The organism is Hydrogenophaga sp. YM1 (assembly GCF_016903055.1).
GTDB lineage: Bacteria > Pseudomonadota > Gammaproteobacteria > Burkholderiales > Burkholderiaceae_C > Hydrogenophaga > Hydrogenophaga borbori.
On sequence record NZ_CP070223.1, the window covers coordinates 550,001 to 660,633 of the forward strand.

Here is a 110,633-nt window from a genome sequence, read left to right on the forward strand (position 1 = left end):
CAAAACTAGCGGATGAGCTGTGGATAGGGGTGAAAGGCTAAACAAACCTGGAAATAGCTGGTTCTCTCCGAAAACTATTTAGGTAGTGCCTCAAGTATTACCGTCGGGGGTAGAGCACTGTTTTGGCTAGGGGGTCATGGCGACTTACCAAACCAAGGCAAACTCCGAATACCGATGAGTACAGCTTGGGAGACAGAGCACCGGGTGCTAACGTCCGGACTCAAGAGGGAAACAACCCAGACCGCCAGCTAAGGTCCCTAAAATTGGCTAAGTGGGAAACGAAGTGGGAAGGCTAAAACAGTCAGGATGTTGGCTTAGAAGCAGCCATCATTTAAAGAAAGCGTAATAGCTCACTGATCGAGTCGTCCTGCGCGGAAGATGTAACGGGGCTCAAGCCAGTTACCGAAGCTGCGGATTCGCCAGCAATGGCGAGTGGTAGGAGAGCGTTCTGTAAGCCTGTGAAGGTGGCTTGTAAAGGCTGCTGGAGGTATCAGAAGTGCGAATGCTGACATGAGTAGCGTTAAAGCGGGTGAAAAGCCCGCTCGCCGTAAGCGCAAGGTTTCCTACGCAACGTTCATCGGCGTAGGGTGAGTCGGCCCCTAAGGCGAGGCAGAGATGCGTAGCTGATGGCAAGCAGGTCAATATTCCTGCACCGATCACAAGTGCGATGTGGGGACGGATCTTAATAGGTTATCCGGGTGTTGGATGTCCCGGTTTAGGCAGAAGTAGGCGTGCGTCAGGCAAATCCGGCGCGCATATACCGAGGCTGCCGATCGAGCGAGCTTGCTCGCGAAGTAACTGAACGAGGTCCCAGGAAAAGCCACTAAGCTTCAGCTTGTGATCGACCGTACCGCAAACCGACACTGGTGCGCGAGATGAGTATTCTAAGGCGCTTGAGAGAACTCGGGAGAAGGAACTCGGCAAATTGACACCGTAACTTCGGAAGAAGGTGTGCCCTAGTAGTGTGTAGTGAACAACGAAGCACGAACGGGTTGCAAAAAATAGGTGGCTGCGACTGTTTATTAAAAACACAGCACTCTGCAAACACGAAAGTGGACGTATAGGGTGTGACGCCTGCCCGGTGCTGGAAGATTAATTGATGGGGTGCAAGCTCTTGATCGAAGTCCCAGTAAACGGCGGCCGTAACTATAACGGTCCTAAGGTAGCGAAATTCCTTGTCGGGTAAGTTCCGACCTGCACGAATGGCGTAACGATGGCCACACTGTCTCCTCCCGAGACTCAGCGAAGTTGAAATGTTTGTGATGATGCAATCTCCCCGCGGAAAGACGGAAAGACCCCATGAACCTTTACTGTAGCTTTGTATTGGACTTTGAACAGATCTGTGTAGGATAGGTGGGAGGCTTTGAAGCCCGGTCGCTAGATCGGGTGGAGCCAACGTTGAAATACCACCCTGGTGTGTTTGAGGTTCTAACCTAGGTCCATTATCTGGATCGGGGACAGTGCATGGTAGGCAGTTTGACTGGGGCGGTCTCCTCCCAAAGCGTAACGGAGGAGTTCGAAGGTACGCTAGGTACGGTCGGACATCGTGCTAATAGTGCAATGGCATAAGCGTGCTTAACTGCGAGACTGACAAGTCGAGCAGATGCGAAAGCAGGACATAGTGATCCGGTGGTTCTGTATGGAAGGGCCATCGCTCAACGGATAAAAGGTACTCTGGGGATAACAGGCTGATACCGCCCAAGAGTTCATATCGACGGCGGTGTTTGGCACCTCGATGTCGGCTCATCTCATCCTGGGGCTGTAGCCGGTCCCAAGGGTATGGCTGTTCGCCATTTAAAGAGGTACGTGAGCTGGGTTTAAAACGTCGTGAGACAGTTTGGTCCCTATCTTCCGTGGGCGCTGCAGATTTGAGGAAGCCTGCTCCTAGTACGAGAGGACCGGAGTGGACGCACCTCTGGTGTACCGGTTGTCACGCCAGTGGCATTGCCGGGTAGCTAAGTGCGGAAGAGATAACCGCTGAAAGCATCTAAGCGGGAAACTCGTTCCAAGATGAGATCTGCCGGGGCCTTGAGCCCCCTGAAGGGTCGTCGTAGACCACGACGTTGATAGGCTGGGTGTGGAAGCGCAGCAATGCGTTAAGCTAACCAGTACTAATTGCCCGTGCGGCTTGACCCTATAACTTTGATGTCTCACATCAACAGCAAATGCAACGATATGCCAATCGTTGTCGCAATCAAATGAAACGCTGATCGATCCGCCGTAACATGCGCGGGATCACGACTCTATGAATCCGCTTGGCTGAACCAATCAGCAGCCAAGCAACCCGTTATGCCTGACGACCATAGCAAGGTGGCCCCACTCCTTCCCATCCCGAACAGGACAGTGAAACGCCTTTGCGCCGATGATAGTGCGGATTCCCGTGTGAAAGTAGGTCATCGTCAGGCTCTTACAACCAAACCCCCAACCAATCGGTTGGGGGTTTGTCTTTTTGGGGTATCCAAAAGTTTTGTGTCCAATACCGCCGACCTTGTTATGGGTTGTCGCAGGAGGCGGTCAACAATTGCAAACCCAAGCGCCGTCGATGGCGAGCGCTTGTACCCGAACCAAATCGCCCAGCAGCGTGTCAAGCACCTCCGATGGCGTTCCCGGGTGGTCCATTCGCGCAATGCGGAGGAAGTAGTCCGACGCGGCAAACCAGCTTTGCAGTTGGGCCAGTTCAACGCGTTGCCATTCCAGCATCTTGAATTTCACCAGCACTTTGAGTGCGTGCGATCGGTGCTTGGCGGGATCGCGCTGGAATTGGTCCAGGCGGCTGCGGGCCCGGGCAAGGGCGATACCGACCTGCTCGCCCTGGAAGACGGGGCCATGGCCAGGGATCACGGTCGAGGGAGCGAGCGACTCGATCAGGTCCAGGGTGGCGCCGACCTCATCAAACGCATCGACGCCGTCCAGCTCCGGAAAGACAACACCGAAGCCATTGCCCCACAAAGCATCGCCGGAAATCAGGACGCCATATTCGGGCTCGTGCAGCAGGATGGCGTGAGGGTCGTGGCCTGGGGCTGAGCGCACCTCCCATCGCAGGGCACCGGTGCGCAGATGCCCGCCCGGGTGCAACAGCTCGGCGTAGTCAAAGCGCGGGCAGAACTGGCCGGTGGGCACGTAGGTCAAGGCGACGGGGTCCCAATGGCGAACCGCTAAGGCCTGTCCGGGCGGGATGGCGACCCGGGCACCGGGCCAAGCGTCCAGCAGCGCGGCATTGCCGCCGCAATGGTCGCTGTGCAAGTGGGTGTTCACCACCCGTTCCAGTGGTTGATCGCCAAGGGCCTGTCGGATGAGGGCCACGGTCTGCTCGGCGTGGCTGGCGTAGCCTGTGTCCACCACCAGGCCACCGGCCTCGGTGCGCACGACCACGCTGTTGGCCGACAGCCATCCCCGCTCCAGCACCTGGATCCCCAGCGCCGCCAAGGGCTCTCTGGGCATGGCGTGGGCGAGGGCGGGTGCGTGGGGCATGGGCGATTGTGGGTCGGACCGGCACCCTATGCCGGTGCGCGTGACCACTCGGCGTCGAGTCGGCGACAGGCCTCGGCCAGCGGCGCGTCGAACAGGCAGTCGATCCAGCCGGCTTCTCGCTCGGCGATGGTGTGCAGGAAGGCGGAGGCGTCGCCGAGCGCGGCAAAGGCATCGAAGCCGGACTCGAGAAAGTGCTGCAGGGCGTCCAGGCCGGCCGCTTCTGCGGGTTTGCGCATCATGCGAAGGCCCAGCCGCAGTGAGCGCATGCGGGTCAGCCGCTGTAGCTCCTGGCCCATGTGCTGGACCACGGCCAACTGGCGCTCGCGCTCGCCGCGGGCGCCGCAGGCTCGCCAGGCCAGGGTGTAGCGCTCGGCGATGGGCGTGCCTTCGGCCTGGCCCAGCCAGTGCCCGGCGAGGGCATCGTCCAGCCGCTCGGTGAGCGCGTGAATTTCGGTCAGGTCGACCGCCAGTTGGGCGACGGCGGCAGGGAACAGGCGTTCGAGCGCGCCGGCGATGCGCCCGAACTGCTCGTCGCGGCGAGAGAAGTCGTGTTCACCGTACAGCTCCTCCAGAAAGAAGCGCACCGCCGGCTGGGTACGCGGATCGGTGGCGAGGTCGGCGTAGCTGGCGCGGAAGCGCCGGGCCTGCAGCCGTTTCACGGTGCGCACCGCGGCGGCATGGGCGGGCGAGCCCAGGGCACCCTGGCGGAGCGCGGCCACGCTGTGCAGGTGGGCGCGGATCTGGTCGGCGAAAGCCGTGTTGAAGCTCATGTGCAGGTGAGACCTGGCGTGATCGGCGGCGATGAATGCTGTTGGCGTGAGATAGTCGGTGCATGCGAGAGCCGACACCACATCCTACCGCCCGCTCGGCCCTGGCCGACCTGCAGCGTTTGCTGGTGTGCGGCGCAGGCCTATTGCTGCTGTTGGCGGTGGGCCTGTGGTGGCGCGGGCACCCGACCGGGGCGCTGCTGCTGGCGGCGACCGTGCTGTTCGGGCACGCCCTGGTCTTGGGCGTCGAATGCGCGCTGGCGGCCTGGGTGAACCGCGAGGACACCCGCCGCCAGGGCTGCGGCGCAGTCACGCCCTGGACCGCCTGGGTGCGCGCCTGGTGGCGCGAGGTGCTGGTGGCCCCCCGGGTGTTCGCCTGGCGCCAACCCTTTCGCTGGCGTCTCCTGCCGGATACCCCGGCACCGATGCCGGGCCGCGGTGGGGCGGTGGTGCTGATCCATGGCTTCGTGTGCAACCGGGGCTTCTGGCTGCCCTGGCTGCGCGCCTTGCGCGAACGTGGCCTGGCCTACGCGACGATCAACCTGGAGCCGGTGTTCGGCTCGATCGACGACTATGTGCCGCTGGTGGAGGGGGCCGTTCGGCGCGCCGAGCGGCTGGGCCCGGACCGGCCGACCCTGGTGTGCCACAGCATGGGCGGCCTCGCGGCCCGCGCCTGGCTGGTGGCCGATCCGCGCAATGCGGCGCGCGTGGCCAGGGTGGTCACCATCGGCAGCCCGCACCGCGGGACCTGGATCAGCCGTTTCAGCCGCGTCGTCAATGGCCGCCAGATGCGCGTGGACGGGGACTGGCTGGTCCAGCTCGCCGAGCGCGAGCGCGCGCAGCGCGGCGAGTTGCCCTACGCCGGCTTCGTGTGCTGGTACGCGGATACCGACAACATCGTGTTCCCGGCACCCACCGCCACGCTGCCCGGCGCCGACAACCGGCTGGTGCCGGGCGCGGCGCATGTGGACCTGGCGTTTCAGCCAAGGGTGATGGGCGAGTCGCTGTCGATGCTGGCGTCGGCCGGCAGTTCGCCGAGCGAGCGCACGGTGTCGTAGATCGGCGTGAAGTCGGGCGCTGTCATGTCGAAGAGCTGCTCGAAGCTGTCGATGACGAAGTAGGTGGCCTGGTAGTCGTCGATCTTGTAGCGGGTGCGCATGCAGCGCACCAGGTCGAGCGCGATGCGCCGCGCGCGCGGGCTGGTGACGCTGTGGCGCAGTTCGCCAGACGAGCTGAGGATGCCGGCGCCATAGGCGCGCAGGCCCTGGGGCTCGCGGATCAGCCCGAATTCGATGGTGTACCAGTACAGGCGCGAGAGCAGCTCGCCCGCGCCGAGGTCGTGCGCCTTCAGCCCGCCCTGGCCGTAGCGTTGCACGTAGTCGGCGAACACCGGGTTGAACAGCAGGGGCACGTGGCCGAACAGGTCGTGGAAGACATCGGGCTCGACGATGTAGTCGAATTCCTGCGGCGTGCGGATCCAGTCGGTCACCGGGAAGCGGCGGTGGGCCAGCAGGTCGAAGAAGGGGCGCTCGGGGATCAGCCCGGGCACGGCCACGATTTCCCAACCGGTGGCCGGGCGCAGGCGCTCGTTGATCTCGTCGAAGCGCGGGATGCGGTCGCGCACGCCGAGGGCGGGCAGGGCGTCCACAAAGGCCTGCGCGGCCAGGCCGGGCAAGAGGGCGCTCTGGCGCTCGTAGAGCCGGCGGTAGGTGTCGTGGTCGGCCTCGGTGTAGGCCGACCAGTTCTGAGGGCAGGTGTAGTCGTCGCGGGCGCGCGAATAGTCCCCGCGCGGGGGGCGCTCGCTGGCGCCGTAGACGACGGGTTCGACGGCCATGGTGTTTTCCGCCGGATGCTCAGGTTTTCTGCAGCACGCCGCGGCGCATCTGGTCGAGCTCCATGGTCTCGAACAGGGCCTTGAAGTTGCCTTCGCCGAAGCCCTGGTTGCCCTTGCGCTGAATGAACTCGAAGAAGATGGGGCCGAGCTGGTTCTCGCTGAAGATCTGCAGCAGCAGTTCGCCGGGCGCGCCGTCCACCAGGATGTTGCGTTGCTTCAGGGCCTCGATGTCCTCGGCCAGATTCGGGATGCGCTTGGGCAGCAGCTCGTAGTAGGTCTCGCTGGTGGTCAGCAGCTTCACGCCCGCCATCTGCAGCGCGTCGACCGTGTCGTACAAATTGGTCGAGCCCATGGCGATGTGCTGGATGCCCTCGCCGTGGTAGCGGTCCAGGTACTCCTGGATCTGGCCCGACTTTTCGTTGCCCTCTTCGTTGATCGGGATGCGGATCTTGCCGCAGGGGCTGGTCATGGCCTTGCTCTTGACGCCGGTGGCCTGGCCTTCGATGTCGAAGTAGCGCACCTCGCGGAAGTTGAACAGGCGCTCGTAGAAGTCGGCCCACTCGGCCATGCGGCCGCGGTGCACGTTGTGCGTGAGGTGGTCGATGTAGGTGAGGCCGTGGCCCACCGGGGCGAGCTCGGCGCCAGGCAAGGGCTCGAAGTCGACGTCGTAGAAACCAATGTTGCCGATCTCGCCGTCCTTGGCGCCGTTCTTGCCGCGCCAGCGGTCGATGAAATAGATGATGGAGTCGCCGATGCCCTTGATGGCGGGGATGTTCAACTCGCCCGGGCCGGCCTGCCCCGCGTAGCCCCAAGCGCCCAGGGAGATGGCGCGCTCGTGGGCGGCCTTGGCGTCCTTCACGCGAAAGGCGATGGCGCAGACGCTGGGCCCGTGTTGGCGCGCGAAGCGCTGCGCGAAGCTGTCGGGCTCGGCGTTGATGATGAAGTTGATCTCGCCCTGGCGGTACAGGGTCACGGCCTTGTGGCGGTGCTTGGCGATCGCCTTGAAGCCCATGCGCTCGAACAGCGCGCCCATGGCCACGGGGTCGGGCGCGGCGTACTCGATGAACTCGAACCCGTCGGTGCCCATGGGGTTGTCCCAGCCCTGAAAGGCGGTGGCGGAAGCGGGCAGGGCGGCGTTCATGGCGGTCTCCTTCGTGGGGTCTGGGGGATGGGCCACTGTATCGGCGCAGGGTGTCACGATTCCGGCGTTTGTGGGCGCGCCATTTGTCCATCACGCAGGATTTCTGCACAATGCCGGCGATGGAAGCCTTGGACAAGCTCGATCGCGCCATCCTGCGCAGCCTGCAGGCCGATGGACGCGCCACCTACGACCAGGTCGCCGAGACCGTGGGCTTGTCGGCCAGCGCGGTGCTGCGCCGGGTGCGCCGCCTGGAAGAGTCGGGCGTGATCGCGCGCTACGTGGCCCTGCTGCGGCCCGAGGCCGTGGGCCTGGGCCTCACGGCCCACGTGAGCGTGCGCCTGGAAAAGCACGCCGAGGGCAACAAGCGCAACCCCATGGACGAGTTCCGCGCCAGCGTGATGGCCTGGCCCGAGGTGGTGGAGTGCGTGGCGCTCACCGGCGACATGGACTACCAGCTGCGCCTCGTGGTGGCCGACATGGCCGCCTACTCGCGCTTCATGATGGACACGCTGCTTAAGCACCCCAGCGTGCAGGACTGCAAGACCAGCTTTGTGATGGACCGCGTCAAGAGCACCACCGCGCTGCCGCTCTGAGCGGGCGTCGCGCCGGACCGCTTGCGCGTGGCGGTGCTTGCGGCCAGACTTGGGCGCTTTCCCCAGCCGGCACACCCCATGGCGACCCGCGACCCCGCCCCGCCCCGCGACGACCGAACCGACAGCGGCACGGTGCCCATCCGCGCGCTCGACAGCGGCCACCGCGCCGAGATCGTGCGGCACCTGCTCTCGCTCGACGCCTCCGACCGCTACCTGCGCTTCGGCTACGCCGCCACCGACGAGCAGATCGGCCGCTACGCCGAGCGCCTGGACTTCGACCGCGACGCGGTCTTCGGCATCTTCAACCGCCGCCTGCACCTCATCGCCATGGCCCACCTGGCCTTCTCGGTCGACCCGCAGCTGCGCAGTTGCGCCGAGTTCGGCGTCTCGGTGGCCAAGGCCTCACGCGGCAAGGGCTACGGCAGCCGGCTGTTCGAGCGCGCCGTCACGCACGCGCGCAACGAGGGCGTCTCCCAGCTCTTCATCCACGCCCTGTCCGAGAACACGGCCATGCTCAAGATCGCGCGCAACGCCGGCGCGGTGCTGGAGCGCGCCGGCTCCGAGACCGAGGCCCACCTGCGCCTGCCGCCGGCCGACTTCGACTCGCGCGTGAGCGAACTGCTCAGCGACCAGGTGGCCGTGACCGACTACCACCTCAAGGCCCAGGCCAAGCAGTTCTGGGGCGTGATCCGCCTGCTGCAGGAGATCCGCCAAGGCGTGCGCGACGCCCGCGACCGCGCGCGCGGCTGAGCGGCCGGACCGGGTGCGCCACCGGCGCGCCAGGGGTTTGTCCCTTCAAACCCATGGGGTATCCTCGCCCGTTGTTACAACCACCGTCTCCCCCAGTGGCCGACCACCCCCCCAGTAGCGGGCCGCAGCGCGGCCTGCGGCCCCCCGACAAACGCGGATTCCTGCAGAAGCTTGTCGAGTTCATCAACCCCGGGCCGGACTCCAAGGACGAGCTGATCGAGACCCTCGCCGAGGCCGAGGACAACGACATCATCAACGCCGAATCCCGCGTGATGCTCGAAGGCGTGATCCGCATCGCCGACATGACCGCCGGCGACGTCATGGTGGCCGCGCCGCGCATGGACATGATCGCCATCGACGCGCCCTACGACGAGCTGCTGCACCTGGTGATCGACACCGCGCACTCGCGCTTTCCGGTCTACGAGGGCGAGCGCGAGAACATCATCGGCATCCTGCTCGCCAAGGACCTGCTCAAGCTGCAGCGCGCGCCTTCGCTCAACATCCGCGCCCTGCTGCGCCCGGCCACCTTCGTGCCCGAGAGCAAGGGCCTGAACGACCTGCTGCGCGAGTTCCGCGGCAACCGCAACCACCTGGCCATCGTCATCGACGAGTTCGGCCGCGTCGCCGGCCTCATCACCATCGAGGACGTGCTGGAGGAAATCGTCGGCGAGATCGAGGACGAGTTCGACGTCGACGAGGACGCTGGCGACGTCTTCGCGCTGGCCGACAGCACCTGGCGCGTCAGTGGCGACACCCCGATCGAACGCATCAACGAGGCCTTCGAGCTCCACCTCTCCGACGAGGACTTCGACACCATCGGCGGCCTGATCGCGCACACCATGGGCCACGTGCCCAAGCGCGGCGAGGCGCACGAGATCGAGGGCCTGCGCTTCACCGTGCTGCACGCCAAGGGCGGTGCCGTGAAGTGGTTCAAGGTGGCGCCGGTGCCCGCCGAGCCCTGACCCCCTTCCCCCAACCCACGGCCCATGCGCAGCCTTTTCGGATCGCTCCACACCCCCTCGAGCTTCCACCCCATGACGCGCCGCCCGCCCGGGCGCGGTTCGCGGCTGGCGGGTTTCCTGTTCTTCTGGGTCTGTCTGCTGGGGGGCCTGGGCCAGGCCGCCGCCATCGCCTGGCCCGCGGCGGCCTGGGTGCCGCCGGGCCTGGTGCCGGGGCAGCCCAGCGGCGGGCTGCAGATCGTGTCGCTGGCCCTGCTGGTGCTTGCGCTGCAGTTCGCCACGCGCGTGGGGCAGGCCATGTGGCGCGGCTGGCTGTTCGCCACCGCCTGGCTGGCCGGCAGCTTCTGGTGGCTGTTCATCTCCATGAACACCTATGGCGGCTTGCCGGCCTGGCTGGCCGCCCTGGCCGTGCTGGCGCTGGCCGGCGCGCTGGCGCTGTACTACGCCCTGGCCGTGGGCTTCCTCTGCGCCTGGGCGCCGCTGGCGCGCAGCGCACAGGCGCTGATGTTCGCCGCCGCCTGGACGTTGGCCGAGCTTGCGCGCGGCCAGCTCTTCACCGGCTTTCCCTGGGGCGCGGGCGGTTACGCCCAGGTCGACCTGATGGCGCCCTGGGCGCCGCTGGTCGGGGTCTACGGCATGGGCTTCATCGCGGCCATCCTGGCCTATGTGCTGGCCTCGGTCCTCACCTGGGCGGTGCACGCCGCCCTGGCCTGGATGCGCCAGCCCGTGCGGCCCGTGCCCGTGCGCAACGCCGGTGGCGTCTACGTGTCCACGCCGCCCACCGCCCGCGTGCAGGCGCGCCACTGGTCGCCGTTCACCGTGGCGCGCGGCGCCCTGGCCTGGCTGGTGGTGCTGCTGCTGGTCATCAGCTGCCTGGGAGGCGGCGAGCGCTGGCGCGGCCTGGGCCAGACCGAGACGGCCGGCACCGGTCCGCTGCGCGTCTGGCTGCTGCAGGGCAACATTCCGCAGGACCAGAAGTTCGTGCCTGGCACCGGCGTGGCCCAGGCGCTGGAGTGGTACCCGCGCCAGATGCGCGAGGGCATCGCGGCCGCCAGCGCGCGCGCCGACGGGCCCCAGCTCATCGTGGCGCCGGAAACCGCCGTGCCCCTGCTGCCCGAGCAGCTGGGCGCCGCCTTCTGGCAGCCGCTGCTGCAGCCCATCGCCGCGCAGACCGGCCCGCAGGCCGCCGCCGTGCTCACCGGCCTGCCCCTGGGCAGCCTGGAGACCGGCTACACCAATTCCACCTGGGGTTTCACCCCCGCCGCCGCGCGCCGTGCCCTGGCCAACGCCCAGTCGCCCGAGGTGCACCGCTACGACAAGCACCACCTGGTGCCCTTCGGCGAGTTCATCCCACCCTTCTTCCGCTGGTTCACGCAGATGATGAACATCCCCCTGGGCGACTTCGCGCGCGGCGCGCTGCCCCAGGCGCCCTGGACCTGGGCGGGCCAGCGCATCGCACCCAACATCTGCTACGAGGACCTGTTCGGCGAGGAGATCGCCGCCGGCTTCGCCACCGCCGAAGGCGCGCCCACCGTGCTGGTGAACCTCAGCAATATCGCCTGGTTCGGCGACTCCATCGCCATCGACCAGCACCTGCAGATTTCGCGCCTGCGCGCGCTGGAGTTCGGCCGGCCGATGCTGCGCGCCACCAACACCGGCGCCACCGCCGCCATCGACCACCGCGGCGTGGTCACACAGCTGCTGCCGCGCCTGGAGCGCGGCCGGCTGGAGGCCACGGTGGAGGGTCGCAGCGGCCTCACGCCCTACGCGCAATGGGCCGCGCGCTGGGGCCTGATGCCGCTGTGGGTGGTCTGCGGCGCGCTGCTGCTGGTCATCGCCTCGCTGCGCCACCTGGGCCGCCGGGGCGGCCGCACGCGGCGGCGCTGAGCCCGGCCGGACCGACCCCCGGCCCGTAAAATCGCGCATTCCGCCGGTGGCCCGCCTGGGCGGCGCACCGCGCACCCCCCAACAAGACCTCTCCCTTTCCGCCGGCCCGCCCACGCGCGGGCCTCACGCGCATGTTGACCTTCCAGCAAATCATCCTCACGCTGCAGACGTACTGGGCCAACCAGGGCTGCGCGCTGCTGCAGCCCTACGACATGGAGGTGGGCGCCGGCACCAGCCACACCGCCACCTTCCTGCGGGCCATCGGCCCCGAACCCTGGAAGGCCGCCTACGTGCAGCCCAGCCGCCGCCCCAAGGACGGCCGCTACGGCGAGAACCCCAACCGCCTGCAGCACTACTACCAATACCAGGTGGTGCTCAAGCCGGCGCCGGCCAACATCCTGGAGCTCTACCTGGGCTCGCTTGAAGCCCTGGGCTTCGACCTGAAGAAGAACGACATCCGCTTCGTCGAGGACGACTGGGAGAACCCCACGCTGGGCGCCTGGGGCCTGGGCTGGGAGGTCTGGCTCAACGGCATGGAGGTGACGCAGTTCACCTACTTCCAGCAGGTCGGCGGCATCGACTGCCGGCCCGCCACCGGCGAGATCACCTACGGCCTGGAGCGCCTGGCCATGTACCTGCAGGGCGTGGACAACGTCTACAACCTCACCTGGACCGAGGGCCTGAGCTACGGCGACGTCTACAAGCAGAACGAGGTGGAGCAGTCCACCTACAACTTCGAGCACAGCGACGCCGATTTCCTGTTCACCGCCTTCGCCGCGCACGAAAAGCAGGCCAAGCACCTGATGGCCGAGCGGCTCGCGCTGCCGGCCTACGAGCAGGTGCTCAAGTGCGCGCACAGCTTCAACCTGCTGGACGCGCGCGGCGCGATCAGCGTGACCGAACGCGCCGCCTACATCGGCCGCATCCGCAACCTCGCGCGCAGCGTGGCCCAGAGCTACTACGAGAGCCGCGAGCGCCTGGGCTTCCCCATGGCGCCGCGCGAGTGGGTGGCGCAGATCGAGAAAAAGGCCGCCTGAGCCGGGAAGAGAAGAACAACGATGTCCGCACAGAACCTGCTCGTCGAACTGTTTGTCGAGGAACTGCCGCCGAAGGCGCTGAAGAAGCTCGGCGAGGCCTTCGCCACCGGCCTGGCCCAAGGCCTCAAGGCGCAGGGCCTGGCGCCGGCCGACGCCACCGTGACGCCCTTCGCCTCGCCGCGCCGCCTGGCCGCGCACCTCACGGGCGTGCTCGCGCGCGCCGCCGACAAGCCCGTCTCGCAAAAGCTCATGCCGGTCTCGGTGGGCCTGGACGCCAGCGGCCAGCCCACGCCGGCGCTGCTCAAGCGCCTGGCCGGCCTGGGCGCCGACGCGTCGGCCGTGGCCGGCCTGCGCCGCGCCATGGACGGCAAGGCCGAGGCCCTGTTCTTCGACAGCGTGGCGCCCGGCGCCGATCTCGCCGCGGGCCTGCAGAAGGCGCTCGACGAGGCCATCGCGCAACTGCCCATTCCCAAGGTCATGACCTACCAGCTCGAGTCCGGCTGCGCCCTGCCGGGCTGGGACAGCGTGCAGTTCGTGCGCCCCGCGCACGGTCTGGTGGCACTGCACGGGGCCGAGGTGGTGCCCGTGAAGGCGCTGGGCCTGAAGGCCGGCAATGCCACGCACGGCCACCGCTTCGAGGCCCGCGTCGATCCCGTGCCCATCGCCCACGCCGATGCCTACGCCGACACGCTCGCCCAGGACGGCGCCGTCATCGCCTCCTTCGCCGAGCGCCGTGCCGACATCGCGCGCCAGCTCGCCGAGGCCGCCGCGCGCGTGGGCGGCGGCTGCCGCCCGATCGAGGACGAGGCCCTGCTCGACGAGGTGACCGCGCTGGTCGAGCGCCCGAACGTGCTCATCTGCGAATTCGAGAAGCAGTTCCTCGACGTGCCGCAGGAGTGCCTCATCCTCACGATGAAGGCCAACCAGAAGTACTTCCCCCTGCTCGACGCGCAAGGCCGGCTCACGAACCAGTTCCTGGTGGTCAGCAACATCCGCCCGGCCGACGCCAGCGCGGTCATCGGCGGCAACGAGCGCGTGGTGCGCCCGCGCCTGGCCGACGCCAAGTTCTTCTTCGACCAGGACCGCAAGAAGACGCTGGAATCGCGCGTCGAGGGCCTGGGCAAGGTGGTCTACCACAACCAGCTCGGCACGCAGGGCGAGCGCGTGGAGCGCGTGCGCGCCATCGCCAAGGCCATTGGCCAACGGCTCGGTGGCGAGGTGCTCGCCCAGCAGGCCGACACCGCCGCGCGCCTGGCCAAGACCGACCTGCTGACCGACATGGTGGGCGAGTTCCCCGAGCTGCAGGGCATCATGGGCGGCTACTACGCGCGCCACGACGGCCTGAGCGAGGACATCGCCTTCGCCATCGAGGACCACTACAAACCGCGCTTCGCGGGCGACGCGCTGCCGCGCAACGCCGTGGGCACGGTGGTGGCCCTGGCCGACAAGCTGGAAACCCTGGTCGGCATGTTCGGCATCGGCAACCTGCCCACCGGCGACAAGGACCCGTTCGCGCTGCGCCGGCACGCGCTGGGCGTGGTGCGCATGCTGATCGAGCAGGCGCCCGATCTGGAGCTGCCCTGGTTGCTGCACAACGCGGGCGACCCGTTCGGCGACAAGATCCACCGTGACCGCTCGGCGGACGTGACCGCGCTCACCGACTTCATCTGCGACCGCCTCGCCGGCAGCCTGCGCGAGCAGGGCTACAGCGCGCAGGAGATCGACGCCGTGCTCGCGCTGCGCCCCGCGCGCCTGGCCGACGTGAGCAAGCGCCTGGCGGCCGTGCGCGCCTTCGCCGCGCTGCCCGAGGCCCCGGCCCTGGCGGCCGCCAACAAGCGCATCGGCAACATCCTCAAGAAGTCCGAGGGCGTGGGCGAGTCGGTCAACGCTGGCCTGCTGAAGGAGCCCGCCGAGAAAGCCCTGTTCGACGCCATGCAGGCCACCGTGCCCGGCGCCGACGCTCAGTTCGAGGCCGGCGACTTCACCGCCAGCCTGCAGGCCCTGGCCGCGCTGCGCGAGCCGGTCGACGCCTTCTTCGACGGTGTCATGGTCAATGCCGACGAGCCCGCGCTCAAGGCCAACCGCCTGGCCCTGCTGCAACAATTGCACCGCGCGATGAACCGCGTGGCCGACCTGTCCCGGCTGGCCTGAGATCACCGGACGCCACTACCATTGCGCCATGCCCACCCCGCGTCAGATTGAGCGCTTCACCCTGGCTTTCCACCGGGAGGCTTTGCAACGGGTGGCCCGGTCGCCCGAGCTGATCGATCGCGCGCTGGCCGTGCTGGACCGTTGGGAAGCCTCGGGTTTGTCGAATGGATCGACGCCTTACCGCGAGGAGTGGCGGCAACTGCTGCTCGCGCGGGACGTGTCGCGGCTGACCCAGGCGGTTTGCGCCGACGGCGATCACGCGGCGACCTTGCGGGGTATGTCCCCGCTCGGCTTCGTGCTGCCGGACGAAGAGCGGCAGCGCCTTCGCCGGGAAGCCATGGCGCAATGAAACGGACCCAGCTCGCCCATGTGCTGCGCGCTGCCGCCGAGATTTCCGGCGAGAAGAGCTTCGTGCTGGTCGGTAGTCAAGCGGTGCTGTTGCTGCTGGAGCAGCCCGAGGGACGGTTGACCTTGTCCGAAGAGATCGACCTGTATCCCGCTGTTGCTCCCGACAAGGCCGATCTGATCGATGGTGCGCTTGGCGCGCTCTCGCCGTTCCATGATGAGTTCGGCTACCACGCCGATGGGGTCAGCCCGGACACGGCCGTGATGCCGGCCGACTGGATGGACCGCGCGGTCTTCCACTACTTCGGCGACATCACGGCCATCTGCCCCGATTTGCACGATCTGGCCGTGTCCAAATGCGTGGCCGGGCGCGAGAAGGACGCCGAGTTCCTGCGGGCCTTGTTCGAGCAAGGCCATCTGGATGTGAACGTCCTCATCGAACGCATCCGCCAACTCGATGGCACCCAGTACCCGGTCGGCAGCATCGAAGCCTGGGCCCGCCGGCGCCACGCGGACGCCCTGCATGGGAAGGGATCATGAAGCTTCTCATCCTCGACCGCGACGGCACGCTCAACCGCGGCCGCGACGACAAGGTGGCGTCGCCGGACGAATGGGAGCCTTTGCCGGGCGCGCTCGAGGCGGTGGCGCGGCTCAACCACGGCGGCTGGCGCGTGGTGCTGGCCACCAACCAGTCGGGCATCGGCCGCGGCCTGTTCGACATGGCCTCGCTCAACGCCATCCACCTCAAGATGCACCGCCTGCTGGCCGCCGCCGGCGCGCGGGTGGAGGCCATCTTCATCTGCCCGCACGCGCCCGAAGACGCCTGCGGTTGCCGCAAGCCCGCGCCCGGCCTGTTCCAACAGATCGGCGCGCGTTTCGGCGTGCCCCTGGCCGAGGTGGTGGCCGCCGGTAACTCGCTGCGCCACGTGCAGGCTGGCGCCGCCGCCGGTTGCGCCACGCACCTGCTGCTCACCGGCCAGTCGGCCACGCTGGGCGGCCAGCCCGGCGCCACCATCGCCGGCCTGCCGCCCGCCACCCAGGTCCACGCCGACCTCAGCGCCTTTGCCGACTGGCTGCTGGCCCAGGTCCCACCCCCTTCCAAGCCGACCGCCTGACCCCCGAGCATGATCGCCATCCACTTCCTGCGCTCCGTGTTGCATTTGCTGGTGATGGTGATCACCGTGATCCCCTGGGGGCTGGCGGTGGTGATCGTCTCGCCCTTCGTGAGCAGCACCACGCTGTACTGGATGTGCGCGAACTGGCTGCGCGTGGCGGTGCACAGCGGCACGCTGATCCTGGGCATCCGCAACCGCGTCACGGGCCTGGAGAACCTGCCCGTGGGCAGCACCGCGCCGGCCGTGCTGCTGCTCAAGCACCAGTCCACCTGGGAAACCTTCGCCATGCCCACGCTGATGCCGCACCCGCTGGCCTACGTGTTCAAGAAGGAGCTGCTCTACGTGCCCTTCTTCGGCTGGGCCATGGGCCGGCTGGACATGATCCACATCGACCGCAGCAAGCGCACCCAGGCCTTCAACAAGGTGGTCGAGCAGGGCCAGCGCCTGCTCGACCAGGGCACCTGGGTGATCATGTTCCCCGAGGGCACGCGCATCCCGCGCGGCCAGAAGGGCAGCTACAAGACCGGCGGCACGCGCCTGGCCGTGGCCACCGGCGCGCCGGTCATCCCCATCGCCGTGACCTCGGCCAAGTGCTGGCCGCGCAAGGCCTTCATCAAGCGGCCCGGCGTGGTGGACTTTTCCATCGGCAAGCCCATCCCCAGCCAGGGCCGCGAGGCCGACGAGCTCATGCGCGAGGTCGAGGCCTGGATCGAAGGCGAGATGCGCCGGCTCGACCCCGAGGCCTATCGATAGAAGCCATGAAGGGCTTCGTGCAGCTGGCGTTCGATCTGTTCGGCCCCGCCGAGCCCGAGCCGCCGCGCGCCGCGCCGGCCCCATCGGCCCCATCGGCCCCGGCCGCCCCGGTCGGTACCGACCACGCGCTGCCGCTGGCCGAGGTCTTCCAGCCCGGCACCTGGCACCACCCGCGCGCCAACCGCCTGGTGCGCCTGCGCGGGGCCGAGGTGGGCTACGAATTCCTGCGCGGCAAGCGCCGCACCATCGGCCTGAGCGTGGGCACCGAGGGCCTGAGCGTGCGCGCCCCGCGCTGGAGCACGCTGGGCGATGTGGAGGCCGTGCTGCAGGAAAAGGCCGGCTGGGTGCTCGACAAGCTGGCCGAGGCGCGCGAGCGCGCCGAGCGCCAGGCCAGCTCGCGCATCCGCTGGGCCGACGGCGCCGAGCTGCCGCTGCTGGGCGAGCCGGTGCGCCTGGCACTCGATCCGGCGCACGGCTTCTCGGGCCGCGGCGGCGCTTTCGATGCGGCCGCGCGCGTGTTGCGCGTCGGCCTGCCGCGCCACGCGAGCGAGGCGCAGATCCGCGACGCCGCGCAGGCCTGGCTGATGCGCCACGCGCGCACCGTGTTCACGCAGCGCCTGGATCACTTCGCGCCGCGCCTGGGCGTGCAATGGACCCGGCTGAGCCTGTCCAACGCCGACACGCGCTGGGGCAGCGCCAGCGCCGACGGACGCATCCGCCTCAACTGGCGGCTCATCCACCTGTCCATGGACGCCATCGACTACGTGGTGGTGCACGAACTCAGCCACCTGCACCACATGGACCACAGCCCACGCTTCTGGGACGTGGTCGCCAGCGTGATGCCCGATCACGCCGAGCGCCGCCGCGCGCTCAAGGACGCGGCGCTGCCCTTCACCGAGGGCTGAAGCGCCAGACGCCGTCGGCGCCGCGGGTGCGCGCCAGCGTGCCCGCGTGCCACAGCCGGTTCAGGTGCGCCACCGCTTCGCCCATGGCGAAGGTGGTTTGGTGCAGGTCCAGTTGGCGCTGGAACAGCACGGGCAGCGCGTCGAAGGCGCTCAGGGGCTTTTCGCGGCAGGCCGCCACCACCTCGGCCAGGCGCTCGTCGTGGTGCGCGTGCAGTTGCGCGATGCGCTCATGCAGGCCGGTGAAGGGCCGCCCGTGCGAGGGCAGCACCAGCGTGTGCTCGGGCAGCGGCAGGAACTTGTCGATGGAGTCGAGGAAGCGCTGGAGCGAGTCGGCCTCGGGCTCCTGCTCATACACGCTCACGTTGGTGGAGATGCGCGGCAGGATCATGTCGCCGCTGATCAGCACGCCCAGGGACTCGCTCCACAGGGCCATGTGCTCGGGCGCGTGGCCGTAGCCGCTGATGCAGCGCCAGTCGTGCTCGCCGATGCGCACCGCCAGGCCGTCGAGCAGGCGGCGCGACTGCGCGGGCACGGACGGCACCAGGTTCGGGTAGTAGCCGGCGCGCGCCCGCACCTTGGCCACGCTCTGGGGGTCCGTGAGGCCGTGGCTGGCGAAGTAGGCCGCCGCCGCGTCGCCGCCGAAGCCGGTGGTGGTCTGGGTGCCCAGGCGCGCCATCGCGTGGTCGGTGGCGCTGATCCACAAACGGCAGTCCCACTTCTCGCACAGCCAGTGCGCCAGGCCGATGTGGTCCGGGTGCATGTGCGTCACGATCACGCGCAGCACGGGCAGGCCGTCCAGCTCGTTGGCGAACACCTGCTCCCACTGCGCCTTGGCCTCCTCGCGGGCGATGCAGCAGTCCACCACCGTCCAGCCCTCGCGGCCGTCCAGGGTGTCGCGCAGCAGCCAGAGGTTGATGTGGTCGAGCGCGAAGGGCAGCGTCATGCGAATCCACTTCACCCCTGGTGCCACCACCAGGGCGCGGCCAGGCTCGGGCAGGGTGGTGCCCAGGGGGTAGTGCAGCCGGGCTTCGAGCTGATCGCGGGTGAGACTCATGGCGTGGGGGAATGATTTCAGTAAGATGCGCGCGCCTTGACGTTGACGTAAACGTCAAGAAAAGGGCATTCTACGGAGCCACCGTTCCCTCCTCTGTCCGCCACCCGACACCCGCCCGGCACATGGCCACCAACCCGACCTACACCATCAGCGATCTGGCGCGAGAGTTCGACCTGACGACCCGCGCCATCCGCTTCTACGAAGACGTGGGCCTGCTGCAGCCGCTGCGCGAAGGCCCGGGCGGGCGCAACCGCGTCTACAGCGCGCGCGACCGCACCCGCCTGAAACTCACGCTGCGCGCCAAGCGCCTGGGCCTGTCGCTCACCGAGGCCAAGGACATCATCGACATGTACGACAGCCCGCGCGACACCGGGCCGCAGCTGCGCAAGTTCCTCGCCGTGCTGGCCGAGCACCGCCGCCAGCTCGAGGAGCAGATGGCCGACCTGGTGGCCAACCTCGACGAGGTCAAGGCGCACGAAAAGGAGGCGCGCGCCCTGCTCACCAAGATCGAGCGCAAGGGCGCCTGAGCCGCCGGCGGCCCGGTCGACCGCTGGTTTGACGTTTACGTAAACGTCAACCTAGAATCGGGGCTCTCCCATCCCCCGGGCCGCGCGGCCCCGCACCGATGAGCACCCCCTTCCAGGCCCAGGACCCGAACTACGAAGCGCGTGTGCGCGAAAGCTTCGCGCGCCAGGCCGCCATGGACACCCTGGGCGCCTCGCTGGCCGAGGTGGCGCCGGGGCGCGTGGTCATCACCTTGCCATGGGCCGCGCGCCTCACGCAGCAGCACGGCTTCCTGCACGCGGGCATGGTGTCCACGGCGCTCGACTCGGCCTGCGGCTACGCGGGGTTTTCGCTCATGCCGGCCGACGCCGCCGTGCTCACCATCGAGTTCAAGATCAACCTGCTCGCGCCCGCGCAGGGCGAGTCCTTCCGCATGGTCGGCACGGTCATCAAGCCCGGGCGCACCGTCACCGTGGCCGAAGGCCAGGCCTATGCCCTGCACGAGGGCCGGGAGAAGCTCGTGGCCACCATGGGCTGCACCCTCATGACCGTTCTGGGCCGCGACAAGGTGCGCGGCTGACACCTCCCACACCAACACCCACAGGAGACTTGCCATGACCCAACTGCCCGGCCTCGACTTCCAGCTTGGCGAGGACATCGACGCCCTGCGCGACGCCGTGCGCGACTTCGCGCAGGCCGAGATCGCGCCGCGCGCGGCCGAGATCGACCGCAGCGACCAGTTCCCCATGGACCTGTGGCGCAAGATGGGCGAGCTCGGCGTGCTGGGCATCACCGTGCCCGACACCTACGGCGGCGCCAACATGGGCTACCTCGCGCACATGGTCGCCATGGAAGAGATCAGCCGCGCCAGCGCCTCGGTGGGCCTGTCCTACGGCGCGCATTCCAACCTGTGCGTCAACCAGATCAAGCGCAACGGCAACGACGCGCAGCGCCAAAAGTACCTGCCCAAGCTCATCAGCGGCGAGCACGTGGGCGCGCTGGCCATGAGCGAGCCCGGCGCGGGCTCCGACGTCATCAGCATGAAGCTCAAGGCCGAGGACAAGGGCGGCTACTACCTGCTCAACGGCAGCAAGATGTGGATCACCAACGGCCCCGACGCCGACACCCTGGTGGTCTACGCCAAGAGCGAGCCCGAGCTGGGCGCGCGCGGCGTCACGGCCTTCCTCATCGAGAAGGGCATGAAGGGCTTCTCCATCGCGCAAAAGCTCGACAAGCTGGGCATGCGCGGCAGCCACACCGGCGAGCTGGTGTTCCAGAACGTGGAGGTGCCGGCGGAGAACATCCTGGGCGGCCTCAACAACGGCGCCAAGGTGCTCATGAGCGGGCTGGACTACGAGCGCGCCGTGCTCACCGGCGGGCCGCTGGGCATCATGCAGGCGGTGATGGACAACGTGGTGCCCTACATCCACGACCGCAAGCAGTTCGGCCAGAGCATCGGCGAGTTCCAGCTCATCCAGGGCAAGGTGGCCGACATGTACACCGTGCTGCAGGCCGCGCGCAGCTTCGCCTACACGGTGGCCAAGAACCTGGACACGCTGGGCAGCGAGCACGTGCGCCGCGTGCGCAAGGACTGCGCCTCCGTCATTCTGTGGACGGCCGAGAAGGCCACCTGGATGGCCGGCGAAGGCGTGCAGATCTTCGGCGGCAACGGCTACATCAACGAGTACCCCCTGGGCCGCCTGTGGCGCGACGCCAAGCTCTACGAGATCGGCGCCGGCACCAGCGAAATCCGCCGCATGCTCATCGGCCGCGAACTCTTCGCCGAAACCATGTAAGCCGCCCGGCGGGCGGCAGGCAGCACAATCCTTCCATGAGCGACGACCTTCAACACCTGCTGGATCACAACCGGCGCTGGGCGGCCCAGATCGAGGCCGAACGCCCCGGCTTCTTCACCAAGCTCTCGCAGCAGCAGAGCCCACGCTACATGTGGATCGGCTGTTCCGACAGCCGCGTGCCCGCCAACCAAATCACCGGCCTGGACCCGGGCGAGGTCTTCGTGCACCGCAACGTGGCCAACGTGGTGGTGCCGACCGACCTGAACTGCCTGTCCACCGTCCAGTTCGCGGTGGACGTGCTCAAGGTCGAGCACCTCATGGTGGTGGGCCACTACGGCTGCGGCGGCGTGCAGGCCGCGCTGCGCGACACCCGCGTGGGGCTGGCGGACAACTGGTTGCGCCATATCAAGGACGTGCGCGACAAGCATGCGACGCTGTTGTCCGCGCTGCCCGAGGCGCACCGCCACGACGCGCTGTGCGAACTCAATGCCATCGAGCAGGTGGTCAACGTCGCGCAGACCACGGTGCTGCAGGACGCCTGGGAGCGCGGCCAGGCCGTGGCCCTGCACGGCTGGGTCTACGGCCTCAAGGACGGCCTGGTGCAGGACCTGCGCATGACCGTGCGCGGCAACGCCGACCTGGAGGCGGTGCACCGCCAGGCCGTGGCCGGCGTGAAGGACCGCTCGCGCGGCTGAGTTCCGCCACCCGCGCGCCGCCACCGTTTTCGACCGATCTTTCGAACCAAGGAGTACACCATGTCCGATCCCATCGTTATCCTCGGCGCCGCGCGCACGCCGATGGGCGCCTTCCAGGGCGACTTCTCGCCGCTGGCCGCGCACGACCTCGGCGGCGTCGCCATCAAGGCCGCCATCGAACGCAGCGGCGTCGACCCCAAGGGCGTCGACGAGCTGCTGTTCGGCAACTGCCTGATGGCCGGCCAGGGCCAGGCGCCCGCGCGCCAGGCCGCGCTCAAGGGCGGGCTGCCGCTGTCCACCGGCGCGGTCACGCTGTCCAAGATGTGCGGCTCCGGCATGAAGGCCACCATGCTGGCGCACGACATGCTGATGGCCGGCAGCGCCCAGCTCATGGTGTCCGGTGGCATGGAAAGCATGACCAACGCGCCCTACCTCATGCTCAAGGGCCGCGGCGGCTACCGCATGGGCCACGACCGCATCTTCGACCACATGATGCTCGACGGCCTGGAAGACGCCTACGAACCCGGCCGCAGCATGGGCACCTTCGGCGAGGACTGCGCCGCCAAGTACGCCTTCACGCGCGAGCAGCAGGACGCCTTCGCCACCGCCTCGGTGTCGCGCGCCAAGGCCGCCACCGAGAGCGGTGCCTTCGCCAAAGAGATCGCCGCCGTCACCGTGAAGGACCGCAGCGGCGAGCGCGTGGTCTCCATCGACGAAGGCCCGGGCAAGATCAAGCTCGACAAGATCCCCGCGCTCAAGCCGGCGTTCAAGAAGGACGGCACCATCACCGCCGCCTCCAGCTCCTCCATCAACGACGGCGCCGCCGCGCTGGTGCTGGCCAAGGCCTCCACCGCGCAGCGCCTGGGCGCCAAGCCCATCGCCCGCATCGTCGGCCACGCCACGCACGCGCAGGAGCCCAACTGGTTCACCACCGCGCCCGTCCGCGCCACGCAGAAGCTGCTGGCCGCCACCGGCTGGAAGGTGGGGGATGTCGACCTGTGGGAAGTGAACGAAGCCTTCGCCGTGGTGCCCATGGCCCTGATGGCCGAGCTCAAGGTCTCGCACGACAAGCTCAACGTCAACGGCGGCGCCTGCGCCCTGGGCCACCCCATCGGCGCCAGCGGCGCGCGCATCCTGGTCACCCTGATCCACGCGCTGCAGGCGCGCGGCGGCAAGCGCGGCGTGGCCACGCTGTGCATCGGCGGCGGCGAAGCCACGGCGATGGCCATCGAGCTGCTGTGAACCACCCCCGCCGCGCTTCGCGCGACCCCCTCGGGGGGGCGGCACCGACGGCCCGGCAACGCCGGTTCCGGGGTGTCCCTGGGTCGCTTCCCCTCTGACCCGCATGGCCACCGTTCTGGTCATCGGCGCCTCGCGTGGCATCGGCCTCGAATTCGTGGGCCAGTACCGCGAGGCCGGTGAGCGCGTGATCGCCACCGCGCGCGACGACGCCGGCCTGGCGCGCCTGCGCGAACTCGGTGCCGAGGCCCTGCGCGTGGACGTGGCCGAGCCCACCAGCGTGAGCGGCCTGGCCTGGCAGCTCGAGGGCGAGAAGATCGACGTGGCCCTGTACGTGGCGGGCGTGTTCCCGCAGGGCAGCGCACGGACGCCGCCCACGCGCGAGGCCTTCGACCACGCCATGCACGCCAACCTGCTGGGCGCCATGCAGGTGATCCCGCAGGTGGCCCCGCTGGTGGAGGCCGCGCGCGGGCGCTTCGCCTTCCTGTCCAGCGCCATGGCGCAGATCGCGGGCGTGGCCGACAGCCGCGGCTGGGTCTACCGCGCGAGCAAGGCCGCGCTGAACATGGCGGTGGCCTCGGCCCAGCACGACTACCCCGAGGCCATCCTCGTCGCCATCTCGCCCGGCTGGGTGCAGACCGACATGGGCGGGGCCTCGGCCCCGCTCTCGCCCGAGCGCAGCGTGGCGGACATGCGCCGCACCCTCGCGCGCCTCACGCCCCGCGAGGGCGGCCGCTTCATCGACCACGACGGCCGGCCGTTCGACGGCTGGTGAGCCAGGGGCTTTCCATGATCCAGACCCTCGAACAGTTGCGCGGCCTCTACGCCGCCCCGGGCGAGCGCGCGCGCCGCAAGCAGCTGTCGCGCATCGACGCGCACGCCCGCCGCTTCATCGCGCTGTCGCCCTTCTGCATGCTCGCCAGCGGCGGCGCCAACGGCCGCCTGCTCGACGCCTCGCCGCGTGGCGGCGAGGCCGGCTTCGTGAAGGTGCTCGACGAGCACACCCTGCTGCTGCCCGACTCGGGCGGCAACAACCGGCTCGACACGCTGGAGAACCTGATCGCCGACCCGCGCCTGTCGCTGATCTTCCTGGTGCCCGGCGTGGAAGAGACGCTGCGCATCAACGGCCGCGCGCGCCTGCGCGACGAGCCCGAGTTCGTGGACCGCTTCGCCCAGGAGCGCCAGCGGCCCAAGCTGGTGATCGAAGTCGCGGCGCGCGAGGTCTACCTGCATTGCGCCAAGGCCTTCATGCGCTCGCGCTTGTGGGAGCCGGCGGGCTGGCCCGCGCGCCACGCGTTGCCGACCATGAACCAGATGATCAGCGACCAGATGGGGCTCGCCGCGCCCACCGAAACCCAGGAGGCCATGCGCGCGCGCTACCTCGCGCAGCTGGTCCAGGAACAGAGTCCCGAGAAGGAATGACATGCTGCTGACCCCCGACCAGGAAGCCGTCCGCGAGGCGGTGCGCGCCTTCGCCCAGGCCGAGCTCTGGCCCCACGCCGCGAAGTGGGACAAGGAGCACCACTTCCCGGCCGACGTGCACCGCGGCCTCGCCGAACTCGGCGCCTACGGCATCTGCGTGCCCGAATCGTTGGGCGGTGCCGGCCTGGACTACGTGAGCCTGGCCGTGGTGCTGGAGGAAATCGCCGCCGGCGACGGCGGCACCAGCACGGCCATCAGCGTCACCAACTGTCCCGTCAACGCCATCCTCATGCGCTACGGCAGCGCCCGGCAGCAGGAGCGCTGGCTGCGTCCGCTGGCCGCCGGCCAGATGCTGGGCGTGTTCTGCCTCACCGAGCCGCACGTGGGCTCGGACGCCTCGGCCTTGCGTACCACCGCGGTGAAGCAGGGCGGCGACTACGTGCTCAACGGTGTCAAGCAGTTCATCACCAGCGGCAAGAACGGCCAGCTCGCCATCGTGATCGCCGTGACCGACAAGGCCGCGGGCAAGCGTGGCATGAGCGCCTTCGTGGTGCCCACCGACACACCGGGCTATGTGGTGGCGCGGCTGGAAGACAAGGTGGGCCAGCACAGCAGCGACACGGCGCAGATCAACTTCGAGAACTGCCGCATCCCGGCCGACAACCTCATCGGCGCGGAGGGCGAGGGCTACAAGATCGCGCTGTCGGCGCTGGAGGGCGGGCGCATCGGCATCGCGGCGCAGAGCGTCGGCATGGCGCGCAGCGCCTTCGACTGCGCGCTGGCCTACGCCAAGCAGCGCGAGAGCTTCGGCCAGCCCATCTTCAACCACCAGGCGGTGGGTTTCCGCCTGGCCGAGATGGCGACGCAGATCGAGGTGGCGCGCGCCATGGTGCTCCACGCGGCCGCGCTGCGCGACGCCGGGCGCCCCTGCCTGAAGGAGGCGGCCATGGCCAAGCTGTTCGCCAGCGAGATGGCCGAACGCGTGTGCAGCGACGCTATCCAGGTGCACGGTGGCTACGGCTACGTGAGCGACTTCCCGGTCGAGCGCATCTGGCGCGACGTGCGCGTGTGCCAGATCTACGAAGGCACCTCGGACGTACAGAAGATCCTCATCCAACGCGCCCTGGCCTGATGACCAGAGAACCCCTCCGGCGCGAAATGCCTTGACCGAGGGTGCCGCGGAGCCGGCTTTGCCGGGCCGCAGGCACCGCCCCCTGGGGGGTGACGCCGCAGGCGGCGCGGGGGGTACCATCCTTTTATGAACATCATCATCCTCGGGGCCGGCCGCGTGGGCGAGAGCGTGGCCGAGAGTCTGGTCTCCGAGCAGAACGACATCACCGTCATCGACATGGACCCGGCGCGCCTGCGCCTGCTCGAAGACAAGCTCGATCTGCGCGGCGTGGTGGGCAACGGCATCCAGCCCTCGGTGCTGCGCGACGCCGGCGCCAAGGACGCGGACATGGTCATCGCCTGCGCGGCGGCCGACGAGACCAATCTCGTGACCTGCAAGGTGGCGCACGACGTGTTCAACGTGCCCACCACCATCGCGCGCCTGCGCTCGCCCGAGTTCATCGAGGGCGACGAACTGCTCTCGCAGACCGGCTTCTCCGTCAGCCACGTGCTCTGTCCCGAAGAGTCCGTCACGCGCTACATCCGCCAGCTCATCAGCTACCCCGAGGCCCTGCAGGTGCTGGAGTTCGCCGATGGCCGCGCCAGCCTCATCGCGGTGCGCGCCAACCACGGCGGCGCGCTCGTGGGCCACACCATCGGTGAGTTTCGCGAGCGCTACACCCGCTGCGAAATGCGCGTGGTCGCGCTCTACCGGCTCGACACCGAGATGGAGGCCACGCCCTCCACCCGCATCCTCGCGGGCGACGAGATCTTCGTGCTCGCCGACACCGACAAGATCCGCGACGTGCTCTCGGCCATCCACAACACCGACAAGCCCGTGCAGCGCGTGATGATCGCCGGCGGCGGCCGCGTCGGCCTGCGCCTGGCGCGCAGCCTGGTGGGCCAGTGCGAGGTGAAGCTGCTGGAGCGCGACAAGAAGCGCTGCGAGTACCTGGCGAGCCAGCTGCCCTCGAGCATGCTGATCCTGCAGGGCGATGGCGCCGACGAAGACCTGCTGGAGGAGGAGAACGTGGGCGAGATGGACATGTTCCTCGCGCTCACCAGCGACGACGAGGACAACATCATGTCGGCCATGCTGGCCAAGCGCCTGGGCGCGGGCCGCGTCATGGCACTCATCAACCGCCGCGCCTACGCCGACATGATGCAGGGCGGCACCATCGACATCGCGATCTCGCCCTCGCAGGCCGTCATCGGCGAGCTGCTCACCCACATCCGCCGCGGCGACGTGGCGGCCGTGCACAGCCTGCGCCGCGGCGCGGCCGAGGCCTTCGAGGGCATCGCGCGCGGCGACGCCAAAACCAGCAAGCTCGTGGGCCGCCGCATCGAAGAGCTCAAGCTGCCCAAGGGCACGCGCATCGGTGGCATCGTGCGCGGCGAAGGGCGCAACTCCGAGGTGCTGATGCCGCACCACGACCGGCTCATCGAGGCCGGCGACCACATCATCCTGTTCATCCCGAACAAGCGCCTGGTGCGCGAGGTCGAGAAGCTGTTCCAGGTCAGCGCCACCTTCTTCGGCTGACGGCCGAGCGACCATGCAATCCCTCTGGCTGCCCGTCCTCAACGTCTTTTCGCGCGTGCTGCTGGCGTTCTCGCCGACCTTCCTGGTGCCCATGGCCTGGGCCTGGTTCCTCGACAAGAACCACCACGTGCTGGTCTGGGCCTTCGGTTTCGCGGCCACCGTGTGCAGCGGCTGGGCCCTGTGGATGCTCACGCGGCGGCACCGCCGCGAGCTCATGCCGCGCGACGGCTTTCTGCTGGTGAACCTGGTGTGGGTGGTGCTGCCGGCCTACGCCGCCGCGCCGCTGTACTACAGCGTGCCAGACCTGAGCCTGAGCAAGGCCTACTTCGAGGCCATGAGCGGGCTCACCGCCACCGGCGCCACAGCGATCTCGGGGCTGGACCTGCTGCCGGTGTCCATCAACGTCTGGCGCTGCTTCCTGCAGCTCGTCGGCGGCCTGGGCATCATGCTGCTGGTGGTGGCCGTGCTGCCGCTGCTGGGGCTGGGTGGCATGCAGATCTACCGCGCCGAGACGCCCGGCCCCATGAAGGACACCAAGTTCACCCCGCGCATCGCCGAGACCGCGCGCGGCCTTTGGGGCGTGTACGCGCTGTTCTCCGTGGCTTGCATGCTGGCCTACCGCTGGGCCGGCATGGGCTGGGCCGACGCCTTCATGCACATGTGCACCACCATGGGCCTGGGCGGCCTGTCGCCCTACGACGCCAGCTTCGGCCACTACAACTCGGCGCGCATCGAGTGGGTGGCCACCGCCTTCATGACCATGGCGGGCATCAGCTTCCTGCGCTACTTCGTGGTCATCAAGCACCGCTCGCTGCGGCCCATCACCAACGACCGCGAGATCCGCACCTACCTGGTGGTGCTGGCCGCGGCCATCGCCGTGGTGACGCTGCTGCTGCTGGTGAACGGGGTGTACACGGACGTCGGAACCGCCCTGCGCAGCGCGGCCTTCCACGTGGTCTCGGTGGCCACCACCACGGGTTATGCGTCGGTCGACTACGCGCAGTGGCCGGTGTTCGCCCCGGTGCTGCTCATGTTCCTGGGCTGCTTCGCCTCCTGCGCGGGTTCCACGGGCGGCGGCATCAAGATGGTCCGCATGGTGCTGCTGATCAAGCAGGCGCGGCGCGAACTGGTCCGCATCATCCACCCGCGCGTGGTCAACCCGGTCACGCTGGCCGGCGGCGTGGTGCCGCCGCAGGTGATGAACGCGGTGTTCGGCTTCATGCTGATCTACGGCGCGGCCACCGTGGGCCTGACCATGCTGCTGCTGCTCACCGGGCTGGACATCGTCACCGCGTTCTCCGCCGTGGTCGCCACGGTCAACAACATCGGCCCGGGCCTGGGGCTGGTGGGGCCGGCGAGCAACTATGGCGTGCTCAATGACGGCCAGATCTGGGTGCTGAGCTTCGCGATGATGCTGGGCCGGCTGGAGCTGTTGACGGTGCTGGTGCTCTTCACCGGCCACTTCTGGCGGAAGTAGGAAGCCCCCCTGCGCCGCTGCGCGGCTTCCCCCGGAAGGGGGGACGGCGCCTGCGGCCTGGCAGAGCCAGTTCCGCGGCGCCCCTGGACGACGACCCTTCGTGCCTGGGCTCAGTCGCGCGCCGGGATGTTGAGCCCGCGCTGCACGGCGGGGCGCGCGACAAAGGCCTCGAGCACGCGCTGCACCTCGGGGAAGTCCTGGAAGCCGACGATCTCGCCCGCGCCATAGAAGCCCACGAGGTTGCGCACCCAGGGAAAGGTGGCGATGTCGGCGATGGTGTACTGCTCGCCCATGATCCAGCGCTTGCCCTTGAGGTGCTGGTTCAGCACCGCCAGCAGGCGCTTGCTCTCGTTCACGTAGCGGTCGCGCGGGCGCTTGTCCTCGAAGTCCTTGCCGGCGAATTTGTGGAAGAAGCCGAGCTGGCCGAACATGGGGCCGATGCCGCCCATCTGGAACATCAGCCACTGCAGGGTCTCGTAACGCGCGCCGGCGTCGCGGGGCAGGAGCTGGCCGCTCTTGCTGGCCAGGTAGACCAGGATGGCGCCCGATTCCCACAGCGCCAGCGGCGTCCCCTCGGGACCGTTCGGGTCGATGATGGCCGGGATCTTGTTGTTCGGGTTGAGCGAGAGGAACTCGGGCGAGAGCTGGTCGTTGGTGTCGAAGCGCACCAGGTGCGGCTCGTACGGCAGGCCGGTTTCTTCCAGGGCGATGGACACCTTCACGCCATTGGGCGTGGGCAGCGAGTACAGCTGCAGGCGGTCGGGGTGCCGGGCGGGCCACTTCTTCGTGATCGGGAAGCTGTCGAGAGCGGTCATGGGTTCTCCTTGGGGTGCGCGCATTGTGCGGTCCGCCCCGCGTGGCCCCAGGGATTGCAGGGGCATCGATAATCCGCCCTCTTCCGCGATTCCCGATGCCCACCCCCACCAGCGCGCCCTGTCCCTGCGGTCGCGGCCCCGCCTTCGACGCCTGCTGCGGCCGCTACCTCGGCACCGCCACCCCCGCCCCCGACGCCGAATCGCTCATGCGCTCGCGCTACAGCGCCTTCGTGCGCGGCGACGTGGCGCACCTGCTGGCCACCTGGCATGCCAGCACGCGGCCGGCCACGCTGGACCTGGAGCCGGGCGTGAAGTGGCTGGGGCTGCAGGTGCGCGCGCACCGCGCCATCGACCCCGACCACGCCGAGGTCGAGTTCGTCGCGCGCTCGCGCGTGGCGGGCCGGGGCCAGCGCCTGCACGAGCGCAGCCGCTTCGTGCGCGAGGGGGGGCTCTGGTACTACGTGGACGGCGATTTTCCGAGCGAGGACAAGCGGTGAGTTTCGAGGCGGTTTTGTTTGATTGCGACGGCGTGCTGGTCGACAGCGAGCCCATCACCAACGGTGTGTTGCGCGAGTCGCTCGTCGAGGCGGGCTGGGCGATTTCGCCTGAGGACTGCGAGCGCCTGTTCATCGGCCGCGCGGTGCGCGACCAGCGCGCGCTGATCGAGCAACACACCGGCCGCCCCTGGTCCGAAGAATGGCTGCAGGCCTTCTACGCGCGGCGCAATGAGCGCCTGCGCGCCGAGCTCAAGGCCATCGAGGGCGTGCACGAGGCCGTGGCACAGCTGCACGGCTCGGTGGGCGGGCGCATCGCCTGCGCCTCGGGCGCCGACCGCGCCAAGGTGGTGATGCAGCTCGAGCAGGTGGACCTGGCGCGCTGGTTCGGCGACGCCATCTTCAGCGGCCACGACCTGCCGCGCTCCAAGCCGGCGCCCGACGTCTACCTGGCCGCCGCCGCGCACCTGGGGGTGGACCCGAGGCGCTGTCTGGTCATCGAGGACACCGCGCCCGGCGCCCAGGCCGGCCTGGCCGCGGGCGCCACGGTCTGGGGCTTCTGCACCCAGGGCCATGGCCGCGCCTTCGAGGGCCTGCCGGTGGCGCGGGTGTTCCACCACATGCGCGAGCTGCGGCTCTGAGCGGGGCGCGACTCAGCCGCCGCGCCAGATCCGGCTCTCGTCGATATCCGCCAGCGTGCGGCAGCCCGTCAGGGCCATCGCCATCTCCAGTTCCGCGCGCAGCAGGTGCAGCACATGCGCCACGCCGGGCGCGCCGGCGGCGGCCAGGCCATGCAGCACGGGCCGGCCCACCAGCACGGCCGAGGCGCCCAGGGCCAGCGCCTTGAACACGTCGGTGCCGCGGCGCACGCCACCGTCCAGCAGCAGCGGCAAGCGGCCGTTCACGGCGCGCGCGATGGCGGGCAGGGCCTCGATGGTGGCGGGCACGGTGTCGAGCACGCGCCCGCCGTGGTTGGAGACGATCACGCCATCCAGGCCCTCGTCGGCCGCGCGCACGGCGTCCGCGGGCGAGAGCACGCCCTTGAGCAGGACGGGCAGCGCGGTCTGCTCGCGCAGCCAGTCGATGTCGCGCCAGGTCAGGGCCGTGTCCACCAGCGGGCTGCCGAACAGGGGCGGGCGACCCAGGGGCGCGGTGTGGGGCGGCGGGTTGCGCACGCCCTGCAGGTTCACGGCGCTCAGGCCCGGCGGCAGCGCGAAGCCGGCGCGCCGCTCGCGGTTGCGCGGGCCGCTCACGGGCGCGTCCACCGTCACCACCAGGGCGAGGTAGCCCGCGGCTTGCACGCGGTGCACCAGTTCGCGGGTGAAGCCGCGGTCGTGCTGCACGTAGAGCTGGAACCACAGCGGCGCGGTGGCCTGGCGCGCCAGCGCGTCCAATGGCAGGCCGGCCTGCGTGCTCACCACCATGCCCGCGCCCAGGGCGCCGGCGGCGAGCACCGTGGCCCTCTCGCCGTCGGGGTGCGCGAGCTGCTGGTAGGCCACCGGGGCGACAAAGATGGGGTGCTCGAAGGCCTGGCCCAGCAGCGTGAGCCGGGTGTGGGCGCCGGCCAGCTCGGCCAGCGCGCGCGGCGCCAGGCGCAGGCGCTGGAAGGCGGCCTGGTTCTCGCGCAGGGTGATTTCATCCGCCGCGCCGCCCTGCAGCCAGGCCCAGGCCGCGGGCGTCATGCGCTCGCGCGCCAGCGGTTCGTAGTCGCTGACGGCGGCCACCTCGGGCGGGATCTGCGCCAGCGGCGGCTTCATGTCGCGTGGGCTCGCCGATGGCGACATCAGGTGTTCGCCCATTGCCGCAGCAGGTTGTGGTACACGCCGGTGAGCCGGTCCAGCGCGGGGTGCCCGGGCGTGTCGCGCACAAGCTGCTGGATGGCGGTGTCGAGTTCGAGCATCAGCGCGCGCTGGCTGTCGTCGCGCACCAGGCTCTGGACCCAGAAGAAGGCCGCCAGCCGCACGCCGCGCGTGACCGGGGTGACGTGGTGCAGGCTGGTGCCGGGGTAGAGCACCAGGTCGCCGGCCGCCAGCTTGGCGCTGTGCTGGCCGAAGCTGTCCTGCACGGTCAGCTCGCCGCCCTCGTACTCGTGGGGCTCGCTGAAGAACAGGGTGGCCGACAGGTCGCTGCGCACCCGGTGCGGCGTGCCCGGCACGCTGAAGATGGCCGCGTCCACGTGCGCGCCGTACCGGCCGCCGCCCTGGTAGCGGTTGAAGCGCGGCGGCAGCACCTTCAGCGGCAGGGCGGCCGACAGGAAGAGTGGGTGCTGGCCCAGGGCCTGCAGGATCAGGTCGCCGACCTGGCGCGCCGCCGGCTGGTCGTCGCCCAGCTGCTGGTTGTGCTTGACCTGGGCGGCCAGGTGGCCGGCGGTGGCGCGGCCGTCGGTCCAGTCCGCGGTCTCCAGCGACTGGCGGCACTGGCGCAGCTGCTCGGGCGTCAGCACCTGGGGAATGCGCAACATCATGGGCGGGCAATTTAAATGAGAACGATTCCCGATTGTGACCGGCTTTTGTCCCGAGACACCGCGGAACCGGCGTTGCCGGGCCGAGGCCGGCGTGCGGGGGCGCGCGACGCTCGTCGGGTGGGCTGCCGCGTCAGCGCCGCCGGAAGTCGCCAGGCGACTGTCCCGTCCAGGCCCGGAAGGCGCGGATGAAGCTTTTCTCGTTGCGAAAGCCCGCCGCCTCGGCCACCTGCTTGATGGGCCGGTCGGTGCGCAGCAGCAGCTGGCTCGCGCGCTCGCGCCGCACCTCGTCCTTCAGCGCCTGCAAGTTGGCCCCTTCTTCCCTCAGCTGGCGGTGCAGGGTGCGCGCCGAGGTGTGCAGCAGGGCGGCCAGGTCGTCGGCATTGTGGGTCTCCAGCGGCTGGCGGGCCAGCAGCTGGCGCACGCGCTGCACCAGCAGGCGGTCGCGCCGGTAGGAACGCACCGTCAGCGGCAGCGCGCGCTGCAGCAACTGGCTCATGGCCGCTTCGTCGCGGCGCAGGGGCAGGCTGAGGTAGCGCGAATCGAAGTGGATGGCGGCCTGGTCTGTGCCGAAGCGGGCCGGGGCGTCGAACAGCACCGCATAGGCCTCGACGTGCGGCGGCGGCGCGTAGGGGAAATGCGCCTCCAGCAAGGGGATGCGCGAATCCACGAACCAGGCCGCCAGGCCGTGGATGTTGCGCAGCACCGAGACCACGCACAGCTCGGTGAGCGGGCCGGGGTCGCGGCGCAGGCGCAGGGCGATGGCGGCGCGCTCGCCGCTGGTCTCGACCGAGAGCGCGACCGCGTTCGCCAGCAGGCCGTGGTGGCGGCACCAGCGCTTGAGCGCCACCGCCAGCGTGGGCGAGGACAGCGAGGCCCGCGCCAGCAGCCCGTAGCTGCCCCAGGGCAGCGCGCGCTCGAAGCAGCCCAGGGCCTCGTCGTCGAGCTCGCGCATGGCCGCGTAGGACACAGCCTCCATCTGCGCGGCGGTGATGCGCGCTGGCGGATCGTTCAGGTGCTCTGGCGGAATTTGTGCCTGCGCCAGGGCCGCCGCCGGGTCCATGCCGCGCGCCCGGTAGGCCAGCACCATGGCCCGGACCAGCGCCATGGGCGTGAGGGCGGGGCCGGGCAGCAGGTCGGGGGTGTCCGCGGGCATGGCGCGAGTGTGCCACCGCGCCTGGTCTTGTGGCGCGATTTGCAACCGCCATGGCGGCCGGCGGCGGCGGCCGGGGGTGTACCCTCGCCCTTCGTTCGCCCACCACACGAGACAGGCCATGCCCATCCTGGAGACCAAGCTCAACCCCCGATCGGCCGAATTCCAGGCCAACGCCGAGGCCATGCGCGCCCAGGTGGAGGACCTCAAGGTCCAGCTCGCCCAGGCCGCCCAGGGCGGCGGCGAGGCCGCGCGCGCCAAGCACGTCAAGCGCGGCAAGCTGCTGCCGCGCGAGCGCGTGCAGATGCTGCTGGACCCCGGCACGCCCTTCCTGGAGCTGGCGCCCCTGGCCGCGCACGGCATGTACCACGGCGACGCGCCCTGCGCCGGCCTGATCGCCGGCATCGGCCGGGTGAGCGGCGTCGACTGCCTGATCGTCTGCAACGACGCCACCGTCAAGGGCGGCACCTATTACCCCATGACGGTGAAGAAGCACCTGCGGGCGCAGGAGGTGGCGATGCAGAACCAGCTGCCCTGCATTTACCTGGTGGACTCGGGCGGCGCCAACCTGCCCAACCAGGACGACGTCTTCCCCGATCGCGAGCACTTCGGCCGCATCTTCTACAACCAGGCCAACATGAGCGCGCAAGGCATTGCGCAGATCGCGGTGGTGATGGGCTCGTGCACCGCCGGCGGCGCCTACGTGCCCGCCATGAGCGACGAGACCATCATCGTGAAGAACCAGGGCACCATCTTCCTGGGCGGCCCGCCGCTGGTGAAGGCCGCCATCGGCGAGGTGGTGAGCGCCGAGGACCTGGGCGGCGGCGACGTGCACACGCGCCTCTCGGGCGTGGCCGACCACTTGGCGCAGAACGACGCCCACGCCATCGCGCTGGCGCGCCAGGCCGTGGCCACGCTGAACCGCCGCAAGGAGGCGAGGCAGGCGCTGATCGAGCCGCGCGCGCCCAGGTATCCGTCCGAGGAGCTGTACGGCGTCATTCCCACCGACACCCGCAAGCCCTACGACGTGCGCGAGGTCATCGCGCGCCTGGTCGACGGCTCCGAGTTCCACGAGTTCAAGGCGCGCTTCGGCAGCACCCTGGTCTGCGGCTTCGCGCACATCGAAGGCATGCCCATCGGCATCGTGGCCAACAACGGCGTGCTGTTCTCCGAAAGCGCGCAGAAGGGCGCGCACTTCATCGAGCTGTGCGGCCAGCGCAAGGTGCCGCTGCTGTTCCTGCAGAACATCACCGGCTTCATGGTGGGACGCAAGTACGAGAACGAGGGCATCGCGCGCCACGGCGCCAAGATGGTCACGGCCGTGGCCACGGTGCAGGTGCCCAAGTTCACCATCATCATCGGCGGCAGCTACGGCGCGGGCAACTACGGCATGTGCGGCCGCGCCTACAGCCCGCGCTTCCTCTGGATGTGGCCCAACGCGCGCATCAGCGTCATGGGCGGCGAGCAGGCCGCGAGCGTGCTGGCCACCGTCAAGCGCGACGGCATCGAGGCCAAGGGCGGGTCCTGGAGCGCCGAGGAAGAGGCGAAGTTCAAGCAGCCCCTGCTCGATCAGTTTGCGCACCAGTCGCACCCCTACTTCTCCAGCGCCCGCCTGTGGGACGACGGCGTGATCGACCCCGCCGACACGCGCCGCGTGCTGGCGCTGGCGATGTCGGCCACGCTGAACGCGCCCATCGGCGAGCCGAAGTTCGGCGTGTTCCGCATGTGAGCGCAGCCATGGACGCCCGCGCCCATTTCCTCACGCTCGCGCGCTACCACGCCTGGGCCACGCGGCGCCTGCTGGAGGCGGTGGCCGCGCTCGACGAAGACGCCTACCGGCGCGACGTCGGCCTGTTCTTCAAGAGCGTGCACGGCACGCTGAACCACCTGCTGGTGGGCGAAAGCCTGCTGTGGTTTCCCCGCTTCGCGCGGGGCGAATCGCCAGCGCTGGCCCTGGACATGGAGGCCGAGCCCGATCGCGCGCGGCTCGCGCAGGCGGTGCTCGATGGCGCGCTGGCCTGGGACGGGGCCATCACCCACTGGCCCGCCGAGCGCTTCGACGGTCGCCTGCGCTACACGCGCTCGAATGGCGAGGCCATGGACCTGCCCTTCGCGCCCACGCTGGCCCATGTGTTCAACCACGCCACGCACCACCGCGGCCAGATCACCGCGGCACTGACCCTGCTGGGGCAACCGGGGCCCGAACTGGACCTCGTGCGCTTCCTGCAGCTGCAGCCCGCCCGGACCGGCTGAAGCCGACCACCCTTGACGGAGACACCAGCCTTGGAACCCACGATCTACGACACCCCCGAGCACCAGACCCTGCGTGAGCAGGTGGCGCGCTTCATCGCGCGCGAGGTCGAGCCGCACGGCATGGCCTGGGAGCAGCAGGGCTTCGTGCCGCGCGAGGTGCTGCGCCGCATGGGCCAGGCCGGCCTGCTGGGCATTGCCTTCGAGGGCGAATACGGCGGCGGCGACGCCGATGCGCTGACCAATCTGGTGTTCGCCGAGGCGCTGTCGCAGAGCACCTTCGCCGGCTTCGTGATCACCGTGCTGGTGCACACCGACATGGCCGGCCCGCACCTGCACCACGCCGGCAGCGCCGCGCAGAAGGCCCGGCACCTGCCTAAGGTCTGCGCGGGCGAATCGATCTGCGCCGTGGCGATCACCGAACCCGGCGCCGGCTCCGACGTCGCCGGCATCCGCACGCGCGCCGTGCGCGAGGGCGATGAATGGGTGCTCAACGGCACCAAGATGTTCATCACCAACGGCGTGCACGCCGACCTCTACTTCGTCGCGGCCAAGACCGGGCCGGGCAAGCGCGAGGTCTCGATGTTCATCGTCGAGAAGGGAACGCCCGGCTTCAGCGTGGGCCGCGCGCTGCACAAGACGGGCTGGCTCAGCTCGGACACCGCCGAGCTGGTGTTTGACAATGTGCGCCTCCCCGCCGCCAACCTGCTGGGCGAGGAGGGCAAGGGCTTCTACGCGGTGATGAAAAACTTCCAGACCGAGCGCATCGCCCTGGGCGCCATGGCCGTGGGCCATTGCCAGCGCGCGCTGCAGCTCACGCTGGACCACGTGCGCCAGCGCCAGGCCTTCGGCGGGCCGCTGTGGGACCAGCAGGTGATCCGCCAGCGCCTGTCGATGCTCGACGCCAAGGTGCGCGCGGCGCGCCAGTTCATGTACCACTGCGCCTGGGCGGTCACGCAGGGCAAGGACATCGTGCAGCAGGTGTCGATGCTGAAAGCGCTTACCGGAGAACTGGTGAACGAGGTGGTGCAGACCTGCCAGCAGTTCCACGGCGGCATGGGCTTCATCCGCGAGACCGCCATCGAGCGCCTGTGGCGCGACGCGCGCGTGCTGGCCATCGGCGGCGGCGCCACCGAAGTGATGCTGGAAGAGGTTGCGAAGAGGTACTGACATGAGCGATGTGATCGAGGTTTCCCGCCCCAGCGCGCACGTGGCGCGCGTCTGGCTCAACCGCCCCGATGTGCGCAACGCCTTCAACGACGAGGTGATCGCCGCGCTCACGCACGCCTTCGGCGCGCTGTCGCAGGACGCGGACCTGCGCGTGGTGGTGCTGGGCGCGCACGGCAAGGCCTTCTGCGCCGGCGCCGACCTGAACTGGATGAAGGCCATGGCCGGCTACTCGTGGGAAGAGAACCGCGCCGACGCCCAGCGCCTGGCCGACATGCTCTGGACCCTGGACCAGTGCCCGGTGCCCGTGGTGGGGCGCGTGCAGGGCGACTGCTACGCCGGCGGCATGGGCCTGGCGGCCATCTGCGACGTGCTGGTGGCCGTGGAGGGCGCGACCTTCTGCCTGTCCGAGGCGCGCCTGGGCCTGCTGCCGGCCACCATAAGCCCCTACGTGGTCCGCGCCATGGGCGCGCAGGCCGCGCGCCGCTACATGGTCACGGCCGAGCGCTTCAGCGCCGTGCAGGCCCACGCCCTGGGCATGGTGCACGAGCTGGCCACGCCCGAGACGCTGGACGCCACGGTCGACGGCATCGTGGCCACCCTGGCCAACAACGGCCCGGCCGCCGCGCGCGCCTGCAAGGCCCTGGTGCGCGACGTCGCCGGCCAGCCGCTCACGGCCGAGCTGCGCGCCGACACCGCGCGCCGCATCGCCGACATACGCGCCAGCGAGGAAGGCCGCGAAGGCCTGGCCTCCTTCCTGAACAAGCGCGCGCCGAACTGGCAGTGAGATGAAGCTGCCCCCGCGCCGCTTTGCGGCTCCCCCCTCTCTCGCCTTCGGCGGGAGCGGGGCGCACCCAGAGGCCTGGCAAAGCCAGTGCCTCGGGTGCTCCGGAGGCAACGCGACATGAATGACGCACTGCAATCCCTGGGCACGCCCGAGCTGCTGGCGCTGGCCGCCGCGCTCGGCTGGGCCAGCGGCCTGCGCCTGTACCTGGTGGTCTTCCTCACCGGCCTGGCGGGCTGGATCGGCTGGCTCGAGCTGCCGCCCGGCCTGCAGGTGCTGCAGCACCCCGCGCTGCTGGGCGCCAGCGGCTTCATGCTCTTCATCGAGTTCTTTGCCGACAAGATCCCCTGGGTCGACTCCCTGTGGGACCTGGTCAACAGCGTGATCCGCGTGCCGGCCGGCGCCGCGCTCGCCGCCGGCGCGCTGGGCGCCGACAGCGCCACCCTGGCGCTGATGGCCGCGCTGCTGGGCGGCACCCTGGCGGCCACCAGCCAGGCCGCCAAGACCAGCGCGCGCGCGGCCGCCAACGCCTCGCCCGAACCCTTCACCAACCTGGGCTTAAGCCTGCTCGAAGACGGCCTGGTGGTGGCCGCGCTGTGGCTGGCCACGAACCACCCCCTGGTGTTTGCGGTCCTGCTGGTGGTTATCGTGCTGGTCATGTGGTGGATCACGTGGACGCTGTTCCGCTTCCTGCGCGCCGTCTGGCGCCGCGCGCTGGGGCGGGCACAAGAACCGGTATGACGAACAACGGATCGGCCATGCCCGAGCTGGCCGCGCGCAGCCTGGCGCGCGTGTGGCACCCCTGCACCTCGATGGCGCGCGCCGCGCAGCGCCCGCCGCTGCCCCTGGCGCGCGGCGAAGGCCCCTGGCTGTTCGACAGCGAGGGCCGGCGCTACTTCGACGCCATCTCCTCCTGGTGGGTCAACCTGTTCGGCCACAGCGACGAGGGCCTGCGCGCGGCCATCACCGCGCAGTTGAACACCCTGCCGCACGCCATGCTGGCGGGCTGCACGCACGAGCCCGTGGTGCGCCTGGCCGAGCGCCTGTGCGCGCGCAGCGGCGGCGCGCTGGCGCACGCCTCCTTCGGCAGCGACGGCGCAAGCGCGGTCGAGATCGCGCTCAAGCAGAGCTTTCACGCCTGGCGCAACCAGGGCCTCGAGGGCAAGCGCGGCTTCGTCGCCCTGCGCGGCGGCTACCACGGCGAGACCCTGGGCGCGCTGTCGGTGACCGACGTGGCCATCTTCCGCGACGCCTACGACCCGCTGCTGATGCGCAGCCGCCTGGTGGACGCGCCCGACAGCCGCCTCGGCAATGAAGACCAGGCGCTGGCCGCGCTGGCCGCGCTGCTGGCGCGCGAGGCCGATCAACTGGCCGCCGTGCTGATCGAGCCGCTGGTGCAGGGCGCCGCCGGCATGGTGATGCATGCGCCGCGCTACCTGCGCGAGCTGCGCCGCCTGTGCACCGCGCACGGCGTGCACCTGATCGCCGACGAGATCGCCGTCGGCTGCGGGCGCACCGGGCGCTTCTTCGCCTGGTCGCACACCGAGCCGGCGGGCCCGGCCGATTGGCCCGACTTCCTGCTGCTGTCCAAGGGCATCACCGGCGGCACCCTGCCGCTGTCGGTGGTGCTCAGCGGCGAGGCCGTGTTCCGGGCCTTCTGGTCCGACGACCCCGCGCGGGCCTTCCTGCACTCGCACTCCTACACCGGCAACCCGCTGGCCTGCGCGGCCGCCAACGCGGTGCTCGACCGCTTCGACGCCGGCCAGGAGGCGCGCTGCGCCGAGCAGGCCGCCTGGCTGGCCCAGGCCTTCGCGCCGCTGGCGCAGGACGATCGCGTGGCGCACCTGCGCCAGCGCGGCACCATCCTGGCCTTCGACCTGCCGGGCGCGGCGGCCGATGTCGCCGAGCGCTTCCACCTCGCGGGGCGCGCGCACGGGCTGCTGATCCGGCCCATCGGCCGCACGGTCTACCTCATGCCGCCGTACCTCGTCGACCCTCCCACCGCGGCCTGGCTGGCCGAGGCCGTCACGGACACGCTGAACGATGTGGTTTGAGCACCTGAACCAGCGCCTGGACGACCTCGACGCGCGCGACCTGCGGCGGCGCCTGCGCGTAGCCGACAGCGGCACCGCGCCGCGCCAGCGCGTGCGCGATCCGCGGGGCGGCACGCGCGAGCTGCTCATGTTCTGCGGCAACGACTACCTGGGCCTGGCCGCGCACCCCGCCATCGCCGAGGCCCTGGCCGAGGGCGCGCGGCGCTGGGGCGGCGGCTCGGGCGCCTCGCCGCTGGTGAGCGGCCACAGCGCCGCGCACGCGGCCGTCGCGGCCTGGCTCGGCGAGGCCTTCGCCGGGCACATTCCCCAGGCCCGCGCGCTGGGTTTCTGCACCGGCTACATGGCCAACCTGGGCGTGCTCACCGCGCTGGGCGACGCCGAGGTCGAGCTCTTCTGCGACCAGCTCAACCACGCCTCGCTCATCGACGGCGCGCGCCTGTCCCGGGCGCGTGTGAGCGTCTACCCGCACGCCGACACCGCGGCCCTGGCCGCGCGACTGGCCGCCAGCGCGGCGCCGCGCAAGCTCATCGCCACCGACAGCGTGTTCAGCATGGACGGCGACATCGCTCCCCTGCGCGAGCTGCTGGCCCTGGCCGAGGCGCACGACGCCCTGCTGGTGGTCGACGACGCGCACGGCTTCGGCGTGCTGGGCGAGGACGGCCTGGGTGCCCTGCAGCTGCTGGGCCTGCGCAGCCCACGCCTGGTGCTGATGGGCACCCTGGGCAAGGCCGCGGGCCTGGCCGGCGCCTTCGTGGTGGCGCACGACCGCGTGATCGAGTTCCTGCTGCAGAGCGCGCGCAACTACATCTTCTCCACCGCCGCGCCGCCGTTGCTGGAGCACGCCGTGCTCACCTCGCTGCGGCTCATCCAGGGACCCGAAGGCCGGCGGCGCCGCGCCGCGCTGCGCGAGCGCGTCGCCCAATGGCGCGCGGGCGCCCAGGCCCTGCTGGCGCGCCACGCCGGCCTGGGCTGGCGGCTGATCGATTCGCAGACGCCGGTGCAGGCCCTCGTGGTGGGCGGCAACGCGCCGGCCATGGCGCTGTCGGCGCGGCTCGAGGCCGAAGGCCTGCGCGTGCCGGGCATCCGCCCGCCCACGGTGCCGGTGGGCAGCGCGCGCTTGCGCGTGACCTTGTGCGCCAGCCACGCGCCCGAGGACGTGGACCAGCTGCTGCACGCCCTGGAACGCGCCGCGCTGTCCGTGGCGCTGGAGGTGGCCTGATGCAAGGCCTGTTCGTCACCGGCACCGACACCGAGATCGGCAAGACCTGCGTCAGCGGCGGCCTGGTGCACGCGCTGCAGGCGCGGGGCTGGCGCGTGGCGCCCCTCAAGCCCCTGGCGGCCGGCCAGCGGCAGGACGCCGACGGCCGCTGGTTCAACGAAGACGTGCGCCACCTGCACGCGGCCCAGGCCCTGGGGCTGAGCGAGGCCGAGGTCGGGCCGTTCCAGTGGCGCGAGGCCTGCGCGCCGCACATCGCGGCCGCGCACGAAGGCCGGCCGGTCGAGCGCGCGGCCGTGCTGGCGGCGGCGCGCGCGCTCGCCGCACGCGCCGATCTGCTGGTGGTCGAAGGCGTCGGCGGTTTTCGCGTGCCCCTGCTGCCGGACTGGGACACGGCCGATCTCGCGGTCGACCTGGGCCTGCCCGTCCTGCTGGTCGTGGGCTTGCGCCTGGGCTGCCTCAACCACGCCGCCCTCACCGCCGAGGCCGTGCGCGCGCGTGGCCTGCGGCTGGCGGGCTGGGTGGCCAACGCGGTCGACCCGGCCTTTGCCCACGCCGACCTCAACCTGTCATCGCTGCAGGCGCTGCTGCGGGCGCCCTGCTGGGGCCGCGTGCCGCGCCTGGCCGATCCCACGCCGCGCGCCGTCGCGCCGCACCTCACCCTGGACCACGCGCCCGCGTGGCCATCCACCCGGAGACCCTCCCATGTTTGACAAGATCCTGATCGCCAACCGCGGCGAGATCGCCTGCCGCGTCGCCGCCACCGCGCGCCGCCTGGGCGTGAAGACCGTGGCCGTGTACTCCGACGCCGACGCGCGCGCCAAGCACGTGGCCGCCTGCGACGAGGCCGTGCACATCGGCGGTTCCGCGCCCAAGGACAGCTACCTGCAGTGGGAGCGCATTCTCGCGGCCGCCCGGGCCACGGGCGCGCAGGCCGTGCACCCGGGCTACGGCTTCCTCAGCGAGAACGAGGCCTTCGCCGACGCCTGCGCCAAGGCCGGCCTGGTCTTCATCGGCCCGCCCTCGTCGGCCATCGAGGCCATGGGCCTGAAGGCCGAATCCAAGCGCCTGATGGAAAAGGCTGGCGTGCCCCTGGTGCCCGGCTACCACGGCACCGACCAGGACCCGGCCCTGCTGCAGCGCGAGGCCGACCGCATCGGCTACCCCGCGCTCATCAAGGCCAGCGCGGGCGGTGGCGGCAAGGGCATGCGCGTGGTGGAAAAAAGCGAGGACTTCGCCGCCGCCCTGGCCAGCTGCCAGCGCGAGGCGCGCAACAGCTTCGGCAGCGACGCCGTGCTGATCGAGAAGTACGTGCAGCGCCCGCGCCACATCGAAATCCAGGTCTTCGGCGACACGCGGGGCAACTGCGTCTACCTGTTCGAGCGCGACTGCTCGGTGCAGCGGCGCCACCAGAAGGTGCTGGAGGAGGCGCCCGCGCCCGGCATGACGCCCGCGCTGCGCCAGCGCATGGGCGAGGCCGCGGTGGCGGCCGCGAAAGCGGTGAACTACGTGGGCGCGGGCACGGTGGAGTTCATCGTCGAGCAGCCCGAGGGCTACGACCACCCCGAGGCCATGCGCTTCTACTTCATGGAGATGAACACGCGCCTGCAGGTGGAGCACCCGGTGACGGAGGCCATCACCGGCCTGGACCTGGTGGAGTGGCAGCTGCGCGTGGCCTCGGGCGAGCCCCTGCCGCTGCGCCAGGACCAACTGCGCATGAACGGCCACGCCATCGAGGCGCGCATCTGCGCCGAGAACCCCGACAACCAGTTCCTGCCGGCCACCGGCACGCTGCAGGTCTACCGCAAGCCGGCGCACACCGCCTTCGAGCGCGGCACCACCCGCGTGGACGACGGCGTGCGCGAGGGCGACGCCATCAGCCCCTTCTACGACTCCATGATCGCCAAGCTCATCGTGCACGGCGACAACCGCGAGCAGGCCCTGGCGCGGCTGGACGCGGCCCTGGCCGAGACCCGCATCGTCGGCCTGGCCACCAACGTGCAGTTCCTGCGCCACGTGGTGGCCAGCGAGTCCTTCGCCAAGGCGCGGCTCGACACCGCGCTCATTCCGCGCGAATCGGCCGTGCTGTTCCAGCAGGACCGCGTGGGCACGCCCACGGCCGTGGCCGCCGCCGTGGCCCAAACCCTGCTGGGCGAACACGCGCTCGAAGGCGCCGACCCCTTCTCGCGCCGCGACGGCTTCCGCTCGCACGGCCTGACCACGCGCCGCTTCGACTTCGAGGTCGCCGGCGCCACGCTGCAGGCCACGCTCACCTACGGGCGCGGCGGCGCGCTCACGCTGGCGCTGGGCGACGTGCAGGGCCCGCTGGTGGTCGAGCCGCTGGCCGGAGAACGCTTCGACCTGCAGTTCGCCGGCCGCCGCGACACCGTGCAGACCTGGACCACGGGCGAGACCGTGCACGTGTTCTGCGCGCGCGGCGCCACCAGCCTGGTCGAGATCGACCGGCTGGCCCACGCGGGCGAAGGCGAGGGCGAGGGCGGCCGCCTCACCGCGCCCATGCCCGGCAAGGTCGTGTCCTTCGCCGTGAAGGCCGGCGACGCGGTGAAGAAGGGCCAGCCGCTGGCGGTGATGGAGGCCATGAAGATGGAGCACACCATCGCCGCGCCGGCCGACGGCACCGTGGCCGAGCTGCTCTACGCGCCCGGCGACCAGGTGGCCGAGGGCGCGGAGCTGCTTAAGCTGGCCGCGCATTGAGGAACCCACGCTTCGCACCATGCACATCACCGTCTGCCTCAGCCAACAGAAGCCCGAACCCTGGCAGGAGGGCCTGCGGGCCGCGCTGCCGGATGCCACCGTTAGCGTCTGGCGGCCCGGCGCGCCCGCCGCCGACTTCGCGGTGGTCTGGGCGCCGCCCCAGGCCTTCTTCGACGAACAGCCGGGCCTGAAGGCCGCGTTCAACACCGGTGCCGGCGTGGACGCCCTGCTCGGCCTGCGCGTCGCGCCGTCCACGCGCCTCGTGCGGCTCGACGACGCCGGCATGTCGGTGCAGATGGCCGAGTTCGCCTGCCACGCGGTGATTCGCCATTTCCGCGAGCTGGACGCGTATGAGGCCGAGGTGCGCGAGGGCCGCTGGAGCTACCGCAAGCCGCGCGCCCGCGCCGACTTCCCGGTCGGCGTGATGGGCCTGGGCGTGCTCGGCGAGCGCGTGGCGCGCGCGCTCACGGTGTTCGACTTTCCCGTGCACGGCTGGAGCCGCTCGCCCAAGGCCATCGACGGCGTGCGCTGCCACGCGGGCGAGGCGCAGCTCGACACCTTCCTGTCGAGCTGCCGCGTGCTCATCAACCTGCTGCCGCTCACGCCCCAGACGCAGGACATCCTGAACCGCCGCACCCTGGGCCTGCTGCGCCCGGGCGGCTACCTGATCAACCTCGCGCGTGGCGCCCACCTGGTGGACGAGGACCTGCTGGCCCTGCTCGACAGCGGTCACCTGGCCGGCGCGGCGCTCGACGTCTTCCGCACCGAACCCCTGCCCGCCGGGCATGGTTTCTGGAACCACCCGAAAATCACGCTCACGCCGCACACCTCGGCCCGCACCCTGCGCGAAGAGAGCATCGCGCAGATCGCGCGCAAGATCGCCGCGCTGCAACGCGGCGAAGCCGTGGCGGGCGAGGTGGACCGCCAGCGCGGCTATTGAAAGGACATCCCATGAACCAGCTCCCCCAGCGCGTCAAGCTCGTCGACGTCGGCCCGCGCGACGGCCTGCAGAACGAGAAGCAGCCCGTGCCCGCCGCGGTCAAGATCGAGCTCGTGCACCGCCTGCAGGCCGCCGGCCTGACCGAGATCGAGGTCACCAGCTACGTGAGCCCCAAGTGGGTGCCGCAGATGGCCGACAACCACGAGGTCATGCAGGGCATCCAGCGCCGCGCCGGTGTGCGCTACTCGGTGCTGACGCCCAACCTGAAGGGCTTCGAGGCCGCGCTGGCCGACCGGCCCGACGAAATCGTGGTCTTCGGTGCCGCCAGCGAGGCCTTCAGCCAGAAGAACATCAACTGCAGCATCGCCGAGAGCATCGAGCGCTTCGCGCCCGTGGTGGCGGCGGCCAAGGCCAAGGGCATCGCCGTGCGCGGCGCCATGAGCTGCACCGTGGGCTGCCCGTACGAAGGCGAGGTGCCGCCCTCGCGCGTGGACTACCTCGCCGGCCTCATGAAGGGCATTGGCGTGGAGCACGTGGGCGTGGCCGACACCATCGGCGTGGGCACGCCGAAGAAGGTGCAGGCCGCCTTCGAGGCCACCTTCAAGCACTACGGCGTCGACCAGGTGTCGGGCCACTTCCACGATACGTACGGCCAGGCCGTGGGCAACACCCTGGCTGCGCTGGAGATGGGGGTGTGGCAGTTCGACGCCTCCGTGGCCGGCCTGGGCGGCTGCCCCTACGCCAAGGGCGCCACCGGCAACGTCGCCACCGAGGACGTGGTCTACCTGCTGCACGGCATGGGCATCGCCACCGGCATCGACCTCGACGCCCTGATCGACGCCGGCGCCTACATCAGCCAGCAGCTGGGCCGGCCCACCAACTCGCGCGTGGCGCGCGCCGTGCTGGCCAAGCGCCAAGGCTGAGCGCATGACGCCGGTGTCCGAACTGCAAACCTCCCCCGCCATCCGCCGCGTGGCCGAGCGCCTGGCCGCGCTGGGCCACGCGCACGCGCCCGTGATGCTCGACGACGCCGCGCGCACCGCGCAGCAGGCGGCCGACGCGCTGGGCGTGGCCCTGGGACAGATCGCCAAAAGCATCATCTTCCGCCGCAAGGGCGACGAGCGCGCGGTGCTGGTCATCACCTCCGGCGACCGCCGCGTGGACGAGAAGCGCGTGCAGGCCCTGGTCTGCGGCGAGGGCCACAAGCTGGGCCGCGCCGACGCCGACTTCGTCAAGGCGCAGACCGGTTTCTCCATCGGCGGCGTGTCGCCGCTGGCGCACGCCCACGAGCCCGTCACGCTGATCGACCGCGAGCTGTTCCGCTTCGACGTGGTCTGGGCCGCGGCGGGCCACCCGCACGCCGTGTTCCCGCTCACGCCGCAGGAGCTGGAGCGCTACACCGGCGCGCCCGTGGCCGACGTGGTCCAGGGTGACGCGGGCCCCCACGCGCCGCCGCTGCGCGGGTCGCTGCCCCCCGCGGGGGCGGATCCGGCTGGCGGCGGCCCGGCGCCGGATCGCGCATGAACGCGCCCGAACGCCCCAACTTCAAGCGCGCCCGCATGCGCCAGCCCGGCGTGGCCGTGCCCTCGCCCTGCCTGAGCGTGTGCCGGCTCGACGAGCGCCGGGGCCAATGCGTGGGCTGCCTGCGCACGCTGGCCGAGATCGGCGCCTGGAGCCGCATGAGCGACGCCGACAAGCTGGCCGTGTGGGCGCAGCTCGACACCCGGGAGCCGATCGCCGAATGAAAGACGTCCAGTTCTTCTACGACCCCATCTCGCCCTACGCGCACCTGGCCTTCGCGGCCTTGCCGCAGGCGCTGATGGGCCACAGCGTGGCGCTGCACTACCGCCCGGTGCTGTTCGCCGGCCTGCTCAAGGCGCACGGCCAGCTGGGGCCGGCCGAGATCCCGGCCAAGCGCGACTGGACCTACCGCCAGGTGCAGTGGCTCGCGCACACGCACGGCATCCGGCTCGAGCTGCCCGCCACCCACCCCTTCAACCCGCTGCCGCTGCTGCGCCTGGGCCTGGCCACCGCCGTGGACGAAGCGCCCGGCGAGACCAGCCGCTACGTCACCGAGCTGCTGTTCCAGCACGTCTGGCACGGCGGGGCCGACGCGGCCGATCCGGCGCGCCTGGCCGATCTGCGGGCGCGGCTGCAAGACCACATGGCCCAGCGCGGCCGGACCTGGGTCGAGCCCGACAGCGATGTGGTGAAGCAGCGCCTGCGCGCCAACGGCGAACAGGCCCTGGCCCTGGGCCTGTTCGGCGTGCCCGCCCTGGTGGTGGACGGGCGCCTCTTCTGGGGCTTCGACGCCCTGCCCATGCTCAAGGCCTGGCTGGACGGCGACGCCTGGTTCCAGGGCGGCGCCTGGGAGGCCGCCGCGCGCACGGCGGTGGGCGTGCAGCGGCGCTGAACGCGGGGCGCGCGCCTCAGCGCCGCGCCATCAGGTGCTTGGCCAGCGCGTGGTACGCCGGCAGCGAGTTCGGGTCGTTGGCCGCGTTGCCGGCCGTGGGGTGCGAGGCGAAGCGCGCGATCACCATCTCCGCCTTCGGGTCGATGTACAGCGCCTGGCCGTGCACGCCGCGGGCCATGTAGGCGCCGTGGTCGTTGTGCGTCACCCACCACATGTTGCGGTAGCTCCAGCCCTTGAGCTGGGCGTAGCCGGCCTTCTCGAAATCGGCCTTCGAGCCGCCGCGCCGGATGTCGGCGATGGCCGCGCGCGGAATGATCTGCTGCCCGCCCAGGCGGCCGCCGTTGCGCAGCAGCTCGCTCACGCGCGCGAGGTCGCGCAGGCCCGCGTTGAGCCCGCCGCCGGCGAAAGGCGTGCCGATCGAGTCGACGGTGAAGTAGGCGTCCTGCTCGGCGCCGATGCGCCGCCACAGGCGCCGCGACAGCAGCTCGGCCACCGACTGGCCGCTGACCCGCGCGATCACCCAGCCCAGGGCGTCGCTGTTGGCGGTCTTGTAGCCGAAAGCCTCGCCGTGGTGGCCCTGGGGCTGCACCGTCTGCAGGTACTCGAAGTAGCTGCGCGGGCCCTGGTAGCCGACGGGCTTGGGCAGTGGGCTGCCCGCCTGCGCGTGCTGCCAGACGTCGGCCTGGGGGTCGGCGTAGTCCTCGCTGAAGCGGATGCCGGTGGTCATGTCCAGCAACTGGCGCACGGTGGCGCTGCCGAAGGCCGAGGCCGCGAGCTCGGGCACGTAGTGGTCCACGCGCCGGTCCGGGTCCAGCCGGCCTTCGGCCACCAGCACCGCACCCAGCAGGCCGGTGAAGGACTTGGTGACCGACATCAGGCCGTGCTGGCCTTCTTCGGTGAGCGCGCCGAAGTAGCGCTCGTAGACGATGCGGCCGCGGTGCAGCACGACGATGCCATCGGTGTAGTTGAGCGCGAGCGATTGCGCCCAGGTGATGGGCTCGCCGCCGCCCAGCGGGGTGAAGCGCAGGCCGTCGATGTCGCCGCGTTCGGCGCGCGGCAGCGGCCGCGGCGCGCCCAGCCCGCGCGAGACCTGCACGGTGGGCATCAGTTCGCGGAAGTGCGCCACGCTCCAGCGCCAGGCCGGGAAGTCGGCGTAGCTGCCATCGGCGAAGCGGATGGTGCGCTCGGCCGGCGGCGGGGCGCCCTTCATCCAGCCCAGCCGGGCGGGGTCGCTGGCCTCGGCGTCGGGGGGCGCGGCGGGCGCGGGCAAGGCCGCGAGCAGGGACAGGGACAGCAGCAGGGATCGCATGGGGTCTTCCTCCGATGGGCCAGTAGACGGCGCCCGTGCGCGAGCGTCAAGGCGGCTCAGCCGCCGAAGGCCTCGGCCAGCGTCAGCACGCGGCCGGTCTGCGCCGCCTCGTAGCCCTTGAGCGCCGCCACCCGCGCGCGAAACGCCGGCGAGCGCAGCACCGCCAGCACCGGCCGCAGGCCGGGGCGCTGCGAGGCGTCGGCCGGCACCGCGAAGAAGTAGCGCTCGCGCAGCAGCGGAATGAAGTGCAGGCCGAAGCGGTGCGCCGCCGTCTGCACGCCGATGCCGGCGTCGGCCATGCCGCTGGCCACGTAGGCGGCCACGGCCGCGTGCGTGAACTCGGTGTTGTCGTAGCCCAGCAGCGAGCGCGGCGCGATGCCCTGGCGCTGCAGCAGCAGCTCGATCAGCACGCGCGTGCCCGAGCCCTCGGGCCGGTTCACGAAGCGCAGGCCGGGCCGCGCGAGGTCTTGCAGGCCGCGCAGGCCCAGCGGGTTGCCCGGCGCCACGAACAGGCCCTGCGTGCGCACGGCCAGGTGCACCAGGCGGTGCTGCTCGGGCCGCAGCCAGGCCAGGTAGCGCTGCGCGGCCGCCGCTTCGAATTCGCCCAAGGGCACGTGAAAGCCGGCCAGGTCGCACTCGCCGTGCGCCAGCGCGGCCACGGCCTCCAGGCTGGAGCGGTAGCGCAGCTCCACCGGCACCTGACGCGCCGCCAGCTGCTCGCGCAGCGCGGCCACCGCGAAGCCGTGGCTGGCGTGCAGGCGCGCCACGGCGGGGGCGTGCGGCCGCACGCGGCCCAGCTCGCCTTCGAGCTCCGAGGCCAGGGATTCCAGCAGGGGTTGCAAGCGCGCGCCGATGCGCGCATCGGCCCACACCAGCTTTTCGCCCAGCCCGGTCAAGGCCGAGCCGCGCCCGCGTCCGCGCAGCAGCAGCGGTTCGCCGAACAGGGCCTCGGCCTGGCGCAGCAGGCCCCAGGCGTGGCGGTAGGACAGCCCGGCCTCGCGCCCGGCCTGGGCGATGCTGCCGGTGGCCTGTACGGTGGCCAGCAGTTCGAGCAGGGGGGTGGCGTCGAGCGGGGCGTCGTCCGCGCGGCCCACGCGCCAGCGTGGTTGCAGGCTCACGCGCAGCGGTTCGGGCGGGGGGCGGACGGCCATGGCGCGGCGGCTATGTGAATGGCCGGACATATTAAGCGAGCCGCCGCGCGCGCTGGCCGGTCGAGCGGTGCGGGGGCTGGGCCCTGTGCGTTTCCTGACGTGATGAATTGGTAGAGAACCCGCATCGGCCATCGGGATACCTAAGGTCCGCCTTTTGCATGAATGACGTTCAGGCGTTCGCGAGGAGGGGATGGATGGGCCTCGTGAGCGTTCCGACAACACACAGGACGCCCCGCATGACCGAACCCCGTGCCACCGATTTGCTCGAGCGCTTGTTGAACGCGCTGTCCGAGGAACTGCCCGCCGACCGGCCCCTCGCCCCACCACGGGGCGAGGGGCCGTTTCTCTTCGATGTCGAGATCGCCTCGATGCCCGTGACGCTGCGGTGCGATCCGCGGCATTCGCCGGCCTGCCTCACGGTGGCCTGCCCGCTTGGCCCCGTGCCCGAAGGCGACGCCCTGGCCGAGGCCGCGCTGCGCCAATTGCTGCGCGTGAGCCAGCTCACGGCCGGCTCGGGCACCGTGGCCGGCTACGAGCCGGGCGATCGCCGCCTGCACCTGCTGCACGTGGTGCCCTTGGCCACCGCGAGCGCGCGCCTGCTGCTGGCCACCATGACCGGCCTGGCGCACATGGCGCGGCGCTGGCGGGACGACCACTTCCTGGGTGCCGCGCCCCTGGCCGATGGCTTGAGCGCCAGCCTGCGCGCCTGAACGGCGCGGGCTCTTCGCGCCCGCGCCGGCCTTTGTTCCCTTTGTGCTTCGGCGCCGGCCCGGCCGGCAGGAGGGCGCACGCCCATGCCAACCCCACCACCGACGTTCCGTTTCGCCACGCACGACCCGCGCCGCCTCCTGGTGGATTGGCTGGCGGCCATGCGCTGCGCCTGGTACCCGGTCGAACTCGGCGCCGCGCTGAACCCTTCGCTGGACCCCGGGTCGCTGCTCGCCGCCCAGTGCCGGGTGGGGACCGAGACGGTGCTGCTGCAGCACGACCTGGAGAACCGGCCCGACCACGCGCGCGTGGTCTGCGTGCTGGGACCGCTGCCCGGACGCGATCCGCTGCCGATGCTGCTGAGCCTGCTGCAGGCCAACCTGCTCATCGCCTTGCGGGGCCACGGCGCGGTGCTGGGCCTGGAGGCCAGCGCCGACGCCGTGTGCCTGACGGACGAGCTGTCGCTGGCCGAAGGCGCGGAGGCGGCCTTCCGCGTGCGCCTGCGCCACCTGGCCAGCCAGGCCGCGCGCTGGCGCCAGGGCCAGCTGTTTCCCGAAGCCTGGCCCTGATGCGCCACGCGGGCCGACGCGAGCCCGGTGGCTTCCCGTTCCATTGACCCGCTGGCCTCTCCATGAACCCTTTCACTTCCCAGCCGCCCACGGCATTCCCTCGTCGTCGCTCGGCCTCGGCGCCGGTCGGCACGCTCCACGACCGGCCCAGCGCCCCGGGTGAGCGGCGGGGCGGCGACCCCGCCCAGGCCTCACCGCTGAAGCCCAGCGTCGTCCAGTCGGTGGACGAGCTGCTGGCCGGCGCGGTGTTCGATCCCCAGGCGGTGTTCAACAGCTACTGGACCGGCCAGTGGAATCCCCAGGATCCGCGCGGCAGCCTGTTCGGGCCATTGAAGGGGCCGGCGCTGTACGACGCCGTGGTGCAGGTGCTGCAGGTGGGGCAGGCGAGCCTGCGGACCCAGCGCCACGAGCTGAAGGCGTTCAACAACCTGTTCGAGCCTTTGCTGCACGAGGCCACCGCCGACGCCGAGGCCACCACCGAGCAGCCCGAGCCGCCCGAGCCGCCCGAGCCGCCCGAGCCGCCGCCGTTGGGGTTCCCGGTGCAGGACACGCCGGGCCTGACCGACGCCGGCACCGATGCCGAGCCGGTGGTAGAGGCCTGCTTCCCGCCATGGCCTGCGCGCCAGGCGCCGCTGTCCGACCGGCAGGCGCGGCACACGGTCCACCTGCTGCTCGATCACCGGGAGGGCGCGGACCTGACCGATGCCTGGGATTCGCTGGGCCCGCTGGAGGGGATCGATCGGCTCAGGGCGCTCGACCAAGTCGAGCTCAGCCTGCACGAGCTCCTTGACATGCTCACGATCAGCGACGCCGATGGCCACCGGATCGCCGCCCTCATCGAGGCCATGCGGCAGGGCGTCGAGGTGAAGGAAGAGGACCGGCTGCTCGCGGCCTTGCTCCGGGGCGCGCACCCCGGCGACCGTGAGGCCCCGGCGCCGCTGGACATGGGGGGGCTGATCGGTCGCTTGCGCAAGGGCAAGTTCGGTGAAGGCGACAACGCCGCTCTCATCGAGCTGTTTGGCGGTCGCACCGGCAGCGAGCTCTGGGACGCGATCAACGAGGTGGAGTGCGCTCTGCGCGAAGGCGCGCACTCGGGCGAGCGCACCCCGTTGTCGGAGGACGAGCGCGAAGCGGTGTTGTCCTGCCTCACGGCCTTGCGGCAAGGCCTGCTGCGCGAGAGCCTGTCGACCGCCGCCACCCTCGACGGACTGATCGCCGAGATCGAGCGGTGGCCCGGACCGGGCGAGGCGCCGCCGACCCCGGTGCCCCCATCGGTGCAGCGCGAGCCGGACGCCCTGGGCGCGCTGGGCCAGCTCATCCACCGGGTGGGCGCCTTGCACGGACGCCAGCCTCGGGGGCTGAGCAAACACCCGCATTGGCTCGGCGTGAGGCTCGAGGCTTGCCGGCGGGTGCTGCAACAAGGGGGGGTGGCCGCGCTGCAGCGCCTGCTCGCCCACCTGAGCCCGCCCCAGCAATGGCAGGTGCTGTCGACCCTGGTGGAAGACACGGCGCTGCTGAAGCAGTACCCGGCCCTGTTGGCGCTGGAGGACGACGTCTACCGGCACCGCATCGCCCAGCGACGGGGCGACCAGCCACTGAAGCGCGTGCGCGACTGGTACCGGCTGCTGTCGACCCAGGCCCGGGCCTGGGTGGTGCCGCCCGCCGTGCCCGCGGGCATCGGGGCCGAGGAGTGGGTGCGGGAACTGTGGATCCTGCTGTACCAGCGCCACCCCGAGCCCTCGCGCCAGCGGGCCGAACTGAGCCAGGCCCTGGAGCGCTACCAGCACGCGCTGGGCGTCAAGACGGACCGCGAGCACGCGGCGGCCCTGTGGCTTGATTCGGTGAGAGCGGCGTTGGCGGCGTCGACATCGGGGCATGCGCTGCTGGAGGTGCTGCGCCACCACCTGGGCCTGGACGCGAACGTCGCGCTGGCGCTCATGGCCGCGCTGGCGGAACCGGTGGCGTTCGACGACACCCAGCGGGTCTTGATCCGGCGCGCCGCCGCGATCCTGATGGCCGAGCACGACCACAGCCTGCTCTGCATCGCCTTGCCCTACCACAAGGCCAGGACGCCCCAGCGACTGAACATCTTCTATCCCCGTGCGGCCAGGCCGCACGCCTCGGCGGACACCCTGGACCACCACCAGAAACTGTTGAACCGATGGCGCGAACACGCGCCCCTGGTCGATCAAGACCTCCACCGGGTTCAGGCGTGGCTGTCGGACCCGCCCACCACCCGGACGGGTCCCGACGGGCAGGCCGTCGAACTCACCCCGGGCGAGCAGTGCGACCACCTGCTCTGCGCCATGGCACTGCCCCCCAAGCGCGTGGAGCTGGCGCTGTTGAAGATCGCGCAATCCAGCACGGACCCGGACGGGCGCGACAAGTACCTGCTGGTGCGGCGCCTGCTGTCCGAACTGGTCTACTCCGAACGCAACGACGCCCGCCGCAACCCGCCCATGAGCGCGTCCGCCATCCTGCTGCGCGCGCTGGGGGTGGCCGCCAACGGCGCGCGCGAAGGCGGTGCGCACGGTGTGGCCATGTTCGCGGTGCGCCTGGGCGCGCACTACATGGGCGGCTGGAGTTTTCCGTTGTTGGGTGGGGTCTGCATGGTCCTGTCGCTGTGGGCGCGGTACCACCTCGAACACGCCAAGTCGCCGGACTACCAGCTGAACCCGAGCCCGATCCTGGACAACCTGATCCGGTACGTTCCCGTGCTGAACACGGTGTGCCTGTCGGGACTGCTGCTGTGCACGGGCATCCTGCCGGCGGCGAATGGCCTCGAGCTTCCCTTCGATCTCGGCGAGGCGCTGTACCTCATGAACGTCATGCGCGCGCTGCGCCAGGTCATGCAGAGCGGCACGCAGCCCCTGGCGCGCCTGTTCCGCCTGACCGACGCGCGCGGCGCGGGCCTGCCCGCCCAACTGACCTTCTTCGTGAACTGCGGCCGCGACGCCCTCTACATGGGCAGCTCGATCGGCTTTCTCTTCTTCCTTGGCCGGCACCTTGATGAACAAATGGCCGGATGGGGCGCGCCGCGCTCCACCGGCGACCGGCTGCTGCGGGAGCTGATGAAGACGCTGCCGTCGACGCTGAACGAAATGGTGGACGGCTTCAATCCCGACATCGCCATCCTGTCGGCCCGATGGGTGTCCTGGCTGAAAGGCACCCTGGGGCTGGGCGACGACGACTTCCTGCTGCAACCCGGCGTGCCCCTGCAACCGGCGGCCGTGCCCGCGCACATGGCCGACCACATCGCCGGGCGCAGCGACATCGTCGGCCTGCAGGACCCGTTCAACACCGCGTCGGCGCTGGCGACCCACCTGGAACAGCACGGGCTGGCGCTGTTTTTCAAGTGGGTGGCGGTGGTGCTGAACGGGTTTCTCGGCGCCTTGCGCGGCCGGGAGCTGAGCTACCTGAGGACCACCGACCCCAGGGCCTCGGCGATGGCGCCGCGCGACGGCTTCAACCCCCGGAACCCCGACGGCCTGCTGGTGGCGCTGGCCTACCTGGCGTCCGCGCTCGCCTCCCAGGTGCGTCAGGGGGGTCGCCACCTGGGGCTGTTGCAGGCACCGCCCCCGCAGGTCACGACACAGATGCCGCCTCAGGTGCGAGAGGCGCAGCGCCTCCGGACCCAGACGCTGCTGGCCTCGTCCCGGGGCCGGGACGCCGTGCCCGGCACCCCCCGGACGACCACCGACGACGCCCGCGAGTCGTGAGCCGGTGCCGATCGGCGTTCATATAGGCAACAAAAAACATATTAAGTGCCGTGCATGGTGCTAGCCTGCCGGCACGATGAACCCGCCCCACGACACCCGCGCGGTCATCCCCATCCGCCCGCTGGACCGGCAGGCGCGTGGGGCCGCGCGCCGCACCCCCAAAGGCCGCCAGGTGGCGCCCGCCGCGCGCGAACGCGTGGCCGCGCTGTGCGCCGGCCTGGAGCCGCGCCCCGATCTGCTGATCGAGCACCTGCACCGCCTCAACGACGCCGAGGGCGCCCTGCGCCGGGGCCAGCTCGCCGCGCTGGCCGAGCGCCTGCGCCTGAGCCAGGTCGAGGTCTACGAGGTCGCGAGCTTCTACCACCACTTCCACGTGGTCGACGACGAGGCCGCCGCGCCCGCCACCACCGTGCGCGTGTGCACCAGCCTGGCCTGCGCCATGGCCGGCGGCGAGGACCTGCTGGCCCGCACGCGCGAGGCCTTGGCGGGCCGCGCCGACGTGGCGGTGGAGGAGGCCCCCTGCATCGGCCAGTGCCACCAGGCGCCCGCCGCCTGCGCGGGCCAGCGGCAACTGCCCCAGGCCACGGCCGAGTCCATCGTGGACCACGTGGCGCGCGGCGAGACCGGGCCGCGCCAACTGCCGCACCCGCTGCCCAACGATCTGGCGCAATTGGGGCGCCTGCTGGCGGGTGACCTCACGCCCGAGGGCGTGATCGCCGAACTCAAGGCCGCCCACCTGCGCGGCCTGGGCGGCGCCGGCTTTCCGGCCTGGCGCAAATGGGACACGGTGCGCGCGCAGCCCGGCCCGCGCCACGGCGTGGTCAACATCGACGAGGGCGAGGTCGGCACCTTCAAGGACTGGCTGGTGCTCAGCATGGGCGCGCCGCAGGTGCTGGAAGGCGTGCTGGTCGCGGCCGAGGTGGTGGGCCTGGACCACGTCTGGCTCTACCTGCGCGACGAGTACCACGACCTGCGGCCGATGCTGCAGCGCGAGATCGACGCGCTGGCGCCGCGCCTGCAGGCCCTGCGCGAGCGCTTCCCGCACTACCGGCCGCCGCGCGTCGAGCTGCGGCGCGGCGCGGGCGCCTACATCTGCGGCGAAGAGTCCGCGCTCATCGAGTCCATCGAAGGCCGGCGCGGCCTGCCGCGCCTGAAGCCGCCCATCGTGGCCATGAACGGCGTGTTCGGACGGCCCACGCTGGCGCACAACCTGGAGACCCTGTGGTGGGTCCCCGAGCTGCTGGCGCAGGGCGGGGCGGCCTGGGCCGCGCTGGGTCGGCGCGGGCGCCACGGCCTGCGGCGCTTCTCGGTGTCGGGCCGGGTGAACCGGCCCGGCGTGCACCTGGCGCCGGCGGGCATCACGCTGCGCGAGCTGGTCGACGAGTTCGCGGGCGGCATGCAGGCCGGCCACGAGCTGCGCGCCTACCTGCCCGGCGGCGCCTCGGGCGGCATCCTGCCCGCGTCGCTGGCCGACGTTCCGCTGGACTTCGACACCCTGGCCGAGCACGGCGCCTTCGTCGGCTCCATGGCCGTGGTGGTCATGAGCCAGCACGACAGCGTGCGCGACGCCGCGCTCAACCTCATGCGCTTCTTCGAGATGGAGTCCTGCGGCCAATGCACGCCCTGCCGCGCGGGCACCGGCCAACTGGTGCGCCTGATGCAGGCGCCGCGCTGGGACGCCGAGCGCATGGACGAACTCTCGGCCGTGATGCGCGAGGCCAGCATCTGCGGCCTGGGCCAGGCCGCGCCCAACCCGGTGGACAGCGTGCGCCGCTTCTTCGCCCAGGAGGTGGGCCTGTGAACACGAACGATCTGCCGCGCCACGCCGCGCCGATTGCCTTCACGCTCGACGGCCGCGCGGTGGAAGCCGCGCCCGGCGACAGCCTGCTGGACGCCGCCGAGCGCGCCGGCGTGGTGCTGCCCCGCCTGTGCGCCAGCGAGGGCCTGCGCCCGGCCGGCAACTGCCGCGCCTGTGTGGTCGAGATCGAGGGCGAGCGCGTGCTCGCGCCCTCGTGCTGCCGCGCGCCCACGGCCGGCATGGTGGTCAGGAGCGACACGCCGCGCGCCGCGAACGCGCGCCGCACCGTGCTCGAGCTGCTGCAGGCCGACGCGCCGGCCACCACCGCGCTCAAGCACGACAGCGAACTCGCGCACTGGGCGCGCGAGACCGGCGCGCGCGCCGGCCGCTTCGCGCCGCGCGGCGCCATCGGCGAGGACCTCAGCCACCCGGCCATGGCGGTGAACCGCGACGCCTGCATCCAGTGCACGCGCTGCATCCGCGCCTGCCGCGAGACCCAGGGCAACGACGTGCTGGGCCTGGCCTTTCGCGGCGGCCACGCGCAAATCGTGTTCGACCAGAACGACCCCATGGGCGCCAGCACCTGCGTGGCCTGCGGCGAGTGCGTGCAGGCCTGCCCCACGGGCGCCATCGCGCCGGCCAACGGCGCCTTCGCCAAGCCCTCGCTCCAGCGGGTCGACTCGGTCTGCCCCTTCTGCGGCGTGGGCTGCCAGCTGCGCTACCACGTCGATGAGAGCGGGCGCATCGCGCACGTCGAAGGCATCGCGGGCCCGGCCAACGAGGGCCGCCTGTGCGTCAAGGGCCGCTTCGGCTTCGACTACGCGCACAGCCCCGAGCGCCTCACGCGCCCGCTGATCCGCCGCGCCGACGCGCCCAAGGACCCCACGGCCATCGAACGGCGCGACTGGCGCGAGCTGTTCCGCGAAGCCAGCTGGGACGAGGCCCTGGACGCCGCGGCCGCGGGCTTCCGCGCCGCGCTGGGCGCCACCGCCGCGCGCGGCCGCGCCAGCCCGGTGGCGGGCTTCGGTTCGGCCAAGGGCACGAACGAAGAGGCCTATCTGTTCCAGAAGCTGGTGCGCACCGCCTTCGGCACGCACAACGTCGACCACTGCACGCGCCTGTGCCACGCCTCCAGCGTGGCCGCGCTCATGGAAGGCCTGGGCTCGGGCGTGGTGAGCAACCCGCTGCGCGACGTCGAACACGCCGAGCTGGTGCTGCTGATCGGCGCCAACCCGGCGCAGAACCACCCCGTGGGCGCGACCTGGATCAAGAACGCCATCCGCCGCGGCACGCGCCTGGTGCTGGCCGATCCGCGGCGCACCGAACTCGCGCGCCACGCCTGGCGCTACCTGGGCTTCTCGCCCGGCAGCGACGTGGCCCTGCTCAACGCCATGCTGCACGTGATCGTGGCCGAGGGCCTCACCGACCCCGCCTACATCGCCGCGCACACGCGCGACTTCGACGCCGTTCAGGCCCACGTCGCGGCCTTCACGCCCGAGGCCATGGCGCCGGTCTGCGGCATCGAGCCCGAGGCGATCCGCGAGGTCGCGCGCGCCTTCGCCACCGCCAAGAGCGCCATGATCCTCTGGGGCATGGGCGTGAGCCAGCACGCGCACGGCACCGAGAACGCGCGCGCGCTGATCGCGCTCTCGCTGATCACGGGTCAGATCGGCCGGCCTGGCACCGGCCTGCACCCCTTGCGCGGCCAGAACAACGTGCAGGGCGCGAGCGACGCCGGCCTCATTCCCATGGTGCTGCCCGACTACGCGCGCGTCAACGACGCCTCGGCGCGCGAGCGCGCCGAGGCCCTGTGGCGCCTGGCGCCCGGCACCCTGGGCGCCGAGCCCGGGCTCACCGTGGTCGAGATCATCGAGGCCGCCTACCGCGGCGACATCAGCGCCATGCTGGTCCAGGGCGAGAACCCGGCCATGAGCGACCCCGATGCCGCGCACGCGCGCGCGGCGCTCGCGGGACTGAAGCACCTCGTGGTGCAGGACATCTTCCTCACCGAGACCGCCGCGCTGGCCGACGTGGTGCTGCCCGCCACCGCCTGGCCCGAGAAGACCGGCAGCGTGACCAACACCGACCGCTGCGTGCAGCTGGGCCGCAAGGCCGTGGCCTCGCCCGGCGAGGCGCGCGCCGACGCCTGGATCACCGAGCAACTGGCCCGCCGCCTGGGCCTGGGCTGGGGCTACGGCATCGCGCCCGACGGCTCGGGCACCGGCGACGGCGCGCAGGGCATCGGCGCCGTGTACGAGGAGATGCGCGCGCTCATGCCCAGCATCGCCGGCCTGTCGTGGCCGCGCCTGTGGCGCGATGGCGCGGTGACCTATCCCGTGAGCGACGAGCAGGACCCGGGCCAGCCCGTGGTCTTCACCGAGGGCTTTCCCATGCCCGAGGGCCGCGCGCGCCTGGTGCCCGCCGCGCTGGTGCCGCCGGCCGAGCGGCCCGACGGCGAGTACCCGCTGGTGCTCATCACCGGCCGCCAGCTGGAGCACTGGCACACCGGCAGCATGACGCGGCGCAGCGCGGTGCTCGACGCGATCGAGCCCAGCCCGGTGGTGAGCCTGAACCCCGCCACCGCCGAGCGCCTGGGCCTGCGCGCGGGCGCGCTGGCGCGCGTGCGTTCGCGGCGCGGCGCCATCGCCCTGCCGGTGCGCGTCGACGACGCGATGCCGCCCGACACGGCCTTCATCCCCTTCGCCTACGCCGAGGCGGCGGCCAACCTGCTCACCAACCCCGCGCTCGATCCGCTGGGCAAGATCGCCGAACTCAAGTACTGTGCGGTGGACGTGCGGCCCGCGGCGCACGAGGCGGCGTCGGCTTGACCCGCCTCAAGCCCCGGGCCGCGACCCTGGCCCATCATGGGCCATCGATCCGCGACCACAGGAGGCCCGCATGTTCAAGAAGATCCTCGTTCCCACCGACGGCTCCGAGGTGGGGCACCAAGCCGCCGCCACGGCGGCCCAGATGGCCAGCGAGTCGGGCGGGCAGGTGGTGGGCGTGTACGTCATCGACCCCTTCCCCTACATCGGCATCGGCGACGCCTCGGCCGTGGGCCTGCAGGCCTACCTAAGCGATGCCAAGCGCGTGGCCGGCGACGCGCTGGACAGCGTGGCCAACGCCTGCCGCGCGAAGAACGTGCCGTTCGCGGGTGACACCATCGAGCGCAACCTGGTGTGGGAGGGCATCCTGGAAACCGCCAAGGCCGAGGGCTGCGACCTGATCGTGATGGGCTCGCACGGCCGCCAGGGCGTCAAGGCCCTGATCCTGGGCAGCGTCGCGCAGAAGGTGCTGACGCACGCGCACATCCCGGTGCTGATCGTCAAGGGCTGAGAAGCGCGGAGCGGCGCCCCGGCTCAGCGCCGGAAGCGCCCGCTGGCGTCGATGATGGACAGGTCGGCGAAGTCCAGCCCGGTGTGGTTGCCCGGGCTGTAGCTCACGGTCAGGCCGCCCAGGTCGTAGCGCGACAGGCCCTCCAGCGCGTCGCGCAGCTTCTGCGGTGTCGGCTTGGGGCCGGCGCGGCGCAGGCCCTCCACCACCACCTTGGCACCGGCGAAGCCTTCCATCATGGCGGGCGACACACCCGCCAGGCCCTTGGCCTTGGCCAGGTCCTGGGCTTCCTTGATCAACGGGTAGCTCACCGAGCGCTCGTTGGGGAAGACCTGGGTCACGATCACGCCGCGCGCGTGCTCGCCCAGCAGCTGGATGAAGCCGTCCGAGGCGTTGTTCGACAGCGTCACCACCTGGGCGCGCGATCCCGCCGCGCGCAGCGCCTTCACCGCGTTGGCGGTGTTGCCGGCCGAGGCGATCACCATCACCGCGTGCGCCTGCCGCTGGGCGATCTCGGCCGCCACGGCGCTGTAGTCGGGCTTGTCGCGCGGCGTCTTCTGGCGCAACACCGGTTCCAGCTTGGCCTTGGCGAAACCCTGCATCGCGCCGGCCGCGCTGTCGGCGCCGAAGGAGTCGTCGGTCTCGATGATGGCGATGCGGTTCTGGCCGATGCTGGCCAGGTGTTCGACGGCGCGCGCGGCCTCGCGCTGGTAGGTGGCGCGCACGTTGAACACCCAGGGGTTGACCGGCTGGTGCAGCACCATGGCGCCGGTGCTGGGCGCCACCAGCGGCACCTGGTGCTCGGCCAGCAGCGGCAGCAGCGCCTCGGAGTGCGGCGTGCCCCGGTTGAGGAACAGGGCCAGCACGCCGCGCTGGGTGATCAGCTCGCGCGCGACCTGCACCGTTACCTTGGGGTCGAACTTGTCGTCGACCGAGATCAGTTCGATCTTCTCGCCGTGCACGCCGCCGCGCGCGTTCACGGCGTCGAAGTACAGCCGCGCGCCTTCGGTGTTTTCCTTGACCCCGGCGGCCACCGAGCCGCTGAAGCCCGAGGGCTGGCCGATGCGCAGCTGGGCGTGCGCCTGTGCGAGGAGGATGGTCAGGGCGATGGCGACGAGCAGGCGGTGCCTCATCTTTGTCTCCATTTGTAATGGCGCGCGATTCTGCGCAGAGGCTCCCCCGGAAGGACAGTGTGGAAATGACGTAGGGCGCGGCAGCGGTCGCGGGCGGTCCCTAGAATCTTCCGCTTCCCGCTCAGGAGCCCTGCATGTCCGACGATCGCCGCCCCGACCTCTCCACCCCGGCCGAACCCGATGAACGGGCGGCCGATGGGGGCGGCGCCGAGGGCCTGATCCGCATCCGCGGCGCGCGCCAGCACAACCTCAAAGGCCTGGACCTGGACATCCGCACCGGCGAACTGACCGTGGTGACCGGGCCCAGTGGTTCGGGCAAGTCCAGCCTGGTGTTCGACACCCTGTTCGCCGAGGGCCAGCGGCGCTACGTGGAAACCTTCAGCGCCTACGCGCGGCAGTTCCTGGACCGCATGGACAAGCCGGCGGTGGACCGCGTGGAGGGCGTGCCGCCCGCGATCGCCATCGACCAGACCAACCCGGTGCGGTCCTCGCGCTCGACCGTGGGCACCATGACCGAGCTCAACGACCACCTCAAGCTGCTGTTCGCGCGCGGCGCCGAGCTGTTCGACCGCGAGACCGCGCTGCCGGTGCGGCACGACTCGCCCGAGACCATCGCGGCCGAGCTGCGGCGGCGCGCCGAGGCGCAAGGGGACCCCCGGCTGGTGCTGACCTTCCCGGTGGAGCTGCCCGCCAACACCACGCCCGAGGAAATCGAGCAGTGGCTCTCGGCCAGCGGCTACACCCGCGTGCAGGCCGAGCGCACCGTGCAGCGCGAGGCGAAGGAAGAGGCGCCCGCCGCCAAAGGGGCGAAGAAGGCCAAGCCGGTGATCGAGGCCGTGAAGCTGCTCGATGTGGTGGCCGACCGTTTCCGTGTCGCCGGCGCCGAACCCGCACGCGTGATGGAGGCCATCGAGACCGGCCTCAAGCGCGGCGGCGGCCGGCTCACCGTGTACGTCCTGAAGGACGAGGGTGAGCCCGAGATCTGGAAATTCTCGACCGGCCTGCACTGCCCCGAGAGCGACATCCGCTACAGCGAGCCCGCGCCGTCCATGTTCTCGTTCAACTCGCCGGTGGGCGCCTGCGACAGCTGCCGCGGCTTCGGCCGCGTGATCGGCGTCGACTACGGCCTGGTGATCCCGAACGACAAGCTCACGCTGCGCAACGGCGCCATCAAGGTGTTCCAGACGCCGGCCTGGAAGGAATGCCAGGACGACCTGATGCGCCACGCCGAGGCGGCCGGCATTCCGCGCGACACGCCCTGGGCCAAGCTCACGCCCGAGCAGCAGGCCTGGGTGAAGAACGGTTCGCCACAGTGGAACGGCAAGTGGAACCAGCACTGGTATGGCGTGGGCCGCTTCTTCGAGTACCTGGAAAGCAAGGCCTACAAGATGCACATCCGCGTGCTCTTGTCCAAGTACCGCAGCTACACCGAGTGCCCGGTGTGCCGCGGCGCGCGCCTCAAGACCGACAGCCTGCTCTGGCGCGTGGGCACGGCGGCGCAGGCCGACGCGGTGCTGGCGCCCTCGCAGCGCTACCTGCCCGCCGGCGTGAAGTGGTCGCGCGCGCAACTCGAGGCGCTGCCCGGCCTGTGCCTGCACGACCTCATGCTCATGCCGCTGACGGACCTGCGGCGCTTCTTCGATTCCATCGTGCCCGCGCAGGCGGGCAGCACGGGCGAGCAGCAGGCGCTCAAGCTGCTGCTGGAAGAAATCAACACCCGCATCCGCTACCTCTGCGAGGTCGGCATTGGCTACCTCACGCTGGACCGCCAAAGCCGCACGCTCAGCGGCGGCGAGGTGCAGCGCATCAACCTCACCACGGCGCTGGGCACCTCGCTGGTCAATACGCTGTTCGTGCTCGACGAGCCCAGCATCGGCCTGCACCCGCGCGACATGGCGCGCATCGTCGACGCCATGAAGCGCCTGCGCGACGCCGGCAACACCCTGGTGGTGGTGGAGCACGACCCGGCCGTCATGCTCGCGGCCGACCGCCTGATCGACATGGGCCCCGGCCCGGGCGAGCGCGGCGGGCGCATCGTGTTCGACGGCACGCCGGCGCAGATCCGCTCGGCCGACACGCTCACCGGTGCCTACCTGGGCGCGCGCAAGACCATCGGCATGGGCTTCAAGCGCGCCGTCACCGACAGCACGCCGCGCCTCATCCTGGAAGGCGCGCGCGAGCACAACCTGAAGAACGTGTCGGTGGAGTTCCCGCTGCAGCGCCTCGTGGTGATCACCGGTGTGTCGGGCTCGGGCAAGTCCACGCTGATCCAGGACGTGCTGGCGCCTGCGCTCATGCGCCACTTCGGCCAGAGCACCGAATCGCCCGGCGCGCACGACCGCCTGCTCGGCGCCGAGCAGCTGGCCGACGTGGTCTTCGTCGACCAATCGCCCATCGGCAAGACCGCGCGCTCCAACCCGGTGAGCTACGTCGGCGCCTGGGACGCCATCCGCGCGCTGTTCGCCGACGCGCCGCTGGCGCGCCAGCGCAGCTACACGCCGGCCAAGTTCAGCTTCAACAGCGGCGACGGCCGCTGCCCCACCTGCGGCGGCTCGGGCTTCGAGCACGTGGAGATGCAGTTCCTCTCCGACGTCTACCTTCGCTGCCCCGATTGCGACGGCAAGCGCTACCGGCCCGAAATCCTGGAGGTGAAGATCGACCGCGGCGGCCGGATGCTGAGCGTGGCCGACACGCTGGAGCTCACCGTCAACGAAGCGGCCCAGCTGTTCGCGCACGACCGCGAGGTGATCCGCGCGCTGCAGCCCATCGTGGACGTGGGCCTGGAGTACGTGAAGCTGGGCCAGCCCGTGCCCACGCTCTCGGGCGGCGAGGCGCAGCGCCTCAAGCTCGCGGGCTTCCTGGCCGAGGCCGCCAAGTCCGCGAGCGCCAGCCGCCAGGCCGTGTCGCGCAAGGGCACGCTGTTCCTGTTCGACGAGCCCACCACCGGCCTGCACTTCGACGACATCGCCAAGCTCATGCGCTCGCTGCGCAAGCTGTTGGACGCCGGCCACTCGCTGGTGGTGATCGAGCACAACCTGGACGTGATCCGCGCCGCCGACTGGCTGGTCGACCTGGGTCCCGAGGGCGGCGCGGGCGGCGGCGCCGTGGTGGCCGAGGGCCCGCCCGAGCAGGTGCGCGAGCACCCCACGAGCCACACCGCGCTGGCCTTGCGCGAGTACGCGGCGGCCATGGACCCGGTGCACGCGGTGGGCGAGGCACCGGCGCCGTACCGCGCGCGCGCCACCGCGCGCCGCGCGCCGCGCGACGAAGCCATCCGCATCGTCAACGCCAAGGAGCACAACCTCAAGCAGCTCAGCGTGGACATCCCGCGCGGCAAGTTCAACGTCATCTCGGGCGTGAGCGGTTCGGGCAAGAGCACGCTGGCCTTCGACATCCTGTTCAACGAAGGCCAGCGCCGCTACCTGGAAAGCCTCAACGCCTACGCGCGCAGCATCGTGCAGCCGGCGGGCCGGCCCGAGGTGGACGCGGTGTACGGCATCCCGCCCACGGTGGCCATCGAGCAGCGCCTGTCGCGCGGCGGGCGCAAGAGCACGGTGGGCACCACCACCGAGGTCTGGCATTTCCTGCGCCTGCTCTACGTGAAGCTGGGCACCCAGCACTGCGTGCACGACGGCGCGGCCGTGAAGCCGCAGAGCGCCGACAGCATCGCGGCCGCCATCCTGCGCAAGCACGCGGGCCGGCACGTGGGCCTGCTGGCGCCGCTGGTGGTCAACCGCAAGGGCGTGTACACCGAACTGGCCGACTGGGCGCGCCCGCGCGGCTTCAGCCACCTGCGCGTGGACGGCGACTTCCTGCCCACCACCGGCTTCCCGCGCATCGACCGCTTCAAGGAACACACCATCGAACTGCCGGTGGCCGATTTCGTGGTGAACCCGGCCGACGAAGCGCAGCTGCGCCGCGAACTGGCGAAGGCGCTGGAGCACGGCAAGGGCATCCTGCACCTGCTGCACCCGCTCGACGGACTGAAAGAGGCCATCGCCGAGGGCCGCCCCACGCGCGATATCGGCGCCGTGGAGGTGTTCAGCACCGCGCGCGCCTGCCCGGTGTGCAGCACCAGCTACCCCGAGCTGGACCCGCGCCTGTTCTCCTACAACAGCAAGCACGGCTGGTGCCCCGACTGCGTGGGCACGGGCGTGAAACTCTCGCGCGAGCAGCGCAAGGCGCTCGACGATTCGGTGCGCGACGCCGACGAAAAAGGCCGCGAACAGAGCTTCGCCGAGCCCGAGGTGGAAGGCGTGGGCGACGAGGCCTGCCCGACCTGCGAAGGCTCGCGCCTCAATGCGCAGGCGCGCGCCGTGCGCTTCGGCGGTGTGGCCATCACCGACATCGCGCGCCTGTCGGTGAGCGAGGTGCGGCAATGGGTGCGCGGTCTCATGGACGGGGCGGCGGTCGATCCGGCGCCGGGCCGCCCCCAGCCGGATCAGCCCTCTCAGGGGGCAGCGACCCGCGCCAGCGGCGCAGCGTGGGGGCCGCTGTCCGCACGCGAGGCCGATATCGCGCGCGACCTGCTGCCCGAGATCGAGAGCCGCCTGGCCTTCCTGGAGCAGGTGGGCCTGAACTACCTCACCCTGGACCGTGGCGCGCCCACGCTCAGCGGCGGCGAGGCGCAGCGCATCCGCCTGGCGGCCCAGCTCGGCAGCCATTTGCAGGGCGTGTGCTACGTGCTCGACGAGCCCACCATCGGCCTGCACCCGCGCGACAACCAGATCCTGCTCGACGCGCTGCACCAGCTCGGCCACCAGGGCAACACCCTGGTGGTGGTGGAGCACGACGAGGACACCATCCGCCGCGCCGACCACGTCATCGACATCGGCCCCAGCGCCGGCAAGCGCGGCGGTCGTGTGGTGGCGCAGGGCTCGGTGGCGGACCTGTCGGCCAACCCCGAATCGGTGACCGGCCGCTACCTGCTGCACGCCATGAAGCACCCGCTGCAGGCGCGCCGCGCCATGCCGGCGGACATGGACGCGCTCGACCTGCGCGGCGCCGCGCTGCACAACCTGCAGCGGCTCGACGTGAAGGTGCCGCTCAAGCGCCTGGTGGTGGTCACCGGCGTGAGCGGTTCCGGCAAGAGCACGCTCGCGCGCGACGTGCTGCTCACCAACGTCGCGGCGGCGGTGTCCATGCGCGCCACGGCGGCCGGCAAGAAGGCCTGGGAGAAGGGCGAGCGGCCCGCCTGGTCGGGCTGCGAACGCCTGATCGGCAGCGAGGCCGTGGACCGCGTGCTCGAGGTGGACCAGACGCCCATCGGCAAGACGCCGCGCTCCTGCCCGGCCACCTACATCGGTTTCTGGGACACGGTGCGCAAGCTCTTCGCCGATACCCTGGAGGCCAAGGCGCGCGGCTACGGTCCGGGCCGCTTCAGCTTCAACACCGGCGAAGGCCGCTGCCCCAGCTGCGAAGGCCAGGGCGTGCGCACCATCGAGATGAGCTTCCTGCCCGACGTGAAGGTGCCCTGCGAAACCTGCCACGGCGCGCGCTTCAACCCCGAGACCCTGGCCGTCACCTGGAAGGGCAAGAGCATCGGCGACGTGCTGCAGATGGAGGTGGACGAGGCGGTGGAGTTCTTCGCCTCCATGCCCGCCATCGCCCACCCGCTGCAGCTGCTCAAGGACGTGGGCCTGGGCTACCTCACGCTGGGCCAGCCCTCGCCCACCCTGTCGGGCGGCGAGGCGCAGCGCATCAAGCTCGTCACCGAACTGAGCAAGGTGCGCGACGAGGTGGGCCGGCGCGGCCAGAAGGCACCGCACACGCTCTACGTGCTGGACGAACCCACGGTGGGCCTGCACATGGCCGACGTGGAGAAGCTGATCCGCGTGCTGCACCGCCTGGTGGACGGTGGCCACAGCGTGGTGGTGATCGAGCACGACCTGGACGTCATGGCCGAGGCCGACTGGATCATCGACCTGGGCCCCGAGGGGGGCGCCGGCGGGGGCCGCGTGGTGGCCGCCGCCGCGCCCGAAGCCGTGGTGGCCGCGGGCACGCACACGGGCAAGGTGCTGGGGCCGGTGCTGGCGCGGAACTGACCTGCGTCAGCGCTGTTCGCAAGTGGGCGAACCGCAGGCGGTCTGACAGGCCTGCCGCACCTGCTGGAAGCGGTCGGCGGCATTACAGGCGTAGGTCTGCGCGAAGTCGATCATCGCGGTGCGGCACTGCGGCGTGCGGTAGCGCAGAGGCACGCTGCCTTGCACGCCCGACGGGCAGGTGAACTGATGGTTCTCGCTCTTGAATGCCGGACCAATGGGGGCCTGGGCCTGGGCCTGGGCCGCGGCGCGTGGCGCGGTCTGTTGCTGCGCCTGCGCGATGCCGCCAGCGCGGCCGTCGCTGAGCACGTCGGCCACGCCACCGCCCACGATCCGGGCGACCTGACCGGGATCGGCTCCCGAACCAGCCGCGATGCCGCCCACGGTGGCCAGCCCGGCGATGGCCATGGCCTGGCCAAAAAAGCCGCTGTCCGACGACTGGCTGGGCCCCGTGGCGCGTTGTGTCCGTCGTTGTTCACGTTGCGCCATCCGCTGTGCATGCTCCTGTCGCACGCGCTCGGTGTGACCGATCATCTGATGCGGCAGTTCGCCCTGGCTGTTGCGGATCGTCGGGTCCGCGCCGGCTTCGAGCAGGTAGTTGATCAGCGCCTGGTTCACGGTGCCGTTCTGGCCCAGATAAGCGTTGTGCAGTGGCGTCGTGTCGTGTCGTGCGAGTTCGTGTCCCGCGCTGAGCACGCGCGTGGCACGGGCATTGACGTCGGCGCCGGCGGCCACCAGCAGGCGGGCGCTGGCCACTGCCCGGGTGCCGTCGCGTTCGCGCTCGGGGTTGCTGGGCGATGTGTCGCGCAAGCCCAGGATGTGCAGCATGGTGTAGTCGACCTGGTAGGCGAAGTAGGGCACGTCCTGGGACCGGGACACGCGCCAGTCGGGGTCGGAGCTGAAGCGTTGATTCGGGTCCAGGCCGTGGCGCAGCGCCGCCTCGAGCATGGCGGGCTCGGCGAAGGCGGCCACCATGCGCGGCAGCGGCTCCGACAGGGGGCGTGGCCGCAGTGGGATGCGCGCTCCCATGGACACCAGGCGGTCGGCCAGGGCCGGGTCCTGCCCAACGATCAGCGCCGCGTACAGGGCCTCGTCGAGCGCCGCCTGGTCCGCGAAGCGCAGTCCGTGTTCGAGCAGCAGAGCCAGGGCGGCGTCGCTGCGCGCGAACTGATGGGTGGGGACCACCCGGCGCCCACTGTGATCTCCCTGGACTTTCGGTGACAGCAGGACGAGGGCGTCGGCCAGGCGCGCCGGGCTGGGGCCGTCGTCGGGTCTCTCGAGTTGCGCCAGTTGCTGGTACGGCAGCGTGCGATACGGGCTGGCGCCAGCGATCAGCGCGGCGCGCGCGAGATCGAGGCGCTGGTCCCACAGGCCGACGACCAGTGCGTTGTCGCGCAAATCGGCGTCGCCGCTCAAGCGGCCGGTGATCGACGCGTCGTCGGTGTTGTGTCTGAGCGCGCGCAGTCCGCCGGTGTTGTTCGTGGGGATGGTTTCGCAGCCGACAAGCAGGCTGGTGGCGAGAAGGAGCGTGAGGGTGAGCAAGCCTTGCATCGGGCCATGATAGGAGTGGCGAGGCGACAGCGGCCGTCGCGAAGGGGATCGACGGCAGCGCATTGCGGCCCAGCGTGCCCGCCCGAGGCGCGAGAGCCGGTGATCGGCGGGCCTGAGCCGCACCAGGCGATTCACGCCCATCCCTCGCGTGAGGGGCCATGGTCTCAGCTGCGCGGCAGCGGCAGCGCGGTCTTGTAGCGCACCTGCTTGAGCGCGAAGCCCGAGCGGATTTTTTCCACCTCGGGCATGGGCGAGAGGCGTTCGAGGATGAAGCGCTCCAGCGCGCCGATGTCGGGCACCACCACGCGCAGCAGGTAGTCGGAGTCGCCCGTCATCAGGTAGCACTCCATCACCTCGTCGAGGTCGGCGATGCGCTGCTCGAAACGCGCCAGGGCCTCCTTGCTCTGCGTGGTCAGGCTGATGCTGATGAACACGTTGAGACCCAAACCCAGGCGCGCCGCGTCGGCCAGGGCCACGTACTGGCGGATCACGCCCGATTGCTCCAGCGCCTTCACGCGCGCCAGGCAGGGCGAGGGCGAGAGGCCCACGCGCTGGGCCAGGGCCACGTTGGACAGGGAGCCGTCGCGTTGCAGCTCGTCGAGAATCCGGCGATCAAGGGCGTCCATGGCGGTTTGTGCTGTCAGTTGATGAAATGGCGGCATTATTTGCTGTCGCCGGGACAGGTGGCGAGCGTTTCGGCAGCACATGCCGGGGCCGCAGGGCTAGAGTGCCGCGCCATGAACCCCCACGACCTCATCTCCCAGGACCCGGACCCGCAGGAAACCGCCGAGTGGCAGGACGCCTTCCTGTCGCTGCTGCAGACCCAGGGGCCCTCGCGCGCCCGCCAGATGCTCGATGGGTTGGTGGCGCTGGCGCGGCGCGAGCGCGTGGGCTGGCGGCCGCGGTTGAACACGCCCTACGTGAACACCATCGCGGCCGAGCAGCAGCCCCCGTTCCCGGGCGACCTCGCCATCGAGGAGCGCCTGGCCTCGCTGATGCGCTGGAACGCCCTGGCCATGGTGGTGCGCGCCAACCAGGCCCACGGCGAGCTGGGCGGGCACATCGCCAGCTACGCCAGCGCGGCCGACCTGTTCGAGACCGGCTTCAACCACTTCTTTCGCGCGCGCAGCGAATCGCACGGCGGCGACCTGGTGTTCTTCCAGCCGCACAGCGCGCCCGGCGTGTACGCGCGCGCCTTTCTCGACGGTCGCCTGAGCGAGCACGACCTCATGCACTACCGCCAGGAGATCGCCGCGCCCGGCCAGGGGGCGCGCGGGCTGTCCAGCTATCCGCACCCCTGGCTCATGCCCGACTTCTGGCAGTTCCCCACGGGCTCCATGGGCATCGGCCCCATCAGTTCGATCTACCACGCGCGCTTCATGCGCTACCTCGCGCACCGTGGCCTGCTGGACACCGGCGGGCGCACCGTGTGGGGCGTGTTCGGCGACGGCGAGATGGACGAGCCCGAGAGCATGAGCGCGCTCACCCTGGCCGCGCGCGAGACGCTCGACAACCTGGTGTGGGTGGTCAACTGCAACCTGCAGCGGCTGGACGGCCCGGTGCGTGGCAACGATCGCATCATCGACGAGCTGGAGCGCCTGTTCGCGGGCGCGGGCTGGAACGTCATCAAGCTGCTGTGGGGCAGCGACTGGGACGGCCTGTTCGCGCGCGATCCCGGCGGTGCGCTGGCGCAGGCCCTGGGCGACACGGTGGACGGCCAGATGCAGACCTTCGCCGCCAAGGACGGCCGCTTCAACCGCGAGAATTTCTTCGGCCAGAACCCGGCGCTGGCCGCGCTGGTGCAGGGCCTGAGCGACGAGCAGATCGATCGCCTCAAGCGCGGCGGGCACGACCTGGTGAAGATCCACGCCGCCTACGCCGCCGCCGTGGCGCACCGAGGCCAGCCCACGGTGATCCTGGCGCACACCAAGAAGGGCTACGGCATGGGCGCGGCCGGCCAGGGCCGCATGACCACGCACAGCCAGAAGAAGCTCGACGCCGACGAGCTGCTGGCCTTTCGCGACCGCTTCGCGCTACCGCTGAGCGACGAGCAGGCCACGGGCCTGGCCTTCTACAAGCCGGCCGAAGACAGCGCCGAGCTGCGCTACCTGCGCGAACGCCGCGCCGCCCTGGGCGGCGCCCTGCCGCGGCGCGAGACCGCGTGCCAGCCGGTGCCCGTGCCCGCTGTCGAGGCCTATGCGGGCTTTGCGCTGAACGCTGGCGGCAAGGAGATGAGCACCACCATGGCCTTCGTGCGGTTGCTGGGCAACCTGCTCAAGGACAGCGCGCTGGGCCCGCGCATCGTGCCCATCGTGGCCGACGAGGCGCGCACCTTCGGTATGGCCAACCTGTTCAAGCAGGTCGGCATCTACAGCAGCGTGGGCCAGCGCTACGCGCCGGAGGACATCGGCTCGGTGCTGAGCTACCGCGAGGCGCTGGACGGGCAGATCCTCGAGGAGGGCATCAGCGAGGCCGGCGCCATCGCCAGCTGGACGGCCGCGGCCACCAGCTACAGCGTGCACGGCCTGGCCATGCTGCCCTTCTACATCTACTACTCGATGTTCGGCTTCCAGCGCGTGGGCGACGCCATCTGGGCCGCGGCCGACCAGCGCGCGCGCGGCTTCCTGCTGGGCGCCACCTCGGGCCGCACCACCCTGGGCGGCGAGGGCCTGCAGCACCAGGACGGCAGCAGCCACCTGGTGGCCGCGACCATCCCCAACTGCAAGGCCTACGACCCGGCCTTCGCTGGCGAGCTGGCGCTCATCGTCGACGCCGGCCTGCGCGAGATGCTGGTGGCGCAGCGCGACGTTTTCTACTACCTCACGCTGATGAACCAGAACTACGCCCAGCCCGACCTGCCAGCCTCGGCGCGCGAGGGCGTGCTCAAGGGTGGCTACGTCTTCGGCCGCGTCGGGCCGGTGGACGGCGCGCCGCTCACGCTGCTGGGCTCGGGCGCCATCCTCACCGAGGTGCAAGGCGCGGCCGAGCGGCTGGCGCAGCAAGGGTTTTGCGTGCACCTGTGCAGCATCACCAGCTGGAGCGAACTCGCGCGCGAGGCCCAGGCCGCCGAGGCCGAGGGGCGAGACGCATGGTTGCACCAGATGCTGGCCGACACCGCCGGCCCGGTGCTGGCCGCCAGCGACTATGTGCGCGCCGTGCCCGAGGCGCTGCGCGCCTGGCTGCCGCCCGGCCGGGCCTACCGCACCCTGGGCACCGACGGCTTCGGCCGCAGCGACACGCGCGCGGCGCTGCGCGCGTTTTTCCAGGTGGACGCGGCCAGCATCGCCGAGGCGGCGCGGCGCGCAGGGGCGGCGGGCTGAAGGCCTTGCGGGTTCAACTGGCCGATCTTGATCTAAGGCAGCGCTTGGCTCACCGGATCGCCGGACGGTGAAGCGGCATTCAAGGCCACGCAGAGCGCCTGGGAGGCCTGGCGCAGTTCGGCGGTGTTGACCACGCCCTTCTTCTGTGCCGCCAAGAGATTCAACACCTTTTTGGCGGCCTCGGCGACCGGGGGTCGCTCTTCGTCTCGGCTCAGGATGGCATACATGGCATCGACGCGCTCGCGTGTCTGCCGATGGGCCTGGGTGTAGTTGACCGGCTTGAACACGTCCCGCAGGGACTGGTAAGCGGACCAGGCATTGGTGGCAAAGTACGCGAGGCAGCCCTTCTTGTACCGGTGGATGTAGATGTAGTTGTTGCGGACCCCATGCTGGAGCACCACGTTGAAGGACGTGGCGGCGGCGCCTGCGGCCCGCCGCTCTTTCTTGCTGGGCGCCCGATTGTCTGGCGGGGGTGTGATGGGCTGGGCCGCGGTGCATTTGTGGTGCCAGCGGTCGGCGGAAGACATTCGGAGCATGGTCGGGACGGGCGTGGTGCCGGGCAGTCAGGAAGGTGCGGACTGAGTGTTCGGACCCGCTGCCGGGTTCCGGGCCTGGCCGAATGGCCGTTGGGCGCGTTGGCCTGTTGGCGTGCCGGTCTGATGGCGCTTCGGCCTGTTGGCGATGGCCCATCGCGCACAGCGTCGAACAGGCGCGATGATGCGGGGCCAGCGCCGCCGGCCGGCGTCCCTCGCCACCCATGCCCCTGCAAACCATCCACATCCACCCCGCCGCGCCGGCCAAGCCCGCGTGGGGCGCGCCCTGCAATGGCTGCGGCGTGTGCTGCCTGGCCGAGCCCTGCCCCTTGGGACGCGTGATATCGCGCCGTCGCACGGGCGCTTGCGACGCCCTGCGCTGGGACGGTGCGGCGGGCCTCTACCGTTGCGGCGCGATCAGCGACGCGCCAGGGGTGTTGGGCCCGCGCTGGGCCTGGGCAGCGCCGCTGCTGCGGCGCCTGGCGCGGCGCTGGATCGCCGCCGGCGTGGGCTGCGATGCGGCGATCGAGGTGGATCGGCCCGCGGTCAGGGGGCCTTTGGCCTAGCGCCCATCCGACGCTTCTTTTCGCCGCGGGGTCGAGGCGAGGGGGGGGGCCGCGTCCGCGTTCAGCGCGCCAGCAGCACGCCCAGGCCCACCGCCAGCAGCACCGCCACCCCGATCAGCAAGCGCGTGCGCACGCGCAGCAGCTGCACCGCTTCCACCAGGCGCGCGTTCTGCTCGGCCAGCTCGCTCAGGGTCTGGGCCATCTGCTGCTGGGCGGTGGCCTGCTGGTCGATGAGCTGGCGCGCTTCGATCAGACGCTTGTGCAGTTCGCCCAGGCTGGGTGTTTCGGCGGCCGGGTCCAGGGGCGTGCCCACGGGCGGGGGGGCGCTGGGCGCTTTCTGTTTGTCGAGCAGCTTGCGCGCGGCCGCGAGCACCTTGGGCGCGTGTTCGATCACGTCGCCCCAGGGGATGATCTTCAGCGCGGCGATCCAGGGGATGGGCATGGGACTCCTTTCGGCCGGGGCGGGCGTGGGGCCCGGCCGGCGGCCTCAAGGATCGCATGGGGGCTTGTCACCATGCGGCACGCGGGCTCACTGCTCTTCGAGCAGGGGCTCGGGCCGGGTCACCGGGGTGGGCGATGCCGGGTCCGCCGGTGGCGACCCTGGCGTGGCTTGCGGTGTCGGCGGGGGCTGTTTGGCCCGAAGGCTGGGCCGTGGCATGCGCTGCTGCTTCAGCGGGGCTCTGGGGCTGGTCGGCTGAGGCTGGTCGGGCGGGGTGGGGCTGGTGGGCGTCGACTGGGACTTGCTGGTCCGCAGGCCGTCCTCCGGGATGGGCTCGACGTTCGACTTGGGTCGATCCGACTGGGCGGCTGGTGGGGAGGGCTCCCGGGAAGACCCCATGGCCGATGGCCTGTCCCGGCCCACAGGCAAGAGCGGCAGTTGCAGGGCAGGGGCGCTGGCGGGGGTGCGGGGCGATGAGATGGGCTTTTCCGGGGGGAACATGAGGTCTTGAAGCTCAAGGAGCGCCTGCTCCCGTTTCTGCTGCTGTTGCTCCAGGCACGTCTTTCGGATCGGGTTCAGGTTCTGTCGGGCGACCTGCTTGACCGGCAGCCGGGCCACCCGGTTGGTTTTGGGCTTTCTGGGCGTGCCGCCCGTGTTGGGGGGCGAGCCCTCTTCGCTGAGCGAGACCGCCGTTTGTGAGGCGGTGCTGCTCTCCTCGTCATCCGTCGATTGGTGCCGTGGCGATCGGTCCGTGTTCGATCGGGGCGTGTGCGCGGTCGGCTGCCGTGGCGTCGATGCCATTGAGCGCTGGCCGCTTTCCATCCGCTTCAGTTGCCGCAGCAGTTCGGGGGTGCAGGGCAGACCGAACACCTGGGTGCTGTCGCTGTTGCACAGCCTGTCGAGATCCCGGGCCGCTCGTTGGGTGTCGCGCGGCGCCGAAGACAGCTGGAGCCAGAAGGTGGTCAGGTCCTTCAGCTGCGCGGTGGCGCCCTGCTGCTGGGTCTGCTTGAGCTTGCGGGGCTGCGTGGCGCGGATCTGCGGGTCTTCGTGCCGAGAGTCGAACTTGGTGGTGATGTAAGGCTGCGCGCTCCGATCGGACGAGGGGGCGGTGGTCTTCAGGTAGAGCACCCGCGGCTGCTGGTCTTTTTCGGTCTTGGTCACCGCGGCCTCGACCACCTGGCGCAGGGGCGTCACCTGGGCCTGGCCGGGCAGCGCGGCATCGAGCTTGTATTGTTTGGGGTTGGAGCGGGGGATCATGGAGAGGGCGCGCGTGGCGCTGCGGAGTGGAAAACCCCTCTCGGTGGCGGCCGCCGCGGCGCGAAATCCTCAAGGACGCCTCTCCGACCGCGGCGCCGCCCGGCCGCTTCGTGCGATCGAAGCGCGAGCTCAGGCCGGCTGGCGCCGCAGCAGGAACACCCCCAGCAGCGCCACGCCCACCAGCAGCGCCGGGAAGCCCAGCGTGGGCGACCACTGCAGCGCCGCCGCGCCCAGCGCGGGCGCGAGCACGCCGCCCAGGGTGTAGCTCATCACCAGCACGGCCGTGCTGTTCACCAGGGTGATGCCCTGTTCGCGCGAGCCGATGTCGATCATCGCCAGCGTGTAGAGGCAGCCGCCCGCGCCGCCCCACACGAAGGCCACGGGCGCGGCCAGCCAGGGCGTGTTCGCGACGAAGGGGATCAGCAGCGTGCCGAGCAGTGTGATCCAGGCGCAGCCGCGCATGAGCAGGAGCCGCGCGGCGCGCTCGTCGCCCCAGCGCTGGCGCGGGTGGTGCGCCAGGCGGTCGGACAGCACACCGGCGGGCAGCATCATGAGCGCGCTGCCCAGCCCGCTGGCCGAGACCAGCAGGGCCGAGACCACCGCGCCCAGGCCCAGGGCCAGGCCATACAGCGGCAGGATGGACGTGAGCCCGCTTTCGAAGAAGCCGCCGACGAAGCCCACCGTCATGATCAGCGGGTGCGCGGTCAGCGCGTGCCACACGCCGCCCAGGCCCACGCGGGCCTCGTGCGCGTCGGCCGCGGGCGGCACGCGCGGGATCAGCAGGCTCCAGGCCAGGCCGATGGCCATGCAGCCGAAGGCCAGCCAGATCGCGGTGTCGCTCGGCGGCCCCACCCAGGCCAGCATCAGCGGGCCGAGCACGAAGGTGACGCCGACCAGGGTTTCGAAGATGCCCACGTAGCGGCCACGCTGGCCGGGCGGCGCGAACTCCGCCACGATGGCCTCGGCCAGTACCCAGCGCAGGCCCGAGGCCATGCCGGCGATGAGCTTGAGCCCGAACCACAGCGGCAGCCAGGACGAGAGCGCGAAGCCCATGGTGGCCAGCGTGGGAATGAGCGCCGACAGCCACAGCGTGGGCCGCCTGCCCAGCGCGCGCGTGACGGACGAGGCGAAGGGCACCATGAGGAAGATGCCGAACCAGCCGCTGGCCGCGAACACGCCGGCCAGGGCGGTGGACTCGCCGCCGTCCTTCAGGCGCAGCAGCAGCAGGGGCGTGAGCATGAAGTAGCCCACGAGCTCGAAGAAGGTGGCGCCAAAGATGGCGACCAGGCCCAGGCGGGCGTGGGCCGGCGGCGCGGCGGGCGCTCGGCCGCCGGCGGGCAGCGGGAGTTCGCTCATGACTGGCCTCTGGCCGCGAGCACGGCCTCGGCCACGTCGGCGAAGCCCTGGCCGCGCTCGCGCGGCGCCACGTAGCGCGGGTGGTGCGCGAGCTGCGCCCAGAAGCGCGCGATGTTGGCCACGCCCACGCTGTGCGGGAAGCGCGCGAACATGGCGGCGTCGTTGGTGGAGTCGCCCACGTAGACCCAGTGATCGATCTCGGCGTCGAGGTCGCGCCCCAGGCGCTCGCGCAGGATCCAGCGCGCGCCGCTGAGCTTGTCGTGCGCGCCGATCCAGCCATTGACATGGATGGAACTCACGGTGGCGGTGAGGCCTTCGTCCCGCAGGATGGCGAGCGCGCGCGCAATATCGGCTTCGCCCAGGTGCGCGTGCTCGCTGTGGTCGATGGCGATGTCGGTTTCGCGGCCCGCGCTGTCGGTGGCCAGGGTCGCCTGAGGCAGCTCGCGCAGCACGCGCGCGGCGGCGGCCCGCAGGCGGGTGAGGTTCGCGGCGCGGGTGGCCGCGTCCTGCGCATAGGCCTTGTGCAGGCGCCCGCCGTCGTTCCACAGCGCCACGGCGCCGTTCTCGGCCACGATGGCGTCGATCGGCCAGCTCAGCGCGAAGGGTTCGCTCCAGCCGGCCGGGCGGCCGGTGACGGCGAACACCGGCAGGCCGGCCGCGCGCAGGCGGTGCAGCGCCGCCCCCGCCTCGGGCGCCAGCGCGCCCTCGGCCGTGAGGGTGTCGTCGATGTCGGTGAGCACGCCATGGATGCGCGCGCGCTCGTGCGGGGGCCAATCGGCCAGCGGGGTGGGTTGCATGGAGGGGCGGCAGTTTCTCACAGGGGCCGCACCAGCGTGGTGCCACTGGGAGGGGATATCCCCACGCCAGAAAAGAGGCCGGGTAGAATCGCGCCCCATCCGAGGAGCGTTGCAGCGCCCCACCCGCACCGAGCGGGCCGCGGGCGTGAGGCTCGGACCCTTCAACCGGCAACCACGCTCATCCACTGCACGTGCGATGGGTTCCTTCATCTCCCTTCCTGTGCGGTGGCTTTCAACGTTTTGGAGCGCCACATGAATGCACGAATCAACCCCGCCGCCGACTGCGTGATCGCCGACATCGGCCTGGCCGACTGGGGCCGCAAAGAGATCAAGATCGCCGAGACCGAGATGCCCGGCCTCATGGCCATCCGCGAGGAGTACGCGGCCAAGCAGCCGCTCAAAGGCGCGCGCATCACCGGCTCGCTGCACATGACCATCCAGACCGCGGTGCTCATCGAGACGCTGCAAGCCCTGGGCGCGCAGGTGCGCTGGGCCTCGTGCAACATCTTCTCCACCCAGGATCACGCGGCCGCCGCCATCGCCGCCGCCGGCACGCCGGTCTTCGCCGTCAAGGGCGAGACCCTGGTCGACTACTGGGACTACACGCACCGCATCTTCGACTTCGGCGCCAAGGGCACGGAAGGCGAAGGCCCCAACATGATCCTGGACGACGGCGGCGATGCCACGCTGCTCATGCACCTGGGCAAGCAGGCCGAGAAAGACCCCTCGGTGCTGGCCAAGCCCGGCAGCGAGGAAGAGCGCATCCTGTTCGCGGCCATCAAGGCCAAGCTGGCCGAGGACGCCACCTGGTACAGCCGCAAGAGCGCGCAGATCATCGGCGTGACCGAGGAGACCACCACCGGCGTGCACCGCCTGAAGGAAATGTCGGCCAAGGGCTCGCTGATGTTCCGCGCCATCAACGTCAACGACTCGGTCACCAAGAGCAAATTCGACAACCTCTACGGCTGCCGCGAATCGCTGGTGGACGGCATCAAGCGCGCCACCGACGTGATGATCGCCGGCAAGGTGGCCGTGGTGGCCGGCTACGGCGACGTGGGCAAGGGCTCGGCCCAGGCGCTGCGCGCGCTGAGCGCCCAGGTGTGGGTGACCGAGATCGACCCCATCAACGCCCTGCAGGCCGCGATGGAAGGCTACCGCGTGGTGACCATGGAATACGCCGCCGACAAGGCCGACATCTTCGTCACCACCACCGGCAACCGCGACGTCATCACCTTCGAGCACATGGCCGCCATGAAGGACCAGGCCATCGTCTGCAACATCGGTCACTTCGACAACGAGATCCAGGTCGCCAAGCTGGAAGAGAAGTGCCAGTGGGAAGAGATCAAGCCGCAGGTGGACCACGTGATCTTCCCGGACGGCAAGAAGATCATCCTGCTCGCCAAGGGCCGGCTGGTGAACCTGGGCTGCGGCACCGGCCACCCCAGCTTCGTGATGTCTTCCAGCTTCGCGAACCAGACCATCGCGCAGATCGAGCTGTTCACGCACCCCGAGGGCTACGACGTGGGCAAGGTCTACGTGCTGCCCAAGCACCTGGACGAGAAGGTGGCGCGTCTGCACCTGAAGAAGGTCGGCGCCCAGTTGACCGAGCTGAGCGACGAGCAGGCCGCCTACATCGGCGTGCCCAAGCAAGGCCCGTACAAGCCGGACACGTACCGGTATTGATCACCCCCGCCGCGCTTCGCGCGACCCCCTTCCGGGGGCGATGCCTGCGGCCCGGCCAAGCCGGTTCCGCGGCATCCTCGGTTCGGGTCTTGGCGCTCCACCGTGCGTGCTGATCAACTTCTCGTCGAGCGTGGTCTGGCGGCGTCGCGCTCGCAGGCGCAGCGGCTGATCGCGGCTGGCGTGCGCTGGCGCGCCGGCGGCAGCTGGCGGCCCGTGGCCAAGAACGGCGACGAGTTGCCCGCGGACGCCCAGGTCGAACTGCTGGACGCGGCCGAGGCGCGTTATGTCTCGCGCGGCGGACTGAAGCTGGAGGGCGCGCTGGCGCACACCGGCGTCGAGCCGCGCGGCCTGCGCGCGCTCGACGTGGGCCAGAGCACCGGCGGCTTCACCGACTGCCTGCTGCAGCGCGGCGCGGCCCAGGTGGTGGGTGTGGACGTGGGCAGCGGCCAGCTCAACACCCGTCTGCGCGGGGATGCGCGGGTGATCGCCATCGAGCACTGCAACGCGCGCGAATTGACGGCCCAGCGCCTGCGCGAGGCCGGGGCCGAGCCGCCCTTCGACCTGATCGTCGGCGACCTGTCCTTCATCTCGCAGACGCTGGTGTGGCCCGCGCTGGCGCCGCTGCTCAAGCCCGGCGGCCAGGGCCTGATGCTCGTCAAGCCGCAGTTCGAGCTGCAGCCCGAAGACATCGGCAAGGGCGGCCTGGTGAAGGACGCCGCGTCGTACGCGCGGGTGCGCGAGCGCATCACGACCGCGCTGCAAGGCCTGGGCCTTGAGCCGCTCGACTATTTCGACAGCCCCATCGCCGGTGGCGATGGCAACCGCGAATTCTTCGTCTTTATTCGGAAACCGGCATGAACCTGCCCATCAGCTTCGAATTCTTCCCGCCCAAGACGCCCGAGGGCGCGCAGAAGCTGCGCGCCGTGCGCCAGCAGCTCTACGCGCGCGCGCCGCTGTTCTGCTCCGTCACCTACGGCGCTGGCGGCTCCACGCAGGAGGGCACCTTCGGCACCGTGCGCGAGATCCTCGCCGAGGGCGTGGACGCGGCCTCGCACTTCTCGTGCATCGGCGCCACGCGCGCCGGCGTGCGCGAGCAGCTGGCGCAGCTCAAGGCCATGGGCGTCAAGCGCCTGGTGGCGCTGCGCGGCGACCTGCCCAGCGGCTATGGACTGGGTGGCGAGTTCCACTACGCGAGCGATCTCGTGGCCTTCATCCGCGCCGAAACCGGCGAGGACTTCCACCTGGAGGTGGCGGCCTATCCCGAGGTGCACCCGCAGGCCCGCTCGCCCGAGGCCGACCTCAAGGCCTACGCGACCAAGGTCCGCGCCGGCGCGCATTCGGCGATCACGCAGTACTTTTACAGCGCCGATGCGTACTTCCGTTTCGTCGAGGAGGCGCGCGCCCTGGGCGCCGACATCCCGGTGGTGCCCGGCATCATGCCCATCACCAGTTCCACGCAGCTGATGCGCTTCTCGGACGCCTGCGGGGCCGAGATCCCGCGCTGGATCCGACTGCGGCTGCAGGCCTATGGCGACGACACGGCCTCGATCAAGTCCTTCGGCCTCGACGTGGTCACGTCGTTGTGTGAGCAATTGCTTCGCGGCGGGGTGCCGGGCCTGCACTTCTATACGATGAACCAGAGCGCGGCGACGTTGGAGATCCTGCGCCGCCTCGACACCCGCTGATCACCGCTTGACCCGCATGACGCCCACCCGCCTTGCCGCCCTGGCCGTGCTCGCCGTCGCCCTCGTGGGCTGCGCGAGCCGCGGCGGGCCGCCGGGCGAGGACTGGGGCGCGGACGCGCCGTCGGGTGGCGGCCCGGCCGCGCACGAGGCGCGCGAGATCGGGCGCGGCAACGCCTCGTGGTACGGCGAGCCGCACCATGGCCGTCGCACCGCGAACGGCGAGGTCTTCGACATGAACGAACTCACCGCCGCGCACAAGACCCTGCCGTTCGGCACGCGCGTGCGCGTGGAGAACCTGGCCACGGGGCAGGCGGTGGTGGTGCGCATCAACGACCGCGGGCCGTTCGCGCCGGGGCGCGTGATCGACCTCAGCCGCGCCGCGGCCGAGCGCATCGGCCTCATCCGCGCGGGCGTGGCGCCCGTGGTGCTCTACACCGATTGAGCGGGCCGGCGGTGGCCGCTCAGCGCTCGTCGTAGCTGACGACGACCCGGTCGGTGGTGGGGCGGGCCTGGCAGCTCAGCACGAAGCCCTGTTCGGTTTCCCAGGGCTCCAGCGTGAAGTTCTTTTCCATCTCCACCTGGCCTTCCATGACCTTGGCGCGGCAGGTGCAGCACACGCCGCCGCGGCACGACCAGGGCAGGTCCAGGCCGGCCTCCAGCGCCACGTCGAGCACGCGCTGATCGCGGCCCATGCGCAGTTCGTGCGGCTTGCCGTCGAGCACCACGGTCAGGGCCACCTCGCCCTCGGCCTGGGGCGCGCGGCCCAGCTGCACGCGCTCGCGCTCGCCGCGCGGCAGGGCCTCCAGCGTGGGCGAGGTGAAGCGCTCGGTGTGGATGCGCTCGGGCTTCACGCCGGCGCCCAGCAGGGCCTGCTCGGTGGCCTCGATCATGGCTTCGGGGCCGCAGACGAAGACCTCGTCCATGCTGGGCACGGGCAGCAGGGCGGCGATGAGGGCGCGCACCTTGTCGCCGTCGATGCGGCCTTCGAGCAGCGGCACCTCCTGCGCCTGGCGCGAGAGGATGTGGATCAGCGTGAGCCGGTCGCGGTAGCGGTCCTTCAGGTCTTGCAGGGCCTCGTTGAACATCACGCTGGCCATGCGCCGGTTGCCATAGACCAGCGTGAACTTGGCGGTGGGCGATTCCTCCAGCGTGCTCGTCATGATGGACAGGATGGGCGTGATGCCCGAGCCCGCCGCGAAGCCCACGCGGTGCAGGGCGCGCGGGCGGTGCACGGTGAAGCGGCCGTCGGGCGGCATGGCCTGCAGCGTGTCGCCGGCCTTGAGCTGCGTGGCGGCCCAGTGGCTGAACACGCCGCCCTCCACCGGGCGGATGCCCAGCGTGAGCTCGCCCTTGCGGGTGTACAGGCTGCGTGGGCTGCTGATGGAGTAGCTGCGCCGCACGTCCTGGCCGTCGATGAGCGCCCGCACCGTGAGGAACTGGCCGGGCTCGAAGGCGAAGGCGCCGCGCCGCTCGGCGGGCACGGTCAGGGTGACGGCCACCGAGCCCGCGGCCTCGGGGCTCACGCGTGCGACGGGCAGCTCGACGAATCCGCGGGGGCTGGTGCTCATGGTCAGTAGGGCTTGAAGAGGTCGAAGGGTTCGAGGCAGTCTAGGCAGCGGTAAAGCGCCTTGCACGCGGTCGAGCCGAAGGGCGAGGTTTGTGTGGTGTGGGTAGAGCCGCAGCGCGGGCAGGGCACGGGCTGGCTGGCGGCGCGGCGCGCGAAGCCCACCACCTGGGCGCCGGCCTGCGCCGCGCGGCCATTGGGTGGCGCGATGCCGTAGGCGCGCAGCTTCTCGCGCGCGGCGGGCGCCATCCAGTCGGTGGTCCAGGCGGGCGAGAGCTGCGTCACCACGCGCGCGGCGATGCCGCTGTCGCGCAGCGCGGCGCGGATGTCGTCCTCGATCTGCCCCATGGCGGGGCAGCCGCTGTAGGTGGGCGTGATGACGACCTCGGCCACGCCGTCCCCGCCCAGGCGCACCTCGCGCAGGATGCCCAGCTCGGCCAGGCTCACCACGGGGATCTCGGGGTCGCTCAGGTGCGCGATGGCCGCGCGCACGGCGTCCAGCGAAGGGGGGTCGCGCAGCGCCGCGTCCATGGACTCACCACACGGCTTGGGGGTGCTCGCGCGCCAGGCTCTGCATCTCGGCGAGCAGGAAGCCCATGTGTTCGGAGTGCAGGCCGCGCTTGCCCTGCGTCACGTAGCCGCCGTCGGCGGGGCGCCGCAGCGTGGCCTCGGTCAGCACCTCGTCCACCAGCGCATCCCAGGCGGGCTTGAGTTCGGCGAGGGCCACGCCGGTACCACTGGCCACGGCGGCGGACTCGGCCTCGTCGCCGGTCCAGAACTCTTGGGTGTGCGGCATGAGGTGGTCCAGCGCGGCCTGCGCGCGCGCGCGGCTCTGATCGGTACCGTCGCCCAGGCGCACCAGCCAGTCGCCGGCGTGGCTCAGGTGGTAGCGCACCTCCTTGAGCGACTTGGCCGCGATGGCGGCGAGCTGCGGATCGGCGCTGGCCTGCAGGCGCTCCCACCACAGGTTCATGAGCGCAGCGTAGAGCACGTTGCGCACGGTGGTGGTGGCGAAGTCGCGGTCGGCGCGCGCGGGGCCGGCGAGCGGGCCGTGGTGCGGCAGCTCCAGCAGGGTGAAGTTGCGGAACTCGTGCGTGGCGCGGAAGTAGGCCAGGCTGTCTTCGGTCAGGGCGCCATCGGCGCGCGCGCCTTGCAGGTGGGCGAAGCGCTGGGCCTGCGCGGGGTCGGCGTTGATGAGCGCGGCCGCGTGCTGGTAGAGCAGGCGCGCCTGGCCCAGGTGGTCGAGCGCGTGGTTGGCCAGGGCCAGGTCCTCTTCCAGGATGGGCCCGTGGCCGCACCACTCGGCGTTGCGCTGGCCGAGCACGAGGGCGTTGTCGGCCAGGTGCAGCACATAGTCAACAGGCGCCGAGCTCATCACATGTGCCCCACTTTGTCCGGGATCTCGTAGAAGGTCGGGTGGCGGTAGACCTTGTCGGCGGCGGGATCGAAGAAGGCGTCCTTCGAATCCGGTTCGCTCGCGGTGATGCTGGCCGAGGGCACGACCCAGATGCTCACGCCTTCCTGGCGGCGCGTGTACACGTCGCGCGCCATCTGCAGGGCGTGGCGCGCGTCGCTGGCGTGCAGGCTGCCGCAGTGCTTGTGCTCCAGGCCCTGCTTGCTGCGGACGAAGACCTCCCACAGCGGCCATTCCTTCAATGCCGGGGTGCTCATGCGGCCTCCTTCATGGTGCGTTGTGCTTGCTTGCGCGCGTGGGCCAGGGCGGCCTCGCGCACCCAGGCGCCGTCTTCCCAGGCCTTCACGCGGGTGGCCAGGCGCTCCTTGTTGCAGGGGCCGTTGCCGTTCACCACCTGCCAGAACTCGTCCCAGTCGATGGCGCCGAAGTCGTGCTGGCCGCGCTCGGCGTTCCACTTCAGTTCGGGGTCGGGCAGGGTGACGCCCAGCACCTCGGCCTGCGGCACGGTGGCGTCGACGAACTTCTGGCGCAGCGCGTCGTTGCTGATGCGCTTGATGCCCCAGCGCATGCCCTGCACGCTGTTGGGGCTGTTGTCGTCGGGCGGGCCGAACATGGCCAGGCACTTCCACCACCAGCGGTTCACCGCGTCCTGCACCATGGCCTTCTGCTCGTCCGTGCCCTGCATCATGGTCAGCAGCGACTCGTAGCCCTGGCGCTGGTGGAAGCTCTCTTCCTTGCAGACGCGGATCATGGCGCGCGCGTAGGGGCCGTAGCTGCAGCGGCACAGGGGGATCTGGTTCATGATCGCCGCGCCGTCCACCAGCCAGCCGATCACGCCCACGTCGGCCCAGGTGAGGGTGGGGTAGTTGAAGATAGAGCTGTACTTGGCGCGGCCGCTGTGCAGCGCGTCGACCATTTGGTCACGGCTGGTGCCCAGGGTCTCGGCGGCGCTGTAGAGGTACAGGCCGTGCCCGCCTTCGTCCTGAACCTTGGCCAGCAGGATGGCCTTGCGCTTGAGGCTGGGCGCGCGGCTGATCCAGTTGCCCTCGGGCAGCATGCCCACGATCTCGCTGTGCGCGTGCTGACTGATCTGGCGCACCAGGGTCTTGCGGTAGGCCTCGGGCATCCAGTCGCGCGGCTCGATCTTGCCGTCGGCGTCGATCACGGCATCGAAGTGGGCCTGCAGGGCGGGGTCGGCGGCGGCTGGCACGGCCTGGGGGCCGGGGGCGGTGCCGTCGGGCACGTTGAAGGATTGCGTGTACATGCGCGGTCTCCTCGGCGGGTGGGGCTCTGGCCGCGCAGTGTACCAAGTTAGCCGACCGGCCGGTCGGTTAATTTTTTTTGCCGCGATGGATGGGGGCCGGGGCCCGTCCGCGCCGGGCCGCGCGGTTCAGCCCGAGTGTTCCAGCGTGTGGCCTTGGCCGCGCCCACGGCCCAGCGCGCCCACCAGCAGCGGCAGGGCCTCGGCCAGCCCGGCGTGCAGGGTGTGCGGCGGGTTGATCACGAACACGCCGCTGGCCGTCAGGCCCGGGCGCTCGTCCGGGCCCAGGGGCGGGTGGCCCACGGCCAGCGTGGCGTGCAGCCAGGGGCGACCGGCGCGCTGGGCGTGGCCGCGCAGCTTGCGCGGCAGGTCATGGGCCTCGGCGCGCGGGATCACCGGGTACCAGACCAGGTAGGTGCCGGTGGCGAAGCGCTTCAGTGAATCTTGTATGCAGGCGCTCACTTTGGCGTAATCGCTCTTGATCTCGTAGCTTGGGTCGATCAACACCATCGCCCGGCGCGAGCCCTTGGCGTCGGCGGGCGGGGGCAGCAGGGGCTTGAGGCCCTCGAAGCCGTCCTCGCGCTTGACCACCACCGCGCGGCCGGCATCGAGCTGGGCGATGTTGGCCGACAGCGTTTTGCCGTCGGTCGGGTGCAGCTCGAACAGCTTGAGCCGGTCGCGCGCCTCGTGGCGCATGAGCCGCTGCACCACGAAGGGCGAGCCCGGGTAGACGCGCAGCGCGCCCGAGGGGTTGAAGCCGGCCACGAGGTCGAGGTAGTCGTCGATCGGCGGTGTCGCCTGCGCGGTCGGCGAGCCCGTGGCCGGCCGGCAGGCGGCGAAGAGCCGCACCACGCCGTGCTCGGCCTCGCCCCCCTTGTCGGCGAAATCGCCGTCCAGCCGGTACAGGCCCGCGCCTGCGTGGGTGTCGACCAGGGTGATGGCCGGCTCCTTGAGCTGCAGGTGGCGCAGGGTGGCGATCAGCACCATGTGCTTGAGCACATCGGCGTGGTTGCCGGCGTGGAAGGCGTGGCGGTAGGAGAACATGGGCCGGCGATGGTAGCGCCGGATTTGCCGCCCCGGCGCCGATTTCGTACAATGGCGGGCTTCGCAGCGTTTTCCTGTGGCCCCGCGGCGAAGTTCAAACCTCCACCTAAGAGGGTTCCACCAGAGAACCGCCGACCGTGGAAAAGGGCCGCCAAACCCTCGCTATCAGGTTCAACATGACCAAAACGTTCAGCGCCAAGCCCGCTGACGTGAAGCACGAGTGGTTTGTGATTGACGCGACCGACAAGGTCCTCGGACGAGTTGCCAGTGAAGTGGCTCTCCGACTGCGCGGCAAGCACAAGGCCATCTACACGCCTCACGTCGACACGGGTGACTACATCGTCATCATCAACGCAGCCAAGCTGCGCGTGACCGGCACCAAGTCCACCGACAAGATGTACTACCGCCACTCGGGCTTCCCGGGCGGTATCTACGCGACCAACTTCCGCGACATGCAGGCCAAGCACCCCGGCCGCGCGCTCGAGAAGGCCGTCAAGGGCATGCTGCCCAAGGGTCCTCTGGGCTACGCCATGATCAAGAAGCTCAAGGTCTACGGCGGCGCGGAGCACCCGCACACCGCTCAGCAGCCGCAAACGCTGGACATCTAAGGAGCCCTGAATGATTGGTGAATGGAACAACGGCACCGGCCGTCGCAAATCCAGCGTCGCCCGCGTGTTCCTCAAGAAGGGCAGCGGCAAGATCACGGTCAACGGCAAGGAGATCCAGCAGTTCTTCGGCCGCGAGACCTCGATCATGATCGCCAAGCAGCCGCTCGTGCTGACCGACAACGTCGAGACCTTCGACATCCAGGTCAACGTGCACGGTGGCGGTGAGTCGGGCCAGGCCGGCGCGGTGCGCCACGGCATCACCCGCGCACTGATCGACTACGACGCGAGCCTCAAGCCCGCGCTGTCGCAAGCCGGCTTCGTGACCCGGGACGCCCGCGAGGTGGAACGCAAGAAGGTCGGCCTGCGCTCCGCGCGGCGCCGCAAGCAGTTCAGCAAGCGCTGATCGCCTTCGCGAAACGCCCCCAGAAACCGCCTGCAAGTCCGCTTGGGGCGGTTTCTGCTTTCTGGGGCCCACTTTCTTTTGCTTGCAGTTGAGAGGTTTGCATGCGATTGCGCTTCGGACGTAGACGCTGGTCGGCAGGCGCCCCGCGCATGTCGATCCGCAGCGCCTTGCCCTGGCCGCTGCGCTGGCTCGGGGCCGCCGTCATGCTGGGCCTGTGCGCGGCGCTGGCGCTGTGGGCCTTCGAATTCGGCAAGGACATCGCCGGCCTGGACCGCAACGCGCGCGATGAGCTGGAGCGCCTGCGCACCGAGGTGGTGGGCCTGCGCGAGGAACTGGCTTCGCGCAGCGCGGTGGACCACACCGCCGAGAGCCGCCTGACCATCGAGCGCGCCCTGCAAGACCAGCTGCGCGTACAGATCCGCCAGCTGGAGGCGGACAACCAGAGCCTGCGCAACGACCTCGGGTTCTTCGAGCGCCTCATCCCCGCGGGTGGTGACGCGCTCGCCATCCGCGGCTTGCAGGCCGAACGCCTGTCGGCCACACAGTGGCGTTGGCAGGTTCTGATGATCCAGGCCGCGCGCAACGCGCCAGACTTCAAGGGTGCGCTCGAGATCGTCTTCACCGGCACGTTGGCCGGCAAGCCCTGGTCCGCGAAGCACGCCCCCGCACCGCAACCGGTGCTCGTCAAAGGCTATCTGCGGCAGGAAGGCGTTGTTGATCTGCCCGCGCAGGCCGTTGTAAAAACCGTGACCGCCAAGCTCCTTCAGGGCAGCGCGGTGCGGTCGGTTCAGACCTTCGATCCCTGATCGAGGGTTGTCGACAGGAGATCACGCATGTTCGCCAAACCCAAGCAGCCCCCGATCAAGAGCCTGATCGCTCAGGGCACCCGCATCCAGGGCGACCTGCTGTTCGCCGAAGGGCTTCGCATCGACGGCGAAGTCGTGGGCAACGTGCGGGCGGCGGCGGACGGCGCCAGCCTGCTGATCGTGAGCGAGGTGGCCTCGGTGCAAGGCTCGATCGAGGCCGACCACGTCATCATCAATGGCCATGTCAAAGGCCCGGTGCTGGCCCGCCAGCTGCTGGAGCTGCAGCCCAAGGCGCGCATCGAGGGCGATGTGTCCTACCGAGCGATCGAGATGCACCAGGGCGCCACCATCGAAGGCCAGCTGCGTCCCATGGCCGGCGACGGCGCCGAGGAAAAGCCCACACTGAAACTGGCGGCAAACCACCGCTGAATGGGCATACCCGAGCGGCGTACCGTACCATTCGCGGTATCGCTGGCCTTTCCGGGCCTGCTCCCTACGAGAGGAATCCCCATGAGTGCCGTGGCCGAGAACATCCAGACCGACATGCCCGCGCCGCTGGTCTTCACCGACAGCGCCGCCGCCAAGGTGGCCGAACTGGTGGCCGAAGAGGGCAATCCCGACCTGAAGCTGCGCGTCTTCGTGCAAGGCGGCGGCTGCTCGGGCTTCCAGTACGGTTTCACCTTCGACGAGGTCGTCAACGAAGACGACACCTCCATGAGCAAGAACGGCGTGACCCTGCTGATCGACGCCATGAGCTACCAGTACCTGGTGGGCGCCGAGATCGACTACAAGGAAGACCTGCAAGGCGCCCAGTTCGTGATCAAGAACCCCAACGCCAGCACCACCTGCGGCTGCGGTTCGAGCTTCAGCGTCTGAAGCGAGCCGGTTCGCCGGCCATGAAAAAAGGGAGCCATCGGCTCCCTTTTTTTTGGGGCGGGACCTTGCGGGTCCCTCCGGGCTCAGCGACCTTCGTCGGTGCTGGCCAGGGCCTGCTGCAGGCGGCCGGCGGCGGCGAGTTCCTGCCGCTGGGCCTGGGCGACCTGGTTGAAGGCGCCGCGCAGGTTCTCGGGCAGCTTGATGGCCTCGCTCTGGCGGGCGATCACCAGCGGGTCGCGGTGCTCGCCGTTGTCGCGGAACTCGAAGTGCAGGTGCGGGCCTGTGGACATGCCGGTGGTGCCGACGTTGCCGATGAACTCGCCCTGGCTCACGCGCTGGCCGGTGCGCACGCCGATGCGGCTCAGGTGCGCGAAGACCGTCACCTGGTTGTTGCGGTGGCGCACGTAGATGACGTTGCCATAGCCGCGCTGCACCCCGGCGAACTCGATCACGCCGTCGGCCACCGTGCGCACCGGCGTGCCGGTGGGGGCGGCGTAGTCCACGCCCAGGTGGGCGCGCTGGCGGCCAAGCACCGGGTGGAAGCGCATGCCATAGCCGCTGCTGACGCGCGAGAACTCCAGCGGCGAGGATAGGAAGTAGCGGCGCTTGCTGTCGCCGTTGAAGCCGTAGTAGCCGCCTTTGACGCCGGGCGCCTCGAACCACACCGCCTCGTGCGGGCGGCCGTCGTTGACGAACACCGCCGACAGGATGCGGCCGGTCTTCATCGGCTCGCCTTCGGCGCTCAGGGTTTCATAGACGACCTGGAAGCGGTCGCCCTTGCGCAGGTCGCGGCGGAAATCGATGTCGCTGGCGAACATCTCGGCGAGCTGCACGGCCACCGCGTCGGGGATGCCCGCGGCGTCGGTGGAGGCGAACAGGGAGCTGCGGATTTCGCCACTGGCCAGGCGCGACGCGGCCTCCAGGGTGCCGGGTTCGAGTCGGGCGCTCAGGCCGTCGCTGCCCCGCTCGACCACCAGGCGCAGAAAGCCACGATCGTTCTTCGGATCGGGCCAGCGGGCGGTGAGGCGCTGCAGCACCTGCTGCGGGGTGGCCTCGGCGTGCACCAGGCGGCTCTGGCGCGAGGCCAGCAGCTGGCGCGCCAGGGGGTTGCGGGCCATAAAGGCCTGGGCCTCGCCGTCGTTCACGCCCAGGCGCAGCAGCAGCGACTGGGGGGTGTCGTCGTTGCGCGTGGTGTCGCTGCGGTACAGGGTCCAGGGCTGGGGGCTGGCGAGCACCGGACGGGCCTCGGGGGGCAGGTCGGCGCTGGCGGGAATGGCGGTGTACAGGGGGGTGGCGGTCACCGGCAGGGCTTCCACCACCTGGCGCACCGGCAGGTCGGCGGCGTCGGGCGCCAGCGGCGCGATGCCGAAGGCGGTGACCCCGGTGCCGAGGAGGAGGACGCCGATGCCCCCCATGACGCGACGGGGGTGCTGGGCAATCGATTCAGCGATCTGTTGGCCCCATTGGGCCGCGGCGTTCAGGGTCTGGCGTATCAAGGTCGGTCATCCATGAAAGGGCCGGTGGGGGCGCAGGGCCTCACACCGGCATCCAGGGAGTGAGCGGGCAGCGACGCGAGAAGTTCACGCCACAGGCCGGGCTTTACGTTGGTGCGGGAGCTCGTGCAAAAAGCACGCCAACTAAAATCCGGCGATAGCCGGCAAGTGTAGCGGGCTGGCGATCCGTCCCTATCGGAAGAAACACGTATGAATAACGGCTTATCTATTCCCACCTTGCCGGACAGCCCCACCAGCGGCGGCGAGGCCCTGACGGACGGCGTGCGACACGCCCTGGCGGTCACCCGCCGGGGCTGCGAAGAATTGATCCCCGAGGCGGATTGGGCGCAAAAATTGTCACGTTCCGAGCGCACCGGCACGCCGCTGCGCATCAAGCTCGGCCTGGACCCGACGGCGCCCGACATCCACATCGGCCACACCGTGGTGCTCAACAAGATGCGCCAGCTCCAGGACCTGGGGCATACAGTCATTTTTCTTATCGGCGACTTCACCAGCCTGATCGGCGACCCCTCGGGGCGCAACAGCACGCGCCCGCCGCTCACGCCCGAGCAGATCAAGGCCAACGCCGAGACCTACTACAAGCAGGCCAGCCTGGTGCTGGACCCGGCGAAGACCGAGATCCGCTACAACAGCGAATGGAGCCTGCCGCTGGGCTCCATGGGCATGATCCAGCTCGCGGCCAAGTACACCGTGGCGCGCATGATGGAGCGCAACGACTTCCACCAGCGCTTCACCGCCGGCACGCCGATCAGCGTGCACGAGTTCCTCTACCCGCTGATGCAGGGCTACGACTCGGTGGCGCTCAAGAGCGACCTCGAGCTCGGTGGCACCGACCAGAAGTTCAACCTGCTCATGGGCCGCCACCTGCAGGCCGAGTACGGTCAGGAGCCGCAGTGCATCCTGACCATGCCGCTGCTGGAGGGGCTGGACGGCGTGGACAAGATGTCCAAGAGCAAGAACAACTACATCGGCATCACCGAGGACGCCAACACCATGTTCGCCAAGGTGCTGAGCATCTCCGATGAGCTGATGTGGCGCTGGTACACCCTGCTGTCCTTCCAGTCGATGGAGGCGATCGAGGCGCTCAAGCGCGAGGTGGCGGGCGGCCGCAACCCCAAGGACGCGAAGGTGATGCTGGCCAAGGAGATCACGGCGCGTTTCCACAGCGCGGCGGCGGCCGAGGCGGCCGAGCAGGACTTCATCAACCGCTCCAGGGGCGGCGTGCCGGACGAGATTCCCGAGGTGTCGCTGACGGGCGCGCCGCTGGGCATCGCGGCCCTGCTCAAGTCGGCCGGCCTGGCGCCGTCGAGCAGCGAGGCCAACCGCCTCATCGACGGTGGTGGCGTGCGCGTGGACGGCTCGGTGCTGAGCGACAAGGGCCTGAAGCTCGCCGCCGGGACCTACGTGGTGCAGGTCGGCAAGCGCAAGTTCGCGCGCGTGACGCTGGGCTGATCCGATCCGGCGCCGGGCCGCGCCCTGCAAGGGGCGGCCGGCGCAGCCTGGGGGCGCGCTCAGCGCGCCCCGGCCTTTTCCAGCATCGCCACCATGGCCGCGTGGCCGCGCGAGCGGGCCAGCGCCAGCGGCGTGTGGCCGCTGCGGTCGGTCAGTTGCAGGTTGGCGCCGGCGTCGATCAGCGCCTGCAGCGTGGCCTGGTGGCGCGGGCCGCCGTCGCCCAGCACGACGGACTCGATGGCGGCCGTCCAGTGCAGGTTGTTCACGTGGTCCAGCGGCGCACCAGCGGCGATGAGCTGGCGCACCACGCCTTCATGGCCCAGGTGGGCCGCCGCGATCAGCGCGGTGCCGTCGTAGCGGCTGGTCACCAGCTTCGCGCTCGCGCCGCCGGCCAGCAGCAGGCGCAGGGTATCTTCGTCGTCGGCCACGGCGGCGATGGTGACGGCGTCGTAGCGCCCGTGTTCCAGGGCCGCATGGTTGGCGCCGGCCTGCAGCAGCGCCCGCACCGCCTCGCGCTGGCGCGCGAAGGTGGCCACGTGCAGTGGCGTGCGGCCGGCGCCGTCGGTGGCCTCGATGGCCGCGCCCGACTTCAGCAGCCGCGCGATGGCGGCCACATCGCCGCGCTGCGCCGCGGCGTGCAGGCCCTGGTAGGCCGCGACCTCGCCGGGCGAGGGCGGCACCTGGGCCCGCGCGGCGCCCGCGAACGCGGTGGCCAGCGCCAGCGACAGCAGCGCGCGCCGCTTCATTGCAGGGCCGCTTTCACCTGCTCCAGCGCGGCCATGGCGCACTGCTCGTCCAGGTGGCCGCCGGGCGCGCCGCCCACACCGACGGCGCCGATCACGTCGTTGCCCGCGCGCACCGGCACGCCGCCGCCGAGCAGCAGGTAGCCGGGGATGTCCTTCAGGTTGGCCGCGGCCGGGTTCTTCTGCGAGGCCTCCATCATGGCCAGCGTGGTGTTGCGCGCGGAGGCCGAGGTGTAGGCCTTCAGGCGGCTGGCTTCCAGGGTGTGCGGGCCGGCGTTGTCGGCGCGCTGCATGGCGCGCACGTTGCCGGCGCGGTCCACCACGGTGGCGGTGACGGCATAGCCGCTGGCGCTGCAGGCGGCCACGGTGGCGGCGGCGATCTGGTTGGCCAGCGCCAGCGAGACGTTGCGCTCGCTGAGGACGGCGCCGCTCTGGGCTTGGGCGAGGGCGCTGGCGCCGATCAGGGCGAGGGCCAGGGCGGTGCGGATGGGGGTGTTCATGAAGCGGGTCTCCGTGACGGCGTTGCGGTTCGATCAACCGTGCCCGCACTGTAGGAAGCGCCCGCCGCGCGCACCATTCGCGCGGCTACGGGCGCGGCTGCGTAGAACTACGCGGTGCCCGCCTCGTTCACCAGGGCCGCGTAGCCCCGCACCAGCTGGGCGAGCGAGTCCACGCCCAGCTTCTCGAACACGTGGGCGCGGTGCGTTTCCACCGTGCGCGGCGACAGCTCGAGCGCGCGCGCGATGGCCTTGTTGCTCAGGCCCTCGACGATGAGCGCGAGCACCTCGCGTTCGCGCGGCGAGAGCTGCTGCCAGCGCTCGCGCGCGGCGCGGTCGGTCTGCGCACGCTGGCGCAGCTGAACGTGCTGGCGCACGGCCTGCTGCAGGGCCTCGATCAGGGCCTCGTCGTCCACCGGCTTTTCCAGGAACTCGGCCGCGCCGGCCTTGAAGGCGCGCCGGCACATGTCCACCGTGCCGTGGCCGGTGAGCATGATCACGGGCTGGTCCACGCCCTGCGCCACCAGCGTGTCGAGCACGCCCAGGCCGCTGATGCCGGGCATGCGCACGTCGAGCACGATGGCGCCGATGCCGTCGCGCTCGAAGCCGGCGAGGAAGGCGCGCGGATCGGCCCAGGCCACCACGCGCAGGCCCACGGTGCCGATCAGCAGCGCGAGGCTGTCGCGCACTGCCTCGTCGTCGTCGATCAGGTGCACGGTGGGGGAGAGCGCGTCGCTGGCGGTGTTCATGGCGGGGTCCCGGTGTCGAGCGGCAGGTGCAGCGAGAACAGCGCGCCACCGCCGGGCGCGGCGCCCGCGCCCAGGCGGCCGCCCTGCGCCTGCGCCAGCGATTCGCTCAGCGTCAGGCCCAGGCCCAGGCCGCCCTCGCGGGTGCTGAAGAAGGGTTCGAACAGGCGCGACAGCACCTCGGGCGGCAGGCCCGGGCCGGTGTCGGCCACGTCGAGCACGGCCTGCCCGCCCTCGCGCCGCACGGCCAGGCGCAACTCGCGCGGGCCGCCGGCCTGGCGGTCCATGGCCTGCAGGGCGTTGGCGATCAGGTTGTGCACGATCTGATCGATGGCGATCGGATCGGCCCGCACCACCGCCGGGTCGCTGACCAGCCAGCGCACGGCCACGCCGCGCCGGTCGATCTCGGGCTGCAGCAGGTGCAGGGCTTCGCGCACGCAGGCGCCGAGGTCCAGCGCGCGCTGTTCGGCCGCGCCGGCCGGCGGCTCCAGGCCGCGCCGCAGCCGGGCCAGCACCTCGGCCGCGCGGCGCGCCTGCGCGCCGGCGCGGCCCATGGCCTCGCGCGCGGTGTCCAGCGCGGGCGGCTCGTCGGCCAGCAGGCGCTGCGCGGCCTGGGTGCTGGCCAGCACGGCGGTCAGGGGCTGGTTCAGTTCGTGCGCCAGGCCGGCCGCGAATTCGCCCATGGCGTTGAGCCGGCCGAGTTGGCCCAGGCGCAGCAGGGCCTCGGCGCGCTGGCGGGCCTCGCGCAGGCGCAGTGCGTGCGCCAGGGCGGCCAGCCCCGCCAGCACGGCGAGCGCCCAGGCGCCCATGCCGAGCCAGGGCAGTTCGCCCCAGCCGACCCAGCGCGTGGCCACGGCGTGGAAGGGTTGGCTCTCGGCCGCCACCACCTTGTCGAAGTCAAAGCGCCAGCCCTGGGTGAGCGGCTGGCCGGCCTGCAGGGTGTGCGACTGGCCGTTCCAGCGCAGCGCCACCCGCACCGGGCTGCGCGCGCGGTCCATGGGCCAGTCGGCCTCGGGTACCAGGCCGTCGAGCGCGATGACCAGCGCATAGGCGCCGCCGCCCGCGGCGCCCAGCACCAGCGTGTAGCGGCCCGCGCCCAGGTCGCCGTCGGCCATGGCCCCGCGGCCGCTGGTGCGCGAGGCCGCCTCGGCGTGCGCCAGCGCCGGCTGCAGCCAGGCCTCGTCCGGCGCGCGCGCGATCACGCTCAGCAGGCGGGGGTAGATCGCGCTCAGGCGCGGCAGGGCCTCGGCCCGTTCGGGCTCCAGCAGGGCCAGGGTGGCGAGCACCGCGTCGTGCTGCACCACCTGCTGGCTCAGCAGCCGGTGCACGATGCGCGCGTCGGTCTCGAAGGCCGCGCGTTGCGCCTCCAGGCCACGCTGGGCGATGAACCACGCCCCCAGCAGCGACAGGGCCAGGCCTGCCGCGATCCAATTCAGCCGGGACATCCACGCGCGTCGCATGGCGGCGATTCTGCAACGTCCGCCGAACCAGGGTTCAGCGGGCCTGGGCCACAATGCCGCGCGTGATCATCCCGCTGCTCGACCGCCTCACGCCGCGCCGCCTGCTGCAGGCCTCGATCGCCGTGGCCCTGCTCACCATCGCACTGAAGACGGCCGCCTGGTGGCTCACCGGCTCGGTCGGCCTGCTGTCCGACGCGCTCGAGTCCCTGGTCAACCTGGCGGGCGCGAGCTTCGGCCTGCTCATGGTCACCATCGCCGCGCGCCCGGCCGACGCCGAGCACCCCTACGGCCACCACAAGGCCGAGTACTTTTCTTCCGGCTTCGAGGGGGTGCTCATCATCGCGGCCGCGGCCGGCATCGTCTGGGCCGCGGTGGGGCGCCTGCTGCAGCCCCAGCCGCTGGAGCAACTGGGCCTGGGCCTGTGGCTGTCGGTCATCAGTTCGGTGTTCAACGGGGGGCTGGCCTGGGTGATGCTGCGCGCCTCGCGCGCGCACCGCTCGGTCGCGCTCGAAGGCGACGCGCGCCACCTGTTCACGGACGTCTGGACCTCGGTCGGCGTGGTGCTGGGCATCGGCCTGGTGGCCATCACCGGCTGGCTCTGGCTCGACCCCGTGCTGGCCATCCTGGTGGCACTCAACATCCTGCGCGAGGGCCTGCACCTCATCAAGGACGCCGCGCAGGGCCTGATGGACGAAGCGCTCGACCCCGAGCTGCAGTCCAGCATCGAGCGCGTGCTGGCGGGCTTTGCCCAGGGGCAGCCGCTGGTGCGCTTCGACCACGTCACCACGCGCAAGGCCGGCCAGCGCCGCTTCGCCGACCTGCACATGCACCTGCCCGCTGCCTGGCCGCTGGGCCGCGCGGCGGCGCTGCGCGGCGAGGTGGAGCAGGCGCTGATGCAGGCCGTGCCCGGCCTGCGCGCCAGCATCCAGCTGCTGCCCACCGGCGTGGAAGCGCTGGCTGTCAAAGAATCCGAGGAGACCCTCCAGTGATCGCCCTGCTGCAACGCGTGAGCCAGGCCCGTGTCGACATCGCCGGCGAGACCGTGGGCGCCATCGGCCCCGGCCTGCTGGCGCTGGTCTGCGCCGAGCCCACCGACACACCGGCCGTGGGCCTGAAGCTGCTCAGCAAGGTCCTCAAGCTGCGCGTCTTCGCCGACGGCGCCGGCAAGATGAACCTCAGCCTGCAGGACGTGGGCGGCGGCCTGCTCATCGTCAGCCAGTTCACCCTGGCGGCCGACACCTCGGGCGGCAACCGCCCGGGCTTCACCAACGCCGCACCGCCCGCGCTCGGCGAATCGCTCTACGATGCCTTCGTGGCCGCCGCGCGCGCCGCGCATCCCCAGGTGGCCACCGGCCGCTTCGGCGCCGACATGCAGGTGCACCTGGTGAACGATGGTCCGGTGACGATCCCGATGCGCCTGACGGCCTGAGCGTGCGCCGGTGCCCGGGCGCTTTCAGGAGAACCGCTTGAACACCCCCGCCGCCCCCGAATCCGAGGCCCGCGCCCACCTGCTGGTGGGCGCCCTGCAGGCCGCACTGGCCTACACCCTGTACGAGACCGCGCGCCGCGGCGCCTTGCCAGCCACCGAGGCCGCGGCCTTCATACCGCTGTTCCTGCTGATGGCGCTGGCGCCGCTGGGCTTCTACCTCGCCAGCGCGGCCCCGCTGCAGCGCCGCGTGGCGATCGCGCTCGGCGTGGGCGCGCTGGCCCTGGCCATCGGCGCCTACCACGGGCTCACCGTGGGCGGGCTGGCCGAGCGCGCGCGCGAGCAGGGGCCTTTGCGCGAGGAAGACTACCTGCGCCCCACCTTCGTGCTGGGTCTGGCGCTCATGGTCGCGGTGCCCGCCGCCGCCGTGGCGCGCGAGGGCCGCGTGCGCTACGAGCCCTGGTTCGACGCCTTGCTGCACAACACCCTGCTGCTGGCGCAGGGCGGGCTGGTCACCGGCCTGTTCTGGCTGGTGATGTTCAGCGCGGCAGCGCTGTTCCGGCTGGTGCGCCTGCCCTTCCTGGGCGAACTCATCGAACGCGGCGCGTTCTGGATTCCCGCCACCGCGCTGGTGTTCTCCTACGGCGTGTCGCTGGCGGTCACGCAGCGCACCGTGGCGCGCTTCCTGTTTGAGCGGCTCACGCAGCTGTGCGGCTGGATCTACCCGTTGGCGGGCGCGCTGGGCGTGGCCTTCGTGGCGAGCTGGCTGGTGCAGGGCGTCGAGCCCCTGTTGCAGACGCGGCGCGCGGCCTTCCTGCTGCTGTGGTTCGCGGTGCTGTGCGTTCTGCTGGTCAACGCCAGCTCGCGCGGCGGGCTGGATGCGCCGCGCTACCCGCGCTGGCTGCGCCGCGCCCTGTCGACCGGCCTGTTGGTGCTGCTGCCCATGGTGGCGGTGGCGCTGTACGCGCTGGGCCTGCGCATCGGCCAGTACGGCTGGACGGTGGACCGGCTCTGGGGGTTGTTCGTGGCGATCGTGGTGGCGGTGTTCGCGCTGGGCTACGCGCTCAACGCCGTGGCCGAGTGGCTGGGCCGTGCCGAGCGCTGCCTGGTGCCCGCCACCAACGCCGTGGCCGCGGCGGTGGTGGTGCTGGGCATCCTGGCGCTGCTGGGCGGCGCCATCGACCCGCGCCGCGTGAGCGTGAACGACCAGCTGCAGCGCCTGGCGCGGGGCACCAGCGACGAGCAGGACCCGATCCGCTACCTCGCGCGCGAGGGCGGTGTGTTCGGCCGGCGCGCCCTGCAGGCCCTGGCCGCCGACGACCCGGTGTTCGGCGGCGTGCCCGCCGCGCGCCAGGCGCTGGCGCGCGACGCCCTGAGCGACCCGAAGACGCGGCGCGAGCGCCTGGCCGAGCGGCTGCGCGCCCTGCCGGTGTTCCCGCCGGGCACCACGGCGCCGCCGGCGCTGCTGGAGGCCCTGGCGCGCGACGGCGGCTTGCCGGGTGCCTGCGAGGCCCAGACCTGCCTCATCTGGCGCCTGCCGCCCGAGGTGTTGGGCGATGGGGCCTATGCGCTGCTCGCGCGCCAGGCGCCGGGCGCGCGTGACGCGGGCGGCGCGCGCATCTGGCGGGCCGACGAGCACGGGCAGTGGGCCGTGCGCGGCCACCTGCCCGGCCAGGGCCTGGACACGAACTGCGCGCCGCAGGCCGGCCACCAGGCCCTGTTCGACGCCGTGCGCGAGGGCCGGGTGGAGCTGCTGGTGCCACCCGGGCGCGACCTGGGCGTCGGCGGCCTGCGCTTTCCGGTGCAGCGCTGGAACGGCGCGCGCGACTGCGGCTGAGCCACCGTTCGCGCGCGCCCGTCGCGCGGGATCAGGGCTCGCGCACGTCCTTGCTGGGGCCGTTGGCCTTCACCGAGTCGATGCCGTTCTGGCGCGCGGCCTCGGAGGAGTACATCTGGCTGGTGCCGATGACCTGGCCGTTCGAGGCCTTCAGGTTGAAGTAGGGGCTGCCGTCGCTGGCCGTCTTGAGCTCGTAGCGCTCGCTCAGCGGCGAGTTCTTCTGCACCGACTCGATGCCGCCCTGGGCCGAGGGCTTGGCCTCGTACTGTTCGCTGCGCAGGATCACCTGCGCGTTGCCCGCCTTGAGCACGAAGGAATACTGACCTTTGCCGTTCTTCGTGAGTTCGTACCAGCCTGCCATGGACGCTCCTCGGTTGGGGTGGATGACCAGCCCATGCTAGCGAGCGGGCGAGGCGGCCGGCCGCCTCGCCCCGGCGTTTTGCTGGGGATTTACCCGGGCTTGCGGGGGCGGCGCGATCGGGCGTAGGGATCGGGTTGGCCCAGCGCGGCCAGCACCTCGGTCTCGCGCGCCTCCATGGCCTCGGCGTCGGCCTCGCTGGTTTCGTGGTCCCAGCCCTGGGCGTGCAGGGCGCCGTGCACCAGCAGGTGCGCGTAGTGCTCGGCCAGGGGCTTCTTCATCTGTTTCGCTTCGGCCGCCACCACCGGCGCGCACAGCACCAGGTCGGCCATCACCAGGGGCTCCTGGGCGTAGTCGAAGGTGAGCACGTTGGTGGCGTAGTCGCGGCCGCGGTAGTCGCGGTTGAGGGCCTGGCCCTCCTCGGCGTCGACGATGCGCACGGTGAGTTCGGCGTCGCCATCGAGCGCGCGGCGCAGGCAGCGCGCCACGAAGGCGCGCGGCAGCGCGGCGCGGTGCTCGGCCACGCCGTCGAAGCGCGCGAACTGCAGCGACAGGGTGAGCGCGGGCAGGGCCATCAGCTGGCCACCTTGCCGGCCTTGAGGGAGGGGAGCGAGCGGCAGTTGGCCAGCAGCGTGCGCTCCTGCGCCGTGTGGTCGGCCGCCAGGAAGCTCAGGAAACCTTCCTCGCCCTTGGTGTTCCAGCGCAGGCTGTGCTGTTCGTCCAGCGCGATGTAGCGCACACCCGAAGCGCTGGGCCGGCTCTTGAGCAGCGCCGTGCGGCCCTGGTGGTGCAGCGCCGCGAAGCTGTCGCCATGGCCGAACTCCAGGTAGGCCACCTCGATCTCGGCGCCGCCCTCGCAGCGGTAGCGCACGGTCTCGCTGCTGTAGCCCGGGCCCTGGATGCTGCCCTGGGTGGCGGGCGCCGAGGGGTGATGGTGCAGCGCGCAGCCGCCGGCCAGCAGGGCGGCGGCGAGCGGGGCGGCGAGGGTGAGCGGTCTGGTCGGTGGCATGCGGGTCCTCCCTGAGGGTTGGCGCGGGTCAGCCGGCGCGGCGCCGGCGGGCCGGTTCGGCCTCTTCGCGCGACGGGCTGCGGGCCTCGTAAGCGTCGACGATGCGCGCCACCAGGGGATGGCGCACCACGTCGGCGCTGGTCAGGCGCGTGAAGCCGATGCCTGGCACGCGCTTGAGCACGCGCTCGGCGTCGATCAGGCCGCTGAGCTGGGTGCGCGGCAGGTCGATCTGGCTCACGTCGCCGGTGACCACGGCCTTGCTGCCGAAGCCGATGCGGGTGAGGAACATCTTCATCTGCTCGGGCGTGGTGTTCTGCGCCTCGTCCAGGATGACGAAGGCGTGGTTGAGCGTGCGCCCGCGCATGAAGGCCAGCGGCGCGATTTCGATCTGCTGGCGCTCGAAGGCTTTCTGCACGCGGTCGAAGCCCATCAGGTCGTACAGGGCGTCGTACAGCGGGCGCAGGTAGGGGTCCACCTTCTGGCCCAGGTCGCCGGGCAGGAAGCCCAGCTTCTCGCCCGCTTCCACGGCCGGGCGGGTGAGCACGATGCGCTGCACCGCGCTGCGTTCCAGCGCGTCCACCGCGCAGGCCACCGCCAGATAGGTCTTGCCGGTGCCCGCGGGGCCGATGCCGAAGGTGATGTCGTGCGCGGCCATGTTCTCCAGGTAGCCCGCCTGGTTGGGCGTGCGCCCGCGCACCTCGCCGCGGCGTGTCTGCAGGCTCAGCGCGCCCTCGCCGGGGTCTTCCAGCGCGGTGTTGCCGTTGAGCATGAGCTGCACCTGCTCGGCCGGGATCGGGCCGCGCGCCATCTCGTACAGGGCCTGCAGCACTTCCATGGCGCGCTGCGCCTTGGCCTTGGGGCCTTCGACGCGGAACTGCTCGAAGCGGTGCGCCACCTTGACCTGCAGCGCGGACTCGATGGCGCGGATGTGGGCGTCGAGCGGCCCGCACAGGTGGGCCATGCGGGTGTTGTCCGGTGGGCTGAAGGTATGTCTGAGAATCAAGCCGATAATCCTGAGGAAAAAGATGGCCCCCAACCCTGGCTTCGCCAGGCCCCTCTAAGGGGCGCGGTCGTTCCCGGGGCGACCCGGCGAACGACCAAAAGGACACCGATGATAGGCAAGTTGAGCGGCACGCTGCTGGAGAAGAACCCGCCCCAGATCCTGCTGGACTGCCATGGCGTGGGCTACGAGGTGGACGTGCCCATGAGCACCTTCTACCACCTGCCCGCCAGCGGCGAGCGGGTCTCGCTGCTGACGCACTTCGTGGTGCGCGAGGACGCGCAGATCCTCTACGGCTTCGCCACCGCGCCCGAGCGCGACGCCTTTCGCCAACTCATCAAGATCAGCGGCGTGGGCCCGCGCACCGCGCTGGCGGTGCTTTCGGGCCTGTCGGTGAACGACCTGGCCCAGGCCGTGAGCACGCAGGAGACCGGGCGCATCGTCAAGGTGCCCGGCATCGGCAAGAAGACGGCCGAGCGGCTGCTGCTGGAGCTCAAGGGCAAGCTCGGCGTGGACCTGGGCCTGCCCGCGGGCGCCACGCGCAGCGACGCCCAGGCCGACATCCAGCAGGCCCTCATGGCCCTGGGCTACAACGAAAAGGACGCCGCCGCCGCGCTCAAGGCCCTGCCGGCCGAGGTGGGCGTGGCCGAGGGCATCAAGCTGGCGCTGAAGGCGCTGGCCAAATAAATGAGCATCCAGACCGACGACTTCGCCCCCGCGCCGCGCGTGATCTCGCCGCTGGCGGGTTCGCCCAAGGAAGAGGCGATCGAGCGCGCGCTGCGGCCCAAGCTGCTCGACGAGTACGTGGGCCAGATGAAGGTGCGCGAGCAGCTGGAGATCTTCATCGGCGCCGCCAAGAAACGCGCCGAGGCGCTGGACCACGTGCTGCTGTTCGGCCCGCCCGGCCTGGGCAAGACCACGCTGTCGCACATCATCGCGCAGGAACTGGGTGTGAACCTGCGCCAGACCAGCGGGCCGGTGCTCGAAAAGCCCAAGGACCTGGCGGCGCTGCTGACCAACCTCGAGCCCAACGACGTGCTCTTCATCGACGAGATCCACCGCCTCTCGCCGGTGGTGGAGGAGATCCTCTACCCCGCGCTGGAGGACTACCAGATCGACATCATGATCGGCGAGGGCCCGGCGGCGCGCAGCATCAAGCTCGACCTGCAGCCCTTCACGCTGGTGGGCGCCACCACGCGCGCGGGCATGCTCACCAACCCGCTGCGCGACCGCTTCGGCATCGTCGCACGGCTGGAGTTCTACTCGGCCGAGGAGCTGGCGCGCATCGTGCGGCGCAGCGCCGGGCTGCTCAACGCGCCCATCGACGAGGATGGCGCCTTCGAGATCGCGCGCCGCTCGCGCGGCACGCCGCGCATCGCCAACCGCCTGCTGCGCCGCGTGCGCGACTACGCCGATGTGAAGGGCAGCGGCCGCATCAGCCAGGACATCGCCGAGCGCGCCCTGGCCATGCTCGACGTCGACCCGCAGGGCTTCGACCTGATGGACCGCAAGCTGCTGGAGGCCGTGATCCACCGCTTCGACGGCGGGCCCGTGGGCCTGGACAACATCGCCGCCAGCATCGGCGAGGAGCGCGACACCATCGAGGACGTGATCGAGCCCTACCTGATCCAGCAGGGCTACCTGCAGCGCACGCCGCGCGGACGCACGGCCACGCTGGCGGCCTACCGCCACCTGGGCGTGAACCCGCCGCGCACCGAGGGCGGCCTGTTCGGCGCCGCCGACTGAGCCGCCCGCCCACCCCGCCATGTCCAGCGCGCCGACCCCCGCTCCCCCGGACACCGCGGCGCTGGCCAGCGCCACCGAGGCGCTGTACCGCGCGGCGCTGGGCCCGGGCCGCACGGCCGACTACCTGCCGGTGTTCGCGCGCTTCGACGAGCGCGGTCTGGCGGGCACGCACTGGAACCACGCGGCGGCCTGGCTGAACCTGAACTGGCTGCTGTACCGGCGGCTGTGGCGCCAGGCCCTGCTGTACGCCCTGGCCCTGGCCGTTGCGCTGGGCCTGTGGTGGTGGGCGCGGGGTTTCATGGCGGTCTGGCCGGCGGGCGTGCGCTGGGGCCTGCTGGCCTCGATCGGCGTGCTGGCGGTGGTGGTGCCTGGCTGGTGGGGCACGGCCTGGCTGCACGCCGACGTGCGCCGGCGCATGACCGAGGCCGTGCGCCGCGCGCGCACGGTGCAGGAGGCCTGCGGCCTGTTGCAGCGCGGTGGGCCGGGGCGCTGGGCCTGGGTGCTGGCGCTGCTGGCCCAGGTGGCGTTGCTGGGCACGCTGGGGCTGCGCACGGGCGGTGGCCCCGTGGCGGCCGCGCCCGAGCCGGTGCTGGCGCCGCGGGCGGTGGCCGAGGCCCCGGCTCCCCCGCCCGCCCCCGTGGCGGCACCCGCGCCGCCGCCGTCCACCGAGGGCGTGGTCGAGCCCGTGTCGCCGGTGTCTCCCGCCGTCTCCTCCGGTGGGGCGGTGGTGGTGGGCGCGGTGACCTCGGAGGCGCCCACACCGGCCCCGGCCCTGGCAAAGCCCGCCGTGGCCGAGTCGACGCCCGCACCGGCGGCGCCCGCTGCCGCGCCGCCGGCCCCCGGCGCGAGCGGCGACAGCGCCGGCACCACCGACGCGCCGCGCCCTCGCTGGCACGGCCACGGCGTGAACGTGGGCATCTTTGGCGATCCGGCCAACGCCGAGCGCGCGGCCACGCGGCTGCGCCAGGCCGGCCTGCCGGTGCGCAGCGACCCGGTGGAGTCGGCGCGCGGCCCGCTCACGCGCGTGCGCGTCGGCCCGTTCCAGACGCGCGAGCAGGCCGAGGCCGCGGCCGAGACCGTGCGCAACCTGGGCCTGGAGGCCCGCGTGTTCGGCCCCTGAGGGCGCGCCGGTCGCTCAGTCCAGCGCGCCGCGCGCGTCCACCCGCAGCACGCGCTCCACGCGGCCCGTGAGCAGGCCGCCGCGCACGCCGATCAGGTGGTCGTGCAGGTTCACGGTGGGGTCGCAGTGGCCCGGCACCAGCCAGACCGTTTCGCCCAGCGCGGGCAGGGCCGGGCCACGCAGCACGCCGTGCTCGTCGCCGCCGTTGGCGAACGCCAGTCCCTCGGGCAGCCAGACGCGCGGCAGGCCGCTGTCGATGGCATGGCTCTTGTGGCCGGCGTCGACCACCGCGCGCCCCTCGGGCCGGCTCATCACCTGCGCCTTGACGAACAGCGCGTGCTCGAAGGCCGGCGCGCTCTCGTCGGCGGTGTTGGCGGCGTAGTCGGCGTCCATGAAGAGGTAGGAGCCGGCCTGCAGCTCGCCCCACTGGCCGCTGGCCGCCTCGTGCACGAAGGTGCCGGTGCCCGCGCCCGTGACCAGCGGCACCGCCAGGCCCGCGCCCTCGATGAGCGCGCGCGTGTGCGCCACGGCCTCGGCGGCGTGGGCCACGGTGGCGCGGCGCTGCTCGGGCGTGCGCTGGTGCTGCGCCGCGCCGTGGTAGGCCTGCAGGCCGGCGAAGCGCAGCACGGCGTGCGAGGCGACGGCCCGCGCCAGTGCCACGGCCGGCTCGCCCGGCGCCGCGCCGCAGCGGCCATGGCCCACGTCGATTTCCACCAGCACATCGATCGAGCCCGGTGCCTGCACGCCGGCCTCGGCCAGGGCGCGCGCCAGGCGCTCGATGCCGAGGGCGCTGTCGACCGCCAGGGCGAAGCGCGTGCCGCCCGTGCGCACGGCGCGCGCCAGCCGCGTCAGCTTGGCCGGGTCCACCACTTCGTTGGTGATGGTGATGTCGGTGACGCCGGCGGCGGCCAGCGCGAGCGCCTCGCCGGTTTTCTGCACGCACACGCCCACGGCGCCGTGCGCCATCTGCAACTTCGCCAGCTCGGCGCACTTGTGCATCTTGGCGTGCGGGCGCAGCCGCAGGCCGCGCGCCCGGCACCAGTCGGCCAGCCGATGCAGGTTGCGCTCCATGGCGTCCAGGTCGATCACCAGCGCGGGCGTGTCGATGGCGGCCACACCCTGGCCGACCAGGCCGTGGAAACGCTCAGGCGCTGCGCTCATCCAGCACCCCTTCGTCGTCGTTCACCTGCAGGTGGCCCACATCGCCCCAGCCCACCAGGGCCAGGCCTTCGGGCGACCACAGCAGGCGGTTGATGGCGCAGTTGGCGAGCTGCCAGCTGCGCGGGGCCTGCAGCTCCAGGCGGGTGGCGGCGCGGTAGAGCACGTCCAGCACGCCGCCGTGCGCGACCAGCAGGATCTGCTCGCCCGGATGGCGTGCGGCCAGTTCCAGGGCCGCGCCCACCACGCGCTCGCGCAGCGCCAGCAGGGTTTCGCCACCGGGCGGCGCGAAGTCGGGCATGCGCTTGCGCCAGGCCAGGGTTTCGGTGGGGTAGCGCAGCTCCAGTTCGTCCCAGGTGTGGCCTTCGAAGCGCCCGAAGCCACGCTCGCGCAGGCCGATGTGCGCGTGCACCGGCAGGGTGCGCGTCTCGGCCACCGCCTGGGCGGTGTCGCGCGCGCGCTTGAGGTCGCTGCTGTAGATGGCGGCGATGGGCTCGTCGCGCAGGGCCTCGGCCAGGCGGCGGGCCTGCCAGCGGCCGTGGTCGTTGAGGTCGATGTCGGTGTGGCCCTGAATGCGCGTGTCGCGGTTCCAGGCGGTCTCACCGTGGCGCACGGCCAGGAGGCGGGTGACTTGCAAGGGGCGTCCGTGGGGGTGGGTCGATCTGGATGAAATGTACCGGGCCTTGCGAGACAATGCCGCGCATGGCCACGCCCGATGGCGACTTCTCATCGCTGTTCAACTTCCTGCCGATCGGCGCCTACCGCAGCGCCCCCGACGGCCGGATGATCCGGGCCAACGAGGCCCTGGTGCGCTTCAACGGCCACGACAGCGAAGCCTCGCTGATCGCTGGCGTCGGCGACATCGCCGCCGAGTGGTACGTGGACCCGCGCCGACGCGACGACTTCCGTCGCCTGCTGGAGCGCGACGGCTTCGTGCGCGGCTTTGTGTCGGAGGTGTTTCGCCACAAGACACGCGAACGGGCCTGGGTCAGCGAGAACGCGCACGCCGTGCGCGACGCGGCCGGCCAGGTGCTGCACTACGAAGGCACGGTGGAAGACATCACCGAACGCGTGCTGCAGCAGCGCTCCATGCGGGAGCAGCAGGAGCGCATGCAGGCGCTGGCCGACCAGATCCCCGGCGTGGTGTTTTCGATCGTCGTGCGCCACGACGGTACGCGCCGCTACCGCTACGTGAGCTCGGGCGCGCGCGAGTTGCTGGGCGTCGAGCCCGAGGCCCTGGTGAACGACCCCACGCTGATCTCGCGCCTGCTGCACCCCGACGAAGCCCCGCGCCTGGTGTCCGAGACGCAGGCACTGCTGGATGGCAAGGCGGTGCTCTCGGGCGAATTTCGCGTTGTCACACCCGAGGGGGTCCTCAAGTGGGTGCACAACCGCTCATGTGAGGTCTACCGCGACGAGGAAGGCGTGCACCGCGTGGGCGTTCTGCTCGACATCACCGAGCCCAAGCGCATGGAGGAGGCTCTTCACCGCAGCGAGGCGCTCTGGAAGATGGCGCTGGAGAGCGCGGGCGACGGCGTGTGGGACTGGAACCTGGCAACGGGCGAGGAATACCTGTCCGACAGCCTGCTGTCGATGTACGGCTATTCGCGCGAAGACGTTCATGGCTTCGCCTCCGACCTGGACGAGCGCACGCACCCGGACGACCTGGCCGCCATGCTCGTCGCGCGCCAGGCGCATTTCGAGGGGCGCATACCCGTCTACCGCAACGAGCACCGGGTTCGCACGCGCGATGGCCGCTGTATATGGGTGCTCACGCGCGGCGCCGCGGTGGAGCGCGACGCCCAGGGCCGCCCGACGCGCCTGGTCGGCACGCACACCGATATCACGGAGATCAAGCAGGCGGAGGAGCAGCAGCGCCAGTTCGAGGCGCAGTTGCGCGAGCGCCAGAAGATGGAGGCCATCGGCACCCTGGCCGGCGGCGTGGCGCACGACTTCAACAACCTGCTGGCGGCCATCCTGGGCAACCTGGTGCTGGCCCGCGAGGACGTCGGACCCGAGCATCCCGCGCAGGAAAGCCTGGCCGAGATCCATCGCGCGGCCATCCGGGCCCGCCAGCTCGTGCAGCAGATCCTCACCTTCAGCCGCCGCCAGGCCCAGACCATGGAGCGGCAGGCCCTGTTGCCCCTGGTGGAAGAAGCGCTGCGCCTGATGCGCACGCTGCTGCCGGCGGGCGTGCGCCTGGACACGCGCCTGTCGCCAGCGCCTCTGTGCGTCATGGCGGATGGCACCCAGGTGCAGCAGGTGCTGATGAACCTGTGCAGCAACGCCTGGCAGGCTTTTGCGGGCCGTGCTGGCGAGATCACCGTGGCCCTGGGCGCCGAATCCGTCGACGCCGCGCGGGCGCTGCGCCTCGGGGGCATGGGCCCCGGCGACTACGCGTGCCTGAGCGTGGCCGACAACGGCCCCGGCATGGACACCGACACCCAGCGGCGTGTGTTCGAGCCCTTCTTCACCACCAAGCCGCCAGGGGAGGGCACGGGCCTGGGCCTCGCGGTGGTGCACGGCATCGTCAAAGCGCACAAGGGCACCATCACCCTGGACAGCACACCCGGACACGGCACGCGGTTCGATGTCTACCTGCCGCTGGCGCCGGGCGATGGCGCCCCTGGCATGCCCTTGACCGAAGCGCGGGACGACCCGGGCGCGCTGCGCGCGCTGAGCGGACGGCATGTGCTGTACGTGGACGACTACGAGGCGCTGGTGGGGCTGGTGCAGCGCCTGCTCAGTCGCCAGGGCGTGCGGGTGACGCCGTTCGTTTCGGGGCAGGCGGCCATCGACTGGCTCGCGGCACACCCCGGAGAACCCGCTGATCTGCTGGTGACGGACCAGAACATGCCGGGTCTGTCGGGCCTGGAGGTGGCGCGCGCCGCGCGGGCGCTGCGCCCCGACTTGCGCGTGGCCATCGTGTCGGGGCAGGTGAACGAGTGGCTGGTGGACGAGGCCGCCGCCGCCGGGGTGCGCGAGGTGCTGTCCAAGCAGGACAGCATGGACGCGTTGGCGCAGGCGATCCGGGAACTGTTGGCCGCTGCCCCCGCCTGAGGCGCCTCAGCGTGGCACTTCGATGTTGACCTGCCGCAGGCCCGCGGGCGGCGCCGGGAAGCCCTGCAGCGCGGCGTCGAGCATGGCCGTCCACAGCGCGGGCGTGCTGTTCCAGCGGCCATCGTGCGCGGCGCGCGTCTCGTACACCACGCGCCCGCTGGCGGCGTCGCGGATCACCAGCGACACCGCGCGCTGGTAGTAGGGCGTCTCGAAGCGAGGGGCCATCATGGGAAAGAAGACCACCTGGCCGGTGCCCGTGACCACGTAGTCGCGCCCGGGCATGGCGAAAGGCGATCCGAAGGGCCCCCAGCCCCAGGTGTCCCAGGGGTCTTCCCAGGGCGCGCGCGGCAGGCGCACGTTGCTGGCGCCCACCTGAACCGCCCAGGGGGCCGACACGTTGGCGGCGGCGCGCGTCCAGCCCAGCTTGGCCAGCGCGGCCTCGGCGTAGCGCTCCAACTCGTCCTGGCCGCGCGCGGCGCGCTGGTCCTGCTGCTGCGAGGGCAGGCGCTCGAAGCGGTAGACCTGCGGCGGCGCGGGCACCGCCGCGTTGGCCGCGCGGTCCTGCCAGCGCGGAAAGCTCTCCACCTGGTTGTCGACCAGGATGACGGACGCGCAGCCCGACAGCAGCAGCGCGGCCAGGGCAAGGGCGAAAAGGCGGATCGAGGGCATGGACGTCTCCTGCGTTGAGGGGCCCTTCGTGGCTGGCGTGGTGCGACTGCGCCTCAGCTGGCTTCGGTGGCGATGGGTATGACCGCGCGCGGCGCGGCCGGGTTCCCCTGCGGCGCGGGCGCGGCGCAGGCCTCGGCGGCCGGCGCGGCCACGGGCTCGTCGTCGAAGGCCTTGTCGCCGCTGTCGTCCGGCACGCCGGTGGCGCGCAGCGTTTCAAACGGAAACAGCGCGCGGTCCATCAGGTGGCTGGGCACCACGTTCTGCAGCGCGCTGGCCATGTTCTCCACCCGGCCGGGGTACTTCTTCTCCCACTCGCGCAGCAGGTTGCCCACCTGCTTGCGCTGCAGGTTTTCCTGGCTGCCGCACAGGGTGCAGGGAATGATGGGGAACTGGCGCAGCTCGGCCCAGCGCACCAGGTCTTTCTCGGGCACGTAGGCCAGGGGCCGGATCACCACGTGCTTGCCGTCGTCGCTCACCAGCTTGGCCGGCATGCCCTTGAGCTTGGCGCCGAAGAACAGGTTGAGCAGCAGGGTCTGCAGGATGTCGTCGCGGTGGTGGCCGAGCGCGATCTTGGTGGCGCCGAGTTCGTCGGCCACGCGGTAGAGGATGCCGCGACGCAGCCGGCTGCACAGGCTGCACAGGGTCTTGCCCTCGGGGATCACGCGCTTGACGATGGAGTAGGTGTCCTGGTTCTCGATGTGGAACTTCACGCCCAGCTTCGTCAGGTACTCGGGCAGCACGTGCTCGGGGAAGCCGGGCTGCTTCTGGTCGAGGTTGACCGCGATCAGCTCGAACTTCACCGGCGCGCGCTGCTGCAGCTTCAGCAGGATGTCGAGCAGGCCGTAGCTGTCTTTGCCGCCCGAGAGGCAGACCATGACGCGGTCGCCTTCCTCGATCATGTTGTAGTCGACGATGGCGCGCCCGACCTCGCGGCACAGCCGCTTCTCGAGCTTGTGGTTTTCCAATTCAATGTTCATGGCCATTCCTTGGCGAGCGCCAGCCCGCATAACCCAGGGATGCCACGGAACCGGCTTCGCCGGGCCGTCGGCATCGCCCCCCTGGAGGGGGCAGGCGCGCAGCGCCGCAGGGGGTGTCTCTGTTCACCACTGCCCGCTTTCCATGCGGATGGCGACCTCGCAGTCCTCGAAGATTTCCAGCTTGGCGATCTTCACGCGCACGCCGATCACGCCGGGCAGCTGCATGAGCCGCCGTGTGAGCTTGCCGATCAGGCTCTCCAGCAGGTTCACGTGCTCGGCGGTGCACTCGTCGATGATGATCTGGCGCACCTTGCGGTAGTCGAGCACGTGGGTGATGTCGTCGTCCTTGGGCAGCAGGGGCTGCGTGCCCTGGTTGAGCTCGGCGTCCACCTGGATGGGCTGCGGCGCGTGTTTTTCGCGGTCGAGGATGCCCAGGTTGGCGTCGAAGCGCAGGCCGGTGAGGGTGAGGATCTGGGTGGCGGCGGTCGTGGGGATCATGCGGTCCTCACATGAGGGAGAAGTCGCGCTCGAAGCGCATCAGGTGCTGGCCGCCGTCCACCAGCAGCGTGGTGCCGGTGATGGAGCCGTTGTCCAGCGCGAAGGCCACGGCGGCGGCCACGTCGGCCGCGGTGGACGAGCGGCCCAGCGGCGACTGGCGGTGCAGTTGCTCGAACCGGTCGTCGCTGAGCAGGTGGCTGGTGAGCGTGAGCCCGGGCGCCACGCCCACCACCCGCACGCGCGGGGCCAGGGCCAGCGCCAGCATGGTGTTGGCCGCCTCCAGCGCCGCCTTGGACAGGGTGTAGCTGAAGAAGTCGGGGTTCATGTTCCACAGCTTCTGGTCCAGCAGGTTCACCACCGCGCCGCGCGCGTCGCGCTCGGCCAGGTGGGCGTGCAGGGCCTGGGCCAGCAGCACGGGCGCGCCGGTGTTGGCGCGCAGGTGGGCTTCCATGGTGGCGAAGTCGAAGCTGCCGGCGCTGTCGTGTTCGAAGGTGGAGGCGCTGTTGACCACCGCGTCCACGGCGCCGAAGCGCGCGGCCACGGCGGGCAGCAGGGCGCGCGCGCCGGCCTCGTCCGACAGGTCGGCGAAGAAGGTGTGGGCGCTGCCGGCGCGGCCGCTCGCGGCCTCGCAGTCGGTCGCCGTCTGGCGGGCCTCGTCGAGCGAGTGGCGGTGGTGCACGGCCACGTTCCAGCCGGCGCGCGCCAGGGTGAGGGCGATCTCCCGGCCCAGGCGCCGGCCGGCGCCGGTAACCAGCGCGGTGCGGGGCGGATGAGGGGAGGGCATGGGTGACAATCGGCGCGTGAACGCCCCATTCGTGAAACAGCCCGGGAGTGTAGCCAGCGCCCTGTCGGCGCGCATCGGCACGGCCATCGACGCGGCCGGCGGCCACATCCCCTTCGAGCGCTTCATGAGCATGGCGCTGTACGAGCCGGGCTTGGGCTACTACGCCACGGCCACGCCCAAATTCGGCCATTTCCCGGCCCAGGGCAGCGATTTCGTCACCGCGCCCGAGCTCACGCCGCTGTTCGCCCGCGCGCTGGCGCGCCAGGTGGAGCAGGCCCTGCAGGCCACGGGCACGCGCGAGGTGTGGGAATTCGGCGCCGGCAGCGGTGCGCTGGCGGCCGGGCTGATCGCGGCGCTGGACGCGGCGGGCGAGCGCCTGGAGCGCTACACCATCGTCGACCTGCCGGGCGAGCTGCGCCAGCGCCAGCGCGAGCGCCTCGCGGCCTTCGGCGATCGCGTGCGCTGGGTCGAGGTGCTGCCCGAGCGCTTCGAGGGCGTGCTGGTGGGCAACGAAATCCTCGACGCCATTCCCGTGACGCCGCTGGCGCGCCTCGGCGGGGTCTGGCACGAGCGGGTGGTCGTGCGCGCCGGCGAGGGCTTTGCCTGGGCGGAGCGGCCTACCGCCCTGCGCCCGCCGCTGGCGGTGCC

The 110,633-nt window shown here is 71.0% G+C and carries 104 protein-coding genes, 2 rRNA genes, 1 pseudogene and 1 riboswitch (2 of these 108 running past the window's edge); of the genes and pseudogenes, 67 read left to right on the forward strand and 40 right to left on the reverse strand.

Annotation, left to right across the window (positions count from 1 at the left end; translation table 11 throughout):
• Positions 1-2,136, forward strand: a 23S ribosomal RNA gene (locus tag JNX00_RS02700); it begins 738 nt to the left of the window's first position.
• Between the two features lie 156 nt (positions 2,137-2,292).
• Positions 2,293-2,405 (forward strand): 5S ribosomal RNA (gene rrf / locus JNX00_RS02705).
• A gap of 109 nt (positions 2,406-2,514) precedes the next feature.
• Here rrf and JNX00_RS02710 read toward each other — a convergent pair.
• A complete protein-coding gene (locus JNX00_RS02710; RefSeq protein WP_204744006.1) occupies positions 2,515-3,441 on the reverse strand; it encodes an MBL fold metallo-hydrolase in 927 nt (308 codons plus the stop codon).
• A gap of 56 nt (positions 3,442-3,497) precedes the next feature.
• Positions 3,498-4,241 carry a hypothetical protein gene (locus JNX00_RS02715; protein WP_239478246.1) on the reverse strand — a complete coding sequence of 248 codons (744 nt, stop codon included), beginning with the start codon at positions 4,239-4,241 and terminating at the stop codon, positions 3,498-3,500.
• Between the two features lie 62 nt (positions 4,242-4,303).
• On the opposite strand from JNX00_RS02715, the gene JNX00_RS02720 reads away from it, so the two are divergent.
• On the forward strand, positions 4,304-5,296 hold the full coding sequence (locus JNX00_RS02720; RefSeq protein ID WP_204744007.1) for an alpha/beta fold hydrolase: 993 nt from the start codon (positions 4,304-4,306) through the stop codon (positions 5,294-5,296).
• Here JNX00_RS02720 and phhA read toward each other — a convergent pair.
• Both phhA and hppD read right to left on the reverse strand, forming a co-directional pair.
• Positions 5,218-6,072: a phenylalanine 4-monooxygenase gene (gene phhA, locus JNX00_RS02725; RefSeq protein ID WP_204744008.1), complete on the reverse strand. Its 855-nt coding sequence runs from the start codon at positions 6,070-6,072 to the stop codon at positions 5,218-5,220. The two genes, JNX00_RS02720 and phhA, sit on opposite strands and share 79 nt — an antisense overlap.
• Positions 6,073-6,091: 19 nt before the next feature.
• Complete coding sequence (gene hppD / locus JNX00_RS02730; protein WP_204744009.1) at positions 6,092-7,213, reverse strand: 4-hydroxyphenylpyruvate dioxygenase; 1,122 nt, start codon at positions 7,211-7,213, stop codon at positions 6,092-6,094.
• Between the two features lie 119 nt (positions 7,214-7,332).
• On the opposite strand from hppD, the gene JNX00_RS02735 reads away from it, so the two are divergent.
• From JNX00_RS02735 to JNX00_RS02780, 11 genes are all read left to right on the forward strand, one after another.
• Complete coding sequence (locus JNX00_RS02735; RefSeq protein WP_070400514.1) at positions 7,333-7,806, forward strand: Lrp/AsnC family transcriptional regulator; 474 nt, start codon at positions 7,333-7,335, stop codon at positions 7,804-7,806.
• Between the two features lie 78 nt (positions 7,807-7,884).
• Positions 7,885-8,556 (forward strand): GNAT family protein, encoded by a 672-nt coding sequence (locus JNX00_RS02740; protein WP_070400446.1) that lies wholly within the window; start codon positions 7,885-7,887, stop codon positions 8,554-8,556.
• Positions 8,557-8,651: 95 nt separating this feature from the next.
• Positions 8,652-9,518, forward strand: a complete 867-nt coding sequence (locus JNX00_RS02745; protein ID WP_175442878.1) for a transporter associated domain-containing protein — start codon at positions 8,652-8,654, stop codon at positions 9,516-9,518.
• A gap of 72 nt (positions 9,519-9,590) precedes the next feature.
• A complete protein-coding gene (gene lnt / locus JNX00_RS02750; RefSeq protein ID WP_204744010.1) occupies positions 9,591-11,402 on the forward strand; it encodes an apolipoprotein N-acyltransferase in 1,812 nt (603 codons plus the stop codon).
• Positions 11,403-11,533: 131 nt separating this feature from the next.
• Positions 11,534-12,439: a glycine--tRNA ligase subunit alpha gene (glyQ, locus tag JNX00_RS02755; protein WP_070400512.1), complete on the forward strand. Its 906-nt coding sequence runs from the start codon at positions 11,534-11,536 to the stop codon at positions 12,437-12,439.
• 21 nt (positions 12,440-12,460) lie between these two features.
• On the forward strand, positions 12,461-14,590 hold the full coding sequence (gene glyS, locus JNX00_RS02760) for a glycine--tRNA ligase subunit beta (RefSeq protein ID WP_204744011.1): 2,130 nt from the start codon (positions 12,461-12,463) through the stop codon (positions 14,588-14,590).
• Positions 14,591-14,618: 28 nt separating this feature from the next.
• Positions 14,619-14,939 (forward strand): hypothetical protein, encoded by a 321-nt coding sequence (locus JNX00_RS02765; RefSeq protein WP_070400443.1) that lies wholly within the window; start codon positions 14,619-14,621, stop codon positions 14,937-14,939.
• On the forward strand, positions 14,936-15,475 hold the full coding sequence (locus JNX00_RS22310; RefSeq protein WP_070400442.1) for a DUF6036 family nucleotidyltransferase: 540 nt from the start codon (positions 14,936-14,938) through the stop codon (positions 15,473-15,475). Before JNX00_RS02765 ends, JNX00_RS22310 begins: the two co-directional genes overlap by 4 nt.
• A complete protein-coding gene (gmhB, locus tag JNX00_RS02770) occupies positions 15,472-16,050 on the forward strand; it encodes a D-glycero-beta-D-manno-heptose 1,7-bisphosphate 7-phosphatase (RefSeq protein ID WP_070400441.1) in 579 nt (192 codons plus the stop codon). Before JNX00_RS22310 ends, gmhB begins: the two co-directional genes overlap by 4 nt.
• 18 nt (positions 16,051-16,068) lie before the next feature.
• Positions 16,069-16,803 (forward strand): lysophospholipid acyltransferase family protein, encoded by a 735-nt coding sequence (locus JNX00_RS02775; RefSeq protein WP_070400511.1) that lies wholly within the window; start codon positions 16,069-16,071, stop codon positions 16,801-16,803.
• Positions 16,804-16,808: 5 nt separating this feature from the next.
• On the forward strand, positions 16,809-17,708 hold the full coding sequence (locus tag JNX00_RS02780) for a SprT family zinc-dependent metalloprotease (protein ID WP_204744012.1): 900 nt from the start codon (positions 16,809-16,811) through the stop codon (positions 17,706-17,708).
• Here the strand turns inward: JNX00_RS02780 and JNX00_RS02785 are convergent.
• Complete coding sequence (locus tag JNX00_RS02785; protein WP_204744013.1) at positions 17,695-18,762, reverse strand: MBL fold metallo-hydrolase; 1,068 nt, start codon at positions 18,760-18,762, stop codon at positions 17,695-17,697. The two genes, JNX00_RS02780 and JNX00_RS02785, sit on opposite strands and share 14 nt — an antisense overlap.
• 122 nt (positions 18,763-18,884) lie before the next feature.
• On the opposite strand from JNX00_RS02785, the gene JNX00_RS02790 reads away from it, so the two are divergent.
• The 10 genes from JNX00_RS02790 (at position 18,885) to JNX00_RS02835 (ending at position 28,545) form a co-directional block, all read left to right on the forward strand.
• Positions 18,885-19,289: a MerR family DNA-binding transcriptional regulator gene (locus tag JNX00_RS02790; RefSeq protein ID WP_204744014.1), complete on the forward strand. Its 405-nt coding sequence runs from the start codon at positions 18,885-18,887 to the stop codon at positions 19,287-19,289.
• Positions 19,290-19,387: 98 nt separating this feature from the next.
• Positions 19,388-19,846 (forward strand): PaaI family thioesterase, encoded by a 459-nt coding sequence (locus JNX00_RS02795; protein ID WP_070400437.1) that lies wholly within the window; start codon positions 19,388-19,390, stop codon positions 19,844-19,846.
• 34 nt (positions 19,847-19,880) lie between these two features.
• Positions 19,881-21,062: an isovaleryl-CoA dehydrogenase gene (locus tag JNX00_RS02800; protein ID WP_070400436.1), complete on the forward strand. Its 1,182-nt coding sequence runs from the start codon at positions 19,881-19,883 to the stop codon at positions 21,060-21,062.
• 35 nt (positions 21,063-21,097) lie between these two features.
• Positions 21,098-21,757: a carbonate dehydratase gene (gene can / locus JNX00_RS02805; protein ID WP_070400435.1), complete on the forward strand. Its 660-nt coding sequence runs from the start codon at positions 21,098-21,100 to the stop codon at positions 21,755-21,757.
• Positions 21,758-21,817: 60 nt separating this feature from the next.
• Positions 21,818-22,999, forward strand: coding sequence for an acetyl-CoA C-acyltransferase (locus tag JNX00_RS02810; RefSeq protein ID WP_204744015.1), 1,182 nt, complete (start codon positions 21,818-21,820; stop codon positions 22,997-22,999).
• A 103-nt stretch (positions 23,000-23,102) separates the two neighbouring features.
• A complete protein-coding gene (locus JNX00_RS02815; RefSeq protein ID WP_204744016.1) occupies positions 23,103-23,771 on the forward strand; it encodes an SDR family oxidoreductase in 669 nt (222 codons plus the stop codon).
• A gap of 14 nt (positions 23,772-23,785) precedes the next feature.
• Positions 23,786-24,418, forward strand: a complete 633-nt coding sequence (locus tag JNX00_RS02820) for a pyridoxamine 5'-phosphate oxidase family protein (RefSeq protein ID WP_204744017.1) — start codon at positions 23,786-23,788, stop codon at positions 24,416-24,418.
• A gap of 1 nt (position 24,419) precedes the next feature.
• Positions 24,420-25,550: an acyl-CoA dehydrogenase family protein gene (locus JNX00_RS02825; protein ID WP_204744018.1), complete on the forward strand. Its 1,131-nt coding sequence runs from the start codon at positions 24,420-24,422 to the stop codon at positions 25,548-25,550.
• Between the two features lie 126 nt (positions 25,551-25,676).
• Positions 25,677-27,068: a Trk system potassium transporter TrkA gene (trkA, locus tag JNX00_RS02830; RefSeq protein ID WP_204744019.1), complete on the forward strand. Its 1,392-nt coding sequence runs from the start codon at positions 25,677-25,679 to the stop codon at positions 27,066-27,068.
• Positions 27,069-27,081: 13 nt separating this feature from the next.
• The gene (locus tag JNX00_RS02835; protein ID WP_070400429.1) at positions 27,082-28,545 is read left to right on the forward strand and encodes a potassium transporter TrkG; all 1,464 of its coding nucleotides are present in this window, start codon (positions 27,082-27,084) and stop codon (positions 28,543-28,545) included.
• Positions 28,546-28,655: 110 nt separating this feature from the next.
• Here JNX00_RS02835 and JNX00_RS02840 read toward each other — a convergent pair whose 3' ends face one another.
• Positions 28,656-29,360: a glutathione S-transferase N-terminal domain-containing protein gene (locus tag JNX00_RS02840; protein WP_070400428.1), complete on the reverse strand. Its 705-nt coding sequence runs from the start codon at positions 29,358-29,360 to the stop codon at positions 28,656-28,658.
• Between the two features lie 95 nt (positions 29,361-29,455).
• Between JNX00_RS02840 and JNX00_RS02845 the strand changes: the two genes are divergently transcribed.
• Both JNX00_RS02845 and JNX00_RS02850 read left to right on the forward strand, forming a co-directional pair.
• A complete protein-coding gene (locus JNX00_RS02845; RefSeq protein ID WP_204744020.1) occupies positions 29,456-29,857 on the forward strand; it encodes a YchJ family metal-binding protein in 402 nt (133 codons plus the stop codon).
• Positions 29,854-30,495 (forward strand): HAD family phosphatase, encoded by a 642-nt coding sequence (locus tag JNX00_RS02850; RefSeq protein ID WP_070400426.1) that lies wholly within the window; start codon positions 29,854-29,856, stop codon positions 30,493-30,495. The genes JNX00_RS02845 and JNX00_RS02850 overlap by 4 nt, the downstream gene beginning before the upstream one ends.
• A gap of 12 nt (positions 30,496-30,507) precedes the next feature.
• On the opposite strand, the gene JNX00_RS02855 is transcribed toward JNX00_RS02850, so the two are convergent.
• The 3 genes from JNX00_RS02855 to JNX00_RS02865 all read right to left on the reverse strand — a co-directional run bounded on the left by JNX00_RS02855 (position 30,508) and on the right by JNX00_RS02865 (position 33,471).
• Positions 30,508-31,611, reverse strand: a complete 1,104-nt coding sequence (locus JNX00_RS02855; protein ID WP_239478247.1) for an alpha-hydroxy acid oxidase — start codon at positions 31,609-31,611, stop codon at positions 30,508-30,510.
• A gap of 26 nt (positions 31,612-31,637) precedes the next feature.
• On the reverse strand, positions 31,638-32,318 hold the full coding sequence (locus JNX00_RS02860; protein ID WP_070400425.1) for a Fe2+-dependent dioxygenase: 681 nt from the start codon (positions 32,316-32,318) through the stop codon (positions 31,638-31,640).
• A gap of 130 nt (positions 32,319-32,448) precedes the next feature.
• Positions 32,449-33,471 carry an AraC family transcriptional regulator gene (locus JNX00_RS02865; RefSeq protein WP_070400424.1) on the reverse strand — a complete coding sequence of 341 codons (1,023 nt, stop codon included), beginning with the start codon at positions 33,469-33,471 and terminating at the stop codon, positions 32,449-32,451.
• A gap of 118 nt (positions 33,472-33,589) precedes the next feature.
• Between JNX00_RS02865 and JNX00_RS02870 the strand changes: the two genes are divergently transcribed.
• The 14 genes and pseudogenes from JNX00_RS02870 (at position 33,590) to JNX00_RS02935 (ending at position 47,007) form a co-directional block, all read left to right on the forward strand.
• Positions 33,590-35,197, forward strand: coding sequence for a carboxyl transferase domain-containing protein (locus JNX00_RS02870; protein ID WP_204744022.1), 1,608 nt, complete (start codon positions 33,590-33,592; stop codon positions 35,195-35,197).
• An 8-nt stretch (positions 35,198-35,205) separates the two neighbouring features.
• Positions 35,206-35,721: a DinB family protein gene (locus JNX00_RS02875; RefSeq protein WP_070400422.1), complete on the forward strand. Its 516-nt coding sequence runs from the start codon at positions 35,206-35,208 to the stop codon at positions 35,719-35,721.
• A gap of 30 nt (positions 35,722-35,751) precedes the next feature.
• Positions 35,752-36,888: an acyl-CoA dehydrogenase family protein gene (locus JNX00_RS02880; RefSeq protein ID WP_083293288.1), complete on the forward strand. Its 1,137-nt coding sequence runs from the start codon at positions 35,752-35,754 to the stop codon at positions 36,886-36,888.
• Position 36,889: 1 nt separating this feature from the next.
• Positions 36,890-37,672 carry an enoyl-CoA hydratase/isomerase family protein gene (locus JNX00_RS02885; protein WP_204744023.1) on the forward strand — a complete coding sequence of 261 codons (783 nt, stop codon included), beginning with the start codon at positions 36,890-36,892 and terminating at the stop codon, positions 37,670-37,672.
• A gap of 117 nt (positions 37,673-37,789) precedes the next feature.
• Positions 37,790-38,410, forward strand: a complete 621-nt coding sequence (locus tag JNX00_RS02890) for a DUF4126 domain-containing protein (RefSeq protein WP_204744024.1) — start codon at positions 37,790-37,792, stop codon at positions 38,408-38,410.
• The gene (gene bioA / locus JNX00_RS02895; RefSeq protein WP_083293287.1) at positions 38,407-39,723 is read left to right on the forward strand and encodes an adenosylmethionine--8-amino-7-oxononanoate transaminase; all 1,317 of its coding nucleotides are present in this window, start codon (positions 38,407-38,409) and stop codon (positions 39,721-39,723) included. The genes JNX00_RS02890 and bioA overlap by 4 nt, the downstream gene beginning before the upstream one ends.
• Entirely contained in the window at positions 39,713-40,942 is a 1,230-nt protein-coding gene (locus JNX00_RS02900) for an 8-amino-7-oxononanoate synthase (protein ID WP_070400418.1), read from the forward strand. Before bioA ends, JNX00_RS02900 begins: the two co-directional genes overlap by 11 nt.
• Entirely contained in the window at positions 40,942-41,652 is a 711-nt protein-coding gene (bioD, locus tag JNX00_RS02905) for a dethiobiotin synthase (protein ID WP_204744025.1), read from the forward strand. Before JNX00_RS02900 ends, bioD begins: the two co-directional genes overlap by 1 nt.
• Positions 41,645-43,654, forward strand: coding sequence for an acetyl/propionyl/methylcrotonyl-CoA carboxylase subunit alpha (locus tag JNX00_RS02910; RefSeq protein WP_204744026.1), 2,010 nt, complete (start codon positions 41,645-41,647; stop codon positions 43,652-43,654). The genes bioD and JNX00_RS02910 overlap by 8 nt, the downstream gene beginning before the upstream one ends.
• Before the next feature lie 19 nt (positions 43,655-43,673).
• Positions 43,674-44,594, forward strand: coding sequence for a glyoxylate/hydroxypyruvate reductase A (locus tag JNX00_RS02915; RefSeq protein ID WP_204744027.1), 921 nt, complete (start codon positions 43,674-43,676; stop codon positions 44,592-44,594).
• A gap of 11 nt (positions 44,595-44,605) precedes the next feature.
• Positions 44,606-45,517 (forward strand): hydroxymethylglutaryl-CoA lyase, encoded by a 912-nt coding sequence (locus JNX00_RS02920; protein ID WP_070400414.1) that lies wholly within the window; start codon positions 44,606-44,608, stop codon positions 45,515-45,517.
• A 4-nt stretch (positions 45,518-45,521) separates the two neighbouring features.
• Positions 45,522-46,022, forward strand: a pseudogene (locus JNX00_RS02925) (YbaK/EbsC family protein); the annotation flags it as partial.
• A gap of 92 nt (positions 46,023-46,114) precedes the next feature.
• A complete protein-coding gene (locus JNX00_RS02930; protein ID WP_070400413.1) occupies positions 46,115-46,339 on the forward strand; it encodes a DUF1289 domain-containing protein in 225 nt (74 codons plus the stop codon).
• Positions 46,336-47,007, forward strand: coding sequence for a 2-hydroxychromene-2-carboxylate isomerase (locus tag JNX00_RS02935; RefSeq protein ID WP_204744028.1), 672 nt, complete (start codon positions 46,336-46,338; stop codon positions 47,005-47,007). The genes JNX00_RS02930 and JNX00_RS02935 overlap by 4 nt, the downstream gene beginning before the upstream one ends.
• Before the next feature lie 16 nt (positions 47,008-47,023).
• On the opposite strand, the gene JNX00_RS02940 is transcribed toward JNX00_RS02935, so the two are convergent.
• Together JNX00_RS02940 and JNX00_RS02945 are read right to left on the reverse strand one after the other, a co-directional pair.
• Complete coding sequence (locus tag JNX00_RS02940) at positions 47,024-48,316, reverse strand: serine hydrolase (protein WP_204744029.1); 1,293 nt, start codon at positions 48,314-48,316, stop codon at positions 47,024-47,026.
• A 56-nt stretch (positions 48,317-48,372) separates the two neighbouring features.
• Positions 48,373-49,467: a substrate-binding domain-containing protein gene (locus tag JNX00_RS02945; RefSeq protein ID WP_070400410.1), complete on the reverse strand. Its 1,095-nt coding sequence runs from the start codon at positions 49,465-49,467 to the stop codon at positions 48,373-48,375.
• A 236-nt stretch (positions 49,468-49,703) separates the two neighbouring features.
• On the opposite strand from JNX00_RS02945, the gene JNX00_RS02950 reads away from it, so the two are divergent.
• The 6 genes from JNX00_RS02950 to JNX00_RS02975 all read left to right on the forward strand — a co-directional run bounded on the left by JNX00_RS02950 (position 49,704) and on the right by JNX00_RS02975 (position 59,597).
• Entirely contained in the window at positions 49,704-50,177 is a 474-nt protein-coding gene (locus tag JNX00_RS02950) for a hypothetical protein (RefSeq protein WP_204744030.1), read from the forward strand.
• Between the two features lie 84 nt (positions 50,178-50,261).
• Complete coding sequence (locus JNX00_RS02955) at positions 50,262-50,744, forward strand: hypothetical protein (protein ID WP_070400408.1); 483 nt, start codon at positions 50,262-50,264, stop codon at positions 50,742-50,744.
• A 62-nt stretch (positions 50,745-50,806) separates the two neighbouring features.
• Positions 50,807-54,463 (forward strand): hypothetical protein, encoded by a 3,657-nt coding sequence (locus JNX00_RS02960; protein WP_204744031.1) that lies wholly within the window; start codon positions 50,807-50,809, stop codon positions 54,461-54,463.
• A gap of 76 nt (positions 54,464-54,539) precedes the next feature.
• Positions 54,540-56,264 carry an NADH-ubiquinone oxidoreductase-F iron-sulfur binding region domain-containing protein gene (locus tag JNX00_RS02965; RefSeq protein WP_204744032.1) on the forward strand — a complete coding sequence of 575 codons (1,725 nt, stop codon included), beginning with the start codon at positions 54,540-54,542 and terminating at the stop codon, positions 56,262-56,264.
• Entirely contained in the window at positions 56,261-59,089 is a 2,829-nt protein-coding gene (gene fdhF, locus JNX00_RS02970) for a formate dehydrogenase subunit alpha (protein ID WP_204744033.1), read from the forward strand. The genes JNX00_RS02965 and fdhF overlap by 4 nt, the downstream gene beginning before the upstream one ends.
• A gap of 70 nt (positions 59,090-59,159) precedes the next feature.
• Positions 59,160-59,597 (forward strand): universal stress protein, encoded by a 438-nt coding sequence (locus JNX00_RS02975; RefSeq protein ID WP_070400405.1) that lies wholly within the window; start codon positions 59,160-59,162, stop codon positions 59,595-59,597.
• Between the two features lie 23 nt (positions 59,598-59,620).
• Here the strand turns inward: JNX00_RS02975 and JNX00_RS02980 are convergent, their stop codons facing one another.
• Positions 59,621-60,727: an ABC transporter substrate-binding protein gene (locus JNX00_RS02980; protein ID WP_204744034.1), complete on the reverse strand. Its 1,107-nt coding sequence runs from the start codon at positions 60,725-60,727 to the stop codon at positions 59,621-59,623.
• A 134-nt stretch (positions 60,728-60,861) separates the two neighbouring features.
• On the opposite strand from JNX00_RS02980, the gene uvrA reads away from it, so the two are divergent.
• Positions 60,862-66,771 (forward strand): excinuclease ABC subunit UvrA, encoded by a 5,910-nt coding sequence (gene uvrA / locus JNX00_RS02985; protein ID WP_239478248.1) that lies wholly within the window; start codon positions 60,862-60,864, stop codon positions 66,769-66,771.
• A 6-nt stretch (positions 66,772-66,777) separates the two neighbouring features.
• Here the strand turns inward: uvrA and JNX00_RS02990 are convergent, their stop codons facing one another.
• Positions 66,778-68,319: a hypothetical protein gene (locus JNX00_RS02990; RefSeq protein ID WP_204744035.1), complete on the reverse strand. Its 1,542-nt coding sequence runs from the start codon at positions 68,317-68,319 to the stop codon at positions 66,778-66,780.
• A 164-nt stretch (positions 68,320-68,483) separates the two neighbouring features.
• Positions 68,484-68,945 (reverse strand): Lrp/AsnC family transcriptional regulator, encoded by a 462-nt coding sequence (locus tag JNX00_RS02995; RefSeq protein WP_204744036.1) that lies wholly within the window; start codon positions 68,943-68,945, stop codon positions 68,484-68,486.
• Between the two features lie 111 nt (positions 68,946-69,056).
• Here JNX00_RS02995 and mdeB point away from each other — a divergent pair, with 111 nt between their 5' ends.
• A complete protein-coding gene (gene mdeB, locus JNX00_RS03000; RefSeq protein ID WP_204744037.1) occupies positions 69,057-71,639 on the forward strand; it encodes an alpha-ketoglutarate dehydrogenase in 2,583 nt (860 codons plus the stop codon).
• Positions 71,640-71,671: 32 nt separating this feature from the next.
• Here mdeB and JNX00_RS03005 read toward each other — a convergent pair whose 3' ends face one another.
• Positions 71,672-72,166: a hypothetical protein gene (locus JNX00_RS03005; protein ID WP_204744038.1), complete on the reverse strand. Its 495-nt coding sequence runs from the start codon at positions 72,164-72,166 to the stop codon at positions 71,672-71,674.
• Positions 72,167-72,396: 230 nt separating this feature from the next.
• Here JNX00_RS03005 and JNX00_RS03010 point away from each other — a divergent pair, with 230 nt between their 5' ends.
• Positions 72,397-72,738: a hypothetical protein gene (locus JNX00_RS03010; protein WP_204744039.1), complete on the forward strand. Its 342-nt coding sequence runs from the start codon at positions 72,397-72,399 to the stop codon at positions 72,736-72,738.
• 61 nt (positions 72,739-72,799) lie between these two features.
• Here JNX00_RS03010 and JNX00_RS03015 read toward each other — a convergent pair whose 3' ends face one another.
• The 4 genes from JNX00_RS03015 to JNX00_RS03030 all read right to left on the reverse strand — a co-directional run bounded on the left by JNX00_RS03015 (position 72,800) and on the right by JNX00_RS03030 (position 76,587).
• The gene (locus JNX00_RS03015) at positions 72,800-73,180 is read right to left on the reverse strand and encodes a hypothetical protein (protein WP_070400398.1); all 381 of its coding nucleotides are present in this window, start codon (positions 73,178-73,180) and stop codon (positions 72,800-72,802) included.
• Positions 73,181-73,267: 87 nt separating this feature from the next.
• Positions 73,268-74,434, reverse strand: a complete 1,167-nt coding sequence (locus tag JNX00_RS03020) for a hypothetical protein (RefSeq protein WP_204744040.1) — start codon at positions 74,432-74,434, stop codon at positions 73,268-73,270.
• Between the two features lie 129 nt (positions 74,435-74,563).
• Complete coding sequence (locus JNX00_RS03025; RefSeq protein ID WP_204744041.1) at positions 74,564-75,790, reverse strand: MFS transporter; 1,227 nt, start codon at positions 75,788-75,790, stop codon at positions 74,564-74,566.
• Entirely contained in the window at positions 75,787-76,587 is an 801-nt protein-coding gene (locus JNX00_RS03030; protein ID WP_070400395.1) for an HAD-IIB family hydrolase, read from the reverse strand. Before JNX00_RS03030 ends, JNX00_RS03025 begins: the two co-directional genes overlap by 4 nt.
• A 95-nt stretch (positions 76,588-76,682) precedes the next feature.
• A riboswitch (S-adenosyl-L-homocysteine riboswitch) is annotated at positions 76,683-76,774 on the forward strand.
• A 65-nt stretch (positions 76,775-76,839) separates the two neighbouring features.
• Here JNX00_RS03030 and ahcY point away from each other — a divergent pair.
• The 4 genes from ahcY to JNX00_RS03050 all read left to right on the forward strand — a co-directional run bounded on the left by ahcY (position 76,840) and on the right by JNX00_RS03050 (position 80,397).
• Positions 76,840-78,270, forward strand: coding sequence for an adenosylhomocysteinase (gene ahcY, locus JNX00_RS03035; protein WP_204744042.1), 1,431 nt, complete (start codon positions 76,840-76,842; stop codon positions 78,268-78,270).
• Between the two features lie 102 nt (positions 78,271-78,372).
• Positions 78,373-79,128, forward strand: a complete 756-nt coding sequence (locus tag JNX00_RS03040) for a TlyA family RNA methyltransferase (RefSeq protein ID WP_204744043.1) — start codon at positions 78,373-78,375, stop codon at positions 79,126-79,128.
• On the forward strand, positions 79,125-79,955 hold the full coding sequence (metF, locus tag JNX00_RS03045; RefSeq protein ID WP_070400392.1) for a methylenetetrahydrofolate reductase [NAD(P)H]: 831 nt from the start codon (positions 79,125-79,127) through the stop codon (positions 79,953-79,955). Before JNX00_RS03040 ends, metF begins: the two co-directional genes overlap by 4 nt.
• Positions 79,956-80,019: 64 nt before the next feature.
• Positions 80,020-80,397, forward strand: coding sequence for a septal ring lytic transglycosylase RlpA family protein (locus tag JNX00_RS03050; RefSeq protein ID WP_239478314.1), 378 nt, complete (start codon positions 80,020-80,022; stop codon positions 80,395-80,397).
• 19 nt (positions 80,398-80,416) lie between these two features.
• Here the strand turns inward: JNX00_RS03050 and JNX00_RS03055 are convergent, their stop codons facing one another.
• From JNX00_RS03055 to rlmJ, 6 genes are all read right to left on the reverse strand, one after another.
• A complete protein-coding gene (locus JNX00_RS03055; RefSeq protein WP_204744044.1) occupies positions 80,417-81,523 on the reverse strand; it encodes a 2Fe-2S iron-sulfur cluster-binding protein in 1,107 nt (368 codons plus the stop codon).
• A gap of 2 nt (positions 81,524-81,525) precedes the next feature.
• Positions 81,526-82,050 (reverse strand): 1,2-phenylacetyl-CoA epoxidase subunit PaaD, encoded by a 525-nt coding sequence (gene paaD / locus JNX00_RS03060; protein ID WP_070400390.1) that lies wholly within the window; start codon positions 82,048-82,050, stop codon positions 81,526-81,528.
• 4 nt (positions 82,051-82,054) lie between these two features.
• Entirely contained in the window at positions 82,055-82,894 is an 840-nt protein-coding gene (gene paaC / locus JNX00_RS03065) for a 1,2-phenylacetyl-CoA epoxidase subunit PaaC (RefSeq protein ID WP_204744045.1), read from the reverse strand.
• Complete coding sequence (paaB, locus tag JNX00_RS03070; protein ID WP_070400388.1) at positions 82,894-83,190, reverse strand: 1,2-phenylacetyl-CoA epoxidase subunit PaaB; 297 nt, start codon at positions 83,188-83,190, stop codon at positions 82,894-82,896. Before paaB ends, paaC begins: the two co-directional genes overlap by 1 nt.
• The gene (gene paaA, locus JNX00_RS03075) at positions 83,187-84,197 is read right to left on the reverse strand and encodes a 1,2-phenylacetyl-CoA epoxidase subunit PaaA (RefSeq protein WP_204744046.1); all 1,011 of its coding nucleotides are present in this window, start codon (positions 84,195-84,197) and stop codon (positions 83,187-83,189) included. Before paaA ends, paaB begins: the two co-directional genes overlap by 4 nt.
• Positions 84,198-84,323: 126 nt before the next feature.
• The gene (gene rlmJ / locus JNX00_RS03080) at positions 84,324-85,238 is read right to left on the reverse strand and encodes a 23S rRNA (adenine(2030)-N(6))-methyltransferase RlmJ (protein ID WP_070400386.1); all 915 of its coding nucleotides are present in this window, start codon (positions 85,236-85,238) and stop codon (positions 84,324-84,326) included.
• Between the two features lie 176 nt (positions 85,239-85,414).
• Here rlmJ and rplM point away from each other — a divergent pair, with 176 nt between their 5' ends.
• The 5 genes from rplM to erpA all read left to right on the forward strand — a co-directional run bounded on the left by rplM (position 85,415) and on the right by erpA (position 87,931).
• Entirely contained in the window at positions 85,415-85,846 is a 432-nt protein-coding gene (gene rplM, locus JNX00_RS03085; protein WP_070400385.1) for a 50S ribosomal protein L13, read from the forward strand.
• A 10-nt stretch (positions 85,847-85,856) separates the two neighbouring features.
• A complete protein-coding gene (gene rpsI, locus JNX00_RS03090) occupies positions 85,857-86,249 on the forward strand; it encodes a 30S ribosomal protein S9 (RefSeq protein ID WP_070400384.1) in 393 nt (130 codons plus the stop codon).
• 101 nt (positions 86,250-86,350) lie between these two features.
• Complete coding sequence (locus JNX00_RS03095; protein WP_070400383.1) at positions 86,351-87,055, forward strand: DUF6776 family protein; 705 nt, start codon at positions 86,351-86,353, stop codon at positions 87,053-87,055.
• Positions 87,056-87,082: 27 nt separating this feature from the next.
• Positions 87,083-87,484, forward strand: coding sequence for a polymer-forming cytoskeletal protein (locus JNX00_RS03100; protein WP_204744047.1), 402 nt, complete (start codon positions 87,083-87,085; stop codon positions 87,482-87,484).
• 81 nt (positions 87,485-87,565) lie between these two features.
• Complete coding sequence (erpA, locus tag JNX00_RS03105; protein ID WP_070400381.1) at positions 87,566-87,931, forward strand: iron-sulfur cluster insertion protein ErpA; 366 nt, start codon at positions 87,566-87,568, stop codon at positions 87,929-87,931.
• 83 nt (positions 87,932-88,014) lie between these two features.
• Here erpA and JNX00_RS03110 read toward each other — a convergent pair whose 3' ends face one another.
• Positions 88,015-89,427 carry a M23 family metallopeptidase gene (locus JNX00_RS03110; RefSeq protein WP_204744048.1) on the reverse strand — a complete coding sequence of 471 codons (1,413 nt, stop codon included), beginning with the start codon at positions 89,425-89,427 and terminating at the stop codon, positions 88,015-88,017.
• Between the two features lie 207 nt (positions 89,428-89,634).
• Between JNX00_RS03110 and tyrS the strand changes: the two genes are divergently transcribed.
• Complete coding sequence (gene tyrS, locus JNX00_RS03115; RefSeq protein WP_204744049.1) at positions 89,635-90,897, forward strand: tyrosine--tRNA ligase; 1,263 nt, start codon at positions 89,635-89,637, stop codon at positions 90,895-90,897.
• 59 nt (positions 90,898-90,956) lie between these two features.
• Here the strand turns inward: tyrS and JNX00_RS03120 are convergent, their stop codons facing one another.
• From JNX00_RS03120 to JNX00_RS03135, 4 genes are all read right to left on the reverse strand, one after another.
• Complete coding sequence (locus JNX00_RS03120) at positions 90,957-91,643, reverse strand: ankyrin repeat domain-containing protein (protein ID WP_070400378.1); 687 nt, start codon at positions 91,641-91,643, stop codon at positions 90,957-90,959.
• Positions 91,640-92,140 carry a heme-binding protein gene (locus JNX00_RS03125; protein WP_070400377.1) on the reverse strand — a complete coding sequence of 167 codons (501 nt, stop codon included), beginning with the start codon at positions 92,138-92,140 and terminating at the stop codon, positions 91,640-91,642. Before JNX00_RS03125 ends, JNX00_RS03120 begins: the two co-directional genes overlap by 4 nt.
• Positions 92,141-92,247: 107 nt before the next feature.
• Positions 92,248-92,886, reverse strand: coding sequence for a response regulator (locus JNX00_RS03130; RefSeq protein ID WP_204744050.1), 639 nt, complete (start codon positions 92,884-92,886; stop codon positions 92,248-92,250).
• On the reverse strand, positions 92,883-94,328 hold the full coding sequence (locus JNX00_RS03135; protein WP_239478249.1) for an ATP-binding protein: 1,446 nt from the start codon (positions 94,326-94,328) through the stop codon (positions 92,883-92,885). Before JNX00_RS03135 ends, JNX00_RS03130 begins: the two co-directional genes overlap by 4 nt.
• A gap of 68 nt (positions 94,329-94,396) precedes the next feature.
• Between JNX00_RS03135 and JNX00_RS03140 the strand changes: the two genes are divergently transcribed.
• From JNX00_RS03140 to JNX00_RS03150, 3 genes are read left to right on the forward strand one after another with little or no spacing between them, the layout of a single operon-like run.
• Complete coding sequence (locus JNX00_RS03140; RefSeq protein ID WP_204744052.1) at positions 94,397-95,332, forward strand: cation diffusion facilitator family transporter; 936 nt, start codon at positions 94,397-94,399, stop codon at positions 95,330-95,332.
• Positions 95,329-95,772 (forward strand): D-aminoacyl-tRNA deacylase, encoded by a 444-nt coding sequence (dtd, locus tag JNX00_RS03145; RefSeq protein WP_070400373.1) that lies wholly within the window; start codon positions 95,329-95,331, stop codon positions 95,770-95,772. Before JNX00_RS03140 ends, dtd begins: the two co-directional genes overlap by 4 nt.
• A 37-nt stretch (positions 95,773-95,809) precedes the next feature.
• Complete coding sequence (locus JNX00_RS03150; protein ID WP_204744053.1) at positions 95,810-97,606, forward strand: DUF4153 domain-containing protein; 1,797 nt, start codon at positions 95,810-95,812, stop codon at positions 97,604-97,606.
• Between the two features lie 31 nt (positions 97,607-97,637).
• Here the strand turns inward: JNX00_RS03150 and JNX00_RS03155 are convergent, their stop codons facing one another.
• From JNX00_RS03155 to JNX00_RS03170, 4 genes are all read right to left on the reverse strand, one after another.
• Positions 97,638-97,967 (reverse strand): YegP family protein, encoded by a 330-nt coding sequence (locus JNX00_RS03155; protein WP_070400371.1) that lies wholly within the window; start codon positions 97,965-97,967, stop codon positions 97,638-97,640.
• An 89-nt stretch (positions 97,968-98,056) separates the two neighbouring features.
• Positions 98,057-98,539 (reverse strand): rRNA maturation RNase YbeY, encoded by a 483-nt coding sequence (gene ybeY / locus JNX00_RS03160; protein ID WP_070400370.1) that lies wholly within the window; start codon positions 98,537-98,539, stop codon positions 98,057-98,059.
• Positions 98,539-98,973, reverse strand: a complete 435-nt coding sequence (locus tag JNX00_RS03165) for an MliC family protein (RefSeq protein ID WP_204744054.1) — start codon at positions 98,971-98,973, stop codon at positions 98,539-98,541. Before JNX00_RS03165 ends, ybeY begins: the two co-directional genes overlap by 1 nt.
• A 28-nt stretch (positions 98,974-99,001) precedes the next feature.
• Positions 99,002-99,976, reverse strand: coding sequence for a PhoH family protein (locus JNX00_RS03170; RefSeq protein WP_070400368.1), 975 nt, complete (start codon positions 99,974-99,976; stop codon positions 99,002-99,004).
• A 108-nt stretch (positions 99,977-100,084) separates the two neighbouring features.
• Here JNX00_RS03170 and ruvA point away from each other — a divergent pair, with 108 nt between their 5' ends.
• From ruvA to JNX00_RS03185, 3 genes are read left to right on the forward strand one after another with little or no spacing between them, the layout of a single operon-like run.
• Positions 100,085-100,660, forward strand: a complete 576-nt coding sequence (gene ruvA, locus JNX00_RS03175) for a Holliday junction branch migration protein RuvA (protein WP_070400367.1) — start codon at positions 100,085-100,087, stop codon at positions 100,658-100,660.
• Entirely contained in the window at positions 100,661-101,719 is a 1,059-nt protein-coding gene (gene ruvB / locus JNX00_RS03180; RefSeq protein ID WP_204744055.1) for a Holliday junction branch migration DNA helicase RuvB, read from the forward strand.
• Positions 101,720-101,738: 19 nt separating this feature from the next.
• A complete protein-coding gene (locus JNX00_RS03185) occupies positions 101,739-102,839 on the forward strand; it encodes an SPOR domain-containing protein (RefSeq protein ID WP_204744056.1) in 1,101 nt (366 codons plus the stop codon).
• A 15-nt stretch (positions 102,840-102,854) separates the two neighbouring features.
• Here the strand turns inward: JNX00_RS03185 and JNX00_RS03190 are convergent, their stop codons facing one another.
• Positions 102,855-104,000, reverse strand: coding sequence for a DSD1 family PLP-dependent enzyme (locus tag JNX00_RS03190; RefSeq protein ID WP_204744057.1), 1,146 nt, complete (start codon positions 103,998-104,000; stop codon positions 102,855-102,857).
• Entirely contained in the window at positions 103,984-104,634 is a 651-nt protein-coding gene (locus JNX00_RS03195; RefSeq protein ID WP_070400363.1) for a histidine phosphatase family protein, read from the reverse strand. The genes JNX00_RS03190 and JNX00_RS03195 overlap by 17 nt, the downstream gene beginning before the upstream one ends.
• Before the next feature lie 65 nt (positions 104,635-104,699).
• On the opposite strand from JNX00_RS03195, the gene JNX00_RS03200 reads away from it, so the two are divergent.
• Complete coding sequence (locus JNX00_RS03200) at positions 104,700-107,057, forward strand: PAS domain-containing sensor histidine kinase (RefSeq protein ID WP_204744058.1); 2,358 nt, start codon at positions 104,700-104,702, stop codon at positions 107,055-107,057.
• A 6-nt stretch (positions 107,058-107,063) separates the two neighbouring features.
• On the opposite strand, the gene JNX00_RS03205 is transcribed toward JNX00_RS03200, so the two are convergent.
• The 4 genes from JNX00_RS03205 to JNX00_RS03220 form a co-directional block, all read right to left on the reverse strand.
• Positions 107,064-107,726, reverse strand: coding sequence for a DUF4136 domain-containing protein (locus JNX00_RS03205; protein ID WP_070400361.1), 663 nt, complete (start codon positions 107,724-107,726; stop codon positions 107,064-107,066).
• A gap of 53 nt (positions 107,727-107,779) precedes the next feature.
• Positions 107,780-108,703: a tRNA 2-thiocytidine(32) synthetase TtcA gene (ttcA, locus tag JNX00_RS03210; RefSeq protein WP_070400360.1), complete on the reverse strand. Its 924-nt coding sequence runs from the start codon at positions 108,701-108,703 to the stop codon at positions 107,780-107,782.
• A 123-nt stretch (positions 108,704-108,826) separates the two neighbouring features.
• Entirely contained in the window at positions 108,827-109,201 is a 375-nt protein-coding gene (locus tag JNX00_RS03215; RefSeq protein WP_070400359.1) for a dihydroneopterin aldolase, read from the reverse strand.
• Positions 109,202-109,208: 7 nt separating this feature from the next.
• Positions 109,209-109,985: an SDR family oxidoreductase gene (locus tag JNX00_RS03220; protein WP_070400358.1), complete on the reverse strand. Its 777-nt coding sequence runs from the start codon at positions 109,983-109,985 to the stop codon at positions 109,209-109,211.
• Here JNX00_RS03220 and JNX00_RS03225 point away from each other — a divergent pair.
• Positions 109,984-110,633, forward strand: partial view of an SAM-dependent methyltransferase gene (locus tag JNX00_RS03225; protein WP_204744059.1) — the 5' portion only. Its footprint extends 493 nt past the window's final position; 650 of the gene's 1,143 nt are visible here — the first part of the coding sequence; it begins with the start codon at positions 109,984-109,986; its stop codon lies beyond the right edge, outside the window. The genes JNX00_RS03220 and JNX00_RS03225 overlap by 2 nt on opposite strands.

Coding starts and splice junctions, on each gene's coding strand:
- JNX00_RS02710 (WP_204744006.1), bottom strand. CDS start 3,441: ATGCCCAGAGAGCCCTTGGCGGCGCTGGGGATCCAGGTGCTGGAGCGG.
- JNX00_RS02715 (WP_239478246.1), bottom strand. CDS start 4,241: ATGAGCTTCAACACGGCTTTCGCCGACCAGATCCGCGCCCACCTGCAC.
- JNX00_RS02720 (WP_204744007.1), top strand. CDS start 4,304: ATGCGAGAGCCGACACCACATCCTACCGCCCGCTCGGCCCTGGCCGAC.
- phhA (WP_204744008.1), bottom strand. CDS start 6,072: ATGGCCGTCGAACCCGTCGTCTACGGCGCCAGCGAGCGCCCCCCGCGC.
- hppD (WP_204744009.1), bottom strand. CDS start 7,213: ATGAACGCCGCCCTGCCCGCTTCCGCCACCGCCTTTCAGGGCTGGGAC.
- JNX00_RS02735 (WP_070400514.1), top strand. CDS start 7,333: ATGGAAGCCTTGGACAAGCTCGATCGCGCCATCCTGCGCAGCCTGCAG.
- JNX00_RS02740 (WP_070400446.1), top strand. CDS start 7,885: ATGGCGACCCGCGACCCCGCCCCGCCCCGCGACGACCGAACCGACAGC.
- lnt (WP_204744010.1), top strand. CDS start 9,591: ATGACGCGCCGCCCGCCCGGGCGCGGTTCGCGGCTGGCGGGTTTCCTG.
- glyQ (WP_070400512.1), top strand. CDS start 11,534: ATGTTGACCTTCCAGCAAATCATCCTCACGCTGCAGACGTACTGGGCC.
- glyS (WP_204744011.1), top strand. CDS start 12,461: ATGTCCGCACAGAACCTGCTCGTCGAACTGTTTGTCGAGGAACTGCCG.
- JNX00_RS02765 (WP_070400443.1), top strand. CDS start 14,619: ATGCCCACCCCGCGTCAGATTGAGCGCTTCACCCTGGCTTTCCACCGG.
- JNX00_RS22310 (WP_070400442.1), top strand. CDS start 14,936: ATGAAACGGACCCAGCTCGCCCATGTGCTGCGCGCTGCCGCCGAGATT.
- gmhB (WP_070400441.1), top strand. CDS start 15,472: ATGAAGCTTCTCATCCTCGACCGCGACGGCACGCTCAACCGCGGCCGC.
- JNX00_RS02780 (WP_204744012.1), top strand. CDS start 16,809: ATGAAGGGCTTCGTGCAGCTGGCGTTCGATCTGTTCGGCCCCGCCGAG.
- JNX00_RS02785 (WP_204744013.1), bottom strand. CDS start 18,762: ATGAGTCTCACCCGCGATCAGCTCGAAGCCCGGCTGCACTACCCCCTG.
- JNX00_RS02790 (WP_204744014.1), top strand. CDS start 18,885: ATGGCCACCAACCCGACCTACACCATCAGCGATCTGGCGCGAGAGTTC.
- JNX00_RS02795 (WP_070400437.1), top strand. CDS start 19,388: ATGAGCACCCCCTTCCAGGCCCAGGACCCGAACTACGAAGCGCGTGTG.
- JNX00_RS02800 (WP_070400436.1), top strand. CDS start 19,881: ATGACCCAACTGCCCGGCCTCGACTTCCAGCTTGGCGAGGACATCGAC.
- can (WP_070400435.1), top strand. CDS start 21,098: ATGAGCGACGACCTTCAACACCTGCTGGATCACAACCGGCGCTGGGCG.
- JNX00_RS02810 (WP_204744015.1), top strand. CDS start 21,818: ATGTCCGATCCCATCGTTATCCTCGGCGCCGCGCGCACGCCGATGGGC.
- JNX00_RS02815 (WP_204744016.1), top strand. CDS start 23,103: ATGGCCACCGTTCTGGTCATCGGCGCCTCGCGTGGCATCGGCCTCGAA.
- JNX00_RS02820 (WP_204744017.1), top strand. CDS start 23,786: ATGATCCAGACCCTCGAACAGTTGCGCGGCCTCTACGCCGCCCCGGGC.
- JNX00_RS02825 (WP_204744018.1), top strand. CDS start 24,420: ATGCTGCTGACCCCCGACCAGGAAGCCGTCCGCGAGGCGGTGCGCGCC.
- trkA (WP_204744019.1), top strand. CDS start 25,677: ATGAACATCATCATCCTCGGGGCCGGCCGCGTGGGCGAGAGCGTGGCC.
- JNX00_RS02835 (WP_070400429.1), top strand. CDS start 27,082: ATGCAATCCCTCTGGCTGCCCGTCCTCAACGTCTTTTCGCGCGTGCTG.
- JNX00_RS02840 (WP_070400428.1), bottom strand. CDS start 29,360: ATGACCGCTCTCGACAGCTTCCCGATCACGAAGAAGTGGCCCGCCCGG.
- JNX00_RS02845 (WP_204744020.1), top strand. CDS start 29,456: ATGCCCACCCCCACCAGCGCGCCCTGTCCCTGCGGTCGCGGCCCCGCC.
- JNX00_RS02855 (WP_239478247.1), bottom strand. CDS start 31,611: ATGAAGCCGCCGCTGGCGCAGATCCCGCCCGAGGTGGCCGCCGTCAGC.
- JNX00_RS02860 (WP_070400425.1), bottom strand. CDS start 32,318: ATGATGTTGCGCATTCCCCAGGTGCTGACGCCCGAGCAGCTGCGCCAG.
- JNX00_RS02865 (WP_070400424.1), bottom strand. CDS start 33,471: ATGCCCGCGGACACCCCCGACCTGCTGCCCGGCCCCGCCCTCACGCCC.
- JNX00_RS02870 (WP_204744022.1), top strand. CDS start 33,590: ATGCCCATCCTGGAGACCAAGCTCAACCCCCGATCGGCCGAATTCCAG.
- JNX00_RS02875 (WP_070400422.1), top strand. CDS start 35,206: ATGGACGCCCGCGCCCATTTCCTCACGCTCGCGCGCTACCACGCCTGG.
- JNX00_RS02885 (WP_204744023.1), top strand. CDS start 36,890: ATGAGCGATGTGATCGAGGTTTCCCGCCCCAGCGCGCACGTGGCGCGC.
- JNX00_RS02890 (WP_204744024.1), top strand. CDS start 37,790: ATGAATGACGCACTGCAATCCCTGGGCACGCCCGAGCTGCTGGCGCTG.
- bioA (WP_083293287.1), top strand. CDS start 38,407: ATGACGAACAACGGATCGGCCATGCCCGAGCTGGCCGCGCGCAGCCTG.
- JNX00_RS02900 (WP_070400418.1), top strand. CDS start 39,713: ATGTGGTTTGAGCACCTGAACCAGCGCCTGGACGACCTCGACGCGCGC.
- bioD (WP_204744025.1), top strand. CDS start 40,942: ATGCAAGGCCTGTTCGTCACCGGCACCGACACCGAGATCGGCAAGACC.
- JNX00_RS02910 (WP_204744026.1), top strand. CDS start 41,645: ATGTTTGACAAGATCCTGATCGCCAACCGCGGCGAGATCGCCTGCCGC.
- JNX00_RS02915 (WP_204744027.1), top strand. CDS start 43,674: ATGCACATCACCGTCTGCCTCAGCCAACAGAAGCCCGAACCCTGGCAG.
- JNX00_RS02920 (WP_070400414.1), top strand. CDS start 44,606: ATGAACCAGCTCCCCCAGCGCGTCAAGCTCGTCGACGTCGGCCCGCGC.
- JNX00_RS02930 (WP_070400413.1), top strand. CDS start 46,115: ATGAACGCGCCCGAACGCCCCAACTTCAAGCGCGCCCGCATGCGCCAG.
- JNX00_RS02935 (WP_204744028.1), top strand. CDS start 46,336: ATGAAAGACGTCCAGTTCTTCTACGACCCCATCTCGCCCTACGCGCAC.
- JNX00_RS02940 (WP_204744029.1), bottom strand. CDS start 48,316: ATGCGATCCCTGCTGCTGTCCCTGTCCCTGCTCGCGGCCTTGCCCGCG.
- JNX00_RS02945 (WP_070400410.1), bottom strand. CDS start 49,467: ATGGCCGTCCGCCCCCCGCCCGAACCGCTGCGCGTGAGCCTGCAACCA.
- JNX00_RS02950 (WP_204744030.1), top strand. CDS start 49,704: ATGACCGAACCCCGTGCCACCGATTTGCTCGAGCGCTTGTTGAACGCG.
- JNX00_RS02955 (WP_070400408.1), top strand. CDS start 50,262: ATGCCAACCCCACCACCGACGTTCCGTTTCGCCACGCACGACCCGCGC.
- JNX00_RS02960 (WP_204744031.1), top strand. CDS start 50,807: ATGAACCCTTTCACTTCCCAGCCGCCCACGGCATTCCCTCGTCGTCGC.
- JNX00_RS02965 (WP_204744032.1), top strand. CDS start 54,540: ATGAACCCGCCCCACGACACCCGCGCGGTCATCCCCATCCGCCCGCTG.
- JNX00_RS02975 (WP_070400405.1), top strand. CDS start 59,160: ATGTTCAAGAAGATCCTCGTTCCCACCGACGGCTCCGAGGTGGGGCAC.
- JNX00_RS02980 (WP_204744034.1), bottom strand. CDS start 60,727: ATGAGGCACCGCCTGCTCGTCGCCATCGCCCTGACCATCCTCCTCGCA.
- uvrA (WP_239478248.1), top strand. CDS start 60,862: ATGTCCGACGATCGCCGCCCCGACCTCTCCACCCCGGCCGAACCCGAT.
- JNX00_RS02990 (WP_204744035.1), bottom strand. CDS start 68,319: ATGCAAGGCTTGCTCACCCTCACGCTCCTTCTCGCCACCAGCCTGCTT.
- JNX00_RS02995 (WP_204744036.1), bottom strand. CDS start 68,945: ATGGACGCCCTTGATCGCCGGATTCTCGACGAGCTGCAACGCGACGGC.
- mdeB (WP_204744037.1), top strand. CDS start 69,057: ATGAACCCCCACGACCTCATCTCCCAGGACCCGGACCCGCAGGAAACC.
- JNX00_RS03005 (WP_204744038.1), bottom strand. CDS start 72,166: ATGTCTTCCGCCGACCGCTGGCACCACAAATGCACCGCGGCCCAGCCC.
- JNX00_RS03010 (WP_204744039.1), top strand. CDS start 72,397: ATGCCCCTGCAAACCATCCACATCCACCCCGCCGCGCCGGCCAAGCCC.
- JNX00_RS03015 (WP_070400398.1), bottom strand. CDS start 73,180: ATGCCCATCCCCTGGATCGCCGCGCTGAAGATCATCCCCTGGGGCGAC.
- JNX00_RS03020 (WP_204744040.1), bottom strand. CDS start 74,434: ATGATCCCCCGCTCCAACCCCAAACAATACAAGCTCGATGCCGCGCTG.
- JNX00_RS03025 (WP_204744041.1), bottom strand. CDS start 75,790: ATGAGCGAACTCCCGCTGCCCGCCGGCGGCCGAGCGCCCGCCGCGCCG.
- JNX00_RS03030 (WP_070400395.1), bottom strand. CDS start 76,587: ATGCAACCCACCCCGCTGGCCGATTGGCCCCCGCACGAGCGCGCGCGC.
- ahcY (WP_204744042.1), top strand. CDS start 76,840: ATGAATGCACGAATCAACCCCGCCGCCGACTGCGTGATCGCCGACATC.
- metF (WP_070400392.1), top strand. CDS start 79,125: ATGAACCTGCCCATCAGCTTCGAATTCTTCCCGCCCAAGACGCCCGAG.
- JNX00_RS03055 (WP_204744044.1), bottom strand. CDS start 81,523: ATGAGCACCAGCCCCCGCGGATTCGTCGAGCTGCCCGTCGCACGCGTG.
- paaD (WP_070400390.1), bottom strand. CDS start 82,050: ATGGACGCGGCGCTGCGCGACCCCCCTTCGCTGGACGCCGTGCGCGCG.
- paaC (WP_204744045.1), bottom strand. CDS start 82,894: ATGAGCTCGGCGCCTGTTGACTATGTGCTGCACCTGGCCGACAACGCC.
- paaB (WP_070400388.1), bottom strand. CDS start 83,190: ATGAGCACCCCGGCATTGAAGGAATGGCCGCTGTGGGAGGTCTTCGTC.
- paaA (WP_204744046.1), bottom strand. CDS start 84,197: ATGTACACGCAATCCTTCAACGTGCCCGACGGCACCGCCCCCGGCCCC.
- rlmJ (WP_070400386.1), bottom strand. CDS start 85,238: ATGTTCTCCTACCGCCACGCCTTCCACGCCGGCAACCACGCCGATGTG.
- rplM (WP_070400385.1), top strand. CDS start 85,415: ATGACCAAAACGTTCAGCGCCAAGCCCGCTGACGTGAAGCACGAGTGG.
- rpsI (WP_070400384.1), top strand. CDS start 85,857: ATGATTGGTGAATGGAACAACGGCACCGGCCGTCGCAAATCCAGCGTC.
- JNX00_RS03095 (WP_070400383.1), top strand. CDS start 86,351: ATGCGATTGCGCTTCGGACGTAGACGCTGGTCGGCAGGCGCCCCGCGC.
- JNX00_RS03100 (WP_204744047.1), top strand. CDS start 87,083: ATGTTCGCCAAACCCAAGCAGCCCCCGATCAAGAGCCTGATCGCTCAG.
- erpA (WP_070400381.1), top strand. CDS start 87,566: ATGAGTGCCGTGGCCGAGAACATCCAGACCGACATGCCCGCGCCGCTG.
- tyrS (WP_204744049.1), top strand. CDS start 89,635: ATGAATAACGGCTTATCTATTCCCACCTTGCCGGACAGCCCCACCAGC.
- JNX00_RS03120 (WP_070400378.1), bottom strand. CDS start 91,643: ATGAAGCGGCGCGCGCTGCTGTCGCTGGCGCTGGCCACCGCGTTCGCG.
- JNX00_RS03125 (WP_070400377.1), bottom strand. CDS start 92,140: ATGAACACCCCCATCCGCACCGCCCTGGCCCTCGCCCTGATCGGCGCC.
- JNX00_RS03130 (WP_204744050.1), bottom strand. CDS start 92,886: ATGAACACCGCCAGCGACGCGCTCTCCCCCACCGTGCACCTGATCGAC.
- JNX00_RS03135 (WP_239478249.1), bottom strand. CDS start 94,328: ATGTCCCGGCTGAATTGGATCGCGGCAGGCCTGGCCCTGTCGCTGCTG.
- JNX00_RS03140 (WP_204744052.1), top strand. CDS start 94,397: ATGCCGCGCGTGATCATCCCGCTGCTCGACCGCCTCACGCCGCGCCGC.
- JNX00_RS03155 (WP_070400371.1), bottom strand. CDS start 97,967: ATGGCAGGCTGGTACGAACTCACGAAGAACGGCAAAGGTCAGTATTCC.
- ybeY (WP_070400370.1), bottom strand. CDS start 98,539: ATGGCCCTGCCCGCGCTCACCCTGTCGCTGCAGTTCGCGCGCTTCGAC.
- JNX00_RS03165 (WP_204744054.1), bottom strand. CDS start 98,973: ATGCCACCGACCAGACCGCTCACCCTCGCCGCCCCGCTCGCCGCCGCC.
- ruvA (WP_070400367.1), top strand. CDS start 100,085: ATGATAGGCAAGTTGAGCGGCACGCTGCTGGAGAAGAACCCGCCCCAG.
- ruvB (WP_204744055.1), top strand. CDS start 100,661: ATGAGCATCCAGACCGACGACTTCGCCCCCGCGCCGCGCGTGATCTCG.
- JNX00_RS03185 (WP_204744056.1), top strand. CDS start 101,739: ATGTCCAGCGCGCCGACCCCCGCTCCCCCGGACACCGCGGCGCTGGCC.
- JNX00_RS03190 (WP_204744057.1), bottom strand. CDS start 104,000: ATGAGCGCAGCGCCTGAGCGTTTCCACGGCCTGGTCGGCCAGGGTGTG.
- JNX00_RS03200 (WP_204744058.1), top strand. CDS start 104,700: ATGGCCACGCCCGATGGCGACTTCTCATCGCTGTTCAACTTCCTGCCG.
- JNX00_RS03205 (WP_070400361.1), bottom strand. CDS start 107,726: ATGCCCTCGATCCGCCTTTTCGCCCTTGCCCTGGCCGCGCTGCTGCTG.
- ttcA (WP_070400360.1), bottom strand. CDS start 108,703: ATGAACATTGAATTGGAAAACCACAAGCTCGAGAAGCGGCTGTGCCGC.
- JNX00_RS03215 (WP_070400359.1), bottom strand. CDS start 109,201: ATGATCCCCACGACCGCCGCCACCCAGATCCTCACCCTCACCGGCCTG.
- JNX00_RS03220 (WP_070400358.1), bottom strand. CDS start 109,985: ATGCCCTCCCCTCATCCGCCCCGCACCGCGCTGGTTACCGGCGCCGGC.